At 62.4% G+C, this 115343-nt stretch carries 88 protein-coding genes, 6 tRNA genes and 1 pseudogene (2 of these 95 running past the window's edge); 50 read left to right on the forward strand and 45 right to left on the reverse strand.

All coding sequences use genetic code 11. The features are described from left to right. Positions 1-1529, reverse strand: partial view of a ribonucleoside-diphosphate reductase subunit alpha gene (locus tag BLV18_RS04870; RefSeq protein ID WP_090356694.1) — the 5' portion only. Its footprint begins 1357 nt before the window's first position; the window shows 1529 of its 2886 coding nt (coding positions 1-1529); its start codon is at positions 1527-1529; its stop codon lies off the left edge, out of view. A gap of 505 nt (positions 1530-2034) precedes the next feature. Between BLV18_RS04870 and fhuF the strand changes: the two genes are divergently transcribed. Next, positions 2035-2703 (forward strand): siderophore-iron reductase FhuF, encoded by a 669-nt coding sequence (fhuF, locus tag BLV18_RS04875; RefSeq protein ID WP_090362014.1) that lies wholly within the window; start codon positions 2035-2037, stop codon positions 2701-2703. A gap of 12 nt (positions 2704-2715) precedes the next feature. Here fhuF and BLV18_RS04880 read toward each other — a convergent pair whose 3' ends face one another. From BLV18_RS04880 to BLV18_RS04910, 7 genes are all read right to left on the reverse strand, one after another. Next, on the reverse strand, positions 2716-7152 hold the full coding sequence (locus BLV18_RS04880; RefSeq protein ID WP_090356698.1) for a SpvB/TcaC N-terminal domain-containing protein: 4437 nt from the start codon (positions 7150-7152) through the stop codon (positions 2716-2718). A gap of 187 nt (positions 7153-7339) precedes the next feature. Next, the gene (locus tag BLV18_RS04885) at positions 7340-10849 is read right to left on the reverse strand and encodes a Tc toxin subunit A (RefSeq protein ID WP_090356700.1); all 3510 of its coding nucleotides are present in this window, start codon (positions 10847-10849) and stop codon (positions 7340-7342) included. Between the two features lie 183 nt (positions 10850-11032). Then, on the reverse strand, positions 11033-15820 hold the full coding sequence (locus BLV18_RS04890) for a Tc toxin subunit A-related protein (protein WP_090356702.1): 4788 nt from the start codon (positions 15818-15820) through the stop codon (positions 11033-11035). Between the two features lie 156 nt (positions 15821-15976). Then, positions 15977-18724 carry a hypothetical protein gene (locus BLV18_RS04895; RefSeq protein WP_090356704.1) on the reverse strand — a complete coding sequence of 916 codons (2748 nt, stop codon included), beginning with the start codon at positions 18722-18724 and terminating at the stop codon, positions 15977-15979. A gap of 57 nt (positions 18725-18781) precedes the next feature. After that, complete coding sequence (locus BLV18_RS04900) at positions 18782-19504, reverse strand: Tc toxin subunit A (protein ID WP_167375911.1); 723 nt, start codon at positions 19502-19504, stop codon at positions 18782-18784. 158 nt (positions 19505-19662) lie between these two features. Beyond that, positions 19663-22572 (reverse strand): RHS repeat-associated core domain-containing protein, encoded by a 2910-nt coding sequence (locus BLV18_RS04905; protein ID WP_090356708.1) that lies wholly within the window; start codon positions 22570-22572, stop codon positions 19663-19665. 142 nt (positions 22573-22714) lie between these two features. Next, complete coding sequence (locus BLV18_RS04910) at positions 22715-24238, reverse strand: fumarate hydratase (RefSeq protein ID WP_090356710.1); 1524 nt, start codon at positions 24236-24238, stop codon at positions 22715-22717. A 330-nt stretch (positions 24239-24568) separates the two neighbouring features. Between BLV18_RS04910 and BLV18_RS04915 the strand changes: the two genes are divergently transcribed. Together BLV18_RS04915 and BLV18_RS04920 are read left to right on the forward strand one after the other, a co-directional pair. Next, positions 24569-25675 carry a GGDEF domain-containing protein gene (locus BLV18_RS04915; RefSeq protein WP_090356712.1) on the forward strand — a complete coding sequence of 369 codons (1107 nt, stop codon included), beginning with the start codon at positions 24569-24571 and terminating at the stop codon, positions 25673-25675. Beyond that, positions 25668-26597: an iron-sulfur-binding ferredoxin reductase gene (locus BLV18_RS04920; RefSeq protein ID WP_090356714.1), complete on the forward strand. Its 930-nt coding sequence runs from the start codon at positions 25668-25670 to the stop codon at positions 26595-26597. The genes BLV18_RS04915 and BLV18_RS04920 overlap by 8 nt, the downstream gene beginning before the upstream one ends. A 165-nt stretch (positions 26598-26762) precedes the next feature. Here the strand turns inward: BLV18_RS04920 and pyk are convergent, their stop codons facing one another. Beyond that, positions 26763-28217, reverse strand: a complete 1455-nt coding sequence (gene pyk / locus BLV18_RS04925; protein WP_090356716.1) for a pyruvate kinase — start codon at positions 28215-28217, stop codon at positions 26763-26765. 190 nt (positions 28218-28407) lie between these two features. Here pyk and BLV18_RS04930 point away from each other — a divergent pair, with 190 nt between their 5' ends. Further along, positions 28408-28782, forward strand: a complete 375-nt coding sequence (locus BLV18_RS04930) for a tetratricopeptide repeat protein (RefSeq protein ID WP_056843377.1) — start codon at positions 28408-28410, stop codon at positions 28780-28782. Positions 28783-28902: 120 nt separating this feature from the next. Next, a complete protein-coding gene (locus BLV18_RS04935; RefSeq protein ID WP_049861562.1) occupies positions 28903-29265 on the forward strand; it encodes a PilZ domain-containing protein in 363 nt (120 codons plus the stop codon). Positions 29266-29280: 15 nt separating this feature from the next. Here the strand turns inward: BLV18_RS04935 and BLV18_RS04940 are convergent, their stop codons facing one another. From BLV18_RS04940 to BLV18_RS04950, 3 genes are read right to left on the reverse strand one after another with little or no spacing between them, the layout of a single operon-like run. Continuing rightward, positions 29281-31098, reverse strand: coding sequence for a DUF4350 domain-containing protein (locus BLV18_RS04940; protein ID WP_090356718.1), 1818 nt, complete (start codon positions 31096-31098; stop codon positions 29281-29283). Positions 31099-31136: 38 nt separating this feature from the next. Beyond that, positions 31137-31844 carry a 4'-phosphopantetheinyl transferase family protein gene (locus BLV18_RS04945; RefSeq protein WP_090362016.1) on the reverse strand — a complete coding sequence of 236 codons (708 nt, stop codon included), beginning with the start codon at positions 31842-31844 and terminating at the stop codon, positions 31137-31139. Positions 31845-31885: 41 nt separating this feature from the next. Further along, positions 31886-32380 (reverse strand): SprT family zinc-dependent metalloprotease, encoded by a 495-nt coding sequence (locus tag BLV18_RS04950; protein WP_090356720.1) that lies wholly within the window; start codon positions 32378-32380, stop codon positions 31886-31888. Between the two features lie 164 nt (positions 32381-32544). On the opposite strand from BLV18_RS04950, the gene ttcA reads away from it, so the two are divergent. Further along, the gene (ttcA, locus tag BLV18_RS04955) at positions 32545-33369 is read left to right on the forward strand and encodes a tRNA 2-thiocytidine(32) synthetase TtcA (RefSeq protein ID WP_049861546.1); all 825 of its coding nucleotides are present in this window, start codon (positions 32545-32547) and stop codon (positions 33367-33369) included. 179 nt (positions 33370-33548) lie between these two features. On the opposite strand, the gene BLV18_RS04960 is transcribed toward ttcA, so the two are convergent. The 6 genes from BLV18_RS04960 to minC all read right to left on the reverse strand — a co-directional run bounded on the left by BLV18_RS04960 (position 33549) and on the right by minC (position 39863). After that, entirely contained in the window at positions 33549-35687 is a 2139-nt protein-coding gene (locus BLV18_RS04960) for a mechanosensitive ion channel domain-containing protein (RefSeq protein ID WP_049861545.1), read from the reverse strand. 112 nt (positions 35688-35799) lie between these two features. Beyond that, positions 35800-37089 (reverse strand): M18 family aminopeptidase, encoded by a 1290-nt coding sequence (locus BLV18_RS04965; protein WP_056843373.1) that lies wholly within the window; start codon positions 37087-37089, stop codon positions 35800-35802. A 103-nt stretch (positions 37090-37192) separates the two neighbouring features. After that, entirely contained in the window at positions 37193-37828 is a 636-nt protein-coding gene (locus BLV18_RS04970) for an RluA family pseudouridine synthase (protein WP_090356722.1), read from the reverse strand. A gap of 89 nt (positions 37829-37917) precedes the next feature. Beyond that, on the reverse strand, positions 37918-38172 hold the full coding sequence (gene minE, locus BLV18_RS04975) for a cell division topological specificity factor MinE (protein WP_049861542.1): 255 nt from the start codon (positions 38170-38172) through the stop codon (positions 37918-37920). Beyond that, the gene (gene minD, locus BLV18_RS04980; RefSeq protein ID WP_049861541.1) at positions 38172-38984 is read right to left on the reverse strand and encodes a septum site-determining protein MinD; all 813 of its coding nucleotides are present in this window, start codon (positions 38982-38984) and stop codon (positions 38172-38174) included. The genes minE and minD overlap by 1 nt, the downstream gene beginning before the upstream one ends. Before the next feature lie 153 nt (positions 38985-39137). Then, the gene (gene minC, locus BLV18_RS04985; protein WP_090356724.1) at positions 39138-39863 is read right to left on the reverse strand and encodes a septum site-determining protein MinC; all 726 of its coding nucleotides are present in this window, start codon (positions 39861-39863) and stop codon (positions 39138-39140) included. A 138-nt stretch (positions 39864-40001) separates the two neighbouring features. Between minC and BLV18_RS04990 the strand changes: the two genes are divergently transcribed. Further along, the gene (locus BLV18_RS04990; RefSeq protein ID WP_090356726.1) at positions 40002-40931 is read left to right on the forward strand and encodes a lipid A biosynthesis lauroyl acyltransferase; all 930 of its coding nucleotides are present in this window, start codon (positions 40002-40004) and stop codon (positions 40929-40931) included. A gap of 102 nt (positions 40932-41033) precedes the next feature. On the opposite strand, the gene BLV18_RS04995 is transcribed toward BLV18_RS04990, so the two are convergent. The 3 genes from BLV18_RS04995 to BLV18_RS05005 all read right to left on the reverse strand — a co-directional run bounded on the left by BLV18_RS04995 (position 41034) and on the right by BLV18_RS05005 (position 43794). Further along, positions 41034-41813: an MlaA family lipoprotein gene (locus BLV18_RS04995; RefSeq protein ID WP_056843371.1), complete on the reverse strand. Its 780-nt coding sequence runs from the start codon at positions 41811-41813 to the stop codon at positions 41034-41036. Further along, positions 41806-43104, reverse strand: coding sequence for an alpha/beta fold hydrolase family protein (locus BLV18_RS05000; protein WP_049861537.1), 1299 nt, complete (start codon positions 43102-43104; stop codon positions 41806-41808). The genes BLV18_RS04995 and BLV18_RS05000 overlap by 8 nt, the downstream gene beginning before the upstream one ends. A gap of 177 nt (positions 43105-43281) precedes the next feature. Next, on the reverse strand, positions 43282-43794 hold the full coding sequence (locus BLV18_RS05005) for a DUF2062 domain-containing protein (RefSeq protein WP_090356728.1): 513 nt from the start codon (positions 43792-43794) through the stop codon (positions 43282-43284). A gap of 147 nt (positions 43795-43941) precedes the next feature. On the opposite strand from BLV18_RS05005, the gene BLV18_RS05010 reads away from it, so the two are divergent. From BLV18_RS05010 to BLV18_RS05045, 8 genes are all read left to right on the forward strand, one after another. After that, positions 43942-46179: a DNA internalization-related competence protein ComEC/Rec2 gene (locus BLV18_RS05010; RefSeq protein ID WP_090356730.1), complete on the forward strand. Its 2238-nt coding sequence runs from the start codon at positions 43942-43944 to the stop codon at positions 46177-46179. 80 nt (positions 46180-46259) lie between these two features. Beyond that, complete coding sequence (locus BLV18_RS05015; RefSeq protein ID WP_043193308.1) at positions 46260-46895, forward strand: flagellar polar localization protein PocA; 636 nt, start codon at positions 46260-46262, stop codon at positions 46893-46895. Continuing rightward, entirely contained in the window at positions 46892-47320 is a 429-nt protein-coding gene (locus BLV18_RS05020; protein WP_090356732.1) for a flagellar polar localization protein PocB, read from the forward strand. Before BLV18_RS05015 ends, BLV18_RS05020 begins: the two co-directional genes overlap by 4 nt. Continuing rightward, positions 47320-48315 (forward strand): tetraacyldisaccharide 4'-kinase, encoded by a 996-nt coding sequence (lpxK, locus tag BLV18_RS05025; protein ID WP_090356733.1) that lies wholly within the window; start codon positions 47320-47322, stop codon positions 48313-48315. The genes BLV18_RS05020 and lpxK overlap by 1 nt, the downstream gene beginning before the upstream one ends. 24 nt (positions 48316-48339) lie before the next feature. Continuing rightward, entirely contained in the window at positions 48340-48525 is a 186-nt protein-coding gene (locus BLV18_RS05030; protein WP_049861532.1) for a Trm112 family protein, read from the forward strand. Then, positions 48522-49286 (forward strand): 3-deoxy-manno-octulosonate cytidylyltransferase, encoded by a 765-nt coding sequence (kdsB, locus tag BLV18_RS05035; RefSeq protein WP_090356736.1) that lies wholly within the window; start codon positions 48522-48524, stop codon positions 49284-49286. Before BLV18_RS05030 ends, kdsB begins: the two co-directional genes overlap by 4 nt. Continuing rightward, a complete protein-coding gene (murB, locus tag BLV18_RS05040; RefSeq protein WP_090356738.1) occupies positions 49283-50305 on the forward strand; it encodes a UDP-N-acetylmuramate dehydrogenase in 1023 nt (340 codons plus the stop codon). Before kdsB ends, murB begins: the two co-directional genes overlap by 4 nt. Positions 50306-50358: 53 nt before the next feature. After that, positions 50359-50949, forward strand: coding sequence for a nucleotidyltransferase family protein (locus BLV18_RS05045; RefSeq protein WP_090356740.1), 591 nt, complete (start codon positions 50359-50361; stop codon positions 50947-50949). Between the two features lie 68 nt (positions 50950-51017). Here the strand turns inward: BLV18_RS05045 and BLV18_RS05050 are convergent. Next, positions 51018-51094: transfer RNA gene (locus tag BLV18_RS05050), tRNA-Met, on the reverse strand. A gap of 255 nt (positions 51095-51349) precedes the next feature. Between BLV18_RS05050 and dinB the strand changes: the two genes are divergently transcribed. Continuing rightward, positions 51350-52414, forward strand: coding sequence for a DNA polymerase IV (dinB, locus tag BLV18_RS05055; protein WP_049861528.1), 1065 nt, complete (start codon positions 51350-51352; stop codon positions 52412-52414). 9 nt (positions 52415-52423) lie between these two features. Here dinB and BLV18_RS05060 read toward each other — a convergent pair whose 3' ends face one another. The 3 genes from BLV18_RS05060 to BLV18_RS05070 all read right to left on the reverse strand — a co-directional run bounded on the left by BLV18_RS05060 (position 52424) and on the right by BLV18_RS05070 (position 56539). Next, positions 52424-53374 (reverse strand): hypothetical protein, encoded by a 951-nt coding sequence (locus tag BLV18_RS05060; protein ID WP_090356742.1) that lies wholly within the window; start codon positions 53372-53374, stop codon positions 52424-52426. Between the two features lie 15 nt (positions 53375-53389). After that, complete coding sequence (locus tag BLV18_RS05065) at positions 53390-55105, reverse strand: proline--tRNA ligase (RefSeq protein WP_090356744.1); 1716 nt, start codon at positions 55103-55105, stop codon at positions 53390-53392. A gap of 162 nt (positions 55106-55267) precedes the next feature. Beyond that, the gene (locus BLV18_RS05070) at positions 55268-56539 is read right to left on the reverse strand and encodes an OprD family porin (RefSeq protein WP_090356746.1); all 1272 of its coding nucleotides are present in this window, start codon (positions 56537-56539) and stop codon (positions 55268-55270) included. 901 nt (positions 56540-57440) lie between these two features. Between BLV18_RS05070 and BLV18_RS05075 the strand changes: the two genes are divergently transcribed. Next, on the forward strand, positions 57441-57872 hold the full coding sequence (locus BLV18_RS05075; RefSeq protein ID WP_090356748.1) for an HIT domain-containing protein: 432 nt from the start codon (positions 57441-57443) through the stop codon (positions 57870-57872). Beyond that, entirely contained in the window at positions 57869-58075 is a 207-nt protein-coding gene (locus BLV18_RS05080; RefSeq protein WP_049861523.1) for a SlyX family protein, read from the forward strand. Before BLV18_RS05075 ends, BLV18_RS05080 begins: the two co-directional genes overlap by 4 nt. 61 nt (positions 58076-58136) lie before the next feature. Here BLV18_RS05080 and BLV18_RS22565 read toward each other — a convergent pair whose 3' ends face one another. After that, positions 58137-58727, reverse strand: a complete 591-nt coding sequence (locus tag BLV18_RS22565) for a cold-shock protein (RefSeq protein ID WP_049861522.1) — start codon at positions 58725-58727, stop codon at positions 58137-58139. A gap of 312 nt (positions 58728-59039) precedes the next feature. Here BLV18_RS22565 and BLV18_RS05090 point away from each other — a divergent pair, with 312 nt between their 5' ends. The 19 genes from BLV18_RS05090 to nadA all read left to right on the forward strand — a co-directional run bounded on the left by BLV18_RS05090 (position 59040) and on the right by nadA (position 74011). Then, entirely contained in the window at positions 59040-59510 is a 471-nt protein-coding gene (locus BLV18_RS05090; RefSeq protein ID WP_090356750.1) for a Dps family protein, read from the forward strand. A gap of 223 nt (positions 59511-59733) precedes the next feature. Next, positions 59734-60105 carry a ribbon-helix-helix domain-containing protein gene (locus tag BLV18_RS05095; RefSeq protein WP_090356752.1) on the forward strand — a complete coding sequence of 124 codons (372 nt, stop codon included), beginning with the start codon at positions 59734-59736 and terminating at the stop codon, positions 60103-60105. Positions 60106-60165: 60 nt separating this feature from the next. Further along, complete coding sequence (locus BLV18_RS05100) at positions 60166-60387, forward strand: FmdB family zinc ribbon protein (protein WP_049861560.1); 222 nt, start codon at positions 60166-60168, stop codon at positions 60385-60387. A gap of 101 nt (positions 60388-60488) precedes the next feature. Beyond that, on the forward strand, positions 60489-62264 hold the full coding sequence (gene aspS, locus BLV18_RS05105) for an aspartate--tRNA ligase (protein ID WP_090356754.1): 1776 nt from the start codon (positions 60489-60491) through the stop codon (positions 62262-62264). A gap of 102 nt (positions 62265-62366) precedes the next feature. After that, the gene (locus BLV18_RS05110) at positions 62367-63113 is read left to right on the forward strand and encodes a YebC/PmpR family DNA-binding transcriptional regulator (RefSeq protein WP_049861519.1); all 747 of its coding nucleotides are present in this window, start codon (positions 62367-62369) and stop codon (positions 63111-63113) included. 104 nt (positions 63114-63217) lie between these two features. Next, entirely contained in the window at positions 63218-63742 is a 525-nt protein-coding gene (gene ruvC, locus BLV18_RS05115) for a crossover junction endodeoxyribonuclease RuvC (RefSeq protein ID WP_043193311.1), read from the forward strand. A 125-nt stretch (positions 63743-63867) separates the two neighbouring features. After that, on the forward strand, positions 63868-64476 hold the full coding sequence (gene ruvA / locus BLV18_RS05120; RefSeq protein WP_090356756.1) for a Holliday junction branch migration protein RuvA: 609 nt from the start codon (positions 63868-63870) through the stop codon (positions 64474-64476). Next, positions 64477-65532, forward strand: a complete 1056-nt coding sequence (ruvB, locus tag BLV18_RS05125; RefSeq protein WP_056843359.1) for a Holliday junction branch migration DNA helicase RuvB — start codon at positions 64477-64479, stop codon at positions 65530-65532. A 140-nt stretch (positions 65533-65672) separates the two neighbouring features. Beyond that, positions 65673-66128 (forward strand): tol-pal system-associated acyl-CoA thioesterase, encoded by a 456-nt coding sequence (gene ybgC, locus BLV18_RS05130; protein WP_090356758.1) that lies wholly within the window; start codon positions 65673-65675, stop codon positions 66126-66128. A 2-nt stretch (positions 66129-66130) separates the two neighbouring features. Next, positions 66131-66826 (forward strand): protein TolQ, encoded by a 696-nt coding sequence (tolQ, locus tag BLV18_RS05135; RefSeq protein WP_043187191.1) that lies wholly within the window; start codon positions 66131-66133, stop codon positions 66824-66826. A 14-nt stretch (positions 66827-66840) separates the two neighbouring features. Next, on the forward strand, positions 66841-67296 hold the full coding sequence (gene tolR, locus BLV18_RS05140; protein WP_049861515.1) for a protein TolR: 456 nt from the start codon (positions 66841-66843) through the stop codon (positions 67294-67296). Beyond that, entirely contained in the window at positions 67293-68402 is a 1110-nt protein-coding gene (gene tolA, locus BLV18_RS05145; RefSeq protein ID WP_090356761.1) for a cell envelope integrity protein TolA, read from the forward strand. Before tolR ends, tolA begins: the two co-directional genes overlap by 4 nt. Continuing rightward, positions 68399-69703 (forward strand): Tol-Pal system beta propeller repeat protein TolB, encoded by a 1305-nt coding sequence (tolB, locus tag BLV18_RS05150; RefSeq protein WP_090356762.1) that lies wholly within the window; start codon positions 68399-68401, stop codon positions 69701-69703. Before tolA ends, tolB begins: the two co-directional genes overlap by 4 nt. A gap of 52 nt (positions 69704-69755) precedes the next feature. Continuing rightward, the gene (gene pal / locus BLV18_RS05155; protein WP_043187198.1) at positions 69756-70259 is read left to right on the forward strand and encodes a peptidoglycan-associated lipoprotein Pal; all 504 of its coding nucleotides are present in this window, start codon (positions 69756-69758) and stop codon (positions 70257-70259) included. A 6-nt stretch (positions 70260-70265) separates the two neighbouring features. Continuing rightward, positions 70266-71102 (forward strand): tol-pal system protein YbgF, encoded by an 837-nt coding sequence (gene ybgF / locus BLV18_RS05160; RefSeq protein ID WP_049861513.1) that lies wholly within the window; start codon positions 70266-70268, stop codon positions 71100-71102. Between the two features lie 161 nt (positions 71103-71263). After that, complete coding sequence (queE, locus tag BLV18_RS05165) at positions 71264-71911, forward strand: 7-carboxy-7-deazaguanine synthase QueE (RefSeq protein ID WP_043187201.1); 648 nt, start codon at positions 71264-71266, stop codon at positions 71909-71911. 1 nt (position 71912) lies between these two features. Further along, positions 71913-72602, forward strand: a complete 690-nt coding sequence (gene queC, locus BLV18_RS05170; protein ID WP_090356764.1) for a 7-cyano-7-deazaguanine synthase QueC — start codon at positions 71913-71915, stop codon at positions 72600-72602. A gap of 60 nt (positions 72603-72662) precedes the next feature. Then, positions 72663-72738, forward strand: a tRNA-Lys gene (locus BLV18_RS05175). A 214-nt stretch (positions 72739-72952) separates the two neighbouring features. Beyond that, a complete protein-coding gene (gene nadA / locus BLV18_RS05180) occupies positions 72953-74011 on the forward strand; it encodes a quinolinate synthase NadA (protein ID WP_090356766.1) in 1059 nt (352 codons plus the stop codon). Here nadA and BLV18_RS05185 read toward each other — a convergent pair whose 3' ends face one another. The 4 genes from BLV18_RS05185 to BLV18_RS05200 all read right to left on the reverse strand — a co-directional run bounded on the left by BLV18_RS05185 (position 74012) and on the right by BLV18_RS05200 (position 82066). Continuing rightward, positions 74012-75172: an OpgC family protein gene (locus BLV18_RS05185; protein WP_090356768.1), complete on the reverse strand. Its 1161-nt coding sequence runs from the start codon at positions 75170-75172 to the stop codon at positions 74012-74014. It abuts the gene before it with no gap. Positions 75173-75419: 247 nt separating this feature from the next. After that, positions 75420-79712: a DEAD/DEAH box helicase gene (locus tag BLV18_RS05190; RefSeq protein ID WP_090356770.1), complete on the reverse strand. Its 4293-nt coding sequence runs from the start codon at positions 79710-79712 to the stop codon at positions 75420-75422. 125 nt (positions 79713-79837) lie between these two features. Further along, entirely contained in the window at positions 79838-80725 is an 888-nt protein-coding gene (gene htpX, locus BLV18_RS05195) for a protease HtpX (protein ID WP_049861507.1), read from the reverse strand. Between the two features lie 129 nt (positions 80726-80854). Further along, complete coding sequence (locus BLV18_RS05200; RefSeq protein ID WP_090362019.1) at positions 80855-82066, reverse strand: pyridoxal phosphate-dependent aminotransferase; 1212 nt, start codon at positions 82064-82066, stop codon at positions 80855-80857. A gap of 164 nt (positions 82067-82230) precedes the next feature. Between BLV18_RS05200 and msrB the strand changes: the two genes are divergently transcribed. Both msrB and BLV18_RS05210 read left to right on the forward strand, forming a co-directional pair. Further along, entirely contained in the window at positions 82231-82638 is a 408-nt protein-coding gene (gene msrB, locus BLV18_RS05205; RefSeq protein ID WP_090356772.1) for a peptide-methionine (R)-S-oxide reductase MsrB, read from the forward strand. A gap of 20 nt (positions 82639-82658) precedes the next feature. Next, a complete protein-coding gene (locus tag BLV18_RS05210; RefSeq protein ID WP_090356776.1) occupies positions 82659-83141 on the forward strand; it encodes a glutathione peroxidase in 483 nt (160 codons plus the stop codon). Between the two features lie 18 nt (positions 83142-83159). Here BLV18_RS05210 and BLV18_RS05215 read toward each other — a convergent pair whose 3' ends face one another. After that, complete coding sequence (locus tag BLV18_RS05215; RefSeq protein WP_090356778.1) at positions 83160-85469, reverse strand: response regulator; 2310 nt, start codon at positions 85467-85469, stop codon at positions 83160-83162. Between the two features lie 125 nt (positions 85470-85594). On the opposite strand from BLV18_RS05215, the gene BLV18_RS05220 reads away from it, so the two are divergent. Continuing rightward, on the forward strand, positions 85595-86485 hold the full coding sequence (locus BLV18_RS05220; RefSeq protein WP_090356780.1) for an ATP-binding protein: 891 nt from the start codon (positions 85595-85597) through the stop codon (positions 86483-86485). Continuing rightward, positions 86482-86973, forward strand: coding sequence for a free L-methionine (R)-S-oxide reductase MsrC (locus tag BLV18_RS05225; protein WP_049861501.1), 492 nt, complete (start codon positions 86482-86484; stop codon positions 86971-86973). Before BLV18_RS05220 ends, BLV18_RS05225 begins: the two co-directional genes overlap by 4 nt. A gap of 13 nt (positions 86974-86986) precedes the next feature. On the opposite strand, the gene BLV18_RS05230 is transcribed toward BLV18_RS05225, so the two are convergent. Continuing rightward, positions 86987-87757: a hypothetical protein gene (locus tag BLV18_RS05230; protein ID WP_090356783.1), complete on the reverse strand. Its 771-nt coding sequence runs from the start codon at positions 87755-87757 to the stop codon at positions 86987-86989. Positions 87758-88089: 332 nt separating this feature from the next. Between BLV18_RS05230 and BLV18_RS05235 the strand changes: the two genes are divergently transcribed. The 4 genes from BLV18_RS05235 to BLV18_RS05250 all read left to right on the forward strand — a co-directional run bounded on the left by BLV18_RS05235 (position 88090) and on the right by BLV18_RS05250 (position 88501). Continuing rightward, positions 88090-88165, forward strand: a tRNA-Glu gene (locus BLV18_RS05235). Positions 88166-88167: 2 nt separating this feature from the next. After that, positions 88168-88243, forward strand: a tRNA-Gly gene (locus tag BLV18_RS05240). A 103-nt stretch (positions 88244-88346) separates the two neighbouring features. Beyond that, positions 88347-88422: transfer RNA gene (locus BLV18_RS05245), tRNA-Glu, on the forward strand. Between the two features lie 3 nt (positions 88423-88425). Continuing rightward, positions 88426-88501, forward strand: a tRNA-Gly gene (locus tag BLV18_RS05250). A 131-nt stretch (positions 88502-88632) separates the two neighbouring features. Here the strand turns inward: BLV18_RS05250 and BLV18_RS05255 are convergent. The 12 genes and pseudogenes from BLV18_RS05255 to BLV18_RS05310 form a co-directional block, all read right to left on the reverse strand. Then, positions 88633-89481, reverse strand: coding sequence for a TauD/TfdA dioxygenase family protein (locus BLV18_RS05255; RefSeq protein ID WP_090356785.1), 849 nt, complete (start codon positions 89479-89481; stop codon positions 88633-88635). Between the two features lie 62 nt (positions 89482-89543). After that, positions 89544-90878: an LLM class flavin-dependent oxidoreductase gene (locus tag BLV18_RS05260; protein WP_049861498.1), complete on the reverse strand. Its 1335-nt coding sequence runs from the start codon at positions 90876-90878 to the stop codon at positions 89544-89546. Positions 90879-90890: 12 nt separating this feature from the next. After that, positions 90891-91868 carry an ABC transporter substrate-binding protein gene (locus tag BLV18_RS05265; RefSeq protein ID WP_090356787.1) on the reverse strand — a complete coding sequence of 326 codons (978 nt, stop codon included), beginning with the start codon at positions 91866-91868 and terminating at the stop codon, positions 90891-90893. 285 nt (positions 91869-92153) lie between these two features. Continuing rightward, positions 92154-93773 carry a dipeptide ABC transporter ATP-binding protein gene (locus tag BLV18_RS05270; protein WP_090356789.1) on the reverse strand — a complete coding sequence of 540 codons (1620 nt, stop codon included), beginning with the start codon at positions 93771-93773 and terminating at the stop codon, positions 92154-92156. Further along, positions 93770-94714 (reverse strand): ABC transporter permease, encoded by a 945-nt coding sequence (locus tag BLV18_RS05275; protein WP_090356791.1) that lies wholly within the window; start codon positions 94712-94714, stop codon positions 93770-93772. The genes BLV18_RS05270 and BLV18_RS05275 overlap by 4 nt, the downstream gene beginning before the upstream one ends. Before the next feature lie 20 nt (positions 94715-94734). Then, positions 94735-95694: an ABC transporter permease gene (locus BLV18_RS05280; protein WP_090356793.1), complete on the reverse strand. Its 960-nt coding sequence runs from the start codon at positions 95692-95694 to the stop codon at positions 94735-94737. Beyond that, positions 95691-97343, reverse strand: a complete 1653-nt coding sequence (locus BLV18_RS05285) for an ABC transporter substrate-binding protein (protein WP_090356795.1) — start codon at positions 97341-97343, stop codon at positions 95691-95693. Before BLV18_RS05285 ends, BLV18_RS05280 begins: the two co-directional genes overlap by 4 nt. 132 nt (positions 97344-97475) lie before the next feature. Next, positions 97476-98258: an ABC transporter ATP-binding protein gene (locus BLV18_RS05290; RefSeq protein ID WP_090356798.1), complete on the reverse strand. Its 783-nt coding sequence runs from the start codon at positions 98256-98258 to the stop codon at positions 97476-97478. A gap of 5 nt (positions 98259-98263) precedes the next feature. After that, positions 98264-99037: pseudogene (locus BLV18_RS05295) on the reverse strand (ABC transporter permease); the annotation flags it as partial. A 64-nt stretch (positions 99038-99101) separates the two neighbouring features. Continuing rightward, entirely contained in the window at positions 99102-99896 is a 795-nt protein-coding gene (locus BLV18_RS05300; RefSeq protein ID WP_049861492.1) for a class II aldolase/adducin family protein, read from the reverse strand. 115 nt (positions 99897-100011) lie between these two features. Continuing rightward, positions 100012-101595, reverse strand: a complete 1584-nt coding sequence (locus tag BLV18_RS05305; protein WP_090356803.1) for a rhodanese-related sulfurtransferase — start codon at positions 101593-101595, stop codon at positions 100012-100014. Beyond that, positions 101592-102230, reverse strand: a complete 639-nt coding sequence (locus BLV18_RS05310) for a cysteine dioxygenase family protein (RefSeq protein WP_090356805.1) — start codon at positions 102228-102230, stop codon at positions 101592-101594. The genes BLV18_RS05305 and BLV18_RS05310 overlap by 4 nt, the downstream gene beginning before the upstream one ends. A gap of 94 nt (positions 102231-102324) precedes the next feature. Between BLV18_RS05310 and BLV18_RS05315 the strand changes: the two genes are divergently transcribed. The 3 genes from BLV18_RS05315 to mntP all read left to right on the forward strand — a co-directional run bounded on the left by BLV18_RS05315 (position 102325) and on the right by mntP (position 105295). Then, complete coding sequence (locus BLV18_RS05315) at positions 102325-103218, forward strand: LysR family transcriptional regulator (RefSeq protein ID WP_090356807.1); 894 nt, start codon at positions 102325-102327, stop codon at positions 103216-103218. A gap of 159 nt (positions 103219-103377) precedes the next feature. After that, positions 103378-104502 carry an acyl-CoA dehydrogenase family protein gene (locus BLV18_RS05320; protein WP_090356809.1) on the forward strand — a complete coding sequence of 375 codons (1125 nt, stop codon included), beginning with the start codon at positions 103378-103380 and terminating at the stop codon, positions 104500-104502. A 226-nt stretch (positions 104503-104728) separates the two neighbouring features. Further along, on the forward strand, positions 104729-105295 hold the full coding sequence (gene mntP, locus BLV18_RS05325) for a manganese efflux pump MntP (RefSeq protein ID WP_090356812.1): 567 nt from the start codon (positions 104729-104731) through the stop codon (positions 105293-105295). A gap of 83 nt (positions 105296-105378) precedes the next feature. On the opposite strand, the gene BLV18_RS05330 is transcribed toward mntP, so the two are convergent. Beyond that, entirely contained in the window at positions 105379-106344 is a 966-nt protein-coding gene (locus tag BLV18_RS05330; protein WP_090362022.1) for an aliphatic sulfonate ABC transporter substrate-binding protein, read from the reverse strand. A 371-nt stretch (positions 106345-106715) separates the two neighbouring features. Between BLV18_RS05330 and BLV18_RS05335 the strand changes: the two genes are divergently transcribed. Then, positions 106716-112019, forward strand: a complete 5304-nt coding sequence (locus BLV18_RS05335; RefSeq protein WP_090356814.1) for a Tc toxin subunit A — start codon at positions 106716-106718, stop codon at positions 112017-112019. Positions 112020-112082: 63 nt separating this feature from the next. Continuing rightward, on the forward strand, positions 112083-115343 hold the 5' portion of the coding sequence (locus BLV18_RS05340; protein WP_090356816.1) for a Tc toxin subunit A-related protein. It continues 834 nt past the right edge of the window; 3261 of the gene's 4095 nt are visible here — the first part of the coding sequence; it begins with the start codon at positions 112083-112085; the stop codon falls past the right edge of the window.

Here is a 115343-nt window from a genome sequence, read left to right on the forward strand (position 1 = left end):
GGGACTTCGTTGGGCGAGAACAGGGTCCACTTGCCGTCGTCGAAGACGCGCTTCATGAACAGGTCAGGGATCCAGTTGGCGGTGTTCATGTCGTGGGTACGACGGCGATCGTCACCGGTGTTCTTGCGCAGCTCGATGAATTCTTCGATGTCCAGGTGCCAGGTTTCCAGGTACGCGCAGACCGCGCCCTTGCGCTTGCCGCCCTGGTTCACTGCAACCGCGGTGTCGTTGACCACTTTCAGGAACGGCACCACGCCTTGGGATTTACCATTGGTGCCCTTGATGTAGGAGCCCAGGGCGCGCACGGGGGTCCAGTCGTTGCCCAGGCCACCGGCGAATTTGGACAGCATGGCGTTGTCGTGGATCGCGCCGTAGATGCCCGACAGGTCGTCCGGAACGGTGGTCAGGTAGCAGCTCGACAGCTGCGGACGCAGGGTACCAGCGTTGAACAGGGTCGGAGTCGAGGCCATGTAGTCGAAGGACGACAACAGGTTGTAGAACTCGATCGCGCGGTCTTCCTTGTTCTTCTCTTCGATCGCCAGGCCCATGGCCACGCGCATGAAGAAGATCTGCGGCAGTTCGAAACGCACGCCATCCTTGTGGATGAAATAACGGTCGTACAGGGTCTGCAGACCCAGGTAGGTGAATTGCTGATCGCGCTCGTGGTTGATCGCCCGGCCCAGTTTTTCCAGGTCGAAGGTGGCCAGCACGGGGTTCAGCAGTTCGAACTCGATACCCTTGGCGATGTACGACGGCAGGGCCTTGGCGTACAGGTCGACCATCTCGTGGTGAGTGGCGCTGTCGGCCACTTCCAGGAAGCTCAGGCCTTCGGCGCGCAGGGTGTCCATCAGCAGACGGGCGGTGACGAACGAGTAGTTCGGCTCGCGCTCGACCAGGGTACGCGAGGTCATCACCAGGGCGGTATTGACATCGGTCAGGGCCACGCCGTCGTACAGGTTCTTCAGGGTTTCTTTCTGGATCAGACCGCCGTCGACTTCGGCCAGGCCTTCGCAGGCTTCGCTGATGATGGTGTTCAGGCGACCCATGTCCAGCGGCGCCAGGCTGCCGTCAGCCTTGGTGATGCGAATGCTGGGGTGCGCTTCGACCGGTGCGTCGGCCGGGGTGCGGGTGGCGCGCTCCTTGGAGCGCTCGTTGCGGTAGATCACGTAGTCGCGGGCGACTTTCTGCTCGCCGGCACGCATCAGGGCCAGTTCGACCTGGTCCTGGATTTCCTCGATGTGGATGGTGCCACCCGATGGCATGCGACGCTTGAAAGTGGCAGTGACCTGTTCGGTCAGGCGCGCGACGGTGTCGTGGATGCGCGACGAGGCGGCAGCGTTGCCGCCTTCAACTGCAAGGAACGCCTTGGTGATGGCCACGGTGATCTTGTCGTCGGTGTAGCCGACCACGGTACCGTTGCGCTTGATCACGCGCAGTTGGCCTGGAGCGGTCGCGGCCAGATCCGGAGTGGCATCGGCGGCCTGCGGCGCTTTGGCCGGCGAGTTCTCGCGAGTTGTGTCGGTTTGCATGGGGTGAGTATCTCCACGTTCAAAAGTTTGAGCGGACGCCAGTCATTGGGTCCGTCACCAAAAAGCTGTAAGCGGAAGGCCTGAGCCTTCAACGCTTGGGTGTAGGAAAGAGCTGAAAATGCGGCCGTCCGCAGGCAGCGGTAGGCGGGGAATTCTTTAGTGCAAAACACGGGAAAAGCACACTGCAGGGGCTTGAGTTCGGCCTTTGACTTATGCTTGGCTTTTTACGGCCAAACCCTACATGTAGTGGTTTGCGCAGATCGGGATACAAGATAATGCGGTATTGAGGCTATTGCAAGGCGCCCAGCTGTGGATAAGTTGTGGGTATTTTGTGTGTGTCGCCAGCAGACCCTTGCAGGCCAAGAGGGGAGCGGCCTGAACCGTTTGTCACCTGAACTTGCCGACGTCTGCCGACACCAAGCCTTGTGAAAGCGTGAATTTTTGTGTCGTCTATCTGGACTTCTTCGCGTCAGCCGCCAAGAGCGCCGCACTGTCACTGGAACCCATGAACCTTCATCAAAGCCCCTATCGCGACCTCCTTACCGGCCTTGCCGCCGACGACGATCCACGCGTCGCCGTGGCGCTCCCGGCGCTGCTGCAGAAGCGCGTGCTCGATCAACTGCTGACGCGCATCTATGGCGCGGCCATGCTCGACGAGCACAAACCGGTGCTGGTCTCGCAGTGGTCCAAGTACTACTTCATGCACTGGTTACCGGCGATGCTGGTCAGCCAGCTGGCGCATGGCTGGGATCTGCCGTTGCTGCTGCGCGAGACCGGGTTGATCCTCGACGAGCGGGGCGTGCCGTTGGCCGTGCGGTTTTTCGAGGCGGGGGAAGAGGGTGATGCGCAGGCGTCGCTGGAGCCGTGGATCGCCAGCAACCTGCGGCCATTCATCGATGCCTTGAGCCAATACGGTGAGGTGCCGCCCGCGGTGCTGTGGGGCAACGCGGGGGATTATCTGGAGAGCAGCGTGCGCCGGTTGCAGCAGATGGGCCTGCGCAACCTGGCGCCCGCCGAGGGCTTGATGAGCCAACGCAAGCTGGCCGACGGACGTGCCAATCCGCTGTACCAGCCGGTGCGCTACCTGGGTGACGGGCGCCGCGAGCGACGCCACTGCTGCCTGGCCCGGCAGGTCACCGACGTGCCGCCCTGCGAACACTGTCCGCTGGGCTAGCGCCCGTCAGGATCACGCGTTTGCGGCGCGCATGGCCAGCACCTCCTCGGCGGTGTCGTTTTCGTCCTCGCTGATGCTGTACCAAGGCGCGTACCGCTGGCGGCGCAGCCAACCGGCGGCGGTCCAGGTCTCGGTCGGTCTGCCTAGCGCGTCGTAGAACTGCAGGTCGTGATAGCCGTGCTCGGCACCGCGCTGGCTGTCGTCATTGATGTAACGGTCGCTGTTGGCGAAGTAGGGGCGATAGACCCGGATCACTTGACCCTTGGTGTCATGCTCCACTCGTTCGCTGACTCGCCAGCGAGGATCGGCCTGGATCTCCCCCGGCATCAATGCACCGTCCTCATCAACCTGATAGGCCAAGCCGGGTTCGACCCGCTGTTTGCTTTGCAGGCTTCGCCCGAAGCCATCGAAGCTGTCGATGCTCATGCGCACCTGACGTTCGGGGTCCCCTGGGTAGCGGTCTGCCTGAAACATGGCGACCCGCACAGGCTGTCGAGACTGAGTGACCAGCGGTGTCAAAGTCTCCGCGCTTTCGGCGTCCAGCAGCCCCAGATGCCATTGGTACCGCGCGCTGGCACGCAAGCGACCGTTGAGGGTCACCCGTCCCGCATTGACCTGCTGGGCAATCGCGAATTCATCGGCCACACCCTCGGCGGATGGTTCGCCCATCCAGGAATCGCTTTCATAGACATAGGCGCTGGCCCAATCGCCGAGTCCGGCAGCGTCATCGGCGATGGCTTCGGCGATGCTCCCGGCCATCGTCTGGCCGTTCAGGGGCGCGAAGCCTACGGGCTCACCCATTTCGGTACCATGGAAGCTGCTCAAGGACAACCGCCCGAACGCATCGTAGCTAGCCTGCTGCTGGTTATCGTTGGGATCTGTGATCTGCACCGGTTGCAGTGAGCGGTAGTCGTACACCGCCTGGGTAGTGCAGCCATCGGCGGCAATCACCTTGATCGGTAGACACTGGTAGCGGTCGTACTCCACTCGCGTTTCACCCACTGCCGGCGACTGCCGATAAGCCAGGACCTTGTAAAAGGCCTCGGCGCCTCCGTAGGTCGCATAGCCCGAACGCACCGACCACAGCACACGCGAAGGTTCTGCGGGCAGAAAAGCGGGCATGCGTGTGTAGCCCAGTTCGATGAGCTTGGCGTCCAGGGTAGCCGGTTCCAATACATCGGCATAGGCTTGCAGAGCGGTGTCATCCAGCTCTGCGGTCTCGCTGAAATCGGCCAGCGCAAGGAAGTTCGCGGTGCCCTCCGCGCAGCCTTGATACCGTTGCAGAGCCAGTGCGGTCAGCGTGCGCGGTGCCGTGGCGCCCAGAAGGCCATCGTTGGCCAGGAGGGCTTCATAGCTCAATTGGTCCAGCCTCACCTCAGCCTTTGACAGCGACCAGGCGTTGGCCCTCGTCTGATAGGGCAGGCCCAGGCGCCAATACTGCGGATCGACGGTCAGGTGGATGGCCTGTGCACGGCTTTCGCTGAAGTAGAACCGGTGTTGAGCCGGATCGAACGCGTCGCGCCACCAGGTCTGCTCGTGCTCATCGCTATAAGGCGGTGTGTCGATTTCATGCTTGCGGCGGGCGTAGGCAATCGTTACCGCATGGGTAACCGCGCCATAGCGGTCGGCGCGCAACTGCACGCTGTGGTTGCACTGCGGATCGTCCATCAGACGCTCGTACTGATAGACCAAGGTCTCCAGTGTCATGGGCAACAGCACCGCATGGCGCTGGTGCTCGCTGCTGGGTTGCAGCAGACGCACGCCCAGGCGGACCTGCTGCACGCTATAAGGCAAAGCGTCGCGAGCGTCGCCATCGAATCCGAAGACTTCGCTGCGCAGCATCTGCCCGCTGAGCGCCCGCGCCACTTCCTGCCGCAATGAGCGGTCGATGTCGGGCAGCGCAGTGTCCTCACCGCTCGCCTCGTCATGCCGCAGCAGCAGGGTCGGCCCCAATACGCGTGCCTGACTGTCGCTGGCGTTGGTTTGCTCCAGGACTTCGTCGATGGACCGTCCGGTGTGGTACCAGGTCTTGGTCAGCAGAGGTGGGGAATGGGGTGTTTCACTGGCCACGTCCGCCGCGGTGTCGGTTGCCAGCACCAGGCCGAAGCCGCGCATTTCCCGTTCCTGGCCATCGTAATAGCCGCTACGGTATTGCAGGCGTTGAGTAAGCGTATTGCCGGTGATTTCATCGTGCTGGACCTGGCGCACCACTACATGCACGGGAAACGGCAGCCCACACACCGCGGACTCGCCACGGGCCAGCTTCTCGGTTTTTTCTTCCAGCCACTCCAGCGCCGAACTGCGGTAGAAGGCTTGGGTTGCAGCGCCCATGTTGTTGTTGGAGGCGGCCAGCAGGTAAGGCTTGCAGCCGTCATTGAAGTCCAGCCGCCAGTGCTCCCCGGCCCGATGCGGGATGCTGATCACCAGGCTGCTGCAGCCCAGACCCTGCAGGTCGGCCACGCTGACCTGCCAGGTGTTGTCGTAACGTCGGCCTTCCGGCCAGGCCTGCAGCACCGGCGCATCCAGACCGTTGCCACCTTGGTTGATAAAGATCCGGGCGTGTTCGCTGTCCAGGTAGATCAGGTCGGCCGCGCCGGAACCATCGAGGTCGGCCAGGCGGATGCAGGACGCGTCGAACTCGTCATGGGTAAAAGGCAAACTGGCCAGCTTGAAGCTCTTGCCGAACACGCCGCGGCCAAGATTGGGCCAGCAGCGCAGTTCGTTGTGCCGAATGCGGATCAGGTGCTGCTGACCACTGCCCAGCACGTCGCTGAAGGCCACCAGTTCGTGTCGACTGTCGCTGGGCAGCGGCAGCGCGTCTTCGTCGTGTAGCACCTCGCAAGCCCGTTCGAAGCCATTTTCACGCCCACTGGCATACAGCCTGACGCTGCGGCTGCCGATCATGGCCAGGTCATGCAGACCCTCGCCCATCAAGTCAGCCAGCTGTCCCTGGGGGTTGAAGAACTCCAGCGGGAAGGCATTGAAGGGGGTGAAGCCGGACCAGCTGCGATCGGGATCCAGGCTGAAGAAGCCGCTGAAGCCTGGCTGCGCCATGATCCAGTCCAGGCGACCGTCGCCGGTCAGGTCGCTGAGGAACTGGCGCAGCGGTTTGCGGCTGTCGGCCAAGGGTTGCGCGGGCAACTGTTTCCAGGGCCCGTAGGTTACGGCATCGGGGTCGCCCTCGGTAAAATCGCGCATCGGCTCGCGGTAGCGCCAGGCGTTGTCCTCGCGGTACAGCACGCCGGCCAGCCCTTCGCCATAAAGATCGACCAGTTGGTAGGTCTGGCCGTCATCCAGGCCCGGCATCTGCTCGAATCGATGATACTGGCGACGAGCGAGATCGAAGTGTTCGTAGCGAAACTCCAGCGGCGGCAGTTCGTGCAGCTCTTCACCTTCGCAGGCCTGGCTGATGGCCGCCGTGAGCAGGCTGTAACCCTGGCACTGACCGTATTCCAGCCACAGCCGATTGACCAGCACGGGGGCGCTGCCCAATTCGTCGAAATGATGGAACATCAGCACCTGTTGACAGCGGCGCAGCGTGCGCACCTCGAAGCCGTAGGCAAAGCTTGCGACAGGGTCGGGTCGTACCGGCCAGGACTGGCTGGCGACGTAGGCGGGGATTGCAGCCTGCTCCATGGACCGTTCGCCATAGTCCAGTACCAGGTCGAAGTGCCAGTGTTGCGGCAAGCTCGCCTCGTCCCACAGGTACAGCGGCGCGTGGGCGGTGAGATTGCCGTAGCGTACCCGTGTCAGGTAGCGCTGAGTGCTGTGATCCCGGTCGTCGTCGGCTGGCAAGTTGCGGCTATCTTCGCACCGATACTCGTAAAGCAGGTGTTCCCCGGTGAACGATACCGATTCTTCAAGAAGCCATTCGGCCACCTTGTGCGGCGCATCGACGGGAAACAGTTTGGCGCTGTCGCGTTTGCCGTACAGATGCAAGCTGCCATCTGCACCGTGCACCAGCCAGAAGCCTGTATCGGTATCGCTCGATTGCCAGTACTCGATGCGGGCGAAACTGCCCTCGATTCGAGGGAAGTGCCGGGTGACCTTATAGCTGACGCTCAGTGCCTGGCCGCGAAAGCGATCGACTTGGGTGCTGACGATAGCACCCTGCGCATTGCGCTCGGGCAGCAGGACATCACCGCCTGGGCCGACGATTTCATCGTCGCAGGTGTAGGCCGGGGTGCCCTTCTGGGTGCGTCGTGTGATTGCATCGCGGCTCAGGTTCCAACCCATGCCGCACAGGCCGTTGCCGGCTGCGCTGCTATAGCTCAGGCCCAGTTGCGGCGCACTGCCGCGCCCGGCGGAGAGGGGCAGAGGGATCTGGAAGGTGGCCGCACCGCTGGCGCCCACGGCGCCCCAGCCCTTGCCGATGCTTTGAATGGCGCCGCCGCCTTTGGGCAGCGACGGCGGATTGATGGCCAATGAGTTGTCTTGTGGTGTAGTCATGAATGGGTATCGCCAAAGAGTGAACAGGAGCGAAGTTTCAGTCGCGTAGAAGGCAACCGGGTATCCTCGCAAGTGATAGCTAGGCAAGTGCGTGATGGTGTGCAGGCAGGGCCTGCGCACCCGCTCCCGATACTGTGGAAGCGGGGCGGGCGGCAGGCTTTTTCGCGAGCACACCGCCATGCCTGCCTCAGGCCGACTGAGTGCCCGCCGCGGCCATGGCTGCCTGGCCAACCGCCTGCCAATCGGTATCCGGGCTGTCAGCCTTCAGCGCACAGGCTTGCAACAGCGTGGCGGCACTCAGGCCGGTTTCCATGGCAAGGACTTGTGCGCGGCGCACCCAATCGATGTGCGCAACGGTTTTTGCGAAGTGTTGCGGCAACCGCGCGGTCAGAAGGGCGACTTCGCTTTCACTCCAACCCAGCAGCGCAGCCAGCGCGACGTTGCAGGTCTGCGCTTGAGCGGCCAGTTGACGCTTGCCTGGGCGTTTGGAAACGACTGTATTGGCCAGACCCAGATAGCCCAGTAGGCGCTCCTCCGGTTGGCCAAGGCTGTTGAAAAGGGTGCTGTAGGCCTTGAACAAGCGCACATTGAGCCAGGTGAGCGGGCGCATCGCCTCGCCACCCAGCCAAGCGGGATGGACCACGAAGGTGCGCAGCGCACGGGCGCCGATGTCGATCCAGGTGCACGCGTTCGCACTGAGTTGCACAGCGTTCAGTTCACGCAGCAGGGCCTCCAGACTCTCATCGTTCTGACTGTTGTCCGCCAGCCAGGTCATCCGCAGGCGGGTGGCCAACGGCATGTTCCCCGACCAGCGCTCGACCATCAGTGCACGCTCCGGCAGCAGCCCGGTGAAAGCCTGCAGAAAGCTCTCCGTGGACTGCTGTTCGTGGCGATAGAGGCTATAAAGGAAATCGGCAAGGGTCTGGACGGTCGGCGCGATGTCCTCGTCGGCCAAGCCAAGGGTGCCTGCCATGTCCGCCACTTTGTCGGTCAATTGCGCCCAGGCGGTATCTTCAAGGGTCAGTGTTGGCGCCAGGACTTCATGCTTGTCGTTGATCAGCTTGCCAACCATTCGGGCGTGCCAGTCGATGGCCGCGCCCGAGGCTGCGCGGGGAAGCTTGAGTGCAGCTACGTGTTCAGGCGTTGCCAGGCTGGTACGCAGCTCACTGGTGATGGACTGCAGTTGCTCCAGCAAGGTGTCGGTTGGCGCAAGGGGAGTGGGCGCGGTCAGCAGTTCGCGCAGTTGCGTGACAGTGATTTTGTGCTGGGCCAGCCAGCGTACGGCCTGGTCCAGCTCCATGAGTATATCCAGCATGTCGGCTTCGGCGGTGGCGCCGTCCACCCGTGGCAGCAGCACACCCGCCGTGCATTTGCGTACGAACGCTTCGCCGCCCAGCAGGCGCAGCACGTAATCCAGGTCCGCCACGCTCAGTCTGAACAAAGCGGCAATGCGTGCTTGGCGATACAGCGCCGACACCACCGGCAACGAGCGCTTGAGCGGACCGACGTGAGCAATGGTGTTTGCTGCTACCACACCAAAGGATGTGTCGTCGGGCAACAGTCCCAGGCCCGCGCACAGTTGTCCGATGGTTTTCTGCGAAGCCATGTCCGTCGTGGTCTGGGTGAACGAGGTTTGATCCAGCACCAGCGGGGCGCCGAACAGGACAGGATTGTTGAAGACGCGATCGAACAATGGCCGCGTGTCGCCGCTGGCGAAAGGGGTAATGTCGTGAACGAACGCCGCGAACTCTTCGGCGCCGATACCCAAACGTCTGTTGAAGTAGCGGTAGGCACCCAGGATGCGCAAGGTGTTCTGGTTGGTCTGCAGGCCAGGGTTTGCATTGCCCTCGGCGCGCATGGCCGAGACGATCAGCGTATCGAGTTCGGCGAATGGAATATCCATCCAGCGTTGCAGACGGATCATGCGCTGCATCCGGTCGAAGCGATCGAGGCACGTATTGCCCAGCAACGAGCTGGAAGTGCCGGGCTGCTGCCTGAACGTCAAACCGTTGTTGTAGTACTCGGTGAGGTCACCCGATTCGTAAGCGTCCTGGCCGCCCGTGCCATTGACGTAGACCGCACCATAGTTCATCGAAGAAGGCATGCGCCGCTCGGGCCTGTCCGCGCCGGTGGGGTTCACGATCGGGCAGTTAGGCGAAAGCCGGGGAAAGGCTTGCTTCTGGGCAATCAGTGACTGCAATTGCTCGGCATCCACGCCGGTCGCCTGGCAAAAGGTGTTCACCTGGCTCAACGCGCTCTGGCCAAACGACATCTGCGCTATACCGTAATGCTCGCGAAAGAACAGGGTTTCTTCGGCGGTCAGCGTGCGGCCATGAGTCTCGAGGCCGCCAGTGCAGATGTCCAGGCTCAAGCGGCGACCGATTCGGGTCCAACCGTTGGTATTGACCATCACATTGATCAGCAAGGCGCCGTGAAACTGGCCTTCAAGAGGCCTGCCGTCGTTATCGGTCGGGTCATAGGCGATCCGCAGGGTCACGCCATTGGCGTTGTCTCTATGAGTTTGGGGCAGGAACCATGAGCCCCAGTGCCCTACTCGCGAGCTTGACACTCTCAGGTTGACCGTCTGTGCAACGCCATCCTGTTGCACGATCATCGCGATCAGAGTGTGATCCGTCTGATGGCTGACGCTTGAGACCGCAGCCTGTTCGGGTACTTCGAAGTGGGTGTCGCTCGTACCCCACGGATAAATATTGGATTGAACAGGAGACTCCCACGTGCCGTTACCCAGTGTCAGGCTCAGGGCAGCGAAGGGGCTTGGCTGAACAAGCAGGCGTTGCTGCGCCGGGCTCAATCCCGACATCAGACTCAACGCGTTGCTCTGGTCTACAGGCTGCTGCGAGCCAGGCATCGCCAAGGTGTGATTGATCTCGCCCAGACGTGGCTTCTCTCCACTCAACGCCAGACTCACCTGCTGATGCGCAAAGTGATACGGGAAGACGAACGGGTGTTTCTTCTCGGCCAGCAGTTGCTGCACCGGCCGTACATCGCTCTTTTCGGTTTGGTACCGGTCGATGCCCTGGGTCAGCACGTCGTTGACCAGGTCCAGCATGGGGCGGCTCTGGTAGGTGCTTTGCTCGTCGATCACCAGTTTGTCCAGATCGGGACGACGCACGGCCAGAGGGATACGCTTGGGCGATGTGGAAGCGCCTTCGATTTCATGGGCAGCGAAGCGGCGCAGCGACCTCAGGTAGGCCACTGGACCGTCCATGGCTTCGATGGCGCCGACCTTGCAGAACTGGTCCCAGTTTTCCTTGAACAGGTTGGGGTAGCTGGGGCCGATGTCGACCAAAGCGCGGACGCCAGCCTGCGGGGCGATCGATGGCAGGTCGCGGCCTGACGACACGCTCTCCTCGCGATAGGAGCGGGCGATCTGGGTGGCGTAGCACAGGGCATTGTCGTAGGCCATTTCGCCGTCGGCGTCGCTCAGGGTGCGCACCTGGCCGGCGAAGGCTTGCTTGGGTTGACGGATGATGTCGAACACCGAGCTGTAGCCCAGCTTCGGCATGGCCTCGGCGAAGCTGAGTCGGCCATCCAGAGCACGGGTTTGCGGGGTGGCGGGTACCAGATTTTCGAACAGCGGGTTGGGTACGTCGTTGTCGTCCGAGGGCTGTGTGACGTGCTCTTCGACGTCGGCCTCGATCGGTGCGGTAAAGAGCTTTTCATCGTGAATGGACATGGTAGTTCTCTCAAAAAAATTCAGCAGATGCCGGGCCGGCGAGCGCGGCCGGCACGAGTCAAAGAAGTTGGGGTAATCCTTTTCGCGGGGCCTGCCCCCACACTGATCGGCGCTATCACCCGATCAGTGTGGGCGCGAGATCCCTGTGGGAGCAGGTTCCACCCGCGAAAGGGCCAGGCCTGTTTAAGCCGATTTGGCGGTATAGCTGACCTGCACGATCACATCGCTCAACGACGCCAGCAGCTCAGGCGTATGGCGAGTGAAGCGCAGGTTCCAACTCGATACCGCCCCCGTGCCCTCGAACGGCAGGTAACGCTCGTCGTCGAAGTTCAGGGTGAACATGCCGTCATCATCCACACCGCTGGACAGCGCGATCTGCTGGCTGGCGCGCATGTTTTCCCAAGTGTTGACGCCGACGGTTTCGTTCATCTCCACCTTGCTGTAGGTCTGAGTGAGCACCGCAGCCACGTCCTCGTACGGTCCCAGCACCGCTGGCAGGGTCACGCTGACTCGCTTGATGCGGCGCAGGTACTGGCCGGGGTAGTCGTTGTCGAACAGGCCCTGTTCGAGCTTGATTTCAAGGCCACCGGTCTTACCCAGATCGGCAACCATTGTGGTCCACGGCTTGTCCTCGGCTTCCAGCAGGCGCCGTACCGACACCGTTTTGGTGATTTCGAGCTGACGCGCATTGCGCTGCAGGTACGCCGCTTCCATCTTCATCAGGTTGAGTTTGAGCGACTCGCCCGCGGTGAGGCCGCGGTAGCTGTCCTTCCAGGCGCCTGGCTGAATGAAGCGGGTTTTCAGGTCGGCGATCTCGTACTGCCAGCAGGCTTCGGCCGCCAGGCACAGCGACAGGGTGGTGTCGTAGGCCTGGTAGTAGAAGGTGGCGAACTGGCCGTTGAGCCACTGGTACAGCTGCGCGTTGGTGAAGCGCTTGCTGAGGAACTGATAGGTAGTAGCGGCTTGATCCACCATCAGCTCGGTCTGGCGCAGTTGCTCGGCGGTGACCTTGGCCTGCTCGTCGTGGACGGCCAGTTGCGCATCGATCTGATCGATCTCGCGTTGGGCCTGTTCTTCGGCGTGCATCCATTCCTGGTGGCGACGGCGGTATTGTTCGGTGCGGTCCAGGGCTTCGGCGGCGCCGTGCAACGACGCGGCCACGCCTTTGGAGATCGCTGCGGCAATGCCCGGTACGCCTTCCAGACGCCAGCCGCCGGTGGTGGCGCCGACGATCGCGCCGCCGGCCATGCCAGCGATCACGCCACCCACTGCACCCACCTGATTAGGCGGTACCTTCAGACCCTCACCAATGGCTTCGGAGACCGCACCCACGCCTTCGGCCACTCGCCCTTGCAAATGCAGGGCACCGGCCGAGATCTCGCCGGCGCTGACCACCTCGTCGGCCAGTTTGCCGTAGTAGGCCAGTCGGCTCTCGGCAATCGTGCGGTTGGCCAGAAGCGCTTTGCGTCCTTCGGCTTCGACCGCCTGCACCAGTTGCTGCAGGACGATGGCTTGTTTGGCCATGTCCCAGGCTTGCTGTTGCTGCATTTCCTGCAGGTGCGCACTGTCCTTGCGTTCGAGCAACGACAAGAGGGTAGAGCCGAACTGGATCAGATTTTCCACCGCCGCGCTGGCGCGGTTGTGCATGACACTGAAGCGGTAATGCGGAATTTCCTGGGCCAGCAGTCGACCGCCTGCACCGCCGGTGGCACCGCTGCCGAACGCCGACAGCAGGGCGCGAGGGTCCAGCGGGGCGGCGAACAAGGGCAGTTGCAGTGGCTTGCCGTCCAGCGTGCGATTGTTCCGCAAATTGCGCAGGCGCCCCTCGGCGGTGTCCCAGTGCTGCACCAGCTCGCGGTTCAGAGCTACGCGGAAGTATGGGCTGTCGACCTCCTGAACCAATGGATCGGCGGTGAAAGGCATCAATGCCAAGGGGGCATGGTTGAAGAAAATCAAAGTGATGCCGTCGTTGTCGTGCGCACTTTGTGCCAGCAACCGCGCTTCATCGTTCAATCGGGCTTCGAATGCTCGCAGCTTGCCATTCGCAGTGGTGGTGAGCTCTTCGAGCGTTACTGGATTCCAGCCGCTTACCAGTCGCTTGTCCGGACGTGGCCCCAACAGGTCCAAGGCACGCACATACCATAACTTCGCCTCGTTCAACGCATCCGGAGTCAGTTGTCGATAGGCGCTGTCACCGCGGTCCAGCAGATTCTTGATGAAGTGGTTGTACACGGCCTTGCGGTAATGGACGGGGTTATCGCTCGCGATCCCATCCGGATCCACTGGCGCCCGGGTCGAGCGTTCGCGGCTCATTACATCCACCAGTGGGCGAACGTTCCAGTAGTCCGGTCGACCGCTGCTGTCGCCACGTCGGCTTGGATCGAAGATGAAGCTGAGCCAGTAGTCAGCCTCGGTGAACTGCTGCTCGGTATTGAGCCGGTGACTGATAAGGAAGGGGAGGTGGAAGAACAATTCCCAGAAATACAGGCCGTTGGCACCCTTGAAGTCCATAGGTGGCTCGGGTGTATCCATTGAGAGCGACGGCTCAAGAAGATTCTGAGTCTCCCAGGAAAGCAGATTCTCCAGCGCGACACTGGCGCGGGCAATCAGGTTGCGAGCGAACAGCGTATTCATGCGGATTGGCTGTCGGGCAGCGATATTCTGGTCATTCATGGAAATGGAAGACGCTGTGAAGTCAATGAACTCAGCGATGCCTAGATTCGAATTCGTGCTTAACGAGATTTTTGGCGAAACCAGCGACGCATCGCGGCTATAGGTTTCCAGCTCAATCAAAGAGGCTTTGACGCAATGTCCAACGCTCGTGTATGTGGTTTCTTCCTGGTCTGTGATGTACACACCGTGAATAATAGTGAAGGCATTTGTGGAGCCCGCTGGCCAGTGTACCGACCACGAAGGCCGCAGCGTATCAGGGTTGATATCGACTTTGATCACCTGTGAGTGCTGCGAGGGCACCAGCGTGGTTAATTTGGGACCGACGCGCAGATTGAACTTCTCTTGAATGTTGGCAGGTGTCGGCGTGTCCATGGACGCGGGACGGGCAAGGAATTGCTGATAGTTGCGAACGTCTGTGGAGCGTTGTGTTTCGCTATTGACGAAGTGAGTGGCGCCGTCAGCGTAACGGTATATCGTGACTGTAATATTGCTGATGCTTGAGCCAGACAAAAGCCCTTTTATCACATTAAGGTTGACGAACTTTCCTGTCAGGTCTGCTCGTCCCTGACGGGGGGCGGTTTGGAAACCGCTTTCTGTTGTATTATCGACAATTAATGACTTTGTCAGGCTCGTACCCAGTAGCTTCAACCATCCAAAAAAATTATAATACAATACGCCGCCTGTGGCGGTCAGTACCGATCCACTGAGAAGTCTCGCATGTTCTTCGTTCTCGCCATTGGCGACATCGAAGATAAGTTTGATTACAAAGCTCTGGGTGCCAGTTGCCCGGAAGGTGAGCTCCGTAGCGCCCTTCGATTCGAACGCGGTCCCTACGTGGGTCGCTATCGTGACCTGGTTATGTACCGGGTCATAAGTGACTTCACGGCCTGCGCTGGTGTCTAGGATATCGCGCTGCCGATTGTCCTGGTTCCATCCATTGACCCCCGACGTTTCGGGGTGTGGAGAGGTCGTCTGAACCTGTTTTAGCCTGATCGCCGCGGCTGTGAGCGGGAATTGAAACCTGTGCTTGTTCACCTTCGCGAACAGAATGCCCGCTCGTAGCACCAGCGTGCGATTCGCCCCATCGTCATCTCCTCCGTCCACCAGACCACGCACCGGAAAGAGTTCACTGGTGTTGAAATTCTTATCGATTTTGATCGTTCGAAGAAGCTTGTACGTATCTGCCGATCCATCAGGATTTGTAGGGCCGGAAGTGTATCCGGCATACATGGCCAGCAGCAGAGCATCTGGCGTGGTCGAGGAGTCCGCGATGGCGATTGTATCGAGCGTCAGTTCACCATTTATATCCGTGATGGCTGCGCGATCCACTTCGACGTCCATATAACAATGCGGAGAGCTCCAGCTATCGTCATATTTTTTGTAGATAATGTTCAGCCTGAGTCTGGATACCACCTGTGGTTTGGCAAGCTTGCGATGTGCGTAGCGGCCGTCGGACTCGGGAGGCGCAGCATTGAGTTCGCCGCTGTCTGCACTGTCGGTGGCCTCGGTCAACTCCAGCCACGTCACGAACAGTCGATTGTTGAAAAATACGGGTCGGATAGTCTTCTCCAACGCGGCCTCGGAAACGGGCAAGTTAATGCTCTTCCAATCCGACCATGCGCCTGGGCTGGGATTGTCATGCTGAGGGCCTTCGTTACCTTGGGCAATGTAGCTTCGGTCGGCCATGTTGACCGAGCGCCAGTAATAGGCGCCCTCGGCGCGGGATTTACCAATGAAGTAGTAATGAGACTGGGCGAAATCGGTACCGGCAATGTAGCCGTTGACGATGGTCAGGTTGGCCACTTCCTCGAAACTGGCCAGGTAGGCTTTCACCGCATCCTGAGTCGTATCGATATTGATCCGGTTCTGGTTGATGTCGTTTTCCAGCTGCTGAAAGTAGCTGGACTTCTTCATGCGCAACGACGGATCGATATACAGCGACGGATACCAGGTCAGCTGCTGGTTAGCCGCCCAGATCGGATACTGGCTGTGAATGTCGCGCCATTTGCTGAGCATCTTTTCGGTGAATCGAACATCGTCATAGCCCGGCTCCATGCCCAGCAGGGCACCGTTGACGTACTGCTGTAGGCTGGCGATGGCGCTGGCCACCGGGCTGGTTTCCACCGCCTGGGTCACCTGGGTGTCGAGCAGCAGGTATTCGTAGAGGTCGTTCTCGGTGCGCAGTTTGTCAGTGAGCCCGAGTTCCTGCAGGGTGGTGTCGTTGGGCACCAGTTCGCCCAGGTAATAGGCGACGAGGGCGTCACGAAAGCTTTCGTTGAGGGTTGCTGCAATGGTCATGGAATGAATTCCTGTAGGGTGGTTCAAGGGGTGTGTTTGGGGTGCCTGTGAGGGCCTCTTCGCGGGCAGAGCCCCGCTCCCACAGGGGTCGAGGTGTTCCTCAAACCTTTGTGGGAGCGGGCTCTGCCCGCGAAGAGGTCTACCGATACCGAGGGGTCAAGTGCGCACGGCCGCCATGGCCGCCTGGCCAACCGCCTGCCAGTCGGCCTCGGGGCTGTCGGCGCTCAAGGCGCAGGCTTGCAGTAAGGTCGCGCCGTTGAGGCCGGTCTGCAGCGCGATACCTTGGGCACGGCGCAGCCAGTCCAGGTGGGCGACGGTTTTGGCGATGCCCTGGGGCAGCGTCGCGGTCAGTACGGCGACGTCATCGAGGTTCCAGCCCAGCAGGCTGGCGGCAGCCGTGTTGCATTGCTCGGCCTGGGCGGCCAGCTGGCGCTTGCCGGGGCGTTTGGAAACGGCGGTGTTGGCCAGCTCCAGATAACCCAGCAGGTCTTCCTCAGGTTGCCCGAGAGTGCTGAACAGATCGTCGTAGGCCTTGAGCAGGTGCAGAGTTTGCAGGGTGTGCGGCCACAGCCTTTCGGCGCCCAGCCACTGCGGGTTGGCCAGAAAAGTGCGCAAAGCGCGCTCGCCGGTCTTCGCCCAGACGATGGCACCGGCTGCGCAACTGATGTGTTGCAGGTGCTGCAGGATGGCGTCGATGTGCGTCTGCACTGGTTCGCCGTCGGCAGGCCAGGCCTCGACCATTCGGTACAGCAGCGCTTGCGGCGTCACTTGGGTCCAGTGGCCGGCCAGCAGTGCCTGCGCGGGCAGCAGGCCAGTGTGCTCTTGCAGGAAGCCTTCGATCAGGCGTTGCTGACGGGTGAGGTTGTCCATCAGCCAGTCGGCCAGGCGAGCTGCGGTCGGTGCGACGGCATCGGCGGCCAGGGGCAAGGTTGAACACAGCGCTTGCGCTCGGCCCAGCAACTGGGCGTGATCGCTGTCAGGCGATGTGAACGCAAGGGAGGTGACGAAGCCACTGCTGCTGATCAGCGTCTTGCCTCGTAGGTGGGCGTACCAATCGATCACGGTGCCATCGGCTTGGGTGGGCAGATTCAGTTTGCCCACCTCCGTAGCGGTTATAGCCTGGGCGAACGCGTCGGCGGCCAGTTGCTGCAGCCTGTCCAGCAGTGCAGTCGTGGTCATGGTAGTGCCAGTGGAGTCGAGCAGCGCGCGCAGTGCCGCTACCGTCAGCTTGTGCGACGTGAGCCAGCGTACAGTCCAGTCCATGCGCATCAGTACATCCAGAACGTCTACGCCAGGGGCAGCGTCGCGCGACAGCATTTGTCCCTTGGCCACCAGGCGTCGGAACTCAGCGCCACCCAGTAGCGCCAGCAACCATTGGCTGTCCTCGACGGTGAGGGCGAACAGGCGTGCGATTCGTGCCTGCCGATACAGCGAGGAAACGAACGCCAGGCTGCGTGTTGGCGTACCGACGTAAGCCGAAGTATCTGCAACGAGACGGCCCAATGCGTCAGCACCACCCGACAAGGCCAGCGCAGTGCACAGTTGATGCACGGTTTGCTGTGTGGCCCTGTCGGCGGTATCAAGCCTCAAAGGCTGCTGGTCCAGCACCAGCGGAGCATCGAACAGGACCGGCGTATTGAACACCTGATCGAACATGGCTGGCTTGCCATCGCAAGCGTAGGGATTGACCTCGCATACCAGCGCCGCAAGCTCCCGTGCGGTCAGGTCGTAGTGGCGATTGAAGTAGCGGTAGGCACCGAGCAATCGCAGTGTGTTTGCATTGAGCTGCAAGCCGGCGTTGTCACCTTCGCTGCGCATGCCTGCCACGATCAGGTTGTCCAGTTCGGGGAACGGCATACGGGTCAAGCGCTGGAGGCGAATCATGCGTTGCAGGCGGTCGAGTCTGTCGGGGGAGAGATTACGAATGCGCGCCGGAGGGCCCTGCTCGATACTCATGCTGTTTTTATAAATGTCATCCAGACTCGGCAGGTTGTTATCCAGCCCGCCAGAGCCATTGACGTAGCGTGCGCCGGCGTCCATGGGCTTGGGTGCAGGGTTGGCGGGGTTCGCGCTGGTGATGATGTAGTGCAGGCGCGGGCAGTTGACCGATACCTTGGGTGCCGCCGATCCCAAGGCCAGCGCCTGTTCGATGTCATCGGCGTCCAGGCCGGTGTGGTTCATGAAGACGGTCAAGGTTGCCGACGACAGCCGTTGGCTGGAGTGCTCTTGCACGCCCAAGTGCGTTTGCAAGTAACGTTTTTGCCGGTCGCTGAAGAGCCAGTTCGAGGCGTGCAGCTCCACTTCCAGACGCTGCAACACTTTATGCTCGTGACCATAGACGTCGAACACCAACGTGGCTGAATGATCACTGCTCAGGTCCACGTCCGGATTGTCTTCAGGCTTCATGACGACCGCCAGGCATCTGGCATATGAGCTGACGCCGGTGGTGGGTGCATTGATCGAACGGGCCTGCGGTTCGGTGCGCCTGAAGAAGTGCGTGTAAGCCCGGACCTTTACGGTTTTTTCGCCTTCGCTTCCGCTCAGCTTGACGGTGATCAAGGTGTCAGTGTCATCGGCGGCTGCAGCACTCGTCGTGGCTACGGGGGTGCAATCGATCACTGAAGGCTGGGCTTGGAGCAGCACGTAGGTCGTCTGGGTACTCCAGACTATCGCCTCGCTGTACGAAGGAGAGACCCAAGGCTGGTTGGACGTCGAAAGGTCAGTCAGATTGATATCGAAACTCGGAAACTGCGCGGGTCCAAGCAATAACTGCTGATGGGAAGGACTGACTTGGCTCAGCAGGCACAGCGCGTCGTTGGAGCCATAGGCAGCTTCACTCAGGCCGGGCGTATGCGTGCTGATGTGATAATTGATCTCGCCCAGGCGTGGCTTTTCACCACTCAACGCCAGACTCACCTGCTGATGCGCAAAGTGATACGGGAAGACGAACGGATGTTTCTTCTAGGCCAGCAGTTGCTGCACCGGCCGCACATCACCTTTTTCGGTTTGATACCGGTCGATGCCATGGGTCAGCACGTCGTTGACCAGGTCCAGCATGGGGCGGCTCTGGTAGGTGCTTTGCTCGTCGATCACCAGTTTGTCCAGATCGGGACGACGCACGGCCAGAGGGATACGCTTGGGCGATGTGGAAGCGCCTTCGATTTCATGGGCAGCGAAGCGGCGCAGCGACCTCAGGTAGGCCACTGGACCGTCCATGGCTTCGATGGCGCCGACCTTGCAGAACTGGTCCCAGTTTTCCTTGAACAGGTTGGGGTAGCTGGGGCCGATGTCGACCAAAGCGCGGACGCCAGCCTGCGGGGCGATCGATGGCAGGTCGCGGCCTGACGACACGCTCTCCTCGCGATAGGAGCGGGCGATCTGAGTGGCGTAGCACAGGGCATTGTCGTAGGCCATTTCACCGTCGGCGTCGCTCAGGGTGCGCACCTGGCCGGCGAAGGCTTTCTTAGGTTGACGGATGATGTCGAACACCGAGCTGTAGCCCAGCTTCGGCATGGCCTCGGCGAAGCTGAGTCGGCCATCCAGAGCACGGGTTTGCGGGGTGGCGGGCACCAGGTTTTCGAACAGTGGGTTGTAGACAGGCTCGGGTTGTGCCGGCAGATCGATTTCGGGGGTCAGGTCTTCGTCGTTGTCGAAGATCGGGTCGGGCAGTTCAGGCGTGTTCACGGTTCGCACTCGTTCAGGGAAATCACAGCCCGACGTTTTACGGTGCGCGGGTACCGGGCGGTATCCGTAGAAGTGATAGGTAGGCAAGGCTTCCAGGTGCGTGTAAGGCGGGGGAGGAGGCGGCAAGCGGCCCCGTCCGGGGCCGCTTGCCGCGATCATTACGCTGCCTTCAGGCTGACCTTGCGATGATTGACCACGCGGGCGGCCTTGGAAAAAAGGCTTGTGACCTGGCGATTGACCTGCCTCTTGAACAACCCGGTGGTTGTGTTTTCAACCTTAACGATGCTTGGGGCGTTCAGCAGACTTTGATAGTGAATACCCCATTGTCGGGTTGCACGGTCGTAACGCATGAAGGCCGAGCCCCTTGTATTCTGCACGGTGTTGCCGTCGCTGCCTTGGTGGTAGCCGTAATCGGTGTACTCCATGGCATTGACCATCCCGCGACCATGTTCGGCTTTGCTCAGGTCGTTGTACTCGGCGTCTTCCTGTCCGCCTTGGACATGCCGCACCCGCAGCGTCTGGTCGTTCATCTGGTCGACGGCCAGGCTACAGCCGCTGAAGCCTGGGGTGAACAGCAATTCCGGCTCGATTGGGCTTGGGTGAATGGGAATGTCCACATAGCCACCCTGAGGTGCCCAATAGGCGTATTCACTGGACGCTCCATGCTGGCCAGCGCTGGGGTTGATGATGATCAAGGCGTTGAAGCTTCTGCCCTGATCGGTCACCTTGAGCGCACCGAGGAATAATTCGCCCCCACCGTGAACGTTGTTCAGTACGGTTTTTGCTTCGTCGGGAATGGACATCTTCTGCAGGTTGATCAGATCCGTCAGCAGGGGCTCGGAGGCCTGGCTGACGTCGCTCACGGCTTCACGCAGTGGCACCGGTTGTGGGTTCGAGGTCAGCATCGCTAAAGCATCGGGCTGCGGCGCGGGTATCGAGGCGCCTTCAAGATCGCGGTTTTTACCGGTACGCAGCTTCGGTGCGTACAGCCCGTCAGGCTGCTGGGCACCGGTGGGCTCCAGGCCTTCGGCATCGCGTAGCGTCATGGGGTTGTTGCGGACCATCCTGAACAGGTTCAAGCCATCGATGGTGCCAGCGGGGTCGGCGCTCAGCCAGCGACAGGCCCACGGCTGGTAATAGCGCTGGCCGTAGTAATACAGTCCGGTGGCGTCGCATGCTTTGCCCGAATAGCGAACGGTCTTGTAGCTGGCCTCCAGTTGGTTGCGTGCCGTCCACATGGCGGTGCCGCCAAACGGGTAATACTCTTCGCGGCTGATCAGGGCGCCCTCGCCATCGAGTTCCAGCCCGCCGCTACCAATCAGATCGTCATAGCTGTACCGCAGGACGCCGTTGTCGACGCCGTCCGGCTTGCCCTGCGTCCATAGCAGCGCTCGAAGCTGGCCACTGCCTGGCGTACCGACGCTGATCGTCTGCCACTCTTGCATGAGGGTTTCGCCGACATGCTGGGTATGCAGTTCGATATCTTTCAAGTACAGCGTACGTCGGGTCTGGCGCTGGGTGCCGCCTTCAGCGCTGGCCAGTTTGCCGATGCGTTGCCCGTCTGCGGTGTATCGGTAGCGTTCGTCGTCGGACCTCTGATCGTCGCGGCACAGCGCGGTGACGCTTTGCAACTGACCGTCGGGTGTCCAGCTCATGAGTTGACCGGGTCGTAGCTGGAGTTGATGGCCGGCGGCGTCGAACAGGCAGTCAATCTGCGTCGAGTCCTCGCTCAGCTCGCCCGGCACGGCCCGGTTGCTGTGAGTCGCAACGGTGATATGGCGGGTGTAGTTGTTACCGCTGGCCGGTGCGCTGTGGCGCAGGCGAACAAGGTTGCCTGCGCGGTCGTATTGGTAGGTTCGGGTGTACAACGTCGCGGCACCATCGTCGAGCAACAGCGGCATGCCTGGTGCGCCCTGACGTGAGTGGCTGGCACATTCGCGACCGCTGGCGCTGACCAACTGGTAGAGGCTGTCGTAGATGAAGCGGCTCTGCGCCGGCACCTGCTGGTTACGCCAGTAACGGGTGGCTTGCGCCTGGTCGTCCACCGCCGTCACGTTGCCGGCTGGATCATAGCGGTAGTGCAAGTCTTGCAGGCACTGGGCCCCAAGCCGATGGCCAGCCGGACGCTCGACGCGAACGCCGATCAGACGCAAGTTACAAGGATCGTAGGTGAAGGTGCTGAGCACGCCATTACCCTGCTCCTTGCGCAGCAGTGGGCCGCTCCCACTGTAGTGCTGGGTAATCACCACCGGTTGTTCGACCTGTCCGTCGAGGTGCAGCCAGCTGGCCTTTTGCAGGCCAAGCCGGTCGTAGGCGAAGCGCTGGCGGTGCAACTGCGGGTCGATCTGCATGATCAGTGTATCGGTGGCGTCGAGCTGATACTGGTGGGTGAAAGCGTCGGTTTCCAGCAGTGCGTTCCACGCATGTTCATCAGAACCCTGCCAGTTCGCGTCACGGTCATCGCGCAACAGTCGGCGGCTTTCACATAAGACTGTGCCATTGATACTCATGGCTGAACGCTGGTGCTGGCCGCCCGTGTCGTAGTGCACGACACAACGACCACTCAGGTTGAGTGCTTGCATGGAGGCACTTGGGGCTGCCCAGATGAACCTCTCGATCACCTTGCCCGCGCCGGGCTCGGTGTGTTCGGTGAGGGTGCTTGTGCGGTCGGCTGGCTGGCCCGCCAGATAAGCCCAAGTGTGTTTGACGCCAGTGGCGGACAGGCTGACTGCCGGTCTGCTCAACGCGTCATACAACCGGTATTGCCTGCCGGCATCGACGCTGTCGCTGCTCAACACCTTGCCCGTCAGGGAACGCTGGTAGCGAATATTGGGCGCGCAGTTGCCATCCCGCCGGGCCTGGGCGTACAGGCGCGGATCGATGGAAGCGAGGTGCTGACCCGAGGCGCTGAATGTATGCCGGGTGATGCGCGCATCGAGGGTTCCCAATTGCTCGGGACTGCGGTGGTACAGAACCTCGGCCACGGCCAGCCCTCGGCCGTCGATGACGTTGAGCCTTGGGGTGTTCTTGAAGGTGCTGTACGACGGGGAACGGTTCGAGTCCGTCATGATGGAATTGCTCCTATGGCAAAACCATCCTTTTTAGGTTCACGTCGCGGCTGGGGATACTGTCAGATGTGCCAGCTAGACAAATCGGCTGAAACGAAAAAGCCCGGCACAAGGCTGGGCTTTTCCAAGTCGCAGGCGACCCTTACTGCACTTCCACCGCCAGGCTTTCGGCGATCTTGCTCTGCCAGATCGCAGGTCCGGTGATGTGCACCGATTCACCTTTGCTGTCGACTGCAACGGTCACGGGCATGTCCTTGACGTCGAACTCGTAGATGGCTTCCATGCCCAGCTCTTCGAAGGCCACCACGCGCGATTTCTTGATGGCCTGGGCCACCAGGTAGGCGGCGCCGCCCACGGCCATCAGGTACACGGCCTTGTGATCCTTGATCGCTTCGATGGCGGTCGGGCCACGCTCGGATTTGCCGATCATGCCCAGCAGGCCGGTCTGGTCGAGGATCTGCCGAGTGAACTTGTCCATCCGCGTGGCCGTGGTCGGGCCAGCCGGACCGACTACTTCTTCGCGCACCGGATCGACTGGGCCGACGTAGTAGATGAAACGGCCCTTGAGGTCCACCGGCAGGGTTTCACCTCTGTTCAGCATCTCGACCATGCGCTTGTGCGCAGCGTCGCGACCGGTGAGCATCTTGCCATTGAGCAGGATGGTCTCGCCGGGCTGCCAACTTTGCACTTCTTCAGGCGTCAGCGTGTCGAGGTTGACGCGGCGAGCCGACGGGCCGGCTTCCCAGACGATTTCCGGGTAGGCGTCCAGGTCCGGCGCTTCCAGTTCGGCCGGGCCGCTGCCATCGAGCACGAAGTGGGCGTGACGGGTCGCGGCGCAGTTGGGGATCATGCACACCGGCAGCGAGGCGGCGTGGGTCGGGTAGTCCATGATCTTCACGTCGAGCACGGTGGTCAGGCCGCCCAGGCCCTGAGCGCCGATGCCCAGTTGATTAACCTTGTCGAACAGCTCCAGGCGGATCTCTTCGATACGGTTCTGCGGGCCGCGGGCCTTGAGCTCGTGGATGTCGATGGACTCCATCAACACTTCCTTGGCCATCACCGCCGCCTTCTCGGCCGTGCCGCCGATACCAATGCCGAGCATGCCCGGCGGGCACCAGCCCGCACCCATGGTCGGCACGGTCTTCAACACCCAGTCGACGATCGAGTCGGACGGGTTGAGCATGGCCATCTTCGACTTGTTCTCGGAGCCGCCACCCTTGGCCGCCACGTCCACTTCCACGGTGTTGCCGGGAACGATGGAGTAGTGGATCACCGCCGGGGTGTTGTCCTTGGTGTTCTTACGAGCGCCGGCCGGGTCGGCCAGGATCGAGGCGCGCAGGACGTTTTCCGGCAGGTTGTAGGCGCGACGCACGCCCTCGTTGATCATGTCGTCCAGGCCCATGGTGGCGCCGTCCCAGCGCACGTCCATGCCCACGCGCACGAACACGGTGACGATGCCGGTGTCCTGGCAGATCGGCCGGTGGCCGGTGGCGCACATGCGCGAGTTGATCAGGATCTGGGCGATGGAGTCGCGCGCCGCCGGGGACTCTTCACGCAGGTAGGCCTGGTGCATGGCCTGGATGAAGTCCACGGGGTGGTAATAGGAAATGAATTGCAGGGCGTCGGCGACGCTCTGAATCAGGTCGTCTTGTTTGATCACGGTCATGGGGCGCGCTCCTCTTGGTGGGGAACATTCGTTAAGAAAGCGGGTCAGGTCTAGCCTGGCGCACGGCTTTCGAGGTGCGTCAACGTGTAGCAGGTTGGCGCGAAAAAGGCGCGGCAGTATAGCGCGGCTGAACCGAGCTGACACGCTGGATCGATGGAGTGGCGTGGGGTTGAGGCCGATACACCGTTGGTCCGATACCCGGTAGACTTCGTCGAGCTCTCCAGAATTGAATAGTTATTTGACCCCTTGGCCATTATTATGGCATCACACCTTTGCACTGTTACGGTGCAATCAGGGGATGGATTCCCGTTCAGCACAGCGAGTCTGCGAGTGACCGAGTCCGCCCTGCAACATCTACTGATCAAGCGTTTCTCGCTGGCTGCCTGCACCTATGCGTTGGTGCTGGTGCTCGTATGGGTGGCCATCCTGACTCAGTATTGCAGCGTGTCGCTGGTGACAGCGGTGGGTAGTACTTGCCTGGTCGTCGTCAGCCAGGGCGTGCTGTACTGGGTCTTCCGCACCGGCACCAACCAGCGCTTTCGCGACCCCAGCCTTACCGAGTTCCAAGTGCTGCTGGCCGTGGCCTGGCATACCTGGCTGATCGCCAATCTGGAAGTGGCTCGCGGCACCTTCATGGTGGTGTACGTGTTGATCCTGCTGTTCGGCGTGTTCCACCTGCCGCGCCTGGCGTTCGTGCGCTGTGCGCTGGTGGTGTTCGTCGCCTTCGTCGGGGTCAATCTGTGGGAAGCCTATCGCATGGCGCTGCCGGATCCGGGGCTGGCCACGTTGCAGATCTGCGCCATGCTGGTGGTGCTGCTGTGGTTATGCATGTACGCCAGCTACGTGCAGAGCTCGCGCCAGCGCATGCGCCAGCGTCGCTACGCCCTGCAGGCGCACCAGGACACCCTGCGCGGCATGATGCGCCAGCTCGAAGACCTGGTGGCCACCGACGAACTCACGGGCTTGTTCAATCGTCGGCATTTCCTGCGCTTGGCTTCGCGCGAACTGGCCACGCTCAAGCCGGGTGTCGAGCATGGCCTGGCACTGATCGACCTCGACCACTTCAAGCGCATCAACGACATCCACGGCCACGCCGCCGGTGATCAGGTGCTGCAGACCTTTGCCACCGTGACCCAGGACTGCCTGCGCGATATCGATGTACTGGCCCGCTATGGCGGCGAAGAATTCGTGCTGCTGATGCCGCAAGTCGATGCCGATCACCTGGTGCGCAGCTGCGAGCGGCTGCGTCGCGCGTTTGCCGACGCCGACCCGCAAGGCCTGGGCGCGGCCAATCTGAGTCTGTCGGTGGGCATGACCTTACTGGTGCCGGGCGACGATCTGGATGACGCGCTGCAACGTGCCGACCAGGCTCTGTATCGGGCCAAGCGCGAGGGTCGCAACCGCTGCGCGGCAGCCTGGGACATGGCCGATGCCTGAATTGGAGACAGGCCAGCAGCGCTGGACGGTCGCGGCCGGCAGCAACCTGCTCGATGCCCTCAACGAGGCCGGCCTGCACGTGCCTTTCAGTTGTCGCGCAGGCAGTTGCCATGCGTGTCTGGTGCGCTGCCTGGTTGGCGAGCCCCACGACCGCAAACCTGACGCCCTGAGTGTCGGTAAGCGCGAGCAGGGCTGGCGGCTGGCCTGCCAGTGTCATATCGTCGAGGACTTGCGGGTGGCGGTGTTCGATCCTCAAGGTGACGGTACGGCTGCGCGAGTGATCGGCTGTGACTGGCTGTCGGCCAACGTGCTGCGCCTGCGGCTGCAGGCGGAACGTGAACTGCGCTATCACGCCGGGCAGCACATGGTGCTCTGGACCGCCACGGCCACAGGAGTGCGGGTCGCGCGGCCCTATTCCATCGCCAGCCTCGCCCAGGCCGACGAGTTTCTGGAGTTTCATCTGAGCTGTCGCCGCCCCGGCGCTTTCATCGATCAGGCCCGTCGGTTCAAGGTGGGCGATGTTGTGCAGGTAGGCGAAGTCCGCGGCGGCGCCTTGCATTACGATCCCGAATGGCAGTCCCGGCCACTGTGGCTGTTCGCCGCCGGTACCGGTCTGGCTCCCTTGTGGAGTGTGCTGCGCGAGGCGTTGCGGCAAGGGCATCAGGGACCGATCCGCGTGCTGCACATGGCCGATGAGCACTATCTGGATGAACCCTTGCGGGCGCTTGCCCAGGCGCATCCCAACCTGATGGTCGAGCAGTTCCCGGCCGGCGAGCCACCGCCCTTGCGGCTTTCCTCGCGTCAGACCATCGCACTGGTGTGCGGCTCGCCGATCAGCGTGGAAGAGTTCTCCCGACGGCTGTTCCTGGCCGGGCTGCCCAGAAGCCAGCTGTACAGCGACGTGTTCGTCGGCCGCGGCTGAGGCGATGACCGTCCCCTCCAGCAGCGGTCATCGGCCACGAAAAGAGCGCCAGGCTATACCTGACACACCGCAGCGCATCCTTCGCGGCCACAGACCGCTCCTACAGAAATGCAAAAGGCCCCGAGGTTTCAACCCCGGGGCCTTTGGTCTTTCAGCGAGCAATCGTCAATCGACCAACTGGTCACCCACATGCAGGATCTTCATCCCGTTCGTGCCACCGGTCTGTGCATAGCTGTCGCCCTTGGTCAGGATGACCCAGTCGCCCTGTTGCACGATGCCCATTTCCAGCAGCTTGTCGATGGCGGCCTTGCTCACTTCGCTCGGCGGCAACACGGCCGGATCGAAGTCGACCGGGTAGACCCCGCGGAACATGGCGGCGCGGGCCTGGGTGGCGCGTTGCGGCGAGAAGGCGAAGATCGGGACCGACGAGCGCAGGCGCGACATGATCAGCGAGGTGTACCCGGTTTCGGTCAGGGCGATGATCGCCTTCACGCCCGGGAAATGGTTCGCCGTGTACATGGCGGCCAGCGCGATGCTTTCGTCGCAGCGCTCAAACTGGGTGTACAGACGATGGCTGGACTTCTTGCTGGTCGGATGCTTTTCCGCGCCGACGATGATGCGCGCCATGGCTTGCACGGCTTCGATCGGATAGGAACCGGCAGCACTTTCGGCCGAAAGCATCACGGCGTCGGTGTAGTCGAGCACGGCGTTGGCCACGTCGGACACTTCGGCGCGGGTCGGCATCGGGTTCTGGATCATCGACTCCATCATCTGGGTCGCCACGATCACCGCCTTGTTGTTGCGGCGTGCGTGCTGGATGATCTTTTTCTGGATACCGATCAGCTCGGCGTCGCCGATTTCAACACCCAGGTCGCCACGCGCCACCATGACGGCGTCACTGGCGCGGATCAGGCCGTCGAGGGTCTCGTCGTCGGCCACCGCTTCGGCGCGTTCGATCTTGGCCACCAGCCAGGCGGTGCCGCCGGACTCGTCACGCAGCTGGCGCGCGTATTCCATGTCCGACGCATCGCGCGGGAAGGACACGGCCAGGTAGTCCAGGTCCATTTCCGCGGCCAGCTTGATGTCGGCCTTGTCTTTCTCGGTCAGGGCCGGGGCGGTCAGGCCGCCACCGCGACGGTTGATGCCCTTGTGGTCGGACAGCGGGCCGCCGATCAGCACCGAGCAATGCAGCGAGTCGGCGGTGGCGGTTTCCACGCGCATGACCACACGGCCATCGTCGAGCAACAGCTCGTCGCCGACACCGCAGTCCTTGACCAGGTCAGGGTAGTCGATACCCACGACGTCCTGGTTGCCCTCGGTGAGCGGATGGCTGGTGGAGAAGGTGAAGCGGTCGCCGACCTTCAGTTCGATGCGTTTGTTGGCGAACTTGGCGATGCGGATCTTCGGACCTTGCAGATCGCCCAGCAGGGCGACGTGTCGCCCCAGCCGTGCAGCGATCTCGCGGATCAGACGGGCGCGAGCCTTGTGCTCATCCGGTGTACCGTGGGAAAAGTTCAGGCGAGCGACATCCAGGCCGGCCTTGATCAGTTGTTCGATCACTTCCGGCGAGTTGGAGGCGGGGCCCAGGGTGGCAACGATTTTGGTACGGCGAACGGTCATGCACTGACTCCTTTATTGAAGCGCTGGCAAAGGCTACTCCTCAATTGCGCTGGCGTCATCGTTCCTCTGCACTCGATAGAGAGGATTTGGACAGAGACAGTTGGCGCGCGCCGGCATCGGACGCCCGGGTATTGAAGATTCCCGGCAACGGGTCGATAAAGCCTCATACCCCCTGCGGCAGGAGAGTCCCATGCGCGCGCTTGTATTGATTGCCCTGGCCATCGCTGTGTCAGGCTGTACCCGCTGGTCGATGGACCAGCACCTGAACAGCGCCTACCGCGCCTATGACGATGGCAACTGCGAGAAGGTCGTGCTGGAGCTGTCCCAGGTCGACCGCAAGAGCCGTTCGCGGCCGTACGTGCAACCGGAAGTCTCGATGCTGCGAGGCCAGTGCCTGGAGCGCCAGAAGCTCTACGTCGATGCGGCACAAACCTACCAGTACATCATCAATCGCTATCCCTCCAGCGAGTACGCCTACCGCGCCCAGGCGCGTCTGCAAACCCTGGATCAGCTTGGCCACGTGCGTCCCGGTGTACCTGCACAGCCACGTCCGGCGGCATTCTGAGGTGCATTTCCTGTACCCTGAAACGATCTGGAAAACGCCTGGGACACCTGAACGGGTGTACCTGTGAAACGACAGAGGACGAACGCGACACTTATGCCCGATATCTACAGCAGACCCATCATGTACACCGAGCGTCGGATCGAACGGCACCAGTTGCCGTACTACCTGAAGGTCTACAACCGCTACACCGGCCGCGCCATGGGCTACATGGGCAACATTTCGGACGTCGGCCTGATGCTGATCAGCGAACTGCCGCTGTTGGTCGGTCCGGTGTTCGAACTGCAGGTGAAGATTCCCTCGGTCGAGGGCGAGCCCAAGCTGATCGACCTGTCGGCGCATTGCCTGTGGTGCAAGGAAGACGCGACCCCTGGTCACTACGATTCAGGCTTCGAATTGCAGGGCCCGGCGCCGACGGAGTTTCTCAAGCTGGTAGACGCGTTGCGCCACTATTTCACGTTCCATCCTCATGGCACGTCGGCCTGACGTAGAACCTGAAACTCAGGCGCGCGGCTGGCGCAGGCTTCGATAGCGCAGCAGCGCTTCGGTGGCGATCTCTCCCGGCCATGCATCCACGACAGTAACGCCTGCCGCGACCAGCCGATCGTGCAGCCCCTGACGCCAGAGCAGCCGCTGCATCACCCCGCAATAGAGCAGGGCATCGGGCCGGGTCTTGACTGGCTGCTGACCCAGGCGCTCGAGGGGCTCGTCGCGCAAGCTGAGCAACAAGACCGGGTGGCGTGCGGCGACTGTGCTCAGCGCAGCAACCGTGGACGGTTCGTCATCACCTCGAAAGCCGGCCACCATGACTACCAGCGCCCACGCCTGGTCATCGGCGAGAAGGGCTTCCAGGTTTGCGGCTGAGCTGGCGGTCGGTGAAGTGGGTTGCAGATGCGCAAGTGCCTCGACCATGTGCTGCACATGCTCGGCGCCGCGCTGCGGCATCAGGCTCACCGGCGGCTCGCAGGAGTACACCTGCAGGCCTACGGCGTACCCGTCAGCCAGCGCTGCTTCGCTCACCTGCCGGCAAGCGTGCGTCGCATGCTTGAGGTCGGTTTCGCGGTGGCCGGCCCAGGCGCCACAGTCGAGCAGCACCAGCACCGCTTGGCTGGCCTGCCTTGCGGCCGCACTCGAAGGACGGTTGACCCGCGCCCCGGCAGACATCGGTCCCAGGCTGTCCCGCAGGCTTTGCAGTTGCGCCACCGCGCGGGTGAATGCTCGACTGGACAGGCGTCGGCGGTCTGTCGGCATCAACGCGGCGCCGATACTGCGGGTCGAATGCTGCGACAGTTGCGCCAGTACCTGCCACTTTTCTGCAACGGCGAGCTTGTCGAAGCCGGGATGGTGCAGACACGCGCGTTGCAGCACATCTCGTCGCAGAGTGCCGAGAAACTCCTGCGGACCCTGCTCGCGCAGGCATTGCCGTCCGTGCTCACGCAGCAGGCGCAGCTCATGTCGGTCCAGCACGTTCGAGCCCTGGTATGGACGTCGCCGCGTCCTGATCCACCACAGCCCCGACCCGGTGGCCAGCAACAGCACGACCAGCGCCCACGGCACGTACCGTCCAGGCTGCTCGGCCGCCGGTTCGAACAGCCAGGTCACCTCACTGCCCTGATTCAGGTACCACAGCAGCCAGGCATTGTCGTAGCGCTGGATCTGCTCGCGCCTCCACAGTTGCGCATCGCTGACCAGGGTGATGAGACCGCTGCCGTAGGCCATCTGCATCAAGTGCGTGGCGCCATTGCTGTTGGCCCATGCCTGAACCTTGCCGGTCGGGTCATCCAGATGGCGTTGCGTATCGAAGCTGAGATACGCCGGTGCTTCTTCGTCTTCCAGATAGAGCTTGGTCAGGCTCGGGTACTCATCGTCCGGAGCAGGGGGAAGCTGCGGCAGCTGCGCGCTCAACTGAACGCGGATCTGCAGGCGATCGAGCAGGGCATCGCCACTGGTGGCGCCGGCCTCGTCCCACAGGGCGGCGGCCACCGTCAGCAGACGTCCGCCGCGCTGTACCCAGCCCAACAGTCGGTCGACCTGCTGGGTGGACAGCGGGGTTTGCCGGTCCAGCAGCACCAGGCTGTTTCCCGCTGCAGGCAGGGTGTCCAAGGCGGCCCAGGCGGTAGTCGTGTGGTTGGCCAGCCCCTGAGCCTGCAGAAAGTCGCGGGCGCTTTGATAGGGCGTATTCCCTGACGGAGGCGAAGCGACGATGCGCGCGATGGATTGCCGGGCGCTCTGGCTATTTAGCGTCTGGTCCAGCAGGCGCGGGCTGTCGAGATCGGTAGCGCCGGTCAGGCTGACCCACAAGGCCAGCGTGAGGAGCAAGGCCGCAGAACGCCGGATACGCTGCCCCTGGGCTGGCCTCAACGGACCGCTACCAGGCTCAACAGGTGTCCGTCGAACCAGGCAAACTGCCCGTCGATTTCGAATCCGTAGCCAAACTCTGGTGACAGATCGGTCAACAGGCGCAGCCGCGCATGCCCTTCGGCCGACCACTGCAGCACTTCGGCATGCTCGAAATAGAAACGCTGCCCGACCAACGGGTACAACGCTTTGAACAGGCTTTCCTTGAGCGAGAAGGTCAGGGTGACCAGCGTATCCACCTGCGCCGGATCCATCCGCGTCATTTCGGCCGGGGTGAGGATTTCGGCGCACAGCCGTTCGGCGCGCGCCACTGGCAGCAGACTTTCGATATCCAGACCCAGCCCCTGGCAGTGATCCCGATGGGCGACCACGGCCGCGGCCCGACCACTGCCGTGGGTGATCGACCCGACGATTTGCTCAGGCCAGACCGGGGCGCGGTCGGCGCCGATGGCCGGCACCTGCGCTTCGCCGGTCAACGCCAGCAGGGCGCCACGTGCGCAGACGCGCCCCGCCAGGTACTCGGCCTGACGCTTGGCCACCGAACGCTGAATCGACGCAGGCGGGGCAATGCCGCACTGCGCGAAGTCTTCGGCGGTCAGTGCGCCGTGGTCGAAACGGCTGCTGAACAAGTGTGCGCCGGGCACGTCCTCGGGCAAGGGCCAGTGTTGACGCAGATCGCTCAGGCAAGCGGGGAGGGCTGTATTCATGTGCGCATTCTGCCCAGCCTGGTCGTGCAAGGGAATGGCGATCATTGCATGCGCGTTTCGCCGCTGAACACCAGGGTCTGGCGGCAGCGCCGGCACAGGTAGCGACGACCTCTGCCGACCAGGCCATGGCGTTGCGCCGAAAAGGCGAACTCGCTCTCGGGGCAGGGGCATTTGTACAGGTAGCGCATGACCTGGCGACGCTTCACGGCGTAGCTGTGGCAGCGGTGCGGGGTCAGTTCATAGACACCGCGCATGATCAGTTGCCATTCCTCGCCGTGAGGCGCGATGCGATCGCCGAATAGCTGGTGCGCCACCAGGTGCGCGACCTCGTGGGGCACGGTCTGCTTGAGGAAGTCTTCGGCATTCTCGCGGTAGAGCTGCGGATTGAAGCGCAGCAGGTTTTCGTGCAAGTGCGCCACACCGGCCTTCTGCCCGCGCAGCTGGGTGCTGACCACCGGGCGCCGGAAAGGGCGCTTGAAAAACAGCTCGGCCTGGCGAAAGCAGGCTTCGACGCGTTGATTGAGTTGCTCGGACATTCTTCGACACACTCCAGATGCAGCGATTATGCCGCAACCTCCGAGCGGTGCCGAGCCACCCGTCGCTCCCGCGCGCCCCTCATGCTTCGCAGACGGTACACGGCACGCATCAAAGTGCGTAAAATGCTCCGCTTTTGTCACACACCTCGCGGGATCCTGTCGCCATGGGCACTCTTTCAGTCAACCAGAACAAGCTGCAGAAACGCCTTCGTCGGCTGGCCGGTGAAGCCGTCGCCGACTACAACATGATCGAGAACGGCGACAAGGTCATGGTCTGCCTCTCGGGCGGCAAGGACAGCTACACCCTGCTCGATGTGCTGCTGCACCTGCAGAAGGTCGCGCCCATCCAGTTCAGCATCGTGGCGGTGAACATGGACCAGAAGCAGCCGGGCTTCCCCGAGCATGTGCTGCCGGCCTACCTGGAACAGCTGGGCGTCGAATACCACATCGTCGAGAAAGACACCTATTCGGTGGTCAAGGAGCTGATCCCGGAAGGCAAGACCACCTGCTCGCTGTGCTCGCGCCTGCGCCGCGGCACGCTGTACACCTTCGCCGACCAGATCGGCGCGACCAAGATGGCCCTGGGTCACCATCGCGACGATATCGTCGAGACATTCTTCCTCAACATGTTCTTCAACGGCTCGCTCAAGGCCATGCCACCCAAGCTGCGCGCCGACGACGGGCGCAATGTGGTCATTCGGCCGCTGGCCTACTGCCATGAGAAGGACATCCAGGCGTACTCGGACTTCAAAGGCTTTCCGATCATCCCGTGCAACCTGTGCGGCTCCCAGGAGAACCTGCAGCGCCAGGTGGTCAAGGACATGCTGCTGGACTGGGAGCGCAAGACGCCCGGCCGCACCGACAGCATCTTCCGCAGCCTGCAGAACGTGATGCCGTCGCAGCTGGCCGACCGCGACCTGTTCGATTTTCACAACCTGCGCATCGACGAGAACGCCCCGGTGCGGATCGCCAATGTGGTGAACCTGTAACACCGCGGCGCCCCCTTCGCGGGCAGAGGCCTCAGCCGCCCGCCCGGCTCCTACAGAAAACAATTCAGCCCGCAGCGATCACTGTGGGAGCGGGCTCTGCCCGCGAATGGGGCCTGAGCCACACCTCATTTCCTGTGACAAAAAAGTGGGCGAATAAGCTGCCCGCGAAGGCTACCCCGCTATTTCTCGCCAACCGCCCCCGCCGTGACCACCTGCACGCTCAGGCGCGGCGTCGCCAGGTCCAGCCCGGCTTCATCCAGCTGGCGCTTGAGCGCCAGGTTGAAGGCCCGCGACACTTCCCACTGCTTGATCGGCCCGGTCTTGAACCGCGCGCGCAGAATCGCGGTGCCCGACTCGAAGCTTTCCACCCCCTGAAACTCCAGCGGAGACCAGATATCGCGCCGATGCAACGGATCGCTGCGCATCTTCTGGCCCACTTCGCGCATCATCTTGATGGCGTCGTCGATCCCCATGCTGTAGGGCACCGCCACGCGAAAGATGGCGTAGCCGAATTCCCGCGAGTAGTTCTTGATGCTTTTGATTTCGCTGAAGGGAATGGTGTGCACGATACCGTCGATGTCGCGCAGGCGAACCGTACGGATGGTGAGGCCCTCGACGGTGCCCAGGTGGCCGCCCACATCCACGTAGTCATCGATGGCCAGCGAGTCCTCGATGATGATGAACAACCCGGTGATCAGGTCTGCCACCAACGACTGTGCACCGAAACCGATGGCCAGGCCGATCACCCCCGCACCTGCCAGCAGCGGCGTCACGTTCATGCCCATGTTGGCCAGGGCGATGATCGCGGCAATGATGAAAATGGTCACGAACAGCACGTTGCGGATCAGCGGCATCATGGTCTGCGCGCGCGCGTTGGCCATGCCCTTGCGCGAACGGGTGAGGGCATGATGGATGCCGGTGTCGGCCAGAATCCACACCAGCCAGGCGAAAATCAGAGTGCCCACCAGGCTGGCCAGGCGCACCGAGATCTCGTGGCCATCGCCCTCGGTGAAACCGATCAGCGACATGCCCCACACACGCAGGCCCAGGTCGATGAACACCACCCAGATCAGCAGGTGCATCAGGGTGTAGGCGAAGTGACTCAGGCGCTCCGAATACAAGGCATGGCGCCGAGGGCCCTTGGGCGGGCGCAGGGCATGGCGCCGGATCAGGCCATTGATGACCATGCACAGGATCAGCAGCACCGCGCACATCAGCGACTGGCGCAGCGCCGTGCTGGTGTCGCCGGCCGAGAAGAACGTGGCGAACAGCGAGATGCCCACCAGCACCAGGGCTGGCAGGTACCAGAAGCTGCCGAGAATCTCGATGGTATCGCTCAACGCCCGACGCGTCAGTCGCCGCGACAAGGGCTGGTTGCGGATCAGGTGGGCGATGGGCCGACGGAAGCGCAGGATGAACAGGCCGGTCGACAGGGCGGCCAGAACGTTGGCCAGGGTTGCCGCACTGTGGGCCAGGTGCTGACCGAGCGCGGCGACCATGCGCGGGTCACTGAGCGCTTCGCCGAAGGCCGCGAAACTACCGATCAGCCACAGCGGCCGAAAGGCCCGGTGGCGCAGGATATTCAGGGCGCGGTGCCGGTGCGGACCGTCCAGCAGGGAAAACGCGATCACGCAGATCGCGGAGAACAGCGTGCCCACCACCAGTGCATAGGCCATGACCATGGCCAGGCTCTTGCCCAGCGACGAAGGCAACGCGTAGCCCACGTACACGGTAATGACCAGCGCCACCAGCCACGGCCCCAGCTTGCGCAAGGCAAAGCGCAGCAGGTCGAGGGTGCGTGGATGCTGGGGTAGTTCTTCCGACAGGCCGAAGCGCAGGCGCACGCGATGGCCGATCCAGATCAGACTGTAGGCGAGCAGGCTCCACACCAGCATGATCAACAAAAAAGCGCCGATGATCGGCGGCCATTCCGCCATGGGCAGGGCCAGCGCCAGCAATTCATCGTGGGCCAGGGCGACCTCCTCACCCCAGCGCCGGAACGGGCTGTTGTCCCCGGAAAACTGCTGGTCGACGTGGGCCAGGGCGCTGCCGATCATGCCCAGCACGCCTTGCTCGGCGGCCGGCTGGGCCTGCCGGGTACTGTCCCTCAGCTTTTTCAGGTCGCTCAACAGCTTGGTGCGTTGCTGGTCGTTTTCCAGGGTCTGGATCACCTGATCCAATGACTGGCCCAACGGCTGGGCGGGCTGTTCGGCCGGCTTCTCCGAGCTGCCCCCCAACAGGCCGGGCAGGCCGACTGCCTGAGCGGTAATGGGCAGCAAAAGCAGGACGGCAAGCGCCAGGCGCAGGAAAAGGACCATCAGTGGAGTCACCTGTAGATCGGTGTTTGGGTGGTGCGCCCTGCGCGGACAGAGAACGACCTCTGCCCGCGTACGGGTGTTCAGGTCGGGCCACGTCGCGGCAGGGGCGTGACTAGGGCAGCTCGTTGCTGGCGTAGAAGGCACCCAGCACTTTGACCAGATGCGCCAGGTCATGGCTGCCAGCCAGCTCGCGAATCGAATGCATGGCGAAGGTCGGCAGGCCTATGTCGACGGTCCTCACCCCCAGGTGACTGGCGGTGATCGGGCCGATGGTCGAGCCGCAACCCATGTCGCTGCGCACCACGAAACTCTGCACCGGCACTTCCACCGCCATGCACAGGTGCCGGAAGAAACCGGCCGTCTCGCTATTGGTCGCGTAGCGCTGGTTGCTGTTGACCTTGATCACCGGCCCGGCATTGAGCTTGGGTCCGTGATTGGCATCGTGCTTCTCGGCATAGTTGGGGTGCACGCCGTGGGCGTTGTCCGCCGACACCAGCAGCGAACGCTGGATACTGCGTACGTACTCATCGCCTTCAGGGATCAGGCGTTGCAGCACCTGTTCGAGCATCGGCCCGTCGGCGCCACAGGCGGAGCTGGAACCGATCTCTTCATGGTCGGTACACACCAGCACGCAGCTTTCGTCGCCTTGCGTATCGAGCAGGGCCTGCAGGCCCGCATAGCAGGACAACAGGTTGTCGAGCCGCGCGCCGGCGATGAAGTCGCCGTTCAGGCCGATGACCGCAGCACTTTGCGTGTCGTAGAAACTGAGCTCGTAATCGAGCACCACATCGGCGTTCAGCCCATGTTCACGAGCCAGCTGTTCGGTCAGCAGGGCGCGGAAATCGACGCGCTCATCCCCGGCCACCTGGGCCAGCACGGGCGGCAGTTCGGTCTGGGCGTTGATTGCCCAGCCCTGATTGGCCTCGCGGTTGAGGTGGATGGCCAGGTTGGGTATCACGGCGATCGGCAGGCGGAAATCGATCAGCTGGCTCTCGACCTTGCCGTCGCGGCGGAAGGTGACCCGGCCGGCCAGCGACAGATCGCGGTCGAACCAGGGTGCCAGCAGGGCACCGCCATACACCTCCACACCCAGTTGGAAAAAGCCCTGGCGCTGCAACTCGGGTTGCGGCTTCACGCGCAGGCAGGGGCTGTCGGTGTGAGCGCCGACCATGCGCAGCCCGTTGAGCAGCGGTGAGTGCTTGCCCAGCTTGACGGCGATGATCGAGGAATCGTTGCGGGTCACGTAGTAGCGCCCGCCGGGCACCGTGTTCCAGCTCTCGCGCTCGTCCAGCCGCTGGAAACCGGCTGCCTCGAGGCGTCGCGCCAGGGTGGCAGTGGCGTGAAAGGGGGTAGGGGAGGCCTTGAGGAAATCGATCAGGCCCTGGTTCAAAGCTTCGCGCATAGAAAACTCCAGACAGCAATGCCGCCAGTTTACCCGATTGCCCACGGATAGGGCTGCTCAATCCATGGCGTCGAGCCCCTGCCCGTGAAGGCGCCACCACCATTCAAAACGGCGCAGCACACTCGAATTTCATCCGCTCACCCGTCACCGGATGGGTGAACGCCAGCATGCTCGCATGCAGGCAAAGCCGCTCATGGGCTTCCAACGCCTGGGGATGGGCATACAGCCGGTCGCCCAGCAGCGGATGGCCGATCGACAACATGTGCACGCGCAACTGATGCGAACGCCCGGTGATCGGCGTCAGCTCGACGCGACACCATTCCCCGCAGCGCTCCACCACCTTCCAGAAGGTCAGCGCATGCTTGCCATGTTCGTGATCCACCACATGCCGTGGCTTGGTCGGCGGATCGTAGCGCAGCGGCAGGTCGACACTACCGCTGTCCAGCGCCGGTTGCCCCCAGGCCAGTGCGGTGTAGGCCTTTTCCGTTTCGCGATCGTGGAACTGACGGGACAGCTCGCGATGGCTGTCGGCATCCCGCGCCAGCAGAATGATCCCGCTGGTTTCCCAGTCCAGGCGATGCACGATGCGCGCCTCGGGAAACCCGTTCTCCTGCAGGCGGGTGATCAGGCAGTCCTTGTTGTCTTCGGCGCGTCCAGGCACCGACAGCAACAGGGTCGGCTTGTCGATGACCAGCACGGCGGCGTCCTGGTGAATGATGCGAATGTTCGACAACGGCATGAAAGTCTATCTCTCAGAAACGCCAACGGCGGCGCGTCGACCCTTTTCAACAAAGGGCCGGCGGGCCGCCGTGGAGCCGAGCGCGAGGCTCAGCGGTCAGGCAAGGTAATGTTCAATTCCAGAATCGAGCAGCTACCCTGATTCTCGAGTGCAACCTGTACCTGGTCGCTCTCGATGTTCACATACTTGCGAATCACTTCCACCAGCTCTTTCTGCAGGGCGGGCAAGTAATCAGGGGTCGTGCGTTGGCCGCGTTCATGCGCCACGATGATCTGTAGACGCTCTTTCGCAACTGACGCGGTGCTGCCTTTCTTGCGATCGCGAAAGAAGTCGAAAATATTCATTAGCGACCTCCAAACAGGCGCTCGATCCAGCCCTTTTTCTTGAAATCAAGGAAACGGTGCGGCTTTTCCTTGCCCAACAAACGGTCGACGGCATCGCTGTACGCCTGGCCGGCGTCGCTCTGGTCGTCGAAGATCACCGGCGTACCCGAGTTGGATGCCTTGAGCACGGCCTCGGATTCCGGGATCACGCCCAGCAGACGGACCGAGAGGATTTCCTCGACGTCCTCGACGCCCAGCATTTCGCCCTTGCTGACGCGCTCGGGGCTGTAGCGGGTGATCAGCAGGTGTTCCTTGATCGGATCCTCGCCCTGTTCGGCGCGACGCGATTTGCTCGCCAACAAGCCCAGCATGCGGTCCGAATCTCGCACCGAAGAGACTTCCGGGTTGGTTACCACGATCGCCTCGTCGGCGAAGTACATGGCAAGGTGAGCACCTTTCTCGATGCCCGCCGGGGAGTCGCACAGAATGTAGTCGTGGGTCTTGGACAGCTCGTTGATGATCTTTTCGACGCCTTCCTTGGTCAGGGCGTCCTTGTCGCGCGTCTGGCTGGCCGCCAGGATGAAGAGGTTCTCGACGCGCTTGTCCTTGATCAGGGCCTGTTGCAAGGTCGCTTCGCCGTTCACGACGTTGACGAAGTCGTACACCACGCGGCGTTCGCAGCCCATGATCAAGTCAAGGTTACGCAGGCCGACGTCGAAGTCGATGATGACGGTTTTGTGGCCGCGCAATGCGAGGCCGGTGCCGATGGCGGCGCTGGTGGTGGTCTTGCCCACGCCACCCTTGCCGGATGTAACCACGAGAATCTTGGCCAAGGTGTATCACCTCTACTGAAAAAGGGACGGTTAATCCCCGAAAAAACATGACTTCAAAACATCGGCGGACTGCATGAGCCGGCGGTACTGGAAGCGGTACCGCTCGACAACCGCGCTATTTGAAAGTTGCGCTTAAAATGGCGGCAGTATCCGTTAAAGACGGGTGATGTTCAACACATCCCCGGATAAGCTGATCTGAACGGGTGAACCCCACAACGGGTCGCGTCGCAGATCCTCGGAGACCTTGTATTGCCCGGCGATGGACAGCAGCTCGGCGCCCAGTTGCTGACAGAAAATGCGCGCCTTGCGGTCGCCCTTGATGCCGGCCAGGGCGCGTCCGCGCATCGGGCCGTAGACATGGATATTGCCATCGGCGAGAAGTTCCGCACCCGAACTGACCGAGCTGATCACCACCAGATCGCAGCCTTGGGCATAAATCTGCTGGCCGCCGCGGATCGGCGTCGTGATCACGCGAGTGGGCTGGATCAATGGCTCGGGCGGCTTTTCCGGCTTCTTTTCTTCAACTTCCAAAGGTCGCTCGCGCGCGCCCGAAGGCGGCAGCACGGGCAGGTCGATGGCGATCGCTGCGGCGATGTCTTCGATACGGCTGGCGCGCACCGCCAGGGTCCGCAGGCCATGATGACGGCAGATGCGCATCAGGCCGGGCAGGTCGATGCTGCCCTGGTTGGCGGGCAGCTTGTCCAGCGCCAGCACCAGCGGCGTATTGCTGAAGAAGTTCGGTGCCTGCGCCACCTTGGCTGCCAATTGGCGGTCGAGGGCGGAAAGGTTGTTTTGCGCCAACTCAAGCACGGTGATGGCGAGCATGCTGCCCTTGAGTTGGAACACAGGTTCCTGGTCTAGCTGATCGGTCTGGCTCATGGTCGGCAAAACGCGCCTTGTAACTAAAAAAGTGCCGAGACTTATAGCGAGAACCACCTTCCCCTGCAAGCCGCGACGCAGCGATGGAAGGTCAACCCATGTAGAATGCGCGGCCTTGTTGCCTGTACGGAATCGTCAATGGAACGCCCGCGCTTTCGCCGATATTTTCTTCATCCGCGCTTCTGGCCCCTGTGGCTGGGGCTGGGCGGGTTGTGGCTGGTCGTGCAACTGCCCTACGGCACCTTGCTGCGCCTGGGGCGCTGGCTGGGTCTGGGCATGTACCGCGTGGCCAGCGAACGTCGACGCGTGGCGGCGCGCAACCTGGAGCTGTGCTTCCCGCAGATGCCGCCCATCGAAAGAAAACGCCTGCTCAAGGAAAACTTCGTTTCGACCGGCATCGCCTTCTTCGAAATGGCCATGAGTTGGTGGTGGCCACAGGCACGCCTGGCCAAGTTGGCGCACATCGAAGGGCTTGAACACCTGCAGGCGGCCCAACGTGACGGCGAGGGGGCGATTCTGATGGCCCTGCATTTCACCACCCTGGAGATTGGCGCGGCGCTGCTGGGTCAGCGTCATACCATCGACGGCATGTACCGCGAGCATCGCAATGCGTTGTTCGACTTCGTGCAGCGCCAGGGCCGCGAGCGACACAATCCCGATTCGCTGGCGGTGGAGCGCGAGGACGTGCGCGGCATGATCAAGCTGCTGCGCAAGGGCCGCGCGATCTGGTATGCCCCCGATCAGGACTACGGCGCCAAGCAGAGTATTTTCGTACCGTTGTTCGGCATCGAAGCAGCAACGGTGACGGCGACCACCCACTTCGCCCGTCTGGGCAAGGCACGGGTCATCCCGTTCACGCAACGACGGCTGGAAGATGGCAGTGGCTATCGGTTGGTGCTGCATCCGCCGCTGGAAGGGTTCCCCGGCGAGAGCGAAGCGGCTGATGCGTTGCGCATCAACCAGTGGGTGGAGCAGGCCGTGACCGAATGCCCCGAGCAGTATCTGTGGGCCCACCGGCGCTTCAAGTCACGACCGGCCGGTGCTCCCAAACTCTACGACAAGCGCTGAGCGGGGCGAGGCAGAGGAATCTGCGCCCGCCCTCACAGTGAACCGCAACGCGGTTCCTGTGGGAGCGGGTTCTACCCGCGAAGAGACCCGTCGCAGATGTACCTACTCGGCGATCTGCAGCTTACGCGCCTCGGTATACACGTAGCGCACCTTCTCGTACTCGAACGGCGAGTTCATCTGACCGTAGCGAAAGCTGTTGCTGTAGCGCCGATCCACGGCGCGCAGTGCCCACAGCTCCGGGTGGTTGCTGCTCACCTCGGCCACATTGAGGAAGTTGATCTGGTTCTCGACGGCAAAGTCGAACACCAGGCCAGTGGTGTCACGCAGGTTGGACGGACCCAGAATCGGCAGCACCAGGTAGGCACCGTTGGGTACACCGTAGAAGCCCAGGGTCTGGCCGAAATCCTCGGACTGCTTCTGCAGGCCGAACCAGGTCGCCGGATCCCACAGTCCCGCCACACCCAGCGTGGTGTTCACCAGCAATCGTCCGGACGTGTCCAGGGCACGCTTGCCCTTGAACTGCAGCAGGCTGTTGACCAGGCTCGGCACTTCCCCCAGGTTGCTGAAGAAGTTGCTCACGCCGGTGCGCAGGAACGACGGCGTGATATAGGTGTAGCCATTCACCACCGGCAGGAACACCCACTCGTCGAAGCGGTAGTTGAAGTGGTAGAGGCGTCGGTTCAGGTTTTCCAGCGGGTCGTACACGTTCAACGCCGTCAGGGTGGAGCGCTCGAACTCGCGCTGATCCAGACCCGGGTTGAACTTGAGTACCTGCAACGGTTGTTTGAAGCCGTCGCTGTCGACCTTCTGTACGGTGCTGTCGTCGGCCTGGGCAAGGCCTGCGCAGAGCAGCGTTGCCATCAACAGGAATTTTCTAGCCACGGAAGAACTCCAGCATAGCGTCGCTGTTGACGCGGTAATTGAGGTTGCCGCAATGGCCGCCATAAGGGTAAACGGTCAGGCGATCGCCAAAGGTCTTGCGCAGGAAGCCCAGGTCGCCAGGGCCCAGGATCACGTCGTCGGCATTGTGCATGACGCTGATCTTGGGGCTGTTCTGCAGGTAGTCCTTGATGCCATACAGGCTCACCTGATCCACCAGCTGCAGCAGGCTGCCGCCATCGGTACGGGCGCGCCACATCGGAATCACCTGCTCGGTCAGGTAGCAGTCGAAGTCGCACTGCAGCGCCCGGCGCAGGAACGGCGTGAGGCTGGTGCCTTCACTGATCGGATACTTGGGCGGCGTGATCAGCCCACGGCGGTTGATCAGGTCGGACGTGAAGGCAATGTCGGCGGCGGAGAAGCGGAACGAGGTGCCGATCAACATGGCCATCTGTTCATTGGACAGGTGCTGCTTGGACTGCTGGAAATCGTAGAGCAGGGCATCGTTGAGGTCGATGTAGCCCTTCTGCTGGAAGTAGCGCGTCAGCTTGTTCAGGACCAGTTCATAGAACGTGGTGCTGTTGTTGATGCCCTTGACCTGCGTCTGCACCAGTTTGTCGAGGTTGGTGATCGACGTGTACAGATTGACCGGCGGGTTGAGCAGCAGCACTTTCTTGAAATTGAAACTGCGGCGCGTTTCATCCAGTTGGCTGACGAATGCCGCGTCCAGCGCACCAAGGCTGTAGCCGGTCAGATAGAACTCGGTGATCGGCAACTTGGGGTGCTGTGCACGCACGGCCTGCATGACTCGGTACAGGTCTTCGGCATCTTCGCGGGTCACGCCCGGTGTGGCGAAGCGCGAGGCAGCGCTGATGAAGTCGAAGCTGGTCGGCGAGGACAGCTGAACAACGTGGTAGCCGGCTTGGTAATACAGCTTCTTCAGGTATTCGTTGAGCGAGCTGCTATAGGGCGCACCGGTACCGGCGATGAGAAAGATCAGCGGCGCGGCATGATCCTGCTGGGCCAGTCGATAGCGCAGTTTCTTCACCGCCCAGAAATTGTCCGGCAGGATGAACTCGCGCTCCGGGCGCAGGTTCAGGCTGTAGTCGGCCTGATCGATGTCTTCGTCCAGAGGCAGCTTGGGGCGCAACTCCGGCGGCGTCGACGCGATGGTGGCCTCGAACGGGTTGGTGAGCGGATAGCCATAGGTGGCGGGGTCGATATCCTTCGCCAACGCGGACGCACTCATGATGAGGCCGCCAAGCAGGGCAGCGAAGCGCAATGATCGGAGCATGACGGAGTCCCTAGAGGAGAATGCTGTGTTGACGTTCGAGGCTAGGACAAGCGCACTGGTGGCAAGTTGCCAAACCGCTGAACTTTTAACGCGACCACTCGTCCTGACCGGCCGCACGATACACCGAAACCGCCCCGCGATGCGCGGGTGCCGATTTCCCTGCCAGCCAGGGCACCGCTAGCGCCGTTGCTTGCGTCGGCGCCACTGGCGGCTCACCCACCAGCGCCAGTACAGCATGGTCAACAGGTAGGCCAGGGCACCCAGGACCAGGCCCGTCACCACCGAACCGAGCAGGAACGGCTGCCACAGCGTGGACATCTGGCTCATGACCCAGTCCCAGCTGTAGGAATCGGGCAGTTGCCGGGGCGGCTGGCCCAGCAGCCACGATCCCACCTTGTAGGTGCAATAGAACACCGGCGGCATGGTGATCGGGTTGGTCAGCCACACCAGGCTGACCGCGATGGGCATGTTGCCACGCACCATGATCGCCAACGCCGCCGCCAAGACCATCTGCAGGGGAATCGGCATGAACGCGGCGAATAGCCCGACCGCCATGGCCCGAGCCACGGAATGACGATTCAGATGCCACAGATTGGCGTCCTGCAGGAGACGACCCAGAAATCGCAGCGACTTGTGTTCGCGGATCGTCTCAGGGTCCGGCATGTAGCGCTTGAACAGGCGACGCGGCATAGCGGTCTCGCACATATCTGTCTGGATGTGTCCGGCAGTATGCACAAGTTCCCCGACGTCGGAGCTCAGACTTTGTGACATTTGATAAGGCGCGCCGCGCTGCGATTCCCCTTAGCCTTGGCCGGCGGTTTTTTCAGGGAGGAAGGTATGCGCACGGCGATGTTGGCGCTGGCGACAGGGATGGTGTGTCTGCGTGGCTTGCCGGCCTTGCCGTCGCTGGGCTGGTTGATGGGCATGGCGGCGGTTGCATCGCTATCGCTGGTGGCGCGCCGCTGGCACTTCGGGCTGTTTCTGCTGGGATTGTGCTGGGCATGCCTGCATGCCCACTGGGCGATGAATGATCAACTGGCGCTCGCGCTCGATGGGCAGACCCTGTGGCTCGAAGGCGAAGTGGTCGGTTTGCCTGCGGCGAACGGCAGCAGCGTGCGCTTCGAACTGACGAATGCCTGGTCGCGCCGCGCGCAGTTGCCGTCACGGCTGCGTCTGGCCTGGTACGGTGGCCCGCCGGTGGCCAGCGGTGAACGGTGGCGCCTGGCGGTAAAGCTCAAACGCCCGCGTGCGTTGGTCAATCCCGGCGGTTTCGACGCCCGGGCCTGGGCCTTGGCCTTGGCCAAAGGGTTTGGCGCCACGGGCAGCGTCAAGGCCGGCGAGCGGGTGCGTACAGCCCGCCTGGCCTGGCGCGATGGGCTGCGCCAGCGTCTGCTGGCGGTCGACAGCCAACAACAGGGCGGTACCCTGGCCGCGTTGCTGCTGGGTGACGGTTCCGCGGTCTCGCGCCAGCAGTGGGAAGTGCTCCAGGCCACCGGCACCGTGCATCTGTTGGTCATTTCCGGCCAGCATGTCGGCCTGCTGGCGGGGCTGGTGTATGGACTGGTGGCTTTGTTGACCAAAGTCGGTCTGTGGCCGGCGCGGTGGCCGTGGTTACCCTGCGCGTGCGCCTTGGCGTTCGCCGCCGCGTTGTCATACGGATTGCTGGCCGGCTTCCAGGTGCCGGTACGTCGGGCCTGCATCATGATCGGCCTGGTGCTGATGTGGCGGCTGCGCTTTCGCCACCTGGGCGTCTGGTGGCCGCTGCTGCTGGCGTTCACCCTGGTGTTGCTGGTCGACCCGTTGGTGAGCCTGCAGCCCGGCTTCTGGCTATCATTCACTGCCGTGGGGGTGTTGCTGCTGACGTTCTCAGGGCGCCTCGGGGGGTGGCGCTGGTGGCAGGCCTGGACGCGTGCGCAGTGCTGCGTAGCCGTCGGGCTGCTGCCGGTGATGGTGGCCCTGGCCCTGCCGGTCAGTGTCAGCGGGCCGCTGGTCAATTTGCTCGCCGTACCCTGGATCAGCCTCGTGGTGCTGCCGGTGGCCATGGCCGGCGCCGTGCTGCTACCAGTACCCTGGATCGGCGAAAGCCTGTTGTGGCTGGCCGGCGGGGCATTGCGCGGGCTGTTTCAATGGCTGACCTGGAGCGCCGAATGGAGCCCTCCCTGGCTGCCGCCCGGCGTGTCGCCAGAAGTATGGCTGGTGCTCGCGATCGGCATCCTGCTGCTGTTGCTGCCAGCGGGCGTGCCGTTGCGCTGGCTGAGCGTGCCGATGGTCGGGCTGCTGCTGTTCAGTCCGCGTCAGGCGCCGCCCGTGGGCCAGGCCGATATCTGGGTGCTGGACGTTGGCCAGGGCCTGGCGGTGCTGGTACGCACCGCCCATCACCAAGTGCTCTATGACACCGGTCCTGGACTGGGCGAAGTCGATGCCGGCGCCAGTGTCGTCGTGCCCAGCCTGGTCGCGCTGGGCGTACGGCGCCTGGATGCGATGATCATCAGTCATGCTCACCTCGATCACTCCGGCGGTGCAGGCTCCGTGCGGCGACGCCTGCCCGTCACTCAGACATTGGCCGGCGAACCCGACGCGCTGCCGGCTGCGTGGCAGGCGCAGCCCTGCAAGCCCGGTCGTAGTTGGGAATGGGATGGGGTCAGGTTCGTGCTGTGGCGCTGGCCGTCGGCGGTGCCCGGCAATCCTGCTTCCTGCGTGCTCTGGGTCGAAGCCAATGGCGAGCGGCTGTTGCTCGCAGGCGACATCGACGCGTCGGCCGAAAGGGCCCTGCTCGCCAGTGGCCTGTCGCCTCAGGCGCATTGGTTGCAGGCGCCGCATCATGGTAGCAAGACCTCATCGAGCAAGCCGTTCCTGGAAGCGGTGCAGCCTCACGCCGCGCTGATATCGCGTGGCCACGACAATACCTTTGGTCATCCTCATGCTGACGTGCTGGCGCGTTACCAGGCATTGGGCATCACCCCTCACGACACGGCCGAGGCGGGCGCATTGCGCGTCCAGTTGGGGACCCATGGTCCCGTGCAGTTGCAGCGCGACCAGCGACGTTTCTGGCGTGACGCGGCCGTTAAGCCCTGAGCTTCCCAGCGGTCATCGCGTACTTCGACCCGCCGCACCCCTATGGTAGAGTGGCGAACTTTTTCGAGGGGATCGCACCTGTGTGGGAATTGGTTAAGTCTGGCGGCTGGATGATGTTGCCAATCATAGTGAGCTCCATCGTTGCGCTGGCCATCATCGCCGAGCGCTTGTGGACCTTGCGTGCCAGCCGCGTCTCGCCCGCCCATCTGGTCGGCCAGGTCTGGCGCTGGAAGAAAGACAAGCAGTTGAGCAAGGAAAAGCTCAAGGAGCTGCGCGCCGACTCGCCCCTCGGTGAAATTCTCGCCGCTGGCCTGGCCAACTCGCGTCATGGTCGCGAAATCATGAAGGAAAGCATCGAGGAAGCCGCCAGCCGCGTCATCCACGAGCTGGAACGCTATATCAGCACCCTGGGCACCATCGCCGCGATGGCCCCACTGCTCGGCCTGCTGGGCACGGTGATCGGCATGATCGAGATCTTCGGCTCGTTCACCGGCGGCGCCGTGAGCGGCAACCCCAGCGTCATGGCCGGCGGGATCTCCAAGGCACTGGTCACCACCGCGTCCGGCCTGATCGTCGCGATCCCGGCGCTGTTCTTCCATCGCCTGCTGCAGCGCCGCATCGATGAGTTGGTAGTGGGCATGGAACAGGAAGCCATCAAGCTGGTGGAAGTCGTGCAGGGTGATCGCGAGGTCGACCTGGCCGAGGAAAAAGCGTGAAGTTTCGTCGTCGCAGTCGGGAGAACATCGAGCTCAACCTGATCTCGCTGATAGACGTCGTCTTCGTGCTGCTGCTGTTCTTCGTGATCACCACCACGTTCACCCGCGAGACCCAGTTGCGTGTCGAGCTTCCCGAAGCGGTGAATGGCGCGCCGGAGCAGGCCAGTGACCTCAAGCGCGTCGACATCGCCATCAGCGCCGAGGGCGTCTACGCGGTCAACAACCAGCTGCTGCCCAAGAGCGATCTACCGACCTTGATCGAGGCCCTGCGCACGGCATCGGCGGGTGACAGCACGTTGCCCCTGTCGATCAGTGCCGATGGCAAGACGCCCCATCAGGCAGTGATCAGTGCCATGGATGCTGCCGGCAAGCTCGGCTTCAGCCAGATCAGCATGATCACCGTCGAGGCGCAGGCAAATCCCTGATGAGCCTCGCCGACCGCTTGTCCGCCGCCTGGTACACCGGCCATCGTGCGCTTTGGTTGTTACGTCCGCTGGAATGCCTGTACCGCCACGTCGTGCTGCGCAAGCGGCGGCGCTTCGAGGCCGGGCAGGGCGAGATCTACCGGGCACCGGTACCGGTGCTGGTGGTCGGCAACATTACCCTTGGTGGCACCGGCAAGACACCGATGATCCTCTGGCTGATCGAGCACTGCCGCGCCCGCGGCCTGCGCGTCGGCGTGGTCAGTCGTGGCTACGGCGCCCAGCCGCCGAGCCTGCCGTGGCGGGTCAGCGCCGATCAGGACGCTGCCCAGGCGGGCGATGAGCCACTGCTGATCGTGCGGCGTAGTGGCGTACCGCTGGTGATCGACCCCGATCGGGGCCGCGCCGTGCGTGCGCTGCTCGACGCCGAACCCGTCGACCTCGTCCTCAGTGACGATGGCCTGCAGCACTACCGCCTGGCTCGCGACATCGAACTGGTGCTGATCGACGCCGCGCGCGGGCTGGGCAACGGCCGCTGCCTGCCTGCAGGTCCGTTGCGCGAACCTGCCGAACGCCTGCAGACGGTGGATGCCGTGCTGTGCAACGGTGCCGCCAACGATTCCCCGCAAGGCTACGGCCTGACGTTGCAAGCCCAGGCGCTGATCAACGTGCGCAGCGGCGAACGCCGACCCTTGAGCCATTTTCCCCCTGGGCAGCCGCTGCACGCCGTGGCCGGTATCGGTAATCCGCAACGTTTCTTCGACACCCTGCAGGCGCTACACTGGCAGCCTGTCGCGCACCCTTTCGCCGATCATGCCCGGTTCACGCTCCAGGCCCTGAGTTTCGAGCCGCCGCTGCCGGTGGTCATGACCGAGAAGGATGCCGTGAAATGCCGCGAGTTCGCCGCCGCGGATTGGTGGTACCTGGCCGTCGACGCCCAGCCCTCGCCACGCTTCATCGGTTGGCTCGACCAGCGTCTGACCGACCTTTTGCCCTGATTCCCTTGCCTTGAAGGATTTTCCATGGACACCAAATTGCTCGACATTCTCGCCTGCCCGATCACCAAGGGTCCGCTCAAGCTCAGCGCCGACAAGACCGAACTGATCAGCAAGGGCGCAGGCCTGGCGTACCCCATTCGCGACGGCATTCCGGTGATGCTGGAAACCGAAGCCCGCACCCTCACCGACGACGAGCGCCTGGATAAATGAGCACGGCCTTCACTGTCGTGATCCCCGCCCGCTACCAGTCGACGCGCCTGCCGGGCAAGCCGCTGCAGATGATCGCCGGCAAGCCGATGATCCAGCATGTCTGGGAACAGGCTTGCAAGAGTTCGGCAGCACGGGTGGTGGTCGCCACCGACGATGGCCGCATCGAGTCCGCCTGCCGTGCCTTTGGCGCCGAAGTGGTGATGACCCGTCCTGACCACGAGTCCGGCACCGACCGCCTGGCCGAGGTCTGCCAGGCGCTGGGTCTGGATGCCGACGCGATCGTGGTCAATGTGCAGGGTGACGAGCCGTTGATTCCGCCGGTGGTGATCGACCAGGTGGCGGCCAATCTCGCCGCCAGTCGCGAGGCCGCCATGGCGACCTTGGCCGAGCCGATCGCAGACGTGGAGGCACTGTTCAACCCCAACGTGGTCAAGGTCGTCACGGACCTTAACGGCCTGGCGCTGACCTTCAGCCGCGCACCGCTGCCCTGGGCGCGCGATGAGTTCGCCAACGATCGCGACGTCCTGCCAGCCCAGGTGCCCTATCGTCGTCACATCGGCATCTATGCCTACCGTGCCGGCTTCCTGCAGGATTTCGTGCAGTGGGGCCCTTGCTGGCTGGAAAGCACCGAGCGTCTGGAGCAGCTGCGCGCGCTCTGGCACGGTGTGCGCATCCATGTCGCCGATGCCGTGCAGGCGCCACCCGCCGGTGTCGACACCGCCGAAGATCTTGAGCGCGTGCGGCGCCTGCTGGCGTCATGAGCCTGGACATCCGCGCCAACCAGTCGCTCAAGCCCTACAACACGTTCGGCATCGACGTTCGCGCGGCGTTCTTCGTCTCCGTGCACAGCGATGGCGAACTGGAGCAGGCGCTGGCGTGGGCGGCGACGAGGAATCTGCGCGTGCTGGTCATCGGTGGCGGCAGCAACCTGCTGCTGACCACCGACCTGAGCGAGCTGCTGGTGGTGCGCATGGACAGTCGTGGCGTCCGTGTGCTCGAAGAAAATGGCGATCAGGTATTGCTGGAAGCCGAAGCCGGCGAGCCGTGGCATCCTTTCGTGTTGCAGACGCTCGAGCTGGGTCTGGCGGGGCTGGAAAACCTCAGCCTGATCCCCGGCACCGTGGGCGCGGCACCGATGCAGAACATCGGTGCCTACGGTGTCGAGATCAAGGACGTGTTCGCCGGTCTGACCGCGCTTGACCGGGACACGCTGCAGGTCCGCGACTTCAGTGTCACCGAATGCGCCTTCGGCTATCGCGACAGCGTGTTCAAGCGCCAGCCCGGACGCTGGGTGATCCTGCGTGTGCGTTTCAAGCTGTCGGGTTCGGCGCCGGTGCATCTGGACTACGGCCCTGTGCGTCAACGATTGGCCGACCAGGGTATCCAGCACCCCACGCCCAAGGACGTCAGTGCCGCGATCTGCAGCATTCGTCGAGAGAAGCTTCCCGATCCTGCCGAGCTGGGCAACGCCGGCAGCTTCTTCAAGAATCCGGTAGTGACCGCGCCGGTGCTGGACGCCATTCGCCGCGAGCACCCTGATGCAGTGGCCTATCCCCAGGCCGATGGGCTCTTCAAGCTGGCGGCCGGCTGGTTGATCGAGCGCGCAGGCTGGAAAGGCTATCGCGACGGCGACGCTGGCGTGCACCGCTTGCAGTCGCTGGTGCTGGTCAACTACGGCGGCGCCTCGGGCCAGGAGCTGTACGCGCTGGCCCAGCGCATCCAGGACGATATTCAGTCGCGCTTTGGCGTAACGCTGGAAATGGAACCCAACCTGTATTGATCGCGAAGCCATTCCATCTGCAGTGCGTCATGTGATTCCCGGAGCTCAACGACATGTCAGCCATCATTGCACCTTGCGCCCTGATCCTCGCTGCGGGAGAGGGTCGGCGTTTTCAGGAAGCGGCAGGGCAGGGCAGCGACAAACTGCTCGCTCGGTGTCGAGGGTTGGATGGCATCGAGCGCAGCGTCATCGAGCAGGTGCTGCGCAATCTCGGCGAGGCAGTCGAGCGTCGCGTGCTGGTCACCCGTGCGCACAAGACACAGGTGATAGAGGTTGCCCAGACTTACGGCTGCGAAGTGGTGCTGCTCGACTCCGCAGGCATGGGCGACAGCCTGCGCACCGGCGTCGAGGCCAGTGCCAACGCCGATGGCTGGTTGGTGTGCCTGGGCGACATGCCGTTCGTGACCGCTGGCACCTTCGCCAAGGTGTACCAGTCCATGGCGCCGGAGCGCATCAGCATCGCCCATGGCCCCCAAGGGAAGGGGCACCCGGTGGGCTTTGGCCGCGCTTTCCGCGAACAGCTGCTGCTGTTGCGTGGCGATCAAGGTGCACGAAAGCTGTTTGCCGAAGAACACCTGCATCGTGTGGCGTGTGATGACCTGGGCATCTACCGCGATGTGGATCGGCCTGACGACCTGATTTGATAATCAGCGGTGGGGGAAAACGCAGGCAACAAAAAAGGCCACTTTTTCAAGTGGCCTTCTTCGTTGTTTGGTTGCGGGAGCCGGATTTGAACCGACGACCTTCGGGTTATGAGCCCGACGAGCTACCAGACTGCTCCATCCCGCGTCTGTGTGGGCTATTCTACAGCGCATCGCGCGCTTGTCAAACCCTGATTTCAAGAAAACTCTTTTCCATCAATCGCTTAGCTTTGCCAATGGCCGGTAGAGGCAGGCGGTGCGGGGCTTTCAGCGGTATTTGCGATGTTTTTCCGACGGGCTGGAACAGCGCCGTCAGGCTTTGGTGATGGCGCTTAGCGCTGCGAGTGGGATAATACCGTGGTATGTGTACGATCCATTACCCGCCCGGTACCCCGCTCAGACCATGACGCAGCGCAAGATCATCCACGTCGACTGTGACTGCTTCTACGCCGCCATCGAAATGCGTGACGACCCGCGGCTGGCCGGCAAGCCTCTGGCCGTCGGTGGCTCTGCGGAGCGTCGCGGCGTGATCGCCACCTGCAACTACGAGGCGCGCGCCTATGGCGTGCGCTCGGCCATGAGTTCACGTCATGCAGTCAAACTCTGTCCTGACCTGACCATCGTCAAGCCCCGCATGGATGCCTATAAAGAAGCATCGCGGGAGATTCAGGGCATCTTTCGAGAGTACACCGACCTGATCGAGCCGCTGTCGCTGGACGAAGCCTACCTCGACGTCTCTGACTGCCCGCATTTTTCCGGCAGCGCCACGCGTATCGCCCAGGACATTCGGCGCAAAGTTTCCAAGCGCCTGCACATCACGGTTTCGGCCGGGGTGGCGCCGAACAAGTTTCTGGCCAAGATTGCCAGCGACTGGCGCAAGCCGGACGGGCTGTTCGTCATCACCCCGCCCCAGGTCGAGGATTTCGTCGCGGCCCTGCCGGTCACCAAGCTGCACGGCGTGGGCAAAGTCACTGCCGACAAGCTGGCGCGCCTGGGCATCGACAGTTGCCTGGAGCTGCGTGAGTGGAGCAAATTGGCGCTGGTGCGCGAATTCGGCAGCTTCGGCGAGCGCCTCTACAGCCTGGCCCGCGGCATCGACGATCGCGTGGTGCAGAACGATAGCCGGCGGCAGTCCATCAGCGTGGAAAACACGTACGAGGCCGACCTGCCCGATCTAGCCAGCTGCCTGGGCAAGCTTCCGGAGTTGATGCAGACCCTGGCCGAACGCATCGGGCGGATCGACAGCAGCTACCGCCCCGGCAAGCCGTTCGTCAAAGTGAAGTTCCACGATTTCACCCAGACCACCCTGGAGCAGGCGGGGGCGGGCAGGGACCTGGAAAGCTACCAGCAGCTATTGGGTCAGGCCTTCGCCCGGGGTGGCAAGCCGGTGCGGCTGTTGGGCATCGGCGTGCGTCTGCTGGACCTGCGTGGCGCCCACGAGCAACTGGAGCTGTTCAGCGAGCGCTGATCGGCGGGCTCAGGTCCCAGGATCGGCAACCAGTCGCCCGGTTTCCTTGCGCAGCGACTTGAGGAAATCCTGCTGCAATTCAGGGTCGTTGCGGGTCAATTCGATCAGGCTCTGTTCCAGCTCACTGGCTTCATCTTCCAGACCCAATTCAGCCAGTCGCTTGACCCGAAACACCCACTGACCGACCTCGTCGCCTTCCAAGTCATCGAAAATCAGCCTGTGCGCTTCGGCAAGCTTGCCGCGCAGATCCGGGCTGACCGGCAGCAGGGCGCTGGCGCGGGTCTGGCTATCCTCGTCCACCACGCTCAGCTGCAAGCGCGTGACACGGGTCAGATCCTGTTCCGCGAACGGGCTGTCCAGCAGGTTGATGCGCAATACGCCGTTGGCATCGGTCTCCAGGTCGAAGGTCTTGCGACCGGTGCCGACCTGAACGGGCCGCTCGCTCCAGGGCGTGCTGTTGTGCTCCACGCGCTGGTCGGTCTGCACCTCGTCGATGCTGGCCAGGTTTTGCTCGGCGCGGCCGTTGGATTGCACGTTCATGAACGGATTGAGACCGGCGAACCCATAGCTGACCCAATCCTTGGTAACGCTATCGGGCAGACTGCCGAAGGTCGCCACGTTCACCACATTGGCGCCCACGCCCGCCACCACGGCAACCGCGCCCAGCGGGATCTCGTAGACCTCGCGCCAGGGTTGGTAGGGGGTGTAGCGATCGTAGTGACGGGTGGTCTCGAACGCCGTGACTTCGAAGTCCTTGAGTTCGCGAATGCGCACGCGGCGTTGCGGTGTCTGCAGGACCTCGGGCTTGCCCAAGTCGATCTGCAAGCTGTGTTCGAGCAGCTTGCGCTCGATCCGCTCCTCGTGTTCGTTGCGTTGCGACATCTGGTTGGCACAGCCACTGACCAGCAGGGTGCTGCACAGGGCAGCACCCCCGAGGGCCATGGTAGTTCGCTTGAACATGGTTTCTCGAGTCTGTCAGCGGCGCACGCGAGCCTGGATGAAAGACAGGACTTCGTCCACAGGCAAAGCCTGGGCTGCGTCCTCGGTACGGCTCTTGTATTCCAGGTTGCCTTCGGCCAGGCCGCGGTCGCTGATGACGATCCGGTGAGGAATGCCGATCAGCTCCATGTCGGCGAACTTGATGCCGGGGCTGGTCTTCTTGTCGCGGTCGTCCAGCAGCACTTCGAAGCCCGCTTCGGTGAGTTGCGCGTACAACCGATCGGTGGCCTCGCGGACCTGTTCGGTTTCGTAGCGCAGCGGCACCAGGGCCACCTGGAAGGGCGCCAGGGTGTCGCTCCAGATGATGCCCCCGGCATCGTTGTTCTGCTCGATGGCCGCTGCGACCACGCGCGATACGCCAATGCCGTAGCAGCCCATGGCCAGAGTGACCGGCTTGCCATTCTCGCCCAGTACCTGACACTTCATCGCTTCGCTGTACTTGGTGCCCAGCTGGAAGATATGACCGACCTCGATACCACGCTTGATGGTCAGGGTGCCCTGGCCATCCGGGCTGGCGTCGCCGTCCACGACGTTGCGCAGATCGGCCACCTCAGGCAACGGCAGATCACGTTCCCAGTTCACGCCGAAGTAATGCTTGTCGTCGATGTTGGCACCTACGCCGAAATCGCTCATGAAGGCGACGGAGCGATCGATGATGCACGGCAGGGGCAGGTTCAACGGGCCCAGGGAACCTGCACCTGCACCGATGGCCTCACGCAGTTCGGCTTCGCTGGCCATGACCAGCGGGCTGGCGACCTGGGGCTGATTGGCTGCCTTGATCTCGTTCAGCTCATGATCGCCACGGATGATCAAGGCGATCAACTTGCCTTCTTCGGCGGCGTGGACCACCAGCGTCTTGACGGTTTTCTCGATCGGCAGGCCGAAGTTTTCCACCAGTTGCGCGATGGTCTTGGCATTGGGCGTGTCGACCAGGCGCAGTTCTTCCTGGGCGGCGCCGCGCTCGGTCTCGCGTGGAATCGCCTCGGCCTTCTCGATGTTGGCCGCGTAGTCGGACGTATCGCTGAAAACGATATCGTCTTCGCCCGACTCTGCCAGCACGTGGAACTCATGGGATCCAGCGCCACCGATGGAGCCGTTGTCGGCTTCCACAGCGCGGAACTTCAGACCCAGGCGAGTGAAGATGTTGCTATACGCCTGGTGCATGCGGTCGTAGGTGACCTGCAGCGACGGCTGGTCGGTATGGAAGGAATACGCATCCTTCATGATGAATTCGCGACCACGCATCAGGCCGAAGCGTGGACGAATCTCGTCACGGAACTTGGTCTGGATCTGGTACAGATTGATGGGCAGCTGTTTGTAGCTGTTCAGCTCGTTGCGCATCAGGTCGGTGATGACTTCTTCGTGGGTAGGGCCGGCACAGAACTCACGGTCATGGCGATCCTTCAGGCGCAGCAGTTCAGGACCGTACTGCTCCCAACGACCCGATTCCTGCCACAGTTCAGCCGGCTGGATACCCGGCATCAGCACCTCGAGGGCGCCAGCGGCGTCCATTTCCTCGCGCACGATCCGCTCAACCTTGCGCATCACTCGAAGACCCATCGGCAGCCACGTGTACAGGCCCGAGGCGAGCTTGCGGATCATGCCGGCACGCAGCATCAGCTGGTGGCTGATCACGACGGCATCGGAAGGAGTTTCTTTCTGTGTGGCGAGCAGATATTGACTGGTGCGCATGGTTGACCGTTGTCTTGGCGAAATTTTATCGAGGCCTGGCATTGTACGGGCGTGATTGGACGACGTACAGGCATAGGGCCGCGCTTTGCGGAGCACGGGAGCCCAGACGCAGAAAAGCCCGGCGGGGCCGGGCTTTTCAAGGGTGCAGCTACCCGCAGCGGATTACATGATGCTGAGCGGATACTCGACGATGAAGCGCAGGTCGTTGTTCGACGGACCGTAGTCGGCGTCGTAGGCATTGTTGGCGCGGTACACGGCGCTACGCAGGCGGAAGGACATGTCCTTGATCGGGCCCTGCTGAACCACGTACTTGGTCTCGAAGTCCCACTCGTGCTCTTTGCCTTCCTCGCCGTTGCTGGCTTCGATGTTGTCGCCAGTGATGTAGCGAGTCATGAAGCTCAGGCCCGGTACGCCGTAGGTAGCCATGTTGAGGTCGTAGCGAACCTGCCACGACTTCTCTTCGGCGCCGACGAAGTCGGAGTACTGTACGGAGTTGTTCAGGAACACGGTGCCACCACCGTCCACGCCATAGGCGTAACCGGTGTCACCGGAGCTGCGCTGGTAGCCCAGGGTGAACTTGTGAGCGCCCAGGCTATAGGCAACCGCGGTGCTCCAGATCTTGTTGTCGACGTCGCCGCCCAGGTCTTCGCCCTGGCTCTTGGTGCGATAGGCGTTGAAGTCGAAGTTCAGCGACTGCAGATCGTCGATCGGCAGGGTGTAGTTCAGGTTGACGTACTGACGCTTCCAGTAGTCTTCCACGTCGGACGCTGCAACCGTACCGGTGAAGTTCTTGGTGAAAGCGTAGGTGGCGCCGGCGATGTCGGCGGACTTCAGGCCCAGGGAGTCGCGACCCATGCCGGTCTGCGCGCTCATCGAGGTGAAGCGGCCGATGTTCAGGGTCAGGTCCTGAATTTCGTTGCTGGTGATCGAGGTGCCGGTGGCGACTTCAGGCAACAGACGACCGTCATCGGTCGCGAAGACCGGGCTGGCGACGATCTGTTGGCCGTATTTGAGCACGGTGTTGGAGAAGCGGAACTTGACGGCCGCGCCACCCTTGGTCTGGCTGTGCTCCAGGTTGCCATCGTCATCGGCTGCGAACAGGCCGTTGCTGCGGCGACCGGTACCGCCGTCCAGACGTACCGAACCAAAGCCCATTGCATCCACACCTGCACCGATGGTGCCCTGGGTGAAGCCCGACTCGTAGAACATCTGGGCGCCAAGACCGGTGTCTTCGCGATAGCCCTTGTCAGTGCCAGGGGTAGGGTTGCCTGCGCCGTGCTTGTAGTCACGGTTCATGTACAGGGCGCGCAGCTTGAGGTTCAGGGTGCTGTCTTCCACGAAACCCTTGGAATCGTCCTGGGCGGACGCCAAAGCCAACTGCGAGGTGCCGGCTGTTACAGCCAGTGCGATCATGCTCCACTTCATCACGCGCATCGTGATTTGCTCCTTTGGTTTTAAGAAGAGTAACCACTGCCTCACCTGTTTTTTTATCTGAGGCAGTTCTTTCTTTTTATGACGGCGCGGAACGTATACCACGCCAGCCATGTTGGCGATACTTTCAAGTTCGCTGTTGCAACTGCACTTCGCTTGCGCGTATGCACTAACGCTGTTTCATCCGTCTTGCCTTTACGCACTGCCGTGGATTGAACCGTTGACACTGCCAAGTTGCGAATGCACGAACACACTCTGCGACGGTTTACTCTTTGTCCACGGTTATCGTCTTCCCACGTCCCCGCCGGACCTTGCGATGGTGAATGCAACAAGCGTGCACAAACGTGCCAGCAGTTCACATATTTTTCACTTTTCTTCTTTCGCCTTGGCGAAGCCCACGGGATTCCTGCCTGTCGAGCCATTGCCTGTTTTTTCAGTCACCGTGTCGTGAGTGCGATCGCCTCCCATTTCGCCGCGCAAACGTTACCGCAGGGTGACATGAGTGGGTAGATTCCGAAGTCTCCATGCACCGACAGCGCTCCCGGTGGATCTTTTTGGTGCGAAAAGTGACGTCCCGAATCGGAAGGCTAGCCCAGCTTATGAAATTGGCAATGTGGTGCTGGCCTAAAGAAATACCGCTGGTCAGGTAGTTACGTGTAGTACTGAATGGAATGCGTGAAGTCCTGACAGCGCCTATCGTTCGAGGTCCGACAAGGCGAGCGATCCTGGGGCGAGGGGCACCAGCACTGTGCCCCGTTCCGGGCATACTGACGGACTTGCGTGGCGCAGTTGATCAGCTGGATGCGCGACGACCTCGAAAAAAACCGACCGGGCACGGTATCCTTGGTGCCCGATGATTCGTGGCCACGGCCCGGTCCCCCATCCCGCTTTCTGGAGAACGCCCGTGTTCAGCCTGGATGCCCGACTTGCCCAGGACACTCATGTCCTGGGTGACTTCCCACTGTGTCGTCTGCTGCTCAGCAATGATGCCAACTATCCCTGGTTCATTCTGGTGCCACGTCGTCCCGATATCAGCGAAGTCTTCCAGTTGAACGAGGCGGACCATCAAATGCTGTGGAATGAAACCCATGCCTTGGCGAAGTTGCTTCACCAAGGCTATCAGGCCGACAAGATCAATATTGCCACCCTAGGCAATGTAGTCAGCCAGTTGCACATGCATGTAATCGTCCGGTATCGCGGCGATGTCGCCTGGCCCGCGCCGGTCTGGGGCAAGTTGCCCGCCGTACCCTATACCGCTGAGCAGCTGGCGTCGGTTCGTGAAAAGCTGGCCAGCCTGCTGGGCGACGAATTCGTTTTCGCGGAGGGCAGGGCATGAGCCTGGAAGATCGAGTGATGGAACTGGAGACGCGCCTGGCGTTTCAGGATGACACCTTGTCCTCGCTCAGCGACGAATTGATCCTGCAGCAGCGGGCCATCGAACGTCTGCAGATGCAGCTCGCAGCACTGCTCAAGCGTCAGGAAGAAATGGTCGGCCAGTTCGAGACGGCCACTCAGGAAGCGCCGCCGCCTCATTATTGAGGTCTTTTTCGAGGCAATAAAAAACGCGGGCAGTGCCCGCGTTTTTTATTGGCTGCTGGATTCAGCGACGTGGCGATGCCGCGATCACGTCTTCGGCCTGCAGTCCCTTGTCACGGTTCATCACCGAAAACTCGACGCGCTGGCCTTCGACCAATACGCGATGACCTTCGCCACGAATGGCACGAAAATGCACAAAGATGTCGTCGCCCGAGTCACGCGAAATGAAGCCGAAGCCCTTGGACGTGTTGAACCACTTCACGGTGCCCGTATCGCGGTTGGTCATGTCGTACTGCACGGCACTGGGCGCCGGTGACGCACGGTAGAAGCTGATCGACAGGTGCGCCAGGCACGCGAGCAGTGCGCACAGCAGACCCGGCAGGATGCCGATGGCCGGCAGCGGTACCAGCAATGTCAGGGTCTGGGTGATCACCGAGGCGACCAGCAGCACACTGACCAGGTTTTGCAACAGATGACGTGGACCTTTGTTCCAGCGTGGTATCACCGGCGCCAAAAGCAGATTGAGCAGACCGAACAGCGCCAGGTAGATTGCGTCGGGTTGTTGCAGGTAAGGCGCTACATCGGCCCGCAGGCTTGGTATGAAGGACAGCAGCACGGCCGCTGCGCCCGTCAGAAGGTGGACGATTTTCAACATTTGATTGGCTCACTCTAAGATCAGGCATCAGGAAGAGCTGATACCGCACCACGCACAGCGTTGGGATGAAAAGAATTGCCGGGCATCTGCAGGGATCAGCCTATGCGCCGCGGCTTGATGAATCGCCGGGCGACACGCCTCCTATTTAACAGCAAACCCGGATCCTTCTCAAATCGACCGCAGCGCCGTCCACCGCCGTCGGGCGGATAGTCGGCGCAACACACGCAAGGCAAAGGCTGCGCGGGTCGATGGGTCTTGGTAAAGTGGGCATCCACCAGTGGGGTGTATATTCATCGTCTACAAGGACATTACATGGCAATCGATATCGGCATCAGCGAAGAAGATCGCAAATCGATCGTGGACGGCTTGTCCCGTCTGCTCTCCGACACCTACGTGCTTTACCTCAAGACCCACAACTTCCACTGGAACGTCACCGGCCCGGCTTTCCGTACCCTCCATCTGATGTTCGAAGAGCAGTACACCGAGCTGGCGCTGGCAGTGGACTCCATTGCCGAGCGTATTCGTGCCCTGGGCTTCCCGGCACCGGGCGCCTATTCGGTGTATGCCCGTCTGTCTTCGATCAAGGAAGAAGAAGGGGTGCCTTCGGCTCAGGACATGATCAAGCAACTGGTCGAAGGCCAGGAAGCCGTCACCCGCACTGCCCGTGGCATTTTCCCGCTGCTGGACAAGGTCAGTGACGAGCCGACGGCCGACTTGCTGACCCAGCGCATGCAAGTGCATGAGAAGACTGCCTGGATGCTGCGTTCGCTGCTCGAAGGCTGATTCTTTTCGACGCGGCGGCACCCCGCGTGAGCAGGGGACCCGCCGTGCCGATCCAGGCCTTCGCGGCTGTTCGAAGCACGACTCACTCCTACACAACGACGCCGCTCTTCGCACGACTGCAACTCTTTATTCCTCTGTCGGCATCGCGCCTCGATACGCTTCCATAGATCCGTCAGCACATCTCCAGGGTTGGAGGTGGCGATCATCAAGGAGGCACGGATCCATGGAAGGAAACATCACCACCCGAGCACGACAGCTCGACCGGTCGAGCAGGCTTGCCGTCGATCCCTACGCAGAAAACTTCGACATGGGCATGGCTCGACCCGTCTCCCGCTCGGTTCGCCTGAACGGGTTCGCCACCTGCCTGCGTCTGGAACGGATCTACTGGGAGATCCTCGAACGCATCGCCCTGGCCAATGAGTGCACCGTGAACGCACTGCTTTCCTATGTCGACCGCGAAGTCCACCTGCGCCATGGCGGCGTGAAGAATTTCAGCGGGCTGGTGCGCGTGGTCTGTGTCACTCACCTGATGGGGCGCGATCGTGCGTCGTCTGTTACCTTGGACGGCTGCGCGGCGCCGATTAACCGGATATAATCCCGCGTTTCACCCTGGCGCCGCTCGCGCCGCGGTTATTTGGTTGCCGAGACACTACCCATGCCGATGTACGACTATCAATGTGCTTCCTGTGGTCACCAGATGGAAGTCATTCAGAAGATCAGCGCCGAGCCTTTGACCGATTGCCCTGCCTGCCAGGCGCCGGAATTGAAGAAGATGCTTTCCATGCCGGGTTTCCGCCTGAGCGGTACCGGCTGGTACGAGACCGACTTCAAGACCGGCAACAAGAAGAATCTGGCGGGTGGCGACAAGGCCGAGTGAGTTGTCCGGCTCCCGCCCGCTCCTGCACGATGTCCAGGGTGCCGCGTGTCCAGCTACACGCCGTCATCGAATCATGAATTACGAGAAGTGAAACCACTACTATGATGCGCAGCCACTATTGCGGCCAACTGAACGAGACCCTGGAAGGTCAGGAAATAACCCTGTGCGGCTGGGTCCATCGCCGTCGCGACCATGGCGGGGTGATCTTCCTCGACCTTCGGGACCGTGAAGGTATGGCCCAGGTGGTCTTCGACCCCGATCGCGCCGACAGCTTCGCCGCCGCTGATCGCGTGCGCAGCGAGTACGTGGTCAAGGTCACTGGCAAGGTCCGCGCGCGCCCGGCCGGTGCGGTCAACCCGAACATGGCGTCCGGTGCCATCGAAGTCCTGGGTTACGAGCTCGAAGTGTTGAACGAAGCGGAAACCCCGCCGTTCCCGCTCAACGAATACTCCGACGTCGGCGAGGAAACCCGCCTGCGCTACCGCTTCATCGACCTGCGCCGTCCCGAGATGGCCGAGAAGCTGCGCCTGCGCTCGCGTATCACCACCAGCATCCGTCGCTACCTCGACGAGAACGGCTTCCTCGATGTCGAAACGCCGATCCTGACCCGGGCCACACCCGAGGGCGCGCGTGACTACCTCGTTCCCAGCCGTACCCACCCCGGCAGTTTCTTCGCCCTGCCGCAGTCGCCCCAGCTGTTCAAGCAATTGCTGATGGTGGCCGGTTTCGACCGTTACTACCAGATCGCCAAATGCTTCCGCGACGAAGACCTGCGTGCCGATCGTCAGCCTGAGTTCACTCAGATCGACATCGAGACCAGCTTCCTCGACGAGAAGGAAATCATCGGCCTCACCGAAACCATGGTGCGCCAGCTGTTCAAGGAAGTGTTGGGCGTCGAATTCGGCGAGTTCCCGCACATGACCTTCGAAGAAGCCATGCGCCGCTACGGTTCTGACAAGCCGGACCTGCGCAACCCGATGGAACTGGTCGACGTTGCCGACCAGCTCAAGGACGTCGAATTCAAGGTCTTCAGCGGTCCGGCCAACGATGCCAAGTGCCGCGTTGCCGCTCTGCGCGTTCCAGGCGGGGCGAGCATGCCGCGCAAGCAGATCGACGACTACACCAAGTTCGTCGGCATCTACGGCGCCAAGGGGCTGGCCTACATCAAGGTCAACGAGCGCGCCAAGGGCGTCGAAGGCCTGCAGTCGCCGATCGTCAAGAACATCCCGGAAGCCAACCTCAACGTGATCCTGGATCGCGTCGGTGCGGTCGATGGCGACATCGTGTTCTTCGGTGCCGACAAGGCCAAGATCGTCAGCGAGGCATTGGGCGCGCTGCGCATCAAGCTGGGTAACGATCTTAACCTGCTGACCTGCGAATGGGCACCGATGTGGGTCGTCGACTTCCCGATGTTCGAAGAGAACGAAGACGGCAGCTTCAGCGCGCTGCACCACCCGTTCACCGCCCCCAAGTGCACCCCGGCCGAGCTGGAGGCCAATCCGGCCACCGCGCTGTCGCGTGCCTACGACATGGTGCTCAACGGCACCGAGTTGGGCGGTGGTTCGATCCGTATCCACCGCAAGGACATGCAGCAGGCGGTGTTCCGTCTGCTCGGCATCGAAGCGGCGGAACAGGAAGAGAAGTTCGGCTTCCTGCTCGATGCCCTGAAATACGGCGCGCCACCACACGGCGGCCTGGCCTTCGGCCTGGATCGTCTGGTCATGCTGATGACCGGCGCGCAGTCGATTCGTGAAGTCATTGCCTTCCCGAAAACCCAGAGTGCCGCCGATGTCATGACCCAGGCACCTGGCGTCGTCGATGCCAAGGCACTGCGTGAGCTGCACATTCGTCTGCGCGAACAGCCCAAGGCTGAATAACGGCTGACAGGGCGCATCTTCGGATGCGCCCTTGCGTTGGGCAGTGGAAAACCTTGCCGAGGCAGGGTCGTATGGGTAATACACAGAAATCGGAGTTGCGTTATGGCTGGTCATTCCAAGTGGGCGAACATCAAGCACCGCAAAGAGCGCCAGGATGCCAAGAGGGGCAAGATCTTCACCAAGTGGATTCGTGAGCTGACTGTCGCAGCCCGTCAGGGCGGCGGCGAGCCAGGATCCAACCCGCGTCTGCGGCTGGCGCTGGACAAGGCGCTGAGCGCCAACATGAGCCGCGATATCATCGATCGTGCGATCGCTCGGGGTACCGGGGCGGCTGGCAGCGATGACGTGGTCGAGTTGAGCTACGAGGGTTATGGTCCTGGTGGTGTCGCGGTGCTGGTCGAGTGCATGACCGACAACCGCAACCGTACTGCCGCTGCCGTGCGCCACGCGTTCAGCAAATGCGGCGGCAACCTGGGCACCGATGGCTCGGTGGCCTACCTGTTCGAGCGCAAGGGGCAATTGTCCTTCGCTCCGGGCGTCGATGAAGATGCCTTGATGGAAGCGGCCATGGAGGCCGATGCCGACGACATCGTCACCCACGCTGACGGCTCGATGGATGTATTCACCTCGTTCGCCAGCTTCTACGCGGTGGGCAATGCGCTGCAGGCAGCAGGTTTCAAGGCCGATGAGGCAGAAATCGTCATGGCCCCGACCACCAGCGCCGAACTGGACGCGGAAGGTGCCGAGAAGGTCCTCAAGCTGATCGACATGCTCGAAGACCTGGACGACGTGCAAAACGTCTACTCCAATGCCGAAATATCCGATGCCGTGATGGAACAGCTCGGCTGACCGGCCTGTTTGTTTCATCGAAGCCATGCTTCAACAGGGCTGGCCTCCTCGCGGGTAGATGACCCGCGAAGGCGTCAGCCGTGTTTCTCACTACTGCAGGCTTTATGACTTTAATTCTTGGAATCGACCCAGGCTCGCGCATCACCGGGTTTGGCGTCGTGCGTGAAACCGGACGAGGCTGCGAGTACGTAGCTTCAGGCTGCATCCGTACCGGCGGGGGGCTGCTGCACGATCGTCTGCAGATCGTTTTTCGCGGTGTGCGCGAAGTGATCCAGACCTACGGTCCGGTGACCATGGGCATCGAGCGGGTGTTCATGGCTCGCAATGCCGACTCGGCCCTGAAGCTGGGTCAGGCACGGGGTGCGGCCATCGTTGCGGCGGCCGAGGAGGGGCTGGAGATTGCCGAGTACAGCGCCACCCAGGTCAAGCAGGCCATCGTCGGTACCGGTGCCGCCAACAAGGAACAGGTACAGATGATGGTCATGCACCTGCTCAAGCTGACCCAGAAACCCCAGATCGACGCCTCCGATGCCCTGGCGATCGCGCTGACCCATGCGCACACCCGGTCCAGTCTCATGCCTCACGGCCTGAGCACCGCCCGCAGCCGTGGTGGCCGCCTGCGTCTTTAGCGGCTTACATCGTTTCAAACTTTTTTGCTTGCAGCTCACCCAAGTCCTGCAATGATGGCCACGGATTCGAAGATCCGGCCAGCATGAGCAGGGCGTGACTGCGCCTTCCGACAAAGGATTCAAACGTGATTGGACGCCTGCGCGGTACCCTGGCTGAAAAGCAGCCTCCGCACCTGATTCTCGACGTCAACGGGCTGGGCTATGAGCTCGAAGTGCCGATGACCACGCTCTATCGCCTGCCGCCGGTCGGCGAAACCGTGACCTTGCATACCCATCTGGTGGTACGCGAAGACGCTCAGTTACTCTATGGCTTCTATGAAAAGCGCGAGCGTGAGCTGTTTCGCGAGCTGATCCGCCTGAACGGCGTCGGTCCCAAACTGGCCCTGGCTCTGATGTCGGGGCTGGATGTCGATGAGCTGGTGCGCTGCGTACAGGCGCAGGACACCTCGGCGCTGGTCAAGGTGCCCGGCGTGGGCAAGAAGACCGCCGAGCGCCTGCTGGTCGAACTCAAGGATCGCTTCAAGGCCTGGCAAACCACGCCGAGCATGTTCGAATTGGTGCCCAGTGGACCGCAGGGCCCCGCGCCGGTCAACAGCGCCGAGGCCGATGCCGTCAGCGCGCTCATCTCCCTGGGGTACAAACCCCAGGAAGCCAGCCGCGCCGTGGCAGCCATCGATGCCAAGGGGCTGAGCAGCGAAGAATTGATCCGCCGCTCGTTGAAGGGAATGATCTAAGTGATCGAAGCCGACCGCTTGATCGCCGCCACTGGCCGCGATCGCGAAGAAGTACAGGACCGGGCCATCCGCCCGCTCAGCCTGGCCGAGTACATCGGCCAGCCCACCGTGCGCGAGCAGATGGAGCTGTTCATCCAGGCCGCACGCGGGCGCAGTGAATCCCTGGATCACACCTTGATCTTCGGCCCGCCAGGGCTGGGCAAGACGACACTGGCCAACATCATTGCCCAGGAAATGGGCGTATCGATCAAGAGCACCTCGGGCCCGGTGCTGGAGCGGCCAGGCGATCTGGCGGCCCTGCTGACCAATCTGGAACCCCACGATGTGCTGTTCATCGACGAGATCCACCGGCTGTCGCCCATCGTCGAGGAAGTCCTGTATCCCGCCATGGAGGATTTCCAGCTCGACATCATGATCGGCGAGGGGCCGGCGGCACGCTCCATCAAGCTCGATCTGCCACCGTTCACCCTGGTCGGTGCCACCACCCGTGCCGGCATGCTGACCAACCCGTTGCGCGACCGTTTCGGCATCGTCCAGCGTCTGGAGTTCTACAGCACCGCGGACCTTGCAACCATCGTCAGCCGCTCGGGTAACATTCTTGGGCTGGCGATCGAGGATGAAGGCGCCTTCGAGATCGCCCGGCGCGCCCGCGGTACGCCGCGAATTGCCAATCGGCTGTTGCGCCGTGTCCGGGACTTCGCCCAGGTACGGGGCAAGGGCCACATCACCAAGCCCATCGCCGACCTGGCTCTGAACATGCTGGACGTCGACGAGCGCGGCTTCGACCACCAGGACCGGCGCCTGCTGCTGACCATGATCGAGAAATTCGACGGCGGCCCGGTGGGCGTCGACAGCCTGGCGGCGGCCATCAGTGAAGAGCGGCACACCATCGAGGATGTTCTGGAGCCCTACCTCATTCAACAGGGCTACATCATGCGGACCCCGCGCGGGCGCGTCGTCACTCGCCACGCCTACCTGCATTTCGGCCTTAACATTCCCAACCGGTTGGGCGACATGCCTGCCGGTGATGCCCAGGCCGAGGAAGTCGACGCGTGAAAGGCCCATTGCGCAGCGATCTAATTCGGGTTTGCGTGGTCCTAGGGGCTGACGCAGCTTTTGCCTGCGCTTTGCCTGCACACGCGACGAAAAAACAGTTGCCTGGGCGGATTGGCAACCTGAGGAGTAAGCACTAGAGTATGCGCGCGCAAAACGGGGTTCAGGCGTTCGCCCATCAGTGTCGGGTCTATTACGAAGACACCGATGCCGGCGGCGTCGTCTATTACGTCAACTACCTCAAATTCATGGAGCGGGCTCGTACCGAGCGCTTGCGTGCGCTGGGGTTCGTCCAGTCGCAGTTGGCAGGAGAGAACCTGCTGTTCGTCGTCCATTCGGCAGAGGCGCGCTACCATGCGCCAGCGCGGTTGGACGACGAACTGCGGGTGAGCGCCGAAATAACCGAATTGAATCGCGCCAGCCTGCGTTTCAAGCAGCAGGTATGGCGGGTGAGGGATGCAACGCTGCTCTGCGAAGGGCAGTTCATGGTGGCCTGTGTGCGCGCCGATAATTTCAAACCCCAGGCCATTCCCCCAGCCTTGCGCGCGGCCCTTGCCGACGCGGGCGACCTGGGCAAACAATCCTATGCAGGAGATTAAGCGTGGAAGCTAACGTCGTCGACCATACCTCCATGTGGAGTTTGGTCAGCAATGCCAGTGTCGTGGTGCAGTTGGTGATGCTGATTCTGGTGGCCGCCTCGGTCACTTCGTGGATCATGATCTTTCAGCGCAGCTCGATGCTGCGCGCCGGGCGTCGTGCTCTGGACAGCTTCGAGGAGCGCTTCTGGTCGGGTATCGACCTCTCCAAGCTGTATCGCCAGGCCGGTAGCAATCCGGATCCGGATTCGGGCGTCGAGCAGATCTTCCGTGCCGGCTTCAAGGAGTTCTCCCGCCTGCGCCAGCAGCAGGGCGTCGACCCCGATGCCGTGATGGAAGGCGTCGGCCGTGCCATGCGCGTCGCGATCTCCCGCGAGGAAGAGAAGCTCGAGCAGGGCCTGCCGTTTCTGGCCACGGTCGGTTCCACCAGCCCGTACGTCGGTCTGTTCGGTACCGTATGGGGCATCATGAACTCGTTCCGCGGTCTGGCTTCGGCCCAGCAGGCGACGCTTGCGACCGTTGCACCGGGCATTGCCGAGGCACTGATCGCCACGGCCATCGGTCTGTTCGCCGCCATTCCGGCCGTTATTGCCTACAACCGTTTTGCTGCCCGCAGCGAAACCCTGATCAACCGTTACTACACGTTCGCTGACGAGTTCCAGGCCATCCTGCACCGTAAAGTGCACACCAGCGAAGAGTGAGCAGGGATAACCCAATGACTCGAGGTCGTCGCCCAAAACGCAAGCCGGTCGCCGAGATGAACGTGGTGCCCTACATCGACGTGATGTTGGTACTGCTGGTCATCTTCATGGTCACCGCTCCGATGATCAACCAAGGTGTGAAGGTCGATCTGCCCAAGGTTTCCAGCGAAGCGTTGCCGCAGGACAACAACACTCAGGTGCTCACCATTTCCATCAAGGCCGACAAGACCTACTACTGGAACGTCGGCAAGGAAGTAGACACTGAAAAGCAGCAGGACAAGGCCATGACCCTGGCGCAGATGACCCAGGCCGCGACCGCGATCATCAACCAGGGCAATGCCAACGGGAAGAAGACCCAGGTCTTCATTCGCGGTGACAAGACCGTGGATTATGGCGCCGTCATGGGCGCCATGGGTGGTTTGCAGCAGGCAGGTGTCGGTAACGTTGGCTTGATTACCGAGGCCCCGTGATGCAAAAGCGAGAGCATTCAGCCTCGGAAAGCTTCTTCTGGCCCACGGTCTGGGCGGTGGCCCTGCACGTGCTGGTTTTCGGGATGCTGTTCGTCAGCTTCGCCATGACGCCCGAACTGCCCGAAGCGCGCCCCATCGTGCAGGCTACGCTCTATCAGCTCAAGTCCAAGAGCCAGGCCACCACTCAGACCAATCAGAAGCTGGCGGGCGAGGCGAAGAAGTCTGCCGCGCGACAAACTGAAGTCGAGCAGATGGAGACCAAGAAGCTTGAACAGGAAGCCATAAAGGCGGCGGAACAAAAGAAAGAGGAAACCGCTCAAAAGGCCGAAGCAGCGAAGAAGGCCGACGAAGCCAAGAAAGCCGACGCCGCCGCCAAGGCGGAAGCGGCAGAGGCGGCCGCAGCCAAGGCTGAAGCGGCCAAGGCCGAAGCGGCAGAAAAAGCTGCCGAAGCCAAGAAGAGCGAGTTGGCCGATATCGCCAAGAAGAAAGCCGAGCAAGAGGAGGCCAAGAAGGAGGCGGCCGAGGAAGCCAAGAAGAAGGCTGCCGAAGACGCCAAGAAGAAGGCCGCCGAAGACGCGAAGAAGAAAGCCGAAGACGACGCCAAGAAAGCTGCCGCTGCCGCTGCTGCCGAAGATGCCAAGAAAAAGGCTGCCGAGGACGCGAAGAAGAAGGCTGCGGCCGACGCTGCGAAGAAGAAGGCCCAGGATGCGGCACGCAAGGCTGCGGAAGACAAGAAGGCGCAGGCATTGGCCGATCTGCTTTCCGACAAGCCCGAACGCCAGCAGGCGCTCGCCGATGAGCAGGGTGATGAAGTCGCGGGCAACTTCGATGACCTCATTCGCTCGCGAGCAGCCGAAGGTTGGGCACGTCCGCCTTCTGCACGCAAGAATATGACTGTGGTACTGCAGATCAACATGTTGCCCGATGGTACCGTCACCAATGTCAGCGTTTCGCGCTCCAGTGGCGATGGGCCTTTCGACAGTTCGGCGGTTGCTGCGGTCAAGAACATTGGCCGTTTAACGGAAATGCAGGGTTTGAAACCAGCTGACTTCAACCCCTATCGTTCCTTCAAGATGACATTTACACCTGAGGATCTTGCCTTGTGATTACCCTTCTTCGAGGACTGCTCGTCGTCCTGTGCTGCGCAGCCGGCATGGCCTCTGCGGACGAAAAGAACATTCTGGTCACCAGCGGTGCCGACCGGGCGACGCCGATCGCGGTCGTCCCGTTCGGCTTCCAGGGCGGCAGCGTGTTGCCTGACAACATTGCCGAAATCGTCGGCAACGACCTGCGCAACTCTGGCTACTACTCACCCATTCCACCGCAGAACATGATCAGCCAGCCGTCCCAGGCCAGCGAAGTCATCTACCGCGACTGGCAGGCGCTGGGTGCCCAGTACGTCATGGTCGGCAGCATCACGCCAGCCGGTGGTCGCCTGCAGGTGCAGTACGCGCTGCTCAACGTCAACACCCAGCAACCCGTGTTGACCGGCAGCGTGTCGGGCACCACTGATCAGCTGCGTGACATGGCCCACTTCATCTCCGACCAGTCGTTCGAGAAGCTGACCGGGATCAAGGGTGCGTTCTCCACCCGCATGCTCTATGTCACCGCCGAGCGCGCCGGTACCAACGCCACTCGCTACACCCTGCAGCGTTCGGACTACGACGGGGCACGTGCCGTGACCCTGCTGCAGTCGCGCGAGCCGATCCTGTCGCCACGCTACTCGCCCAATGGCCGCAACATTGCCTATGTATCGTTCGAGCAGCGTCGTCCGCGGATCTTCCTGCAGAACGTCGACACCGGTCGCCGCGAGCAGCTGACCAACTTCGAAGGCCTGAACGGCGCACCGGCGTTTTCACCTGACGGCAACCGCCTGGCGTTGGTGCTGTCCAAGGATGGCAATCCGGAAATCTACGTGATGAACCTGTCTTCGCGTGCGTTGACCCGCGTGACCAACAGCCCGGCGATCGATACCGAACCCTTCTGGGGCAAGGACGGCTCGACGCTGTACTTCACGTCGGACCGTGGCGGCAAGCCACAGATCTACAAGACCAGCACTTCCGGTGGTGCGAATGCCGAGCGTGTGACGTTCGTGGGCAACTACAACGCCAACCCGAAACTTTCGGCTGACGAAAAGACGCTTGTAATGATTCATCGGCAAGATGGTTTCACCAATTTCAAGGTGGCGGCGCAGGACTTGGAACGCGGAAGCGTAAAGATCCTCACAGATTCAACTCTTGATGAGTCGCCTACTGTTGCGCCCAACGGCACCATGGTAATCTACGCCACCCGCCAGCAGGGCCGGGGAGTCTTGATGCTCGTGTCGCTAAATGGCCGCGTGAGGCTCCCGCTTCCTACCGCTCAAGGCGAAGTCAGAGAACCGTCCTGGTCCCCTTACCTGAACTGACGCGGCGTAATACGTTGTACTTAACACACTGGGGTTCATTAGGAGTTTCACGATGGAAATGCTGAAGTTTGGTAAGTTTGCTGCGCTGGCCCTGGCCTTGTCCGTAGCTGTAGGTTGCTCGTCCAAAGGCGGCGAAGATGCTGGTCAAGGCGGCGCTGCTGTCGACCCTAACGCTGGTTACGGCGCAAACACCGGTGCCGTTGACGGTTCCCTGAGCGAAGAAGCTGCTCTGCGCGCAATCACCACCTTCTACTTCGAATACGACAGCTCGGACCTGAAGCCAGAAGCCATGCGCGCTCTGGACGTTCACGCCAAGGACCTGAAAGCCAACGGCGCTCGCGTCGTCCTGGAAGGTAACACCGACGAGCGCGGTACTCGCGAGTACAACCTGGCACTGGGCGAGCGTCGCGCCAAGGCCGTTCAGCGTTACCTGGTACTGCAAGGCGTTTCGCCAGCTCAGCTGGAACTGGTTTCCTACGGCGAAGAGCGTCCAGTAGCTACCGGCAACGACGAGCAGTCGTGGGCTCAAAACCGTCGCGTCGAACTGCGTAAGTAATTCGTCATGCGAACGTGCCGTCGTGCTGTAACTGTTCTGGCTTTCGCCCTGCCTGTAATGGCTTGGGGCGCGGTGCCTGTGGTCGATAGCAACAACAATGGAGGCTACGGTAACAGTGGCGCCGTTGGTGGCAGCTATCCGCCTGCAGGTTACGGTACGAACGGCGCCTCGGCCGGGTCAGGTGCGCAAGCGCCTGTCTCGGCTCAGGGCGAGCTGTTCATGCAACTGCAGCAAATGCAGGAAGACATCGCGCGTCTGCGAGGTCAGGTCGAAGTCCAGCAAAACGATATCCAGCGCCTGAAACAGGAAGGGCTCGAGCGGTATCAGGATCTCGATCGTCGGATTGGCGCTGGGGTTGCACCTGCACCCGCTGCTCAACCGGATAATTCTTCAGCCAGCGGCGCTTCCGGCGGCGCTGGTGCTTCATCGGCTGGCGGTCAATCGACAGCCAGTTCCGAGCCTGGCGATCCGGCCAAGGAGAAGCTGTATTACGATGCAGCCTTCGACCTGATCAAAGCCAAGGATTTCGACAAGGCCAGCCAGGCATTTGCCGCATTCCTGCGCAAATACCCGAACAGCCAGTATGCGGGCAATGCCCAGTACTGGCTGGGAGAGGTCAACCTTGCCAAAGGTGATCTGCAAGGCGCTGGTCAAGCCTTCGCCAAGGTCAGTCAGCTCTATCCCAAGCACAACAAGGTGCCGGATTCGCTGTACAAGCTGGCCGACGTCGAACGTCGCCTCGGTCATACCGATCGAGTGAAAGGCATTCTGCAGCAGGTTGTGACCCAGTATCCGGGCACTTCCGCTGCGCAGTTGGCGCAGAAAGACCTGCAAAGATTGTGAAGCTTGCCGTGCTATTCGAAGAAACCCGCGCTTGGCGCGGGTTTTTTGTTAGAATTTGCCGCCATTTTATGAACACGCTTCCTGAAGCCACGCGAGCGCGGGCTGCCTGAAGTGCCCAACGGAGGCGGTCAGCCTGTTTCGCTGTCACGCCCGTGGACCCTATGCAAGACACACTACGTATCACCGAAGTCTTCTACTCCCTGCAGGGTGAGACGCGGACCGCTGGCCTGCCCACGGTTTTCGTGCGCCTGACCGGTTGCCCTTTGCGCTGCCAATACTGCGACAGCGCCTATGCATTCAGCGGGGGTACCCAGCGTACCCTAGACTCGCTCATGGAGCAGGTGGCTAGCTACAAGCCCCGCTATGTGTGCGTGACCGGGGGCGAGCCGTTGGCCCAGCCCAATGCCATTCCATTGATGCAGCGCCTGTGCGATGCCGGCTATGAGGTTTCCGTGGAAACCAGCGGTGCGCTCGACATCAGCGCAGTGGACACTCGAGTCAGCCGGGTGCTTGATTTGAAGACCCCAGGTTCCCTCGAGGTCCATCGCAATCGCTACGAGAACATCGAGCTGCTGACCCGCAACGACCAGGTCAAATTCGTCCTGTGCTCGCGCGAAGATTACGACTGGGCCGTCTCCAAGCTGATCCAGTACGGTCTGGACCAGCGCGCTGGCGAAGTGCTGTTCTCGCCGAGCAAGGATCAACTGCGTGCAACCGATCTGGCCGACTGGATCGTGGCCGACAACCTGCCGGTGCGCCTGCAGATGCAATTGCACAAACTTCTTTGGAACGACGAGCCGGGGCGCTGACATGAACGACACAACCGAGCACCAGAAAAAAGCGGTCATCCTGCTCTCCGGCGGCCTGGATTCCGCGACCGTAGTGGCGATGGCCAAAGACCAGGGCTACGCCTGCTACACCATGAGTTTCGACTATGGTCAGCGCCATCGCGCCGAGCTTAACGCGGCAGCGCGGGTGGCTCGCGATCTGGGCGTGGTCCAGCACAAGGTCATTGGACTGAATCTGGACGGGATGGGCGGTTCGGCGCTGACCGATACGTCGATCGACGTTCCCGAAACCTTGGGCGAGGGTATTCCGGTGACGTACGTACCGGCGCGCAACACGGTCTTTTTGTCGCTGGCCCTGGGCTGGGCCGAGGTGCTGGAGGCGCGGGACATCTTCATCGGTGTCAACGCGGTCGACTACTCCGGCTATCCGGACTGCCGACCCGAGTTCATCGAGGCCTTCGAGCGCCTGGCCAATCTGGCTACCAAGGCCGGGGTGGAAGGCAATGGCTTCACCATTCAGGCGCCGTTGCAGAACCTGAGCAAGGCCGAAATCGTCAAGGCGGGCGTGGCGCTGGGTGTGGACTACGGCCTGACGGTGTCCTGCTATCAGGCTGACGACGAAGGCCAGGCCTGTGGCAAATGCGACAGCTGCCGCTTGCGCGCGGAAGGCTTCACTGCAGCCGGTGTGAGTGACCCTACACGTTATTTTTGATTTTTTTTCTGTAGGGTGTTGAATTACCAAAAGAATTCGGTATTATACGCCCCACGAAACGGGTCGTTAGCTCAGTTGGTAGAGCAGTTGGCTTTTAACCAATTGGTCGTAGGTTCGAATCCCACACGACCCACCATTTCGAAACCCGCAGCTTGCAAAAGCTGCGGGTTTTTTTATGCCCGGGATTCGGTGGTTATCCTTGCAGCGATAGGGCTTTGCTAACACCTCGTTTCTCTGTAGCCTGCGCCAGCCCTCAAAAGCCTCACGAAAGCCAGGGCATATACTCCCAGGCCCTTGTCGGCCCGGTCTATACTCGACTCTCGCGCATCAGCGCTCGCAGGTCTTGCCCCATGACGCAGATATCCGAACGCCTTCTGGTTCAGGCTCACCTGGATGCCAAGCAGCCCAAGCCTCTGACACTGGAGCAGGAAGCCGACTACCGTTCAGCCATCGCTGCCGAGCTCAAGGCTCAGGACGCGGTGCTGGTTGCTCACTACTACTGCGATCCGGTGATCCAGGCGCTGGCCGAGGAAACGGGCGGTTGTGTGTCCGACTCGCTGGAAATGGCACGTTTTGGCAACCAGCACTCAGCTCGCACCGTGGTGGTGGCGGGCGTTCGGTTCATGGGCGAAACGGCGAAGATCCTCAACCCTGAAAAACGTGTGCTCATGCCCACTCTGGAAGCGACTTGCTCGCTGGACCTGGGTTGCCCGGTCGATGCATTCTCGGCTTTCTGCGATCAGCATCCCGAGCGCACGGTGGTGGTCTATGCCAACACCTCGGCCGCGGTTAAGGCACGTGCCGACTGGGTAGTGACGTCGAGCTGCGCGCTGGAGATCGTCGAGAGCCTGATGGACAACGGCGAGAAGATCATCTGGGCGCCGGACAAGCATCTGGGCAACTACATCCAGACCCACACTGGCGCTGACATGCTGATGTGGGACGGTGCCTGCATCGTGCACGAGGAGTTCAAGTCGCGGCAACTGAGCGACATGCGTGCGCTGTATCCCGATGCCGCGATTCTGGTGCACCCCGAGTCGCCGGCAGAGGTCATCGCACTGGCTGACGCCGTGGGCTCCACCAGCCAATTGATTGCCGCTGCCCGTACGTTGCCGCAGCAGACGCTGATCGTGGCAACCGATCGCGGTATCTTCTACAAGATGCAACAGGCCGTGCCTGGCAAGACGCTGATCGAGGCCCCCACGGCGGGCAACGGCGCTGCCTGTCGCAGCTGCGCGCATTGCCCGTGGATGGCCATGAACACGCTGGAGCGTACGCTGGAATGCCTGCGCGCCGGCAGTAACGAAATTACCGTGAATCCGGCGCTGATTCCCCAGGCTGTTCGGCCGCTCAAGCGCATGCTGGACTTTACCCAGGCAGCGCGCCTGAAAGCGGCTGGCAACGCCTGATCAGAGGCCTTTGCCCAGTGCGACCACGGGCCGTTCGGGCTTAGGCAGCTCAAGCCGCGGACGGCCCAGTCGTTTGTTCAGTTCCAGCCATTCGGCCAGGGCCAGCATCAGGCCTGCGCCGACCAGCGCGCTGGCGATCTGCATCGCGAGCTGGTCATCCGCCAGGGCATTGGCCATGTCGGCCAACGGTGCCAGCACCACGCTGAGGCAGAAGACCTCGAGCGAATAGCGTCCCATCAGCCCGACTTTGCGTGCCAACAGGTGATGCACCCATGCGCCCTGTGGTATCAGCTTGGCCACACAGTAGGCCAAGGCCAGGAAGTGCAGAAGGCGTGACGGCGAGAGGTTGGTCTTGTCGATGGGGTAGAGCAATTGGCTGAACCAGCCGGGCACCAGTGCCTCGTGCAGCATCGGCCAGCGCCATCCCAGGGCAACCAGCGCGCTGAATGTCACGAGCGTGGCGCACGCCAGGAACAGTGGTTGGCGGCTCAAGGGTCGGGTCGGCGCGGCCTGCCCGCGCGTCGAATGCAGCGCCGTGGCGCCACCCAGGACGAACAGCACCTGCCAGGCCAGAGGATTGAAATACCAGAGGCCGTTGTCGTGCGCAGGAATGTTCCAGCCCAGCCATTGCACCATCAGGTACAACACCAGCGACAGGCCGATGGCCTGGGCTGGGCGCTTGATCAGCAACGGCAGGGCGATCGGCAGGCCGAGCAGCAACACGATGTACAACGGCAAGGGGTCCATCAGGTTGGGCTTGAAGCGCAGCAGCAGTTCGTCGACCATCGCCTGTTGCGGGTTGGACACGAAATAGGTGAGGTTCATCTCCTGGATCATGTCGCGGGTTTCGACGTGATTGTTGGCGACGAAGATGATGCCCATCAGGACCGCCAGCAGGAAGATGTGGACCACGTAAAGCACCCAGGCGCGACGCAGGATGCGCATGCCGGCCACCAGATAGCCGTCGCGCAGGGCGATCTTGCCGTAGGCCAGCACGGCGGCATAGCCGGCGAGGAACACGAACACTTCTGCAGCATCGCTGAAGCCGAAATTGCGCAGCGTGAAGCTGGCCAGCGGGTTTTGCGGTATGTGATCCCAGAAAATGAAGATCAACGCCAAACCCCGATAGAAATCGATCCGATGGTCTCGATCGTTAGTCATGGCGACAGGCTCTTGCGAATAGGAAGGATGTAGTAGGGATGGGACAGCGGGCATTGCGGTTCCGCGTCGGCGACCATTATCGACCAGCGGCGCGGAGGGTGGCGGGTTTCGCAACGAATTGCAAAAGTTTGGCTATTACGGAATGTCACAACGGCGCAGCCCGTGTAGCAGCGGCGCAAGCCGCGTCCGGCCTCACCGCGTCTGTTCAGGCACACCGCGTACACCAATGACGCGGCTCGCGCCGCTGCTACAGGGGGGGATGGATCAGCTGCTGGCGTAGCTCCGTGGTTTCTTCGCTCCAGTACACCGGCTTGCCGGCGATCAAGGCCGCCACGGGCAGTCCGTCGCGGTAGAGCACACGGTTGCTCGGCAACGCGGGCACGGTCTTGTGGATCAGTTGGGGGTCGGCGCCGGGCAATGGCAGCAGGGTACCTGCCAGGTTCAATGGGTCGCTGGCCGAAATGGACACCAGGCTGCCATCCAAAGGTGTTTTGCGCACCTCGCGCAGGGCTGGGATGGCCTCTGGCAAGGCGAATTGCTCGCCGGACAAGCCGTCGATGAAACGCCCCCCGCGAATCTGTCCGCGCGCCTCCAGTCGCTGCAATGCCCGCAGCAGGTCGCGCCAGCTGGGCAGCCAGTCGGCCTCGCGTTGCAGCAGGCGCCAGAACACCACCCCGTAGCGCCGTAGCAGCACCAGCGCGATCTGTTCGACGGCTTCATCGGGGGCACTGCCGTTTGCCTGGAGCAAGGCCCAGCGCCCCGCATCGTCCATGCCGCCAATGAAAGCACCGCGACCACGGCGACTGCTGCGCGCCTGACGTTTGCCGGCCGGTGTGATCAGCGCGCGCAATCCGGCGAAACTGTCGGCGTTTACGCGGCCTGCGGCGACCAGTTCCTGCAGTGCGTTCTCCACTTCGGTGCGCAGCAGGCGCACATCGTGGACGAGATCGTCGAAGAACATCGCGCCCTGCGCGGCCAGAGTCTCTTCGACCTTCTGCGCACGCATGGACAATTCCTGCGGCTGGACTTTCGGCGCCAGGCTGCGCCACAGGGGCAGGCGCGCGCGGGGCAGCAGCACGATCGGCGTACCGCGCAGGGTGGTTCCTTTGCCGCTGCTGGCCAGCCGCGCCCAGACCGTCTTGCCGCTGCGGCAGGCGCGGTCCAGCCACGATGGGTCGTAGCCACGCAGCCGTGCGGGCAGCAGATCGCTCTCCCAGGCGCCAGCCGGGGCACTGTACCCTTCGAACTGTTCCAGGATTTTGACCAGGGCCGCCTCGCCTTGCAGGCGGGTGCCGGGCGCCAGGCACTGCCAGTCGAGCAGAAAACGCATGAACACCTGCAGGCTGACCGGTTCGATCTCCCGCCGCAGGCGCTTCACCGTATAACGATGGATACGCGCCAGCAGGTGCCGTTCGCACCACTGGGTTTCCTCGATGTGGGTGAGAAACTGGCCGCGCATCACATAACCCTGGGATTCCAGTTCCAGCAGCGCCAGTTCCACCACGGCAGGATGCAGGTTGAGCGGCGCGGCAATGTCCCCCAGTCGCTGCGGGCCGAATCCGCTCAAGCGGGCGCGGATCAGCTCCAGCGTCGCATTCTCCTGGGTCCACGTCTGGGCCAGGTGCGCCGGCACCTGCAGTGCGGGGGATAGCTGGGCGTTGGGGTAGAGGGTTTGCAGGCAGGCCATGCGCTCCAGGGCCAGCCAAAGGTGATTACCATCGCCCAGCGTCAGGCGCGCAGCACGGCCGGTGCGCGCCAGCGTCTTCAACAGCGCCAGCTCGCCGGGCTGGGCTTCGTGTTCGGCCAAGGCGCCCAGGCTCATCAAGGCTTCGTGCATCTCGTCGCCGTTGATGGGGGCGGGCCATGCTTCGGCGGCCACGGCAGCGATGGCGTCCGTGTCCAGTTCACCCATGTCGTCTGGCGAGCGGGGTTCGTCCCAGCGTCGGTTGAGGACTGCCTGGGTGCGTCGCTCTTCCAGCGGCGCGTCGTCGAGGAACGCATAGGGCCGGGCATTGAGGATAGCCGCCGCCAATGGCGAAGGGCTGGGCAGGTCGCGCTGGATGAGGGTGATCTGACCGCTCTCGATGCGCCGCAGCAGGGTCAGCCAGCCCGCGCTGTCCATGGCCTCGTGCAGGCAATCGTCGAGGGTCTGCTGGACCAGCGGGTGATCGGGAATCTCCCGCTCGCCGACGATATTTTCCAGGCAGGCGATCTGGTCCGGGAATACCGTGGCGATCAAATCCTCGCCTTTCATGCGCTGCAGTTGCGGGGCCACCTTGCGCCCGCCGCTATAGCGGGGCAGGGCCAGGGCCGTCGCCGCGTTCCAGCGCCAGCGCACGCCGAACAGCGGCGCATCGAGCAGCGCCTGGATCAGTATCGCCTCAGCGCTGTTGCTGCGCAGGTAATGCCATACCTCCTCCAGCTCGAAGCTGTGGCTGGTCGACAGCGACAGTACGATTGCATCTTCGCTGGCGGCCGCCTGCAACTCGAAATTGAAGGTGCGGCAGAAGCGCTTGCGTAGGGCCAGACCCCAGGCGCGGTTGATGCGGCTGCCGAAGGGCGTATGGATGACCAGTTGCGTGGCGCCGGAGGCGTCGAAGAAGCGCTCCATGATCAGGGTGTCCTGCGAGGGCAGGGCGCCCAGCGCCTGACGTGCGCGCGCCAGATAATCGAGCAGTTGCTCGGCGCTGTCCCGGCCCAGGCCCAGTTCGTCCTGCAACCAGGGCAGCAACGACTCGACGTGACCTTCGCTGAGCGCCAGGCGCTGGTCGATCGATGCCTGCAATCGCGCCACGCTGGCCGACAGCTCGGCGCTGCGCCCCGGCATTTCGCCGAGCCAGAAGGGGATGTTCGGCGCCTGGCCGTGGGCGTCTTCGACCCTGACCTTGCCGCCTTCGATGCGCAGGATGCGGTAGGACCGGTTGCCCAGTTGGAAGATGTCGCCGGCGAGGCTTTCCACGGCGAAATCCTCGTTGACGCTGCCGATGCTCAACGCTTGGGGTTCCAGCAGCACCGCGTAGTCGGCGTTGTCGGCAATCGCCCCACCGCTGGTGACGGCGGTCAGCTTGCTGCCGCGTCGACCACGCAAGGTGCGGGTCACGGCATCGCGATGCACATAGGCTGCGCGTACGCCCTGACGTCCGCTGTAGCCCTCGGCGAGCATGCGCAGCAAGCCCTCGAAACGCGCGTCGTCGAGCCCGGCGTAGGGCGTTGCCTGGCGAAACATCTGCAGCAGCGCCTGCTCCGGCCATTCCTGGCAACTGACCTCGGCGATGATCTGTTGGGCCAGCACGTCCAGCGGTGCCTGAGGAATCTGCAAGGTGTCCAGTTCGCCGCGGCGCACGCAGTCCAGCAAAGCCACGCATTCGATCAGATCATCTCGGGAAATGGGAAACAGGCGACCCTTGGGAACGCCACCGACATGGTGCCCGGACCGCCCCACTCGTTGCAGAAACGCGGAGATGGAGCCAGGCGAGGCGATCTGGCACACCAGGTCGACGTCACCGATATCGATGCCCAGCTCCAGCGAAGCGGTGGCCACCAATACCTGCAAGTCGCCACGCTTGAGGCGCTGCTCCGCATCCAGCCGGTGTTCCTTGGCCAGGCTGCCATGGTGGGCCGCAACGTGCTCACGGCCCAGGCGCTCGCTCATATGCCGCGCCACACGTTCGGCCAGGCGCCGCGTATTGACGAACACCAAAGTGGTTCGATGAGCCTGCGCGAGGGCTGCCAGGCGGTCGTAGAGCAGCTCCCAGACATCGTTGGGCATGACCGCGGCAAGCGGCACCGCGGGCACTTCGATCGCCAGGTCCCGAGGCCGCGCGTGACCGATGTCGACGATCGAACATGCGCGTTGCGCCCCCACCAGGAATTGCGCCACCTGGGCGATGGGCTTCTGCGTGGCGGACAGGCCAATGCGTCGCAAAGGCTGGCTGCACAGCGCCTGAAGACGCTCCAGGCTCAAGGCCAGATGACTGCCGCGCTTGCTGCCGGCCACCGCGTGGATCTCATCGACGATCACCGTGTGCACATCCGCCAGCATGCCTCGGCCCGAATCCGAGCCGAGCAGCACGTAGAGCGATTCGGGGGTGGTCACCAGAATGTGCGGAGGCTGCCGACGCATGGCGGCGCGCTCCTTCTGCGGCGTGTCGCCCGTACGTACACCGGCGACGATGGTCACCGCGGGCAGGTTCATGGTCGTCAATTGCTCGGCGATCCCCTGCAGCGGGCGTTGCAGATTCAGCTGGATGTCGTTGGACAGCGCCTTGAGAGGCGAGACGTACAGCACGGTCGTGCGCTGGGGCAACCGACCCTGGTGCTCCAGGCCCCGTTTTACCAGTTCGTCGAGCACGGCCAGGAACGCCGTCAGTGTCTTGCCCGACCCGGTGGGTGCAGCGATGAGGGTTGAAAGGCCCTGCTGGATCAACGGCCAGGCCTGGGCCTGAGCAGGCGTGACGGCGGCGAAATGCTGGCTGAACCAGGCGCTTACTGCCGGGTGGAAGTGGGCCAGTGGCGAATCAGGCTGTGCAGGTAGGTTCATGATCTATTGATGGGGGGAGGGCGTCGAAGTTGCAATCTGAACAATGCAAACGGCGCATAACCTGCCGTATTTTCGACGCCCAAGAAAAAGGGCGACTTTCGTCGCCCTCTGTCCAGCCTGTTGCTTCAACCCCGACGGCGCAACGCCTCGATACGGTCTTCCAGAGGCGGGTGAGTCATGAGCAGGCCGGCCAGGCCGTGCTTGAGACCACCGTTGATGCCGAACGCATTGAGCGAATCGGGCATCTGCACCGGAACGCCCTGTTCGGAGCGCAGGCGTTGCAGCGCGCCGATCATCGCGTTGGTGCCGGCCAAGCGTGCACCGGCTTCGTCGGCGCGGAACTCGCGGCGACGCGAGAACCACATGACGATGATGCTGGCCAGGATACCCAGCACCAGTTCGGCCACGATGGTCGCGATGTAGTAGGCGATACCCTGGCCTTGTTCGTTCTTGAAGATGACCTTGTCGACGAAGTTGCCGATGATTCGCGCGAAGAACATCACGAAGGTGTTCACCACGCCCTGCACCAGCGCGAGGGTGACCATGTCGCCGTTGGCTACGTGGCCGATCTCGTGGGCCAGGACCGCCTTCACCTCATCGGGCGAGAACCGCTCGAGCAGGCCCTGGCTGACGGCCACCAGCGCGTCGTTCTTGTTCCAGCCGGTGGCGAAGGCGTTGGCCTCGTACGCCGGGAAGATACCGACCTCGGGCATCTTGATGCCCGCTTCACGCGACAGCTCCTCGACGGTCTGCAGCAGCCATTGTTCGTGACGGGTGCGCGGTTGGGTGATGATCTGCGTACCGGTGCTCATCTTCGCCATCCACTTGGAGATGAACAGCGAAAACAGCGAACCGGCGAAGCCGAACACGGCGCAGAAGATCAGCAGCTGATTGAGGTTCAGATCCACCCCGTTGGCCGCCATGAACCCATTGAAGCCAAACAGGCTCAGGGTAATGCTGGCAATCAGCACCACCGCAAGGTTGGTGGCCAGAAACAGCAAGATGCGCATCATGGTTGTAACGTTCTCCTGACGGATAAAAGTGTTGCGTATGCGCTATATAAGGTGCGCGCCCGGTCGATTCAACCGGGGGACTATTTCAAACTGTGTATATGCAGACGGACACTTGAATACGTTCGGTTTTTACTGGCGATAATTCTTCAGGAAGCGGCCGATGCGACCGATGGCCTGCTCCAGATCATCGACTCGCGGCAGCGTCACCACGCGGAAATGGTCCGGGTTGGGCCAGTTGAACGCAGTGCCCTGGACCACCAGCAGCTTCTCCGACAGCAGCAGGTCGAGCACGAACTTCTCGTCGTTGTGGATCGGGCAGACCTTGGGGTCGATGCGTGGGAACGCGTACAGCGCGCCCATGGGTTTGACGCAACTGACACCGGGAATATCGTTGAGCAATTCCCAGGTGCGGTTGCGCTGTTCCAGCAGGCGACCGTTGGGCAGGACCAAGTCGTTGATGCTCTGGTAGCCGCCCAGCGCGGTCTGAATCGCGTGCTGGCTCGGCACGTTGGCGCACAGGCGCATGTTGGCCAGGATGTCGATGCCTTCGATGTAGCTCTGGGCGTTGTGCTTGGGCCCTGAAATGGCAATCCAGCCGGAACGGAAACCGGCCACGCGGTAGGACTTGGACAGGCCGTTGAAGGTCAGGCAGAGCAGGTCCGGCGCCAGCGACGCGGTGCAGATGTGTACGGCATCGTCATAGAGGATCTTGTCGTAGATCTCGTCGGAGAACACCACCAGATTGTGCTGGCGGGCGATTTCCAGCATGCCCAGCAGCACTTCTTTGGAGTACACGGCGCCGGTCGGGTTGTTCGGGTTGATGATCACCATGGCCTTGGTGTTGGGGGTGATCTTGGCCTTGATGTCGTCCAGGTCTGGCCACCAGTTGGCCTGCTCGTCGCACAGGTAGTGCACGGCGTGACCGCCGGCCAGGCTCACCGAAGCGGTCCACAGCGGATAGTCGGGCGCTGGGATGAGGACCTCGTCACCGTTGTTGAGCAGGGCCTGCAGCGACATCACGATCAGCTCCGACACACCGTTGCCCAGGTAGATGTCTTCGATGCCGACGCCTTCCACCTGCTTCTGCTGGTAGTACTGCATGACGGCCTTGCGCGCGCTGAACAGCCCCTTGGAGTCGCTGTAGCCCTGGGCGGTGGGCAGGTTGCGGATGACATCCTGGAGGATCTCGACCGGCGCCTCGAAACCGAACGGCGCCGGGTTGCCGATGTTCAGCTTGAGGATGCGGTGGCCTTCCTCTTCCAGGCGCTTGGCGTGCTTGAGCACCGGCCCGCGAATGTCGTAGCAGACGTTGGCGAGCTTGTTCGATTTGCTGAACTGCATGGTGAGGTCCCGAAAGATGACAAGGCCCGCGCCGGCCCTGAAGATGAAAAAATTGAATCGCTGAAACGCGGGTGACAGACTGCTGTCCAAAGGCGCAATCATACGTGCCGCCCGATCGTTGCAAAAGACACAGATCGGGCTTTTTGAACCGCCGAGGTGTACCGATGGCCAAGCTCACGCGAACCGAACAAGAATGGAAGGAAATGCTCGAACCCGAGCAGTACAACGTCTGCCGGCTGAGCGCGACCGAGCGGCCGTTCACGGGCAAGTACAACGATTTCAAAGGTGACGGAACCTTCATCTGCGTGGGTTGTGATGAGCCCCTGTTCGATTCGCGCACCAAGTTCGATTCCGGCTGCGGCTGGCCAAGCTTCTACGCGCCGATCGGCGAGCAGGCGATGGTCGAGATCCGTGACACCAGCCACGGCATGATCCGTACCGAGGTCAAGTGCGCCACGTGCGAGTCGCACCTGGGCCATGTGTTCCCCGATGGGCCGGCGCCGACTGGCTTGCGCTACTGCATCAATTCGGTGTGCCTGGATTTCCAGCCGCGGGCCGAACAGCCTGCATGACCTCTGACAAGAAAGCGACCATGAGCAAAGATCTTCTCTCCATCCCATGCATCACCCTGGACGGCCAGCACAAGACGGTCGGCGATTTCGCCGGCAAGGTGCTGCTGGTGGTCAATACCGCCAGCCAGTGTGGTTTCACCCCGCAGTACAAGGGGTTGGAGGAACTGTGGCAGACCTATCGCAAGCAGGGGCTGGTGGTGATGGGCTTCCCCTGCAACCAGTTCGGCAATCAGGAGCCCGGCGATACGCTGGACATCGTGCAGTTCTGCGAGAAGAACTTCGGCGTCACCTTTCCGATGTTCCGCAAGATCGACGTCAACGGCGAGCTGACCCATCCGTTGTTCGCTCACCTGAAGAAAAGCGCGCCCGGACTGTTCGGTTCGGAAAAGGTGAAATGGAATTTCACCAAGTTCCTGGTGGCGCCTGACGGCAGCGTCAAACGCTTCGCGCCTTTGACCAAGCCCGCTGACCTGGCGCAGGAGATCGAGCAGGCGCTGGGCTGAAGCAGGTTGGGTGCCTGGCTATACGGGTACCCATTGGTCGATCAGCATCACCAGCTCTTCACGGCGAAACGGCTTGGCCAGGTAGTCGCTCATGCCTGCGGCGCGACATCGTTCGCGCTCTTCGGGCATGGCGTTGGCCGTCAGCGCCACGATCGGCAACTGTGGCCAGCGGCCGCTTCGACGTATTTGCCGGCTGGCTTCGTAGCCATCCATGACCGGCATGTTGCAGTCCATCAGCACCAGGTCGAACTCGCGCTTTTCCAGCTCGCTCAGTGCTTCGCCACCATGGGCGGCCACTGTGACTTCGCACCCCAGCTTGCTCAGCATGCCCTTGGCCACCAGCTGGTTCACCGGGTTGTCTTCCACCAGAAGAATACGCGCGCGACGCTGCGCGCTACGCCGATTGGCGAGGTTGTCGAGCGTCGCCGGCTCATCACCCACCAGGCTGCGACGCAATGCCTGATACAGCGCGTTGCGTGCCAGCGGTCGGGCTTGCTGCTGCAGCGGCATCAGCGCGTTGGCCTGCTCGGTCGGCAGGAAGTTGCCATAGGCGGTCACCAGCAGAATGGGCGCCTGAATGCCTGGGCGCAGACTGAACAGGCAGTCCAGGTTATCGGTGATCACCAGGTCCGGCGCGATGCCGGAGAGGTCCGCGCCCAGGTCGTAGCGCTGGTAATCGATGCCCCACAGTGGCAGCACGTCCAGCAACAGCTCCGCCAGACCGCTGCCGGCATGCCCGACCAACACCACCTGGCCACGCAGCAGCGGTGGCACCTGGGCCGGGCTGTGCGCAACCAGCGGCAGGTCGGCGTAGAACTGACTGCCGAATCCGGCTTCGGAGCTGATGCTCAAGCGGCCCTTCATGGCCTTGCAGAGGTTGTTGGTCAGGGCCAGGCCCAGGCCGGTGCCGCCGAACTGGCGGGTGATGCCGGCGCCGGCCTGGGTGAAGGGCTGGAAGATCTTGACCTGAGCTTCCTGAGCGATGCCGATGCCGGTGTCGCTGACTTCGATGCGCACCCCACCTGGCCGGGTATAGAGGCGCACGTCGACCCGGCCGAAGCGGGTGAATTTCAGTGCGTTGGACAGCAGGTTGCTGACGATCTGGCGCACTCGAGTCGGATCGCCCAGGACCAGTGCCGGAAAATGCGGGTCGATCAGGCAGGTCAGCTCGACGCTGGGTGCGGCGTTCTGCGACAGCAGATTGGCAGTGTCTTCGATCAACGCGCCGAGGTCGAAAGGGATGCGCTCGAGCTCCAGCTGCCCGGCGTCGAACTTGGACAGGTCAAGGATATCGTTGAGCAACTCCACCAGCACTTTGCCCGAGTCGTGCGCGATGGAGAGTTGCTGCCGCTGTTCGGCATTGAGCGGGCTGTCCAGCGACAGCGCGATCATACCCAGCAACCCGTTGAGCGGGGTGCGAATCTCGTGGCTCATGTTGGCCAGAAACGAGGCGCGCGCCTGGGCCATGTCCAAGGCCGTACGGCGCGCTTTCTCCAGCTCTTCGTTGGACATGCTCAGGCGGGTATTGCTGGCCTTGAGCTCGGTGGTGCGTGCCGAGACGATGTTTTCCAGCTCGCCCAGGTACTCGGTCAGGCGGTTCTCGGCGCTGCGCCGCTGCTGGATTTCCGTGGCCATGCTGATGAACTGCTGGTTGGCGACCTTCACCAGCACACCAATCTCGTCATGTTCGTGGCCCGGAGGATAGTCCAGGCGCGCCGGTTTGGGTTGGTGCGGATCGCTATTGCTCAACGCGCGGATGACCCGGTTCAGCGGCTTGGTCAGCATTACGTAGAAAAAGCCCAGGAGCAGGGCGGTGAGCAGCGCCGTGCGCAGGAAGCCGCTGGCCAGGGTGATTTCGGCACGGCGCAGGAAGCGGTTGCCGATGGCGAAGGTGTCGACGGTCAACTGCAGCGTGCCGAGGCGGTCGTCGGGCATGTGCGAGAGGAACAGCGGGTCTTCGTACTGGCGTTGGGCATCGAAGAGGATGTCGCTGATGAAGCGGTAGCTGCTTTCCAGGCGTGGCCGCTGCACGCTGGCCAGGATGTTGCCAGTGTTGTCCGTCAGCCGTGCAGCGGTGATCGACTCCGATTGCAACAGGCCCAGGGTCAGTTCCTTGGCCAGCTCGGCGTCGATGTTGTAGGCGATGCGCGAGGCGGGGTTGTGGCTGATTTCCAGCAGTGAACGCATTTGCCGATCGATGGTTTGATCGACGATGGCATAATCGATGCCGATCTGGATAACGCTGAGCAAAGCCCCCAGAATGAAGCCGACCAGTACCGTCAAGCGGGCTTGTTTATAGGACAGCCGCTGGGTGAATTTTATATCCATGGATACTGGGCCAATTTCCATTCCGTGCGCAGGGCCAAAGCATGGACCATGTCTGTGCGCCGCAGTGTGCGACGGCATGTCCCCTTGCCGAACCTTTTACACGCAACTTACCTTGAGGAAAAGTCGTGGACTCTCGTTTGAATGCCTTTCTTGAGCGCGCCGAATCCGTACTCGCGCGGCTCGAGCCGCTGCTGCCTGCGCTGCGCCCTGAAATCGACTGGCACCAGTGCCTGGCTGCGCGTTGGCAGCGCGAGGGCCGCAGCGGCTATTTGCTGCCGCTGGAGGTCAGCCTGGACATGCGCCTGAGCGATCTGATCGGGGTCGATCAACAGCGCCAGCAGCTGGCACGCAACACGCAGCAATTCCTCGACGGCCATCCGGCCAACCATGCGTTGCTGTGGGGATCGCGCGGCACGGGCAAATCGTCGCTGGTGCGGGCTTTGCTTGCCGAGCACGCCGCCGCGGGCTTGCGTCTGATCGAGATCGAGCGTGACCACCTGGCCGATCTGCCGCGGGTGGTCGAGCAGTTGCAGCAGCTGCCGCAACGCTTCGTGCTGTTTTGCGATGACCTGTCGTTCGAGGCGGGCGAGGGCGATTACCGGGTGCTCAAGAGCGTGCTTGACGGTTCGCTGGAGCAGGCGCCGGACAACGTGTTGCTGTACGCCACGTCCAACCGCCGCCACCTGGTTCCCGAACATCAGAGCGACAACGAGAACTGGTCCCGGGTCGACGGCGAGTTGCACCCCAGCGAAGCGGTCGAAGACAAGATCGCCCTGTCGGACCGGTTCGGTCTGTGGCTGTCGTTCTATCCCTTCACCCAGGAGCATTTCCTGCGCGTGGTGGAACACTGGATCGGCGAGCTCGCCCGTGACAGCGGCCTGCAATGGTCCCGTGACGAGCAACTGGATATCCTCGCCGTGCGCTGGGCCACTGGCCGCGGCAACCGCAATGGCCGCTGCGCCTACCAATTCGCCCGCTACTGGGTGGGTCTCAAACTGTTGGAGCAACAACCATGATCGATCTGCACGCTGCAGGCGCGGGGCTGGAAGGCTACCGTATGCTGTGCGCTCAACTGGAATCGCTGCTGGCCGACGAGCGTGATTTCGTCGCCAATGCGGCGCAGTTTTCCGCATTTCTGTTCAATCAGGTCGATGACCTGAACTGGGCGGGTTTCTATCTCAACCGCAATGAGGAACTGGTGCTCGGACCCTTTCAGGGGCAGGTGGCGTGTGTGCGCATTCCGTTTGGTCGTGGCGTGTGCGGTGCGGCTGCAGCCAGCCGCGAGACCCAGCGGGTCGAGGACGTGCATGCGTTCCCTGGCCACATCGCCTGTGACAGTGCGTCGAACAGCGAACTGGTGATCCCGCTACTCAAGGACGGCAAGCTGATCGGTGTGCTGGACCTGGACAGCCCACGCCTCGCACGCTTCAGCGAAGCCGACCAGCAGGGTCTGGAACAACTGGCGGCGATCTTCCTGCAATCGACCGACTGCAGCCGCTACTGAAGCGCGACCGCTTTCAGTCGTAGTTGGCTTTCTTCTGGAACGGGTCTTCCTTCTCGTCGGCTTTCAAACCGTCGGTGAGTTCGTTGACCTCGTCTCCGGTCGGCTCCATTTCGCTGAGGACCATGGCGTTGGTGCGCTTGAGCATCTTCTGCAGGTATTGCAGTTGCTCCTGGTAGAGCACGGCGTCGGGTTGACTCTTGAGGTACTGCACGCCGCGCTCGAAAGCCAGGCGGGCGCGACCCGGCAGACCCTCTCCCAGCAGTTGCTGGCCCAGATTGTTGAAGAACTCGATGTGCAGCAGTACGAGGATGCCGCGGATTTCGTTCGCCCAGTGTTTGGTCTCGACGGGGCTGAGAAAGCCTTCCTGCCCGGCCCGGGTTACCTGGGCGTGCAGGGCTTCGAGCAGGAAGCGCACTTCCTTGGCTCGGTCTTCGGTCATGATCGGGAGGGGAGGGTTATTGATGGCAATGTCATCGCCCTTGGCGATTTCCGCCTGCAAAGCTTCCAGGCGAGCCTTGAGCGGTGCGTCCTGCCTGTCGAGCTGCAGCAGACGCTGGCTGATGTTGAGTTCCAGTCGCGCGAGCAGTTGCTTGAGGGCAGGGGTCATCAGTTGACCGGGGAACGTCTCGTCGATACGGCCACAGCGGCGCAGGCGGTCGGTGAGCTCGAGCTTGTCGCGCGCCTTGGCCAGCTTGTTGCTCTCGACCATATTGTTGAGCAGGCCGATGACGATAAGGATGGCGATCCCCGTTACGATGAACAGGGTGATCATGAGTGGAGTCACCGGGGAGCTCTCGAGGTGGAATGAAGTTCAAGTGTAGGGCCGCTGTGCTGACACGGGTAGCCTAACCCGCCCCGCCGCAGACATGGAGTGCTTATGGAGGGGGTGTGGCAACTATGGCTTTGTGCTACTAACGGTGTCAAAAGCTTATTGGTCCTTCTGAGCATTGCCGCTTGGCAGTGGCCTGCCACAGGGCCGGTAAAGCGCAGTGAAGTCATTGATTTAAATAAATTTATAACAGGGGGTTGACGACCCTCGAAAGCATCCATAGAATGCGCGCCACTTGCAGCGTAAAGCATACAGCGAAGCGCGGCAGGGAGTGAATGTTGTAGCGTGTCCCCTTCGTCTAGTGGCCTAGGACACCGCCCTTTCACGGCGGTAACAGGGGTTCGAGTCCCCTAGGGGACGCCATTGCGGGAATAGCTCAGTTGGTAGAGCACGACCTTGCCAAGGTCGGGGTCGCGAGTTCGAGTCTCGTTTCCCGCTCCAGTTTAAGCAGTGTGGCTCTCGGGCGGCACTGAGTGAAACCAGTATCCAGTCTTCGGACATGGGTCTGGGCGCCGGAATACACACCATGTGTTTCGGTCAGCGTGTCCCCTTCGTCTAGTGGCCTAGGACACCGCCCTTTCACGGCGGTAACAGGGGTTCGAGTCCCCTAGGGGACGCCATTTGCGGGAATAGCTCAGTTGGTAGAGCACGACCTTGCCAAGGTCGGGGTCGCGAGTTCGAGTCTCGTTTCCCGCTCCAAATTCAATGAAAACGCCGCTCAGAGATGAGCGGCGTTTTTGTTCGTGCGCGTTTTTTGGCCATGGGTGGTGGTGAGTCTTTCGCGGCCGGTGAACGCTCCTACGGCTGGCCCGCCATTGTGGATGGCCTGGCTATGTTCTGCGGCGATGGGGAATGTCATCGTCGGCGATCAGTACCCGTTCCATCACGCGCGGGAAATCACCGTAGTTGTAGACCGGGTAATGCAAGGCGGCGCGGTTGTCCCAGAACGCTACATCGCCTGGTTGCCACTTGAAGCGCAGCTGGTATTCGGGGTTGCTTACTTCCTTGAGCAGCAGGCCGACGATCTCGCGGCTTTCCTCCAATGACAGGCCAAGAATCTGCGGCGACATCGAAAAATTGATGAACAGGGCATCTTCACCCGTTTCGGGATGGGTACGCACCAGCGGGTGCGCGAGGATCGGATAGTTGTAGCCGACCTTGTCCAGCGAGGATTTGAAGTTGTGGGTGACGAAGGCGTTGTCGATGCGTTCGCGCAGCGCCGTCGGCAGGCTGCGGTACACCAGTCCCGTGTCTGCCCACAGCGTGTCGCCGCCGGTTTCGGGCAGCGACACGGCGCGCAGCACGGCGCCGAAGGTGGGTTTGAGCATCCAACTGGTATCGGTGTGCCAGCGCCCCTTGCGGGCATCGCCATAACGGTCGCGGGCTTCGCTGGCCAGGATCAGGTGAGCGTTGGGCCGCTCGTGGTCCTGTTTCTGAGTGGTTGGATGCTGGTAAAGCTCGCCGAATTGGCGAGCGAAGGCCAGCTGCTGGGCGGTATCGATGTGCTGGTCACGGAAGAACAACACTTTGTGCTTGAGCAGCAACGCACGTATCTGATCACGGGTTTGCGCGTCGAGGGGGTGGCGCAGATCGACGCCTTCGATCTGCGCGCCGATGGTCGGCTCCAAGGCGGTGGCGCGGATCGCCGTGGCGGGGCGCTGTATTTTTTCGGCAAACATGGCAGGTATCCTTTGCAATCGAGTGCCGGAGCCCACGGCCACGGCGGGTGGGGAATCGGTTTTCAGGCCACTTCTTCGTTGCGGCGCAGGGCCGCGTTGCGATTGGCTGGCACCTCGAGGCCGAGGTTGTCGCGCAGGGTCAGGCCGGGGTACTCGGTGCGCAACAGGCCGCGTTGCTGAAGGATCGGCACCACGTAGCGGGTGAAGTATTCGAGGCCGTCGGGCAACAGCGAGTTGATGATGAACCCGTCGGCGGCGTGGCCCTCGAACCAGGCTTGCACGGCGTCGGCAACCTCTTCCGGCAGGCCGACGAAATCCCGTTCGGGCTTGGCAAAGCGCAGGGCCACTTCGCGCAAGGTGAGGTGCTCGTCACGGGCCAGTTGCTTGATCCGCTCGGACGTACCCTTGTGGCTGTTGGCGCCCAGGTCGCCGAGGTCGGGGAAGGGGGCGTCCAGATCGTGGCCGCTGAAGTTGTAGTCGTTGAACGGGCGGCCGAGGGCGACGATGGCGTCTTCGATGCCGACCAGGTCTGCGGCCTCTTGATAGCGACGCTCGACCTCTTCGCGATCGCGCCCGGTGATCGGGCTGATGCCCGGCAGGACGAACAATTTGTCCGGATTGCGACCGGCGCTGGCAGCGCGTTGTTTGAGGTCCTGGTAATAGGCGCGCGACTCGGTGAACGACTCGTGTCGGCAGAAGATCGCATCGGCGTTTTGGGCGGCGAAATTGCGGCCGTCTTCGGAAACACCGGCCTGGAAAATCACCGGTTGGCCCTGGCGCGAACGAGCGATGTTCAGCGGTCCCTTGACCTGGAAGAACTCACCACGATGGTTCAGGGCATGCAGTTTGCTGCGGTCGAAGAACTCGCCGGTGGCCTTGTTGCGGGTGAAGGCGTCGTCCTCCCAGGAATCCCACAGTCCCTTGACCACATCCACGTGTTCCCGGGCGATCTTGTAGCGCACGGCATGGGGTGGATGCTCGGCCTTGCTGAAGTTGTCGGCGGTGCCTGAAAGCCACGAGGTGACCACGTTCCAGCCGGCGCGGCCGCCACTGATGTGGTCGAGGGAGGCCAGTTGCCGGGCGACCTGGTAGGGCTCGGTGTAGCTGACCGTGATGGTGGCGACCAGGCCGATGTGCTCGGTGGTGGCGGCCAACGCCGAGAGCAGGGTCAGCGGTTCGAAGCGGTTGAGGTAATGCGGGCTGGAGCGCTCGTGGATGTGCAGGCTGTCGGCGATGAAAGCGAAGTCGAAGCGGGCGTCTTCGGCCAGCCGCGCCTGGTGCTGGTAGTAACGCAGGTTGGTGCTGGCGTCGGCCAGTGCCTGCGGATGCCGCCACTCGCCCCAGCCGTGCCCTACGCCGTGGATCATGGCGCCCAGTTTCAGTTGTCGTGTGCTCATGGAAATCTCCTGTTATGGCGCGCTGGCCAGCGGGGTTTGGGTGGGTGCGCGGAAGTCGTTGAAGTGTTTGTCGAAGCCTTGGGCGACTTTGACCGGCTGCGCCAGCACGCCTTCTTCCAGATAGATGTCGGCGGTCTGCTGCAGGTCGGCGATCACCGCGTCGGTGATCTCGGCGCGCGTGTAGCGGGTCTCGTTGACCGAGGCCAGGTGCACCGCCAACGGCAGGCGGGTGACCTGGGCCTGAGCGGCAGCGAACTCGTCGTGGTGGGTGTTGGCCCACTGGTAGGCACGCTCCAGGCGCACGACGAAGTCCTCGACCTGAGCGCGCTTGGTTTCGGTGGCCTGCTGGGTGGCCACCAGGTAGGTGTTGTTGGTCAACAGGTCGGTGCCCTTGCGCAGGATGCGGGCGTTGCCCTGGTTCAGCGCAATGGTGGTGTAGGGGTCCCAGGTCGACCAGGCGTCGGCATCGCCGGATTGCAGCGCGCCCTGGGCGTCGCTGGGCAGCAAATTGACGAAGGTGATGTCGGAGGTTTTCAGGCCCGCGTCACGCAGGGCCTTGATCACCAGGAAGTGGCCGATGGAACCGCGGTTGGTGACCACGCGCTTGCCCTTGAGGTCGGCAACCGACTGCAGTGGCGAGTCCTTGGGCACCAGGATGGAGGTGGTGTAGCGGCCTTCGAAATGGGTGATGCTGACGGCTTTGAGCGGCGCGCCGGAACCCAGGGCGAATACGTAAGGCGCATCGCCCAGGTAACCCACGTCCACCGCACCGGCGTTCAGCGCCTCGCCCAGGGGCGCGGCGGCGGCGAACTCGGAAAACTCAATGGGGTAGGGGACGTCCTTGAGTTCGCCCGCTGCGGTGAGCAACAGCTTCAGGCTGGATTTCTGATTGGCGACGCGCAACGGGTCGAGCTTGTCGGCCCGGGCCAGCGGGCCTGCGGCCAGCAGCCCCACGGCCAGAACGAAGGAAAGGACACGGGAACGGGTCATGGACGGCGACTCCTGAAGAGGGATTGAGTTACCTCCACCAGGCAAGGGGTCGGTCTGGGTTCAAACTAAAGCTCTAAAGACGCGCTGTGAAATGACATTTAGTTCTAAGTTAATTATTCTTTTTGTGGGTTTATCCAACAATAAATTATGCGTAATACGCATATTGTGACCCTATCCCACTCACTGCATTCCCGTAGGAGCGGTTATCGGCCGCGAACGCAACGCCGCGGTTTACCGGAAACTACGCGGTACCAAGTTCGCGGCCCATGACCGCTCCTATGGGTTCTAGGCCAGGGCTCGTTGGCGCTTGCCGGGAACGGCGTCGAGCAGCGCTCGGGTGTAGGGGTTCGATGGCTGGTCGAACAGCTGGGCGGTGGGGCCCTGGTCGACGATGCGGCCCTGGCGCATGACCAGCACGTCATCGGCCACGTTGGCGATCACCGCCAGATCGTGCGAAACGATCACATAGGCGATACCCAGCTCGCGTTGCAGTTCGTCCAGCAGGTCGAGAATCTGCCGCTGCACCGAAACATCCAGCGCCGACACCGGCTCGTCCAGCAGTACCAGATCGGGCTGCAACGCCAGCGCCCGGGCGATGGCCACGCGCTGGCGCTGACCGCCGGACAGTTCTCGGGGCAGGCGGTCGAGAAAATGCGCCGGCAAATGCACCCGTTCGATCAGCTCACGCGCGGCCCGATCCAGCGCCGCACCTTTGGCCAGGCCGAACGAGACCAGCGGCTCGACGATGCTGTCGAAGATCGACAGGCGCGGGTCCAGCGCTGCGAAGGGGTTCTGCTGAACCAATTGCATGCGCCGACGCAAGGGTCTGAATTGTCGCCAGCCGAGGTCGGTCACGTCCTGATCGGCGAAGTGAACGCGACCGCTGTCAGCTTTCTCCAGGCCCAGGGCGATCCGCAACGCCGTGCTCTTGCCCGAGCCCGATTCGCCGACGATGCCCAGGGTCTGCCCGGCGCAGACCTTGAAGCTCACATCGGCCAGCGCCTGGAAGCGCTCGGCCTGGCCGCGTATGCGTGGCAGGCGGTAATGCTTGTTCACCGCCGTCAGGGAAAGCAGGGGTGTCTGCCCCGAGGCGGGAGCCGGGCGCGGTGCACGGGGTTCGTTGAACGCCGGCGCGGCGGCGATCAGCGCGCGGGTATAGGGCTGTCTCGGGCTGGCCAGCACCTGGTGCGGCGTGCCCTGTTCGACCAACGCGCCGGCCTTCATCACCAGCACGCGGTCGGCTCGGTCGGCAGCCACGCCTAGGTCGTGCGTGATGATCAGCAGGGAAATGCCACGCTCGCGTACCAGCCCTTCGAGATGATCGAGGATGCGCCGCTGCACGGTGACGTCCAGGGCGCTGGTGGGCTCATCGGCGATGATCAAACGTGGGTTGCCGGCCAGGGCGATGGCGATCAGCACCCGTTGGCGCATGCCGCCGGACAACTCATGGGGGTACTGCCGAGCGCGCAGCTGCGGGTTGTCCAGACCTACCTGGGCCAGCAGTTCGCCAACGTCGGCGTCCACCCCTTTGTAGCGCGCGCCCTTGGCCAGCACCAAGGCTTCGGCGATCTGGCGGCCGATGCGCTGGGTCGGATTGAGGCTGACCATCGGGTCTTGCGGCACCAGGCCGATGGTGCGGCCGCGCAACTGGCGTTTGGTCCGTTCGCTGGCCTGGCTCAGGTCCTGACCAGCCACCAACAGGCGCCCGGCGGTGACCACGGCGCTGTCTGGCAGCAAGCCAAGAATGGCGTTGGCGATGGTGGTCTTGCCCGAGCCGGATTCACCGACGATGGCCAGGGTCTCGCCTTGCATCAGGCTGAACGATACATCGGTCACGGCCTGGGTCTGTTGCGGCCCGTGACGGTAGGCGATGCTCAGGTCGTGCACTTCAATGAGCGGATTCATCGCTTGATCTCTTCGAGGGTGCGGGCTAGGTGGTTGAGGCTGAACACCACCGCCACGACGAACACGCCGGGCAATAGCGCCACCCATGGTGCGGTGATCAGAAAGTGTCGGCCGGTGGCGATCAGCGTGCCCCATTCCGGCGCCGGTGGTGCGGCGCCGAAACCCAGGAAGCTGAGCCCGGCGGTGGCCAGGATGGCCGCGCCAAAATCCAGGGTGGCGAGCACCGCGACCGGGCCCCAGGCGTTGGGCAGGATGTGCCGCCATAAGGTCTGCAGCCAGCTCGCGCCGCCCAGTCGCGCGGCCTCGACATAGGGCAGGGTCTTGACCCGCAGCACTTCGGCGCGGGTGGTGCGGGCAAAGCCGGGGATGATTCCCACACCCACGGCGAGGGCCACCGGCAGGGTGCCGAAGCCGATGGCGGTGACGATGGCCAAGGCCAGGAGCAAGCCGGGCAGGGCCAGCAGCACGTCGATCACGCGCATGATCACCGCGTCCACGCGTCCACCGGCGAACCCTGACAGCACGCCCAGGGTCAGGCCTCCGAGCAGGGCCAGGCCGACGGCCAGTAGCGCAGCCTGGATCGACAGGCTGGCACCGTGTATCACCCGGGTGTAGAGATCGCGGCCCAACTCGTCGGTGCCGAACCAATGGGTCGCATTCGGCGCGGTGAGCTTGGCCAGCGGCGCGGTGGCATTGGGGTCGAAGCCGCTGAGCGCGCCCGGTGCCACGGCGGCGAGCAAGGCGAAGGCGACCACCAGGGCAGTCAGCAAGAAGCCAGGTCGGCGTGACAAGGGGCGTGAGGCCGCGAGCAGACGCACCCAGCGACTGCGCCGCCGCCACGTGGGCAGGACCGCTGTCGGTGGCGGCGCGTAGACCGTCGCAGCAGGCGCGGCCGGGATGAAGCGCTGGTCGAGATCACGCACGGCATTGGATGAAGGCATGAGCGAAGTCCTTGGCTGGCTTAGGCGGCTGTGGGCGCGGCGGGCGCGTGGGTGATACGGGGGTCGAGGATCGGGTAGAGCAGGTCCACCAGCAGGTTCACCACCACGAAGGCGGCGGCCGAGATCGCGACGATGGCCAGCACCACCGGGATGTCCTGGCGCAGCACCGCTTCCTGGGCCAGGCGACCGACGCCGTTGCGGCTGAAGATGGTTTCCACCAGCACCGCGCCGGACACGGTATTGCCGACCTGCAGACCGAACAGCGTGAGGATGGGCAGTGCGGCATTCTTCAGGCCGTGGCGGTACTGCACCTGGGCGCGGCTGAGGCCCTTGGCGTAGGCGGTGGTGATGTAGGGCTCGCGAGCCACGTGCTGAAATCCGCGTTGCAGCACCTGGGCATACACCGCCGCGCTGGGGATCGCCAGGGTGATGGCCGGCAGCACCAGGCTGTCCAGGCCTTGGCTGCCGGTGGCGGGAAACCAGCCGAGACCGAAGGCGAACACCTGGATCAGCAGCAGGCCCAGCCAGAACACCGGCACCGAGAAGCCCAGCGAGGGCAGGCGTGCCATGGCCGATTGCAGTGGCTGCCAACGTACGTAGGCGGTCAGGTAGGCCAGGCCGACGCCACCGATCAGCGACAGCACGATGGCCGAACCGGCCAGGGTCAGGGTTTGGGGCAGGCGCTCGGCCAGCAACGCGGTCACGGGCCGGTTGAGTGACAGCGACTGGCCGAAGTCACCCTGCAGGGCCTGCCAGAGCAGGTGCCCGTACTGCTCGAACAGACCGCGATCCAGCCCGTAGTAAGCGCGCGCCTTGGCCAGGTCCGCAGGTGACAGCGCATCGACCTCGATGCCCGACGCGCTGAGCATGATCGACAGCGTATCCCCCGGCAGCAGGTAGAGGATGAAGTAGGTGATGGTATAGGCGCCCCACAGCACCAGCAGCGCCTGGCCGACACGGCCTAGCAGGTAACGGTTCATGGCGTGCCGACCTCGATGTCACCGAGGAAGGCGAAGCCCTCGGCGGTCCAGTGGAAGTTCTTCACCCGCGCGGCGGTGGCGGCCTGCCAGACCCGCTCGTAGATCGGAAAGGCCGAGGCTTCGTCCACCAGCAGGTCCTGCAGGTCGCCATAGGCCTTGGCGCGCTGCTCCGTCTGGGTAGCGGTGATGCCGGCATCGAACAGGGCGGTCGCGCGGTTGAGAGTGGCCGGTTCGTAGGTGTTGGTGGCCAGGGTCGAGCTGTTGGCGCTGCGCGGATCGAGAATGGTCTGCAGGATGATCGGGTCGGCGCGGGTCATGTAGGTGGACGTCAGGTCGTAGTTGCCCTGGGCGTTGGCCGCCGTCCATTCGGCGCGGGTCACCACGTTGAGCTTGAGGTCGATGCCCACTTTGCGCAGTTGGTCCTGCACCAGCACATCACCCGCCGTTTCGCTGCCGTTGATGTTGTAGGCCAGGCTCAGACGCTTGCCGTCCTTGTGCCGATAGCCGTCGGCAGCCGGGGTCCAGCCCGCTTCGTCGAGCAGGCGCGCGGCACCGGCGGCATCGTAGGCCAGCTTGTCGCCCTGGGCCTTGAAGTAGGGTGTGGTGCTGTCGTAGACGCCGGTCACCACGGGGAAATCGGCGTTGTACACGGTGCTGGCGTAGCTCTTGCGGTCGATGGCCTTGAGCAGTGCCTGACGGACCTTCTTGTCGGCCAGCACGCGGCCGTTGCGGGTGTTGGGATAGAGGTTCAGGGCCGGGCCCGGCAAGGCACGGCTCTGGATGGTCGCGCCCTTGCTCTGGTACAGCTTGAGGTCGACTTCGGAGAAGGGGTTGCGCGGCCACAGCACATCGACCTTGCCTTGCAGGAACAAGCCATTGCGTACGCTTTCCTCGGCGATGTAGCTGATGTCCACCGCATCGAGATGAGCCTCGGCCTTGTTCTTCATGTTCGCCGACGCCCAGTGGTAGCCCGTACGACGGGTCAGTCGGGCGCCGCTCTCCGGTGTGTAGTGCTCCAGCACGAAAGGCCCGGTGCCGATGATCTGGCCCAGGGAGCGCTGCTTGGCGGTCAATTGGTAGGACGCCGGGGCGAGAATCGCCAGGTTGGTGGTGGACGTCGCCTGGAGGAAGCCGGCGTTGGGTCGCGACAGCACCAGTTTGATGGTGAAGTCGTCCAGCACTTCGGCGTGGTCGTAGCCGGCCAGGTAGGTGGCACCGAAGGTGGCCGGCAGTTCCCGGGCGAAGGCCTTGTCGCTGTCGAACGCCGTCTTGACCGCGTGCGCGTCGAAGCGCTCGCCGTTGCTGAAGGTGACGTCGTCACGAAGGTGAAAGGTGTAGCTCAGGGCGTCGTCGCTGATGTTCCAGCTTTTCGCCAGCCAGGGAATGATCTTGCCGCTGTCGGGGTCCTGATCGGTCAGGGATTCGGCGACGTTGCGCAACAGCACGCGGTGTTCGAGCCAGTAGACCTGGAACGGGTCGACGCTGACCAGGGTGGTGTTGTCGCCGAAGAAGGCGATCTTCAGGGTCTTGTCGGCCTGCTCGGGGGCCGAGGGGGAGCAGCCTACAAGCGTTGCGAGCAGTACGCCGAGCGCCAGCAGGCGGGGGCGTTGGGGTGGGTTCGAAGCCGATGAGGGGGTTGGGTGGGGCATGGGTGAGGGTCCTTTGTAGTGCTGTGATCGGCTTGGGTTTGGGGGGGGCCATTCGCGGGCAGAGCCCCGCTCCCACAGAGGTTGGTGGTGCCTGTGGGAGCGGGGCTCTGCCCGCGAAGGGCTCACCCCGATTCAGGTCGCGAGCGCTCTGGGTCTGCTGGCCAGCGGCAAGGGCCCATCGGCCACCTGAGGCGGGCCGGCTTCCACGCCCAGCAGTCCGAGCAGACGACGGCGAATGGCATTGAAGGCCGGGGTGCCTTTTTCCCGTGGGCGATCCAGGCCGATGGGCAGCGCCTCGGCGATGCGTCCCTGCTTGAGCACGATGATGCGATCGGCCAGCAGAATCGCTTCTTCCACGTCGTGGGTGACGAGCAGTACCGCCGGTCCGTGGGCGCGCCACAGGTCGATGATCAGTTGATGCATGCGGATGCGAGTCAATGCGTCGAGGGCCGCGAAGGGTTCGTCCAGCAACAGCAGGCGCGGCTCGCGCACCAGGCTGCGGGCCAGTGCCACGCGTTGGGCCTCTCCGCCGGACAAGGTGCCGGGAAAGGCATCGAGCCGATGCGCCAGGCCTACTTCGGTCAGGGCCTTTACCGCACGCTCGCGGGCCTGCGGGTCACGCACGCCGAGGGTGACGTTCTTCCACACCCGTTTCCATGGCATCAGGCGCGGTTCCTGAAACACTGCCGAGCGCGCCGCAGGCACCAGCAGGCGGCCGCCCTCGATCGGATCGAGCCCGGCCAGCGAGCGCAGCAGGGTGGTCTTGCCCGAGCCGCTGGCGCCCAGCAGGGCAACGAACTCGCCGGGCGCAATGTCCAGGTCCAGGCCGTCTATGACACGATTGGCGCCGAACTGGCGCACCACGTTCTGCAGGCTGACGGCGGGTTGGGGGTGCAGCGCGGTGTGTGCGGTCATGGGAATCAGCTCTTCACGAAGGAGGGGCGCCAGGCCAGGGCGTAGTGCTCCAGGGCGCGGATGATGCCGTCGATCACCAACCCCAGCAGGCTGTACACCAGCAGGCAGATGACGATGATGTCGGTGCGCATGAAGTCGCGCGCGTCGCTGGCCAGAAAGCCGATGCCGGAGGTCGCGTTGATCTGCTCGACGAACACCAGCGCCAGCCAGGAAATCGCCAGGGAATAGCGCAGGCCGACGAAGAACGACGGCAATGCGCCCGGCAATATCACGTGCCAGACCAGCTCGCGGCGGTTCAGCCCCAGGGTATTGCCGGCTTCGATCAGCTTGGGGTCGATGCTGCGGATACCGGCGAACAGGTTCAGGTACACCGGAAAGGTGGTGCCCATGACGATGAGCGCGACCTTGGTGAATTCGCCGATTCCGAACCAGAGAATGAACAGTGGCACCAGCGCCAGTGATGGCACGGTGCGCAGCATCTGCATGGGCGAGTCGAGCAGCACTTCGCCGCGTCGCGACAGCCCGGTGAACAGCGCGGCGACGGTGCCGATGACGACTCCGATGGCCAGCCCCGACACGGCGCGTTGCAGGGAGATCAACAGGTGCATGGGCAGTTCGCCGCTGACCGTCAGGGCCCAGAAGGTCACCGCGATGCTCGACGGCGCGGCGATGATGCGCGGTGGAATCAGCCCGGCCCGGGAGGCCAGCTCCCACAGCACCAGGATCGCCAGCGGGCTCAGCAGCCTGAGCACGAAGCCTGGCACGCGCACGCCGCGGCGGGGCGCACTGGGGGTGATTTCCAGCATCTGCAAGGGCGCTTGTGCAACCGGCTGGAGGACGATTTCAGGTGGCATAGTCTTGGCCCTCGCGGTCCAGCTGACGGATCAAGGCGTCCCAGTGCAGCTGGATCTTGGGGTTGTCGCCGCTGGCGGCACTGGCTGACTGCTGGTGGACCTTGTCGATGGCCGCCTGCGGCGCCAGCAACAGGTCGGCATTGCCGCCGGCCTGGGCGGCGATCTGGATGTTGCAGGCCCGCTCCAGGCCATGCAGTTCGCGAAAGGCGTGCTCCACGCTGACGCCACCGGTCAACAGCCCATGGTTGCGCAGGATGAGGATGTTGCTGTCGCCCAGGTTGCTGACCAGGCGCGTCTGTTCGTCGAGGTCCAGGGCAATGCCTTCATAGCCGTGGTAGGCCACGCGGCTGTAGTAGAGCAGGGCGTGCTGGGACAGCGGCAGCAGGCCGTTGCGTTGCGCCGACACGGCGGCGCCGTCGCGGGTGTGGGTGTGCAACACCGCCTTGAGGTCGGGACGCGCGCGGTGGATGGCGCTGTGGATCACATAGCCTGCGTGGTTGATGCCCAGGCCCAGGGGGTCGTCGATCAGTTCACCGTCGATGTCGACCTTGACCAGGTTGGATGCCGTGATTTCATCGAACAGCAAGCCGAAGGCGTTGATCAGGAAGTGCTCCTGATCGCCGGGTACCCGCGCGGAGAAGTGCGTGTAGATATGGTCGGTCCAGCGCAATTGCGCGGCCAGTCGGTAGGCAGCCGCGAGCTTGACGCGCACCTCCCATTCCTGGGGCGTGACACGCTGGCGCAGTGTGGGCGTGGAATCGTGCAGAACGGACAACGAAGTCATTCGGGTCTCTCCTGAAAAACGTACAGACCGGCGGCGACGGCGCTGAGGCGCGATCGCCGCTCGGTCCGGTTTCATCAGGTCCCGAGCTGCCAGTGAGGTAAGGGGTGTGGCGCAGTCAGATCACTTTGAAGCCGTGGGTGCCGTCCTTGGCCAGTTGCTCGACCAGACCGAACTCCCAGTCCAGATAGCCTTGCATGGCCTCGCGGGGGTTGTCGGTGCCCTCGTAGGGGCGGCGATAGCGATCGCTGCGAGGCACCGCCAGATGGTGCTCGCCTTGCTCCACCGGCAGGCCTGCGGCCACCCAGGCGGCATTGCCGCCTCCGAGGAGGAAGACGGGCTTGCCGGTCAAGGCTTGCAGGTCGGCCACGGCGAAGCGCGCCAGCAGACCGCTGCCGCAGGTCACCACGTAGCGCTCGGCCACCGGCACGTTCTCCAGGGCCTGGGGCAGTTGCGCGCGCAGTGCCCAGTGGGCGCCGGCGATGTGGCGCTGCACATGGTTGGCGCTGGTGGTGAAGTCGAACACCTGAGTGTCGCCCTCGCTCTGCCACTGGGCGAGTGTGGTCGGGCTGACCGTCGGCGCCTCGGGCAGGGGCGGCAATGGTGCCTGCCAGGCGCCAGTGGCGGTGAAGTCGCTGGATTGCGCATCGTCCAGCACGGACACGTCCCAGCCCATCTGGGCCAGCCACGACGCACTCATGTTGGCGCGCACACCGTCGTCGTCGACCAGCACCAGGCGCGCGCCGCGCACGCTGGCGAAGTGATCGGTTTCCTGCACCAGCTGACCGCCGGGCGTGGAGCGAGCCGCAGGCAAATGCCCGGTCGCGTATTCTTCCGGGGTGCGCACGTCGAACACATAGGTGGTGCGCCCCTGTTCGGCCTGCCAGTTGCCCAGTGCCGCCAGCGTCGCCCGTTGCACGCCGGCCTTGTCTGCCACTGCGCGCGCCGACTGCGCCGCTGCGGCACGGGTGTGTTCGTCGACTTCACCGAAACGACGCTGCTGGCCGTGCTCCAGGGTCTGACCGGCCAGCGTCCAGCCGATGGTGCCGTTGCGCAGCGCCGCCACCGGGTTGGGAATCCCGGCGTTGACCAGTGACTGGGTGCCGATGATGCTGCGGGTGCGCCCGGCGCAGTTGACGATCACCTGGGTCTGCGGGTTCGGCGCCAGTTCGCGGATGCGCAGCACCAGTTCGGCGCCTGGCACGCTGATGCCGCCGGGGATGCTCATGGTCTGGTATTCATCGAAACGGCGCGCGTCGACCACCACCACGTCCGCCTGACGGTCAAGCAGCGCCTTGACCTCTTCGGCCGCCAGCGAAGGTGTGTGGCGACGGCTTTCCACCAGTTCACCGAACGCTTTGCTCGGCACGTTGACGTCGCGAAACAATTCCCCACCCGCTTCGCGCCAGCCAGCCAGACCGTTTTCCAGCAGCGCCACATCGGTATAGCCCAGCGCCTGCAAGCGTTGCGCCGCCAACTGGGCAAGCTCTTCGCCATCGTCGTAGACGGTGATCGCGGTATCTAGACGCGGCACGCGGGCATAGATGTCCAACTCCAGGCGCGACAGGGGAATGTTGGCGGCGAACAGCGGATGCGCCTCGGCGAAGGGCGCTTCCTCGCGCACATCGATCAGGGCCAGCTCCTGCTTGTCCAGTAATGCACGGCGAATGGCGGAGTAGGGGCGTACGGCAATCTTGGTCATGCGGGCGATCTCTCTTTGATCGAGCTTTCGGTGGACGCAGGCTCTTTGGACAGGTTCCAGAAATTGGGGATACCGGCATTGGAATAGCCGGAAATGAAGGGTTTCTCTTCGCCGCTCTCGCTGTACACGGCGCGCTGCACGGCGCCGATGTTGGCGCCGTAGACATGGATGCTGATGGAGACACGGTCGTCGAACGCATTGCTGACCTGGTGGATATCGCCGACGCTGGGCGAGACCGCCTCGACCTGCCCCGGACCCAGACGCACAGGCGCACCGTCGGGTGCCAGGCGGCCATCGGCCGTGCGGCTGAAGCCCTGAGAAAATTCAGCGCCGCGCAACATGCCGATCAGGCCCCAGACGCGATGGTCATGAATCGGTGTGCGTTGCCCAGGGCCCCAGATGAAGCTCACCACGGAAAATCGCTGGCGCGCATCGGCGTGCAGCAGGAATTGCTGGTAGCGTTGCGGATCCGGCTGCGCAGCGATTTCCGGCAGCCAGTCGTCATGGCTGACCAGCCGTTGCAGCAACACCGCGCCGTGCTCCAGCACCTCGGGCTCGCTGGAGGTGCGCTCGAGCAGCTCGGCCAGGTCGCCGACGAACTGGCGAAAACGGTCATAGCGCAGGGGATGAGTCATTTCAGTAGCCCTCGAACGGATTCGTTATTACCCTAGCAAAGGGGTTAAGCTTCCCGAAATTCAATTTGTTCATAAGCTAATATGCGAAAAGCGAATGAAGATAGATGACATCCAAGCGTTTCTGGCGGTCGTGCGATTGCAATCGTTGAGCGTCGCCGCCGAATCCCTGCAATTGACCCAGTCCGCCATCACCCGGCGTCTGCAGAGTCTCGAAGAGTCGTTGGGGGCGATCCTGCTCGATCGCCACACCAAGCCCATGAAACCCACGGCCATCGGCCTGCGTGTGTACGAACGCTGCCAGGGCGTGATGCGCGAGATCGATTCGCTGCATGAATTGGTGGCCGAAGATGCAGCGCCTTCCGGCACCCTGCGCCTTGGTGTGCCGCAGACCGTGGGCGACGCGGTGCTGCTCGATGCCCTGCAAGCCTTGAAGCAGCGCTTCGCGGATCTGCAGGTGCAGGTCGCACACGGTTGGGGTGGCCAGTTGGTCCAGCGCATTCAGCACCGGGAGTTGGACGCCGCTGCGGCGCTGTTCCCGGCCGGCAAGGTGTTTCCCGAGGGCGTGGTGGGTCACTCCCTGGCGCGCATGCCGCTGCTGGTGGTCGGCGCCAAGGGCCTGGACCTCGGCAAACGGTGCAAGCTCGCCGATTGCCAGAGTACCGGATGGGTTTTGAACCCCGACGGCTGCGGCTTCCGCGCTGGCCTTTCGCACGCCTTGGCCGAGCAGGGCCTGAGCCTGAAACTCAATCTGGAGATTTTCGGTACCGACCTGCAGTTGGGTCTGGCGGCCAGCGGCATGGGGCTGGGGCTGGTCCCGGCACCGCTGTTGCAGCACAGCCGACACCGCGATCAACTGCAGGTGCTGCAGATCTCGGATTTCAAACCCATGGTCGACCTGTGGCTGGTGCACGCCGTCTTCGTCGGCAATCTGCAGGGTGCGATTCGTGTGTTCGGGGAAACCGTGGCCCACGGCATGAACACGGACTGAGGGTGGTCATTGCTCGTTTTTCGCATATTAGGATATGACTAAATTGAATTTTACTCATGTCAAGACGGATGGTTAGATGGGCGCATATCAACGGCCTCGCTGCGGTCAGTCGCGAGGCCGCCGGCCTGCCGTTCTGCAACGGCGCGACAGAGTTTTCACATGACCCCACTCGACCCCATCGCCCTTGCCGCGCTGACTCAGCGAATGGCCCTGCACGCCGAGCGCTACGACCGCAGCGGCGAGTTTCCCCATGACAACATCGAGCACCTGCACAGCCTCGGCCTGCTGGCCCTGACCGTGCCCACGGCCTATGGCGGCGGCGGGGCCAACCTGGCCACGGCGCAGAAAGTGGTAGCGGCCGTCGCCAAGGGCGAGCCGGCCACGGCGTTGATTCTGGTCATGCAGTATCTTCAGCAGGCTCGTCTGCATCAAAGCGAGCGCTGGCCCAAGGCCTGGCAGCAGCGCCTGGCTCTGGAGGCCGTGGAAACCGGAGCATTGATCAATGCCCTGCGGGTCGAGCCCGAACTCGGCACCCCGGCGCGCGGCGGTGTGCCCAACACCGTGGCGCGACGGACCACCGAGGGCTGGCGACTCAGTGGGCGCAAGATCTACTCCACGGGCAGCCATGGCCTGACCTGGCTGCTGGTGTGGGCGCGCAGTGACGACGATGATCCGCTGGTCGGCTCATGGCTGGTGCGCAGGGACACGCCCGGCGTCAGCATCGAAGACACGTGGGACCACCTGGGCATGCGCGCCACCTGCAGCCACGACGTGGTCTTCGACGACGTGCTGGTGCCCCTCGACCAAGCGGTCAGCGTGAGCCCGGCCAGCGCGCCGCAGCCGGAGCTCGACGCCGAAGGCCTGCGCTGGATGGCGGTGCTGATGTCCAGCGTCTACGACGGCGTCGCCCAGGCCGCGCGGGACACGTTCATCGACTGGTTGCAGCATCGTGTGCCGGCCAACCTCGGCGCCGCCCTGGCGACGTTGCCGCGCTTTCAGGAGCGAGTCGGCGAGATCGACAGCCTGCTGCTGGCCAACCACGCCCTGCTGCAATCGTGCGCCGAAGGACGCCTGCCCGCCGAACGCTGGCCGGCCATCAAGTACCTGGTCTGCAACCAGGCCATCCGCGCCGTGACCCTGGCCATCGAGGCCGGCGGCAACCCCGCGCTGGACCGCCGCAACGCGCTTGAGCGGCACTACCGCAACGTGCTCTGCGCACGCATTCACACGCCTCAGGATGACAGTGCACTGGTTGCCATCGGGCGGCAGGCGCTGTTGCCCTGACACCCATGGTTGCGCTCACGAAATTTTCATGTGCGACTGCTTACAGTGGCGTCCCTTGTTGGGGAGTAGCCTGCTCTTGACCTCGGTCCAGAGCGTTCGTGTCAACATTCTCGGCCGTCTGCCGTGGCACGAACACCTTCGGGTTGGTGAGACCAACGATGCATCCATGCCTAAAGCCGGGCGTGTGGTTGCGTCGTTGACTCATAGCCCGGCTGGATGCTCGACCGTGAACCCCATTTCCATCATCTTCGTCGCCTTGGCCATGTCCACCGACGCCTTCGCAGCCGCCATCGGCAAAGGCGCCAGCCTGCACAAGCCGCGCCTGGCCGAGGCACTTCGCACCGGTATCATCTTCGGCGTGATCGAAACCATCACCCCATTGATAGGGTGGTTCATCGGTCAGGCGGCCACGTCGTATGTTCAGGACTTCGACCATTGGATTGCCTTCGTGCTGTTGGGGGCACTCGGGCTGCACATGATCTACAACGGCGTCAAAGATGAAGCCCCTGAAGAGGACAAGCCGCAACAGCATTCCTTTGCCATTCTGGCCGTCACCGCCTTCGCCACCAGCATCGATGCCCTGGCGGTCGGCGTGGGCCTGGCCTTCGTCAACGTGAATATCTGGATCGCAGCCGCCGCCATCGGCGTGGCGACCACCGTCATGGTCACGATCGGCGTGATGCTGGGTCGGGTGCTGGGCGTCGTCGTCGGCAAACGCGCGGAAATCATCGGTGGCATCGTGCTGATGCTGGTCGGCGCGGTCATCCTCTATGAACACTTGTCTGCGGCGTGATCCAGAGCAAGATCTCCGGGAGCCGCCCCGCGACGGCGCCAGACAAGGCGCCGCACAGCTGATGCCAAGCCCAAGCCGATAAACTACTGGCCCGGCGCCCATACCTCCACGTTCACCGCATCGATCCGCTTGGGAATCAGTTTCTCGTCGTGGAAGGCGTCGGCGATCTTCTGCTGCTCGGCCAGCCCTTCACGGGTGACCGGCTGCACGTCGTAGCTGCGGCGGGCGTTGGCTTGCTGCACCACGGCCGGATCAAGGTTGCCCCACAATGGACCCAGTATCGCGGCCGCCTCGGCAGGGTGCGACTTGACCCATTTGCCGGTTTCGGCCAGATCATCGAATACGGTTTTCAGAATGGCCGGGTTGGCCTGGGCGTAGGGTGTGCCGGCCAGATAATAGCGCTTGTACGCCGTCAGGCCTTCGCTGCCGGCCAGCACGCGCGTGGGTTGGTGCTGCTGCGCGGCGCTGAGGAAGGGTTCCCACGCCACCCAGGCATCCACTTTCTGGTTTTCGAAGGCCGCCCGGCCGTCGGCGATGGACAGGTAGGCGGGCTGGATATCGTTGAATTTCAGATCGGCTTTGCGCAAGGCGGCCAGCAGCAGGTAGTGGGCCCCAGCCGCCTTGGTGACCGCCACGGTATGGCCTTTGAGATCGGTCAGTGCCTTGAGTGGCGAGTCCTTTCGAACCAGGATCGCCTGGGCCTGCGGCGAGGCCGACTCGGATGCGTAATAAGTGAGCTTGCCCCCGGCGGCCTGAGCGAACACCGGCACCGTATCGGCGACGTCGGCGGACAGGTCGACGTTGCCAACGTTGAGCGCTTCGAGCAGCGGTTGGCCACTGGCGAATTCATGCCAACTGACGCGCACGCCTTGATCGGCCAGTTGTTTCTCCAACGTGCCTTGCTGCTTGAGCAGCACCATCAGGGTCGATGATTTCTGGTAGCCGATGCGCAGCTGCGTTTCGGCGCGGGCCGCGACGCTGAAGGACAAGCCGAGCGCAACGCCGAGGCTTGCGGCGAGCAGGTGTCGTGGGGTGAGGAGGGTGGACATGATGTGAGTCTCGTCTTCGACGCATCCGCTGGGCGCGGTCGGCTCGAAGAGAACAGGGAAGGGCATGCCCGGTAATCCGGTGAGGCGACTATAGAAGAACGACAAGGGGGAGGGTAATGGCGTTTGGTTATCAGCTTATGCAGCCTGATCGGAGACACTGATTCGCACTGCACTTCATCCGCCGGACTCTCATCGATGCGAAAGGCTCTCGGTCGAAGCGTGTCACCTACGGATGTACACATTTCTCCTTTCAAAACATGGATCTACCTATCACTTCTGTCAGGCGACGCCCATGGAAACATTACCTAGTGTGGCGGCTTTACTGCGCAGCCCGTTCGCGGGCCTGCGCCGAACAGCAAAGGTAGACAGCCATGAAAGATGAAACACCGGCGGAACACACACTGTCCGCACATATGAAGCATATCGCCGTCAATGCCGAACAGCTCGACATCCTGTCCAAGGTTCAAGACTGCACGGCAATGCAGATCGCTCAAGGCAGCGTCGAGGACCTGATCAAGCTCGGCAAGGGTTTTGACGTAGATCAAGCGCAGACCTTGCATCAACGCGCCAGCTCGGTGGCCGTGCTCGCAGCGCGACAGATGCGCGAACAACGCCTGAAGGCCAGCGAGCCGGCTTCGGCGGCCATGGCCCGCAGTGGCGTCCGTGCGCTGGTCGACGGCCCCAGCTTCGAAAGCCAATTCACCCCCAGTTGGTCGAGCAACTGCATGCCCGGCGCTATCGAGGCAACCACCTCGCCTGCGGCTTATTTGACCAGTCTGTACCGTTTGGCTACCCAGACCATCGAGCCTCTGGCCATCGAAGGCGAAGCCATCACGCTGGCCGAGCGTCGTCCCGATCTGGTTGACCTGACTTTGGATCCCGTGAGCCTGGAGCGCGTCGAGCCGACCGTAGTCGTGGTCAACGAGATTCTAGAGCGCGCCGCGCGCGAGTTTCTCGACAGCCGTAACCGCAGCGATGAGGCGGTAGACGACGTACTGCTGACCACTCGTTATCCGTTCCAGTTGCCGTATGAGCGGTATCAGGCGCAGATCAACCATGTACTGCAGCGCAAGCGCTACCAGTTGGGCGATGCGGTTCGACAACTCGATCCCAAGTTTCCCTATTTCAAAGAGCAAGGCCTGCATTCGGCGGCCTCCGACGATGCCCTGCAACTGGACACCGCATTTGGCCCCGAGCAGCGCGCACTGCTGCTGGAGGCGCCTTATTTTCCGCTGACCAACCTGGCCCGCAAGGCTCCAGGCCTCCAGCGCCAGGCAGCCATGGCCATGGCTCAGACCGGCTTCTACAACCGTCACTACGGTGTTGCCGATGCTGAGCCGCTGGTGGATATTGCTACCTTCTGCAAGCGCACAGGTATCAACCAGACGCAACTGGAAGACCTGCTGTCCATCGAAACGCGTGCACCAGTAGCCTCACCCAATGTGGCCGGCTTGGCGCCGGCATCGCCTGCGGTGTTCGGTTCCAGCTATGTCAACGCGGGCATCGCGCCGATCTTGGGCGTGGCCAGTGAAGGTGGGTCGATGCACCGTTTCACCGGCCACACCGACGGTCATTTCGACCGCCTGCAACGCATCATCCGCCTGTCGCGGTGGATGGAGCTGAGCTTTGCCGACACCGACCTGCTGTTGGCGGCGGCCTTCAAGAGCGAGTGCGGGGAGAACCCGCATGGTTTTCAAATCACTGAAAACACCCTGCGCATGCTGGGGCTGTTTCGCCAACTGCAACGCGATTTCAAGGTGACCGCAGAAGACTTCGCGGCGCTGGTTCATGGCGTAGGCCTGTATGCATGCGGCAGCGATATTCCGCAGTTCGACCGCATTTTCAACGCCAGCGGTCTGTTTGAAACGCCGCTGTGTCTGGACGACAGCGTATTTCCAATCGTCCCGGCGACGGACAATCAGTACCGCAAGGTCGATCATCTCTGCAGCGCGCTGGGCATCAGTTTCGAAACCTACGTTTACGTTGCTCGCTACATCGCCCAAGGGCTTCACCGCCAAAACAGCGAAAGCCAGGCCGACGCTGACGTCAACAGCTTGCGCTGGTCCCATGCTGTGGTTTCGGCGTTCTACCGTTTGGTGAAGCTGCCACGCTACCTGGGCATTTCCAGTATCGAGGCGATTGCCTTGCTGCAATTGATCAACCAGAGCGCCAACCAGTACGTGAGCCGATTGGCGCAGCCTCGACTCGCCGTGTACCAGCACTCGGAAATGACTGACACCTTGAGCGTGATTCAGTCGTTGGCCGATGTGATCAAGTGGTGCAACACGCATCAGTTGTCTGTCAATTGGTTGTATCAGCAAGTCATGCCGCTGACTCCCGTTGCGGCAGCGACCGAGCACGAGATCGATCAGCTCAAGCAGATTCAATCGCGTATGGGAGCGGTACTGGTCAGCCAGGCGACCTTCGTCGAAGCAGGTGCACCGCAGTATTCAGCGGGTGATGCGCCAACTGCGATCGACTGGCTGGCTGAATTCGAAGCGTTCGTTTCCGGTGACGGCCTGATCATTGATCGCAGCATCATGGCCCCTGAGTACGAGGACGAAGCCTACTATACCGAGCGGCTGCTGGAGCTGATCGATCGAGTGATGAGCCGCCATGGCGTCACAGCGATCTCCGACCTGCGCATCAAACTGTTCAGTGTGGTGATGGACGCCCGTGCCGCTCAGCAGAGCCTGGTTTGGGAATGCCTGGCCAGCACCTTGAAGGTGACTGCCGAGCAGTGCCGCGAGCTGCTGCTGTGGGCGCGTGGCACGACCTATCAGTTGCTTGCAGAAGTACTGCGGGTGTTCGCCATCGAGGGGGGCGCCGGTGTCGCGGTGCCCGTGGGCGATGAAGTGCTGACCATCCTGGCACGTCTGGCCCGCCGGGCAGCGATCGCGCAACAGCTGAACGTCAGTGCCATGGCTTTGCGCAGTTTTGTGCGTAACCCTGAGTGGTTTGGCCGCCCGGCGCAAGTTCGCCGAACAAGATCGGCCACCTGGTTGATCGACGACATCGGCTTTGCAGACCTCTACAGCCTGGTGCAGTACCAGCGAGTGGTGAAATTCAGCCGTCGCGGTGAGCAGGAGTTGCTCGACTACCTACAGTTGGTAAACAGCCTGCCCAACGAGCTCAGCGATGCCGATGCCGAACTTGTACGAGAAGATGCTGCGGGCAAGATCGCCGGATTTATCGGCTTCGGCACTCGCGACATTCTGCAAACAGCCGCGCTGTTGACTGACAATGGGATTCTGCTGACGGTGCTGGAACTGGATCACCTGATTCGTATTCGCGAGTTCTGTAACGCGCTGCAATTGGGCACCACGGCAGTGGTCGATTTGAGTCGGCTGCGCAGCGACAGTTCGCGCAACGACTACCGGGCCGCTGGCGAAGGTGCCTTGGCCAGCTTGACCGCCAGCCTGTCAGGTGAAGGCAAACAAGTGGAAGGTGAACTGGGGCAAAGCGAGTCTTCATGGATCATTGTCGACCGTGAGCTGTTGGTGGCCAGGACCGATGAGGTCGCACGCTTCACCATTACCGTCAGAAACTTCCTGGGCCAGCCGATGGGTGGTATTCGAGTCGTCTGGCGTACCAGCCTGGGCGAACTGCAGTTGCCCGCGATGACGGAAACCGACGCCAATGGCGAAATGACCGTGACCCTGATGGCCGGCGATGAGATGGGCACCGCTCAGGTCACCGCCACCTACGGTCTGGACCGGCAGATCCAGGCGCCGCTGGTGCGGATCGATTGTGATGAAAGCACCCTGGACTTCATCGAGGTGCCCCATTACCCGAATCCTGCCGAGGCGCTGGCGGGTGACCGTGAAGAAATCGAGTTTGCGGTGGAACTCGTGGATATGCATGGCAACGTGGGTCGCGATCGTGTGGTGCAGTGGGAGACCGACCTGGGTCAATTCCTGCGTCCGCAGACGCGCACCGATAGCGAAGGCCTGGCGTATGCGACGTTGCACAGCCAGCCGTCGGGCGCAGCAACGGTGGTGGCCTCTTTTGAAGTCAACGGCAACGAGCATGAGTTTCAGCCCGTTAGCTTCCTGGAGCAGCCTTACTTCCAGTATGTAAAGTTCAGCTCAAGCATCGCAAGCACCCTGCCCTCAGAGGCAATCTGTCGGATCGTGAACCTGGATGGATCTCCGGTGGTTGGTGCCACAGTGAACTGGACGGCAACCGTCGGTGGGTTCGACGGGGGTAACAGCAGCTTAACCGACGTTGAAGGCATTGCCAGGATTCTGTATCTGAGCAATGTGCCGGGCACGGTCACGGTCGGCGTTGCCGCAACGGTTGCAGGTGTGCCATTGCGCGCTATGTACTCCGCTCCGACGGTTGTTCATGAGTTGCCCCAAATTAGCGATTTCGCACCCGCACATCAGTACTTCAGGGTGACACAGTCTGCGATGGCTTCGTTTAGCGTTTCGCTTGAACCTGCCATGGCACGCTATCCGGTCACTTGGCTGGTCGATGGGGCGGTTCATTCAACCACCTATACGAATACAGACGGCAAAGCTAAATTCGCCAAGCGCTTTACAGGCTCGGAATTGGGCACACACACGGTGGTCGCACAGGCAGTCGGCGAGGGGAACGAAGCCATATTCGATGTCTCGGTAGTCGCTGCTCATGACACGTTGGTGTTTGACCGTACGCTGTCAAGCCAGGCGATCTTGAATCATCCGACGGTGGAGACATTCACGCTATCGAAAGGGCATGCGGGTGATCTGCAGGTGACTGCAACGGGTCCAGCAGGACCGGATGACGGCGCTTGGGTAATCTTGAGTGCGGACAACGCTGAGGATCTAGAACGGATGGGTGTCGTCTTTACACCCTTACTGGGCGAAAAGCTTTACACAGATGAGCAGGGGGTCGCATCCGTACACATTGATGCACGCAGTGCAGCATTTCTTCCCAATGACTTGAACGATAACACGGTCAGATTGACTGCTCGTTCTAACCTGTCCGTTACGCAGACCGTTGAGCTGCGCCTAAGAGAAGTTGTGGAGGTCAGTGATATCGACATGGGTAGTGCCTATGTCAGTGCTAACCCTCGGATTTGTTACATGTATGGGCATATTCATAATGCTTTCGACGCTGCGCTGGCTGACGGTCTGCCTGATATGAAAATATTCTTGAGTTATGGTCCTAAGTCGATAGATGCGGTGCTCAAGCCCGACGCTTATGGGGCCACGTTCGTGGCCACTTATCAGTCGAATGATAATTTCAATAGAGGTCGGATAGTGGTGGCGGATAACCCCAGGATAATATTCGCTTCTGGAACAGATACCGTTTTCAGTGTGGATAGGCCGATAACGCTTCGAGGTGGCATAGACAGTAGCGGCATCGCCGTACAAGCACTGACGCCCAATGTCCGTATGGGTGATGATCAAAAGTTATACATTCCAAGGGGAGAGCGCGGTCGAATCAAAGTGCGGGCGGTGCTGGGCACCACTCCGCTGATGAGTATGGACTGCAGTTGCGTATGGCAAAGCCCATGGCCCCTGGGCGTCAACGCGATCACCAGTGCTACTGACCGCTATGGCTATCAGGAGATTGAGCTCGATGCCACGAACGTTAGTATCGAGGATGAACGTTCCATTTATTTTGGATTCACTCAGGTAGGCGACGTCAGACGTCTATGCGGTTATGTGCGTCAGGAAATTGAATGAGCGCTATTACCCAACCCCTTACGTTTGCCTCCGCCTTCTTTGAACTCATCTGGATCTAAAACTATGCTGTCTCTGAATCACGGCCGTCGCGACGCCCTTGTCGCCTACTACCTCGGGCAAATAGTCCCGGAACACCCTGTGCCCGGCGCACGTCGCCTGGAGACGCCCGAAGACCTCTATGAATACCTGCTCATCGACAATCAGGTTAATGCCCCTGTCGATACCAGTCGTATCGCCATGGGCATGGCCAGTCTTCAACAATATATTCACGCTGTCTACAACGGCATGGAACCTGGCTATCAAGGAATCTTCGACAAGCAGGCGCAACAACGCTGGCGCGAGAGTAAAAGCGAATACGCTATCTGGGCGGGTAATCAGATGTTGCAGGACTACCCCGAGAACTACATCGAACCCACGCTGCGTCTCAACCAGACGCAAGCCTTCACGGAGTTTACCAACGACATCAACCAAAGTCGTGTATCAAAAGATTCCGTGCAGAATGCCTTGCAACACTATTTGAACAAATTCGAACACCTGAGCAATCTGAACGTGGTGTCCGGCTATATTGATGGGGTGGACTTTCGTAATGCCGATTACTACTTTCTGGGGCGGCAGAACGTCGAGCCCTATCAGTATTTCTGGCGCAAGGCACAGGTACGTTTTGGCGAGGCCACCGGCCAGGCCGAAGGTGACGATTACCTGAGTCCCACTGCCTGGAGCGAGTGGTTGCCGGTGAACATCCCCTCGGGCAGCGAAATCCTGCACATCAGGCCGCTACTGCTGGACGGTCGTTTGTATGTCGCGTGGATCAGTCAGCAGGAAAAGATGCGCGAACGCCCCGACGGCGACGACGTGGTAGGTACCCACGAGTCCGTGCCGAGTTACAGCCTGAACATTGCCTACCGAATGATCGATGGCAGTTGGTCGCCGGCCATGGTCACGGTGCTCAAGGATAAGCGTAAATACAATCCAAACGCCGACTATTTCGTGGCCTTCGTCAGCGAAGCCGATCCGGACGACAAGAAGATTGTCATTGCCTATGGCGTGACCAATGCAGACAAGCCGGATTATGAAGGGTTGATATTCGATGCCCGGTTCAATGTGCTGTTTCACGATGTCGTGGATCATACGGGCGTCAGCGGTTATCTGGGAAAAATGCTCAATGCCTTGCAGCATTTCTCCAACGCAGACAATTCATTGCAACATCCGCTGGCCAGCGACCGCTGGACCCACCCTGCTGTGACCCAAGGCTATGAAGAGGCTTATCACAGCGTTGGTGCACTGAGTGGATGGATGCGGTTGGTGGTGTGGTTCTGCATCGACAATCAAGGGCGCTACTGCCTGCGGGTTCGTGGTCAGGTTACCAAGACCGTTATCAACTCCACGACAGGACGCCCGCACAAAGGCCATTTGACTTTAAACTGTTATGTCAACGGGGTACGAAAGGCAGGGGCAGACTTCAGCAACATCACTCTGAACGGTAATGCCTGGACGCCGGATGTCATGTGTGTGTTTGGCGCACAACCCGGGGACATTCCGTCCACCATCGACATCAGCTTTGGCGACATAGCGACCACGCCTTCGCGGGACCATTATGTGGTCACGCTCGATGCCTTGCCCGAGGCTCGTCCCAAACTGCGTCACGAGGCCACGGGAGGGCAGTTTCTCGACTTGACCGCGCTGCGGCTGACTGGACTGCAATACGTCCGCCTCAATACGCTGTTTGCCAGAGACCTGGTGGCCAAGGCAAGCGTGTCGGTAGATGCCGTACTCAACTGGTCTACCCAGCATATGCAGGAACCGCCGCTTCCTGGCAGCACTGAGGTGCGCTACATGGACTTCCATGGCGCCAACGGGCGATATTTCTGGGAGCTGTTTTTCCATGTGCCCCATGCGGTCGCCCAGCGTTTGCACAACGAGTTCGATTTCTTCGGTGCCGAAGAGTGGCTCCACTACATTTTCAACCCGCAAGCCAAGATCAAGCCCACCCAGCCGCCTAGCCCCTTGTACTGGTCGGTACGCCCGCTAGAGGAGGTCAGCAGTGGTGACTATGAAGTGGTCGGTATCACCGATCCCGACGCGATCTGCTATTCGCATCCAGAGCACTACCGCAAGGCGATCTTTACCTTGTATGTGCGCAACCTCATGGCCTATGGCGATTCCCTGTACCGTCGCTTGACCCGCGACAGTTTGAACGAGGCGAAGCTGATGTACGTGCGCGCGCTGTCGTTGATGGGTAACAAACCGGACAACCGCATGGTCGGTCGCTGGGAGCCTGTCAGCCTGGGCGTGGCTGCTGAAATGAACGGGCAAACATTCGCACGCTACGAACGTGCACTGAGCGCACGCTCGCTACCCGCCATACAGGGCGAGGATCGGCCATGGCTCGAACTGCTCGACTCCGAACGTTTCCGCCTGCCGGTCAACACCCAACTGATGGATATCTGGGACGACATTGCGCGGCGACTCGAGAACCTGCGCAACAATCTGACCATCGACGGCAAGCCGCTGCTGTTGCCGCTCTATGCGCCGCCGGTGGACCCGACAATGCTGCTGAGCGCGCAAAATAGCGCCAGTGGGCTGGTCCAGCGCAGTGTCGGTGGCATGGCGCCGATTCCGCCGTATCGCTTCCGCGCGCTGCTGCCGCGGGTGCAGAATGCGGTGGAGACCCTGATTCGTTTCGGCGAGCAGGTACGCACTTACCGTGAGCTCAAGGATCGTGCCGAGCAGGAAGAACTGCAACAGTCCCACGTCCTGGAGCTGTCGCAGTTCGGGATCAAGCTGCAGGAGTTGGCGATCGACCAAGCTGACGCAGGTCTGGTGGCATTGACCAGCAGTCGCCAGGTCATCAAGCAGCGCTTCGACTACTACTCAAAGCTGGCCGAAGAGAACGTTTCGTCGGCAGAGGAGCGGGCCAAGGACCTGCACTTGAAGTCCGCCATCGCCAGCGCAGGTACTCAGGCCTTGGAACGTGTCGCCGGCGCGGTGAATATGGGCTCGGTGATCGTCACGGCTGTGGGCGGTGGACACACCCGCGCAGGCTCCGCCGTTCAGGCGGTGGCCGTGATCGCCGGAATTGCGGCCGATTCCATGCGTATCGATGGCGAGATGCTTACCATCAACGAGCAATACCGGCGCCGCCTGGTCGAGTGGGAGTTTCAGCGCGACCAGGCGTCGGCTGAGCTGTCGGCGGTGGACAAGCAGATCAATGCCCAGAAGCTGCAGATAAAATCCGCTCGTGAGCAACTGGCCCATGCCGTACGCAGCGAACAGCAGTCGCAGGACTACTATGCATTCCTGAAAACCCGCAGCACCAATGCCGGC

Source organism: Pseudomonas coleopterorum (genome assembly GCF_900105555.1).
GTDB lineage: Bacteria > Pseudomonadota > Gammaproteobacteria > Pseudomonadales > Pseudomonadaceae > Aquipseudomonas > Aquipseudomonas coleopterorum.

Excerpts from the sequence above, each read along its gene's own strand:
- BLV18_RS05300 (WP_049861492.1), bottom strand. The coding sequence starts at position 99,896 with ATGACTTCGTTGTCCGTTCTGCACGATTCCACGCCCACACTGCGCCAG.
- BLV18_RS04930 (WP_056843377.1), top strand. The coding sequence starts at position 28,408 with ATGCGCGCGCTTGTATTGATTGCCCTGGCCATCGCTGTGTCAGGCTGT.
- BLV18_RS05185 (WP_090356768.1), bottom strand. The coding sequence starts at position 75,172 with ATGACTAACGATCGAGACCATCGGATCGATTTCTATCGGGGTTTGGCG.
- BLV18_RS05315 (WP_090356807.1), top strand. The coding sequence starts at position 102,325 with ATGAAGATAGATGACATCCAAGCGTTTCTGGCGGTCGTGCGATTGCAA.
- BLV18_RS05330 (WP_090362022.1), bottom strand. The coding sequence starts at position 106,344 with ATGTCCACCCTCCTCACCCCACGACACCTGCTCGCCGCAAGCCTCGGC.
- BLV18_RS04990 (WP_090356726.1), top strand. The coding sequence starts at position 40,002 with ATGGAACGCCCGCGCTTTCGCCGATATTTTCTTCATCCGCGCTTCTGG.
- ybgC (WP_090356758.1), top strand. The coding sequence starts at position 65,673 with ATGCGCGCGCAAAACGGGGTTCAGGCGTTCGCCCATCAGTGTCGGGTC.
- BLV18_RS04880 (WP_090356698.1), bottom strand. The coding sequence starts at position 7,152 with ATGACTACACCACAAGACAACTCATTGGCCATCAATCCGCCGTCGCTG.
- queC (WP_090356764.1), top strand. The coding sequence starts at position 71,913 with ATGAACGACACAACCGAGCACCAGAAAAAAGCGGTCATCCTGCTCTCC.
- BLV18_RS05270 (WP_090356789.1), bottom strand. The coding sequence starts at position 93,773 with ATGAATCCGCTCATTGAAGTGCACGACCTGAGCATCGCCTACCGTCAC.
- htpX (WP_049861507.1), bottom strand. The coding sequence starts at position 80,725 with ATGATGCGCATCTTGCTGTTTCTGGCCACCAACCTTGCGGTGGTGCTG.
- BLV18_RS05305 (WP_090356803.1), bottom strand. The coding sequence starts at position 101,595 with ATGACCAAGATTGCCGTACGCCCCTACTCCGCCATTCGCCGTGCATTA.
- dinB (WP_049861528.1), top strand. The coding sequence starts at position 51,350 with ATGACGCAGCGCAAGATCATCCACGTCGACTGTGACTGCTTCTACGCC.
- fhuF (WP_090362014.1), top strand. The coding sequence starts at position 2,035 with ATGAACCTTCATCAAAGCCCCTATCGCGACCTCCTTACCGGCCTTGCC.
- BLV18_RS05045 (WP_090356740.1), top strand. The coding sequence starts at position 50,359 with ATGTCAGCCATCATTGCACCTTGCGCCCTGATCCTCGCTGCGGGAGAG.
- BLV18_RS05030 (WP_049861532.1), top strand. The coding sequence starts at position 48,340 with ATGGACACCAAATTGCTCGACATTCTCGCCTGCCCGATCACCAAGGGT.
- BLV18_RS05100 (WP_049861560.1), top strand. The coding sequence starts at position 60,166 with ATGCCGATGTACGACTATCAATGTGCTTCCTGTGGTCACCAGATGGAA.
- BLV18_RS05265 (WP_090356787.1), bottom strand. The coding sequence starts at position 91,868 with ATGACCCGTTCCCGTGTCCTTTCCTTCGTTCTGGCCGTGGGGCTGCTG.
- msrB (WP_090356772.1), top strand. The coding sequence starts at position 82,231 with ATGGCCAAGCTCACGCGAACCGAACAAGAATGGAAGGAAATGCTCGAA.
- BLV18_RS05070 (WP_090356746.1), bottom strand. The coding sequence starts at position 56,539 with ATGCGCGTGATGAAGTGGAGCATGATCGCACTGGCTGTAACAGCCGGC.
- BLV18_RS05090 (WP_090356750.1), top strand. The coding sequence starts at position 59,040 with ATGGCAATCGATATCGGCATCAGCGAAGAAGATCGCAAATCGATCGTG.
- BLV18_RS05095 (WP_090356752.1), top strand. The coding sequence starts at position 59,734 with ATGGAAGGAAACATCACCACCCGAGCACGACAGCTCGACCGGTCGAGC.
- murB (WP_090356738.1), top strand. The coding sequence starts at position 49,283 with ATGAGCCTGGACATCCGCGCCAACCAGTCGCTCAAGCCCTACAACACG.
- BLV18_RS04890 (WP_090356702.1), bottom strand. The coding sequence starts at position 15,820 with ATGACCATTGCAGCAACCCTCAACGAAAGCTTTCGTGACGCCCTCGTC.
- BLV18_RS05065 (WP_090356744.1), bottom strand. The coding sequence starts at position 55,105 with ATGCGCACCAGTCAATATCTGCTCGCCACACAGAAAGAAACTCCTTCC.
- BLV18_RS05225 (WP_049861501.1), top strand. The coding sequence starts at position 86,482 with ATGATCGATCTGCACGCTGCAGGCGCGGGGCTGGAAGGCTACCGTATG.
- BLV18_RS05080 (WP_049861523.1), top strand. The coding sequence starts at position 57,869 with ATGAGCCTGGAAGATCGAGTGATGGAACTGGAGACGCGCCTGGCGTTT.
- kdsB (WP_090356736.1), top strand. The coding sequence starts at position 48,522 with ATGAGCACGGCCTTCACTGTCGTGATCCCCGCCCGCTACCAGTCGACG.
- lpxK (WP_090356733.1), top strand. The coding sequence starts at position 47,320 with ATGAGCCTCGCCGACCGCTTGTCCGCCGCCTGGTACACCGGCCATCGT.
- BLV18_RS04920 (WP_090356714.1), top strand. The coding sequence starts at position 25,668 with ATGCCTGAATTGGAGACAGGCCAGCAGCGCTGGACGGTCGCGGCCGGC.
- BLV18_RS04905 (WP_090356708.1), bottom strand. The coding sequence starts at position 22,572 with ATGACGGACTCGAACCGTTCCCCGTCGTACAGCACCTTCAAGAACACC.
- BLV18_RS05260 (WP_049861498.1), bottom strand. The coding sequence starts at position 90,878 with ATGAGCACACGACAACTGAAACTGGGCGCCATGATCCACGGCGTAGGG.
- tolR (WP_049861515.1), top strand. The coding sequence starts at position 66,841 with ATGACTCGAGGTCGTCGCCCAAAACGCAAGCCGGTCGCCGAGATGAAC.
- ruvC (WP_043193311.1), top strand. The coding sequence starts at position 63,218 with ATGACTTTAATTCTTGGAATCGACCCAGGCTCGCGCATCACCGGGTTT.
- BLV18_RS05190 (WP_090356770.1), bottom strand. The coding sequence starts at position 79,712 with ATGAACCTACCTGCACAGCCTGATTCGCCACTGGCCCACTTCCACCCG.
- pyk (WP_090356716.1), bottom strand. The coding sequence starts at position 28,217 with ATGACCGTTCGCCGTACCAAAATCGTTGCCACCCTGGGCCCCGCCTCC.
- aspS (WP_090356754.1), top strand. The coding sequence starts at position 60,489 with ATGATGCGCAGCCACTATTGCGGCCAACTGAACGAGACCCTGGAAGGT.
- BLV18_RS05320 (WP_090356809.1), top strand. The coding sequence starts at position 103,378 with ATGACCCCACTCGACCCCATCGCCCTTGCCGCGCTGACTCAGCGAATG.
- BLV18_RS04950 (WP_090356720.1), bottom strand. The coding sequence starts at position 32,380 with ATGTCCGAGCAACTCAATCAACGCGTCGAAGCCTGCTTTCGCCAGGCC.
- BLV18_RS05290 (WP_090356798.1), bottom strand. The coding sequence starts at position 98,258 with ATGACCGCACACACCGCGCTGCACCCCCAACCCGCCGTCAGCCTGCAG.
- BLV18_RS05280 (WP_090356793.1), bottom strand. The coding sequence starts at position 95,694 with ATGAACCGTTACCTGCTAGGCCGTGTCGGCCAGGCGCTGCTGGTGCTG.
- BLV18_RS05285 (WP_090356795.1), bottom strand. The coding sequence starts at position 97,343 with ATGCCCCACCCAACCCCCTCATCGGCTTCGAACCCACCCCAACGCCCC.
- minE (WP_049861542.1), bottom strand. The coding sequence starts at position 38,172 with ATGAATATTTTCGACTTCTTTCGCGATCGCAAGAAAGGCAGCACCGCG.
- BLV18_RS04970 (WP_090356722.1), bottom strand. The coding sequence starts at position 37,828 with ATGCCGTTGTCGAACATTCGCATCATTCACCAGGACGCCGCCGTGCTG.
- ttcA (WP_049861546.1), top strand. The coding sequence starts at position 32,545 with ATGGGCACTCTTTCAGTCAACCAGAACAAGCTGCAGAAACGCCTTCGT.
- BLV18_RS05335 (WP_090356814.1), top strand. The coding sequence starts at position 106,716 with ATGAAAGATGAAACACCGGCGGAACACACACTGTCCGCACATATGAAG.
- BLV18_RS04960 (WP_049861545.1), bottom strand. The coding sequence starts at position 35,687 with ATGGTCCTTTTCCTGCGCCTGGCGCTTGCCGTCCTGCTTTTGCTGCCC.
- BLV18_RS05210 (WP_090356776.1), top strand. The coding sequence starts at position 82,659 with ATGAGCAAAGATCTTCTCTCCATCCCATGCATCACCCTGGACGGCCAG.
- ybgF (WP_049861513.1), top strand. The coding sequence starts at position 70,266 with ATGCGAACGTGCCGTCGTGCTGTAACTGTTCTGGCTTTCGCCCTGCCT.
- BLV18_RS05200 (WP_090362019.1), bottom strand. The coding sequence starts at position 82,066 with ATGCAGTTCAGCAAATCGAACAAGCTCGCCAACGTCTGCTACGACATT.
- BLV18_RS05010 (WP_090356730.1), top strand. The coding sequence starts at position 43,942 with ATGCGCACGGCGATGTTGGCGCTGGCGACAGGGATGGTGTGTCTGCGT.
- BLV18_RS04945 (WP_090362016.1), bottom strand. The coding sequence starts at position 31,844 with ATGAATACAGCCCTCCCCGCTTGCCTGAGCGATCTGCGTCAACACTGG.
- BLV18_RS05000 (WP_049861537.1), bottom strand. The coding sequence starts at position 43,104 with ATGCTCCGATCATTGCGCTTCGCTGCCCTGCTTGGCGGCCTCATCATG.
- BLV18_RS05275 (WP_090356791.1), bottom strand. The coding sequence starts at position 94,714 with ATGCCTTCATCCAATGCCGTGCGTGATCTCGACCAGCGCTTCATCCCG.
- BLV18_RS04935 (WP_049861562.1), top strand. The coding sequence starts at position 28,903 with ATGTACACCGAGCGTCGGATCGAACGGCACCAGTTGCCGTACTACCTG.
- nadA (WP_090356766.1), top strand. The coding sequence starts at position 72,953 with ATGACGCAGATATCCGAACGCCTTCTGGTTCAGGCTCACCTGGATGCC.
- BLV18_RS22565 (WP_049861522.1), bottom strand. The coding sequence starts at position 58,727 with ATGTTGAAAATCGTCCACCTTCTGACGGGCGCAGCGGCCGTGCTGCTG.
- BLV18_RS05005 (WP_090356728.1), bottom strand. The coding sequence starts at position 43,794 with ATGCCGCGTCGCCTGTTCAAGCGCTACATGCCGGACCCTGAGACGATC.
- BLV18_RS05060 (WP_090356742.1), bottom strand. The coding sequence starts at position 53,374 with ATGTTCAAGCGAACTACCATGGCCCTCGGGGGTGCTGCCCTGTGCAGC.
- minC (WP_090356724.1), bottom strand. The coding sequence starts at position 39,863 with ATGAGCCAGACCGATCAGCTAGACCAGGAACCTGTGTTCCAACTCAAG.
- BLV18_RS04885 (WP_090356700.1), bottom strand. The coding sequence starts at position 10,849 with ATGTCCATTCACGATGAAAAGCTCTTTACCGCACCGATCGAGGCCGAC.
- BLV18_RS04965 (WP_056843373.1), bottom strand. The coding sequence starts at position 37,089 with ATGCGCGAAGCTTTGAACCAGGGCCTGATCGATTTCCTCAAGGCCTCC.
- BLV18_RS05255 (WP_090356785.1), bottom strand. The coding sequence starts at position 89,481 with ATGTTTGCCGAAAAAATACAGCGCCCCGCCACGGCGATCCGCGCCACC.
- BLV18_RS05215 (WP_090356778.1), bottom strand. The coding sequence starts at position 85,469 with ATGGATATAAAATTCACCCAGCGGCTGTCCTATAAACAAGCCCGCTTG.
- BLV18_RS05310 (WP_090356805.1), bottom strand. The coding sequence starts at position 102,230 with ATGACTCATCCCCTGCGCTATGACCGTTTTCGCCAGTTCGTCGGCGAC.
- queE (WP_043187201.1), top strand. The coding sequence starts at position 71,264 with ATGCAAGACACACTACGTATCACCGAAGTCTTCTACTCCCTGCAGGGT.
- BLV18_RS04910 (WP_090356710.1), bottom strand. The coding sequence starts at position 24,238 with ATGACCGTGATCAAACAAGACGACCTGATTCAGAGCGTCGCCGACGCC.
- BLV18_RS05110 (WP_049861519.1), top strand. The coding sequence starts at position 62,367 with ATGGCTGGTCATTCCAAGTGGGCGAACATCAAGCACCGCAAAGAGCGC.
- pal (WP_043187198.1), top strand. The coding sequence starts at position 69,756 with ATGGAAATGCTGAAGTTTGGTAAGTTTGCTGCGCTGGCCCTGGCCTTG.